At 63.1% G+C, this 115,343-nt stretch carries 104 protein-coding genes, 1 tRNA gene and 1 pseudogene (2 of these 106 only partly in view); 69 read left to right on the forward strand and 37 right to left on the reverse strand.

Annotated elements, in window-relative coordinates:
• The 4 genes from P9236_RS13695 to P9236_RS13710 all read right to left on the reverse strand — a co-directional run.
• A protein-coding gene (locus P9236_RS13695; protein ID WP_278075157.1) for a zinc-dependent alcohol dehydrogenase family protein crosses the window boundary here: on the reverse strand, positions 1-148 show its 5' portion. Its footprint begins 881 nt before the window's first position; only the first 148 of its 1,029 coding nucleotides appear in the window; the start codon lies at positions 146-148; its stop codon lies beyond the left edge, outside the window.
• 12 nt (positions 149-160) lie between these two features.
• Positions 161-1,957 carry a TRAP transporter large permease subunit gene (locus P9236_RS13700; protein ID WP_278075158.1) on the reverse strand — a complete coding sequence of 599 codons (1,797 nt, stop codon included), beginning with the start codon at positions 1,955-1,957 and terminating at the stop codon, positions 161-163.
• Positions 1,954-2,559 (reverse strand): TRAP transporter small permease subunit, encoded by a 606-nt coding sequence (locus P9236_RS13705; protein WP_278075159.1) that lies wholly within the window; start codon positions 2,557-2,559, stop codon positions 1,954-1,956. The genes P9236_RS13700 and P9236_RS13705 overlap by 4 nt, the downstream gene beginning before the upstream one ends.
• A 246-nt stretch (positions 2,560-2,805) precedes the next feature.
• Positions 2,806-3,711, reverse strand: a complete 906-nt coding sequence (locus tag P9236_RS13710) for a branched-chain amino acid ABC transporter permease (RefSeq protein ID WP_278075160.1) — start codon at positions 3,709-3,711, stop codon at positions 2,806-2,808.
• Between the two features lie 125 nt (positions 3,712-3,836).
• Between P9236_RS13710 and P9236_RS13715 the strand changes: the two genes are divergently transcribed.
• The 10 genes from P9236_RS13715 (at position 3,837) to P9236_RS13760 (ending at position 16,298) form a co-directional block, all read left to right on the forward strand.
• Positions 3,837-4,445, forward strand: a complete 609-nt coding sequence (locus P9236_RS13715; protein ID WP_278075161.1) for a CGNR zinc finger domain-containing protein — start codon at positions 3,837-3,839, stop codon at positions 4,443-4,445.
• 88 nt (positions 4,446-4,533) lie between these two features.
• Positions 4,534-5,067, forward strand: a complete 534-nt coding sequence (locus P9236_RS13720; protein ID WP_278075162.1) for a hypothetical protein — start codon at positions 4,534-4,536, stop codon at positions 5,065-5,067.
• Positions 5,068-5,275: 208 nt separating this feature from the next.
• Positions 5,276-8,749, forward strand: a complete 3,474-nt coding sequence (locus P9236_RS13725) for an indolepyruvate ferredoxin oxidoreductase family protein (RefSeq protein ID WP_278075163.1) — start codon at positions 5,276-5,278, stop codon at positions 8,747-8,749.
• A gap of 184 nt (positions 8,750-8,933) precedes the next feature.
• Complete coding sequence (locus P9236_RS13730) at positions 8,934-11,255, forward strand: EAL domain-containing protein (protein ID WP_278075164.1); 2,322 nt, start codon at positions 8,934-8,936, stop codon at positions 11,253-11,255.
• Positions 11,256-11,671: 416 nt separating this feature from the next.
• Positions 11,672-12,433 (forward strand): hypothetical protein, encoded by a 762-nt coding sequence (locus tag P9236_RS13735; protein ID WP_278075165.1) that lies wholly within the window; start codon positions 11,672-11,674, stop codon positions 12,431-12,433.
• A 146-nt stretch (positions 12,434-12,579) separates the two neighbouring features.
• Positions 12,580-12,729, forward strand: a complete 150-nt coding sequence (locus tag P9236_RS13740) for a DUF3096 domain-containing protein (protein WP_082296269.1) — start codon at positions 12,580-12,582, stop codon at positions 12,727-12,729.
• A 156-nt stretch (positions 12,730-12,885) separates the two neighbouring features.
• Entirely contained in the window at positions 12,886-13,110 is a 225-nt protein-coding gene (locus P9236_RS13745; RefSeq protein WP_278075166.1) for an aa3-type cytochrome c oxidase subunit IV, read from the forward strand.
• Between the two features lie 86 nt (positions 13,111-13,196).
• Positions 13,197-14,477, forward strand: coding sequence for a Re/Si-specific NAD(P)(+) transhydrogenase subunit alpha (locus tag P9236_RS13750; RefSeq protein ID WP_278075167.1), 1,281 nt, complete (start codon positions 13,197-13,199; stop codon positions 14,475-14,477).
• Positions 14,477-14,899 carry a proton-translocating transhydrogenase family protein gene (locus P9236_RS13755; protein WP_067003367.1) on the forward strand — a complete coding sequence of 141 codons (423 nt, stop codon included), beginning with the start codon at positions 14,477-14,479 and terminating at the stop codon, positions 14,897-14,899. The genes P9236_RS13750 and P9236_RS13755 overlap by 1 nt, the downstream gene beginning before the upstream one ends.
• Before the next feature lies 1 nt (position 14,900).
• A complete protein-coding gene (locus P9236_RS13760; protein WP_278075168.1) occupies positions 14,901-16,298 on the forward strand; it encodes an NAD(P)(+) transhydrogenase (Re/Si-specific) subunit beta in 1,398 nt (465 codons plus the stop codon).
• A gap of 97 nt (positions 16,299-16,395) precedes the next feature.
• Here P9236_RS13760 and gyrB read toward each other — a convergent pair whose 3' ends face one another.
• Both gyrB and P9236_RS13770 read right to left on the reverse strand, forming a co-directional pair.
• Positions 16,396-18,867 (reverse strand): DNA topoisomerase (ATP-hydrolyzing) subunit B, encoded by a 2,472-nt coding sequence (gene gyrB, locus P9236_RS13765; RefSeq protein WP_278075169.1) that lies wholly within the window; start codon positions 18,865-18,867, stop codon positions 16,396-16,398.
• A gap of 227 nt (positions 18,868-19,094) precedes the next feature.
• Complete coding sequence (locus tag P9236_RS13770) at positions 19,095-19,676, reverse strand: NADPH-dependent FMN reductase (protein WP_278075170.1); 582 nt, start codon at positions 19,674-19,676, stop codon at positions 19,095-19,097.
• Between the two features lie 185 nt (positions 19,677-19,861).
• Between P9236_RS13770 and P9236_RS13775 the strand changes: the two genes are divergently transcribed.
• Positions 19,862-21,232 carry a cytochrome P450 gene (locus P9236_RS13775; protein ID WP_278075171.1) on the forward strand — a complete coding sequence of 457 codons (1,371 nt, stop codon included), beginning with the start codon at positions 19,862-19,864 and terminating at the stop codon, positions 21,230-21,232.
• A 172-nt stretch (positions 21,233-21,404) separates the two neighbouring features.
• On the opposite strand, the gene P9236_RS13780 is transcribed toward P9236_RS13775, so the two are convergent.
• The 6 genes from P9236_RS13780 to P9236_RS13805 form a co-directional block, all read right to left on the reverse strand.
• Positions 21,405-22,388: a complex I NDUFA9 subunit family protein gene (locus P9236_RS13780; RefSeq protein WP_278075172.1), complete on the reverse strand. Its 984-nt coding sequence runs from the start codon at positions 22,386-22,388 to the stop codon at positions 21,405-21,407.
• 482 nt (positions 22,389-22,870) lie between these two features.
• Positions 22,871-23,872, reverse strand: a complete 1,002-nt coding sequence (locus P9236_RS13785) for an Ldh family oxidoreductase (RefSeq protein WP_278075173.1) — start codon at positions 23,870-23,872, stop codon at positions 22,871-22,873.
• Positions 23,873-23,975: 103 nt separating this feature from the next.
• Positions 23,976-24,785, reverse strand: coding sequence for an ABC transporter permease (locus P9236_RS13790; protein ID WP_278075174.1), 810 nt, complete (start codon positions 24,783-24,785; stop codon positions 23,976-23,978).
• Positions 24,785-25,450, reverse strand: coding sequence for an ABC transporter permease subunit (locus P9236_RS13795; RefSeq protein ID WP_278075302.1), 666 nt, complete (start codon positions 25,448-25,450; stop codon positions 24,785-24,787). Before P9236_RS13795 ends, P9236_RS13790 begins: the two co-directional genes overlap by 1 nt.
• A 198-nt stretch (positions 25,451-25,648) precedes the next feature.
• On the reverse strand, positions 25,649-26,443 hold the full coding sequence (locus tag P9236_RS13800) for a transporter substrate-binding domain-containing protein (RefSeq protein WP_278075175.1): 795 nt from the start codon (positions 26,441-26,443) through the stop codon (positions 25,649-25,651).
• A gap of 56 nt (positions 26,444-26,499) precedes the next feature.
• Positions 26,500-27,315: an ABC transporter ATP-binding protein gene (locus tag P9236_RS13805; RefSeq protein ID WP_278075176.1), complete on the reverse strand. Its 816-nt coding sequence runs from the start codon at positions 27,313-27,315 to the stop codon at positions 26,500-26,502.
• Positions 27,316-27,527: 212 nt separating this feature from the next.
• On the opposite strand from P9236_RS13805, the gene P9236_RS13810 reads away from it, so the two are divergent.
• The 4 genes from P9236_RS13810 to P9236_RS13825 all read left to right on the forward strand — a co-directional run bounded on the left by P9236_RS13810 (position 27,528) and on the right by P9236_RS13825 (position 31,605).
• Positions 27,528-28,400 (forward strand): dimethylarginine dimethylaminohydrolase family protein, encoded by an 873-nt coding sequence (locus P9236_RS13810; RefSeq protein ID WP_278075177.1) that lies wholly within the window; start codon positions 27,528-27,530, stop codon positions 28,398-28,400.
• Positions 28,370-29,041 (forward strand): TetR family transcriptional regulator C-terminal domain-containing protein, encoded by a 672-nt coding sequence (locus P9236_RS13815; RefSeq protein WP_278075178.1) that lies wholly within the window; start codon positions 28,370-28,372, stop codon positions 29,039-29,041. Before P9236_RS13810 ends, P9236_RS13815 begins: the two co-directional genes overlap by 31 nt.
• Positions 29,042-29,136: 95 nt before the next feature.
• Positions 29,137-30,717 (forward strand): 5-guanidino-2-oxopentanoate decarboxylase, encoded by a 1,581-nt coding sequence (locus P9236_RS13820; protein ID WP_278075179.1) that lies wholly within the window; start codon positions 29,137-29,139, stop codon positions 30,715-30,717.
• Positions 30,718-30,897: 180 nt separating this feature from the next.
• Positions 30,898-31,605: an SDR family NAD(P)-dependent oxidoreductase gene (locus tag P9236_RS13825; RefSeq protein ID WP_278075180.1), complete on the forward strand. Its 708-nt coding sequence runs from the start codon at positions 30,898-30,900 to the stop codon at positions 31,603-31,605.
• Positions 31,606-31,684: 79 nt separating this feature from the next.
• Here the strand turns inward: P9236_RS13825 and rpsA are convergent, their stop codons facing one another.
• The 3 genes from rpsA to aroA all read right to left on the reverse strand — a co-directional run bounded on the left by rpsA (position 31,685) and on the right by aroA (position 35,852).
• On the reverse strand, positions 31,685-33,382 hold the full coding sequence (rpsA, locus tag P9236_RS13830; protein ID WP_127861798.1) for a 30S ribosomal protein S1: 1,698 nt from the start codon (positions 33,380-33,382) through the stop codon (positions 31,685-31,687).
• A 195-nt stretch (positions 33,383-33,577) separates the two neighbouring features.
• Positions 33,578-34,228, reverse strand: coding sequence for a (d)CMP kinase (gene cmk, locus P9236_RS13835; RefSeq protein WP_278075181.1), 651 nt, complete (start codon positions 34,226-34,228; stop codon positions 33,578-33,580).
• Between the two features lie 265 nt (positions 34,229-34,493).
• Positions 34,494-35,852 (reverse strand): 3-phosphoshikimate 1-carboxyvinyltransferase, encoded by a 1,359-nt coding sequence (gene aroA / locus P9236_RS13840; RefSeq protein ID WP_278075182.1) that lies wholly within the window; start codon positions 35,850-35,852, stop codon positions 34,494-34,496.
• A 196-nt stretch (positions 35,853-36,048) separates the two neighbouring features.
• Here aroA and P9236_RS13845 point away from each other — a divergent pair, with 196 nt between their 5' ends.
• From P9236_RS13845 to P9236_RS13855, 3 genes are all read left to right on the forward strand, one after another.
• Positions 36,049-36,444 carry a TIGR02300 family protein gene (locus tag P9236_RS13845; protein WP_278075183.1) on the forward strand — a complete coding sequence of 132 codons (396 nt, stop codon included), beginning with the start codon at positions 36,049-36,051 and terminating at the stop codon, positions 36,442-36,444.
• A 165-nt stretch (positions 36,445-36,609) separates the two neighbouring features.
• Positions 36,610-36,685, forward strand: a tRNA-Ala gene (locus tag P9236_RS13850).
• 100 nt (positions 36,686-36,785) lie between these two features.
• Positions 36,786-38,477 (forward strand): site-specific integrase, encoded by a 1,692-nt coding sequence (locus P9236_RS13855; protein WP_347405187.1) that lies wholly within the window; start codon positions 36,786-36,788, stop codon positions 38,475-38,477.
• Positions 38,478-39,082: 605 nt separating this feature from the next.
• Here the strand turns inward: P9236_RS13855 and P9236_RS13860 are convergent.
• On the reverse strand, positions 39,083-39,325 hold the full coding sequence (locus P9236_RS13860) for a helix-turn-helix transcriptional regulator (protein WP_278075185.1): 243 nt from the start codon (positions 39,323-39,325) through the stop codon (positions 39,083-39,085).
• A gap of 126 nt (positions 39,326-39,451) precedes the next feature.
• On the opposite strand from P9236_RS13860, the gene P9236_RS13865 reads away from it, so the two are divergent.
• The 6 genes from P9236_RS13865 to P9236_RS13890 all read left to right on the forward strand — a co-directional run bounded on the left by P9236_RS13865 (position 39,452) and on the right by P9236_RS13890 (position 41,972).
• Entirely contained in the window at positions 39,452-39,757 is a 306-nt protein-coding gene (locus P9236_RS13865; RefSeq protein WP_278075186.1) for a hypothetical protein, read from the forward strand.
• A gap of 57 nt (positions 39,758-39,814) precedes the next feature.
• Entirely contained in the window at positions 39,815-40,084 is a 270-nt protein-coding gene (locus P9236_RS13870; protein WP_278075187.1) for a hypothetical protein, read from the forward strand.
• A gap of 97 nt (positions 40,085-40,181) precedes the next feature.
• On the forward strand, positions 40,182-40,886 hold the full coding sequence (locus tag P9236_RS13875; RefSeq protein WP_278075188.1) for an SOS response-associated peptidase: 705 nt from the start codon (positions 40,182-40,184) through the stop codon (positions 40,884-40,886).
• Between the two features lie 415 nt (positions 40,887-41,301).
• Positions 41,302-41,481 carry a hypothetical protein gene (locus P9236_RS13880; protein WP_278075189.1) on the forward strand — a complete coding sequence of 60 codons (180 nt, stop codon included), beginning with the start codon at positions 41,302-41,304 and terminating at the stop codon, positions 41,479-41,481.
• A gap of 12 nt (positions 41,482-41,493) precedes the next feature.
• Positions 41,494-41,700, forward strand: a complete 207-nt coding sequence (locus P9236_RS13885) for a hypothetical protein (protein WP_278075190.1) — start codon at positions 41,494-41,496, stop codon at positions 41,698-41,700.
• A 5-nt stretch (positions 41,701-41,705) separates the two neighbouring features.
• A complete protein-coding gene (locus tag P9236_RS13890; RefSeq protein WP_278075191.1) occupies positions 41,706-41,972 on the forward strand; it encodes a hypothetical protein in 267 nt (88 codons plus the stop codon).
• Positions 41,973-42,033: 61 nt separating this feature from the next.
• Here the strand turns inward: P9236_RS13890 and P9236_RS13895 are convergent, their stop codons facing one another.
• Positions 42,034-43,635: a hypothetical protein gene (locus P9236_RS13895; protein WP_278075192.1), complete on the reverse strand. Its 1,602-nt coding sequence runs from the start codon at positions 43,633-43,635 to the stop codon at positions 42,034-42,036.
• A gap of 323 nt (positions 43,636-43,958) precedes the next feature.
• Here P9236_RS13895 and P9236_RS13900 point away from each other — a divergent pair, with 323 nt between their 5' ends.
• Positions 43,959-44,594 carry a recombinase family protein gene (locus P9236_RS13900; RefSeq protein ID WP_278075193.1) on the forward strand — a complete coding sequence of 212 codons (636 nt, stop codon included), beginning with the start codon at positions 43,959-43,961 and terminating at the stop codon, positions 44,592-44,594.
• 19 nt (positions 44,595-44,613) lie between these two features.
• Here the strand turns inward: P9236_RS13900 and P9236_RS13905 are convergent, their stop codons facing one another.
• Positions 44,614-46,071: a hypothetical protein gene (locus tag P9236_RS13905; protein WP_278075194.1), complete on the reverse strand. Its 1,458-nt coding sequence runs from the start codon at positions 46,069-46,071 to the stop codon at positions 44,614-44,616.
• A gap of 330 nt (positions 46,072-46,401) precedes the next feature.
• Between P9236_RS13905 and P9236_RS13910 the strand changes: the two genes are divergently transcribed.
• The 14 genes from P9236_RS13910 to P9236_RS13975 all read left to right on the forward strand — a co-directional run bounded on the left by P9236_RS13910 (position 46,402) and on the right by P9236_RS13975 (position 59,402).
• The gene (locus P9236_RS13910) at positions 46,402-46,632 is read left to right on the forward strand and encodes a hypothetical protein (protein ID WP_278075195.1); all 231 of its coding nucleotides are present in this window, start codon (positions 46,402-46,404) and stop codon (positions 46,630-46,632) included.
• A gap of 232 nt (positions 46,633-46,864) precedes the next feature.
• Positions 46,865-47,974 carry a DUF3578 domain-containing protein gene (locus P9236_RS13915; protein WP_278075196.1) on the forward strand — a complete coding sequence of 370 codons (1,110 nt, stop codon included), beginning with the start codon at positions 46,865-46,867 and terminating at the stop codon, positions 47,972-47,974.
• A gap of 24 nt (positions 47,975-47,998) precedes the next feature.
• Positions 47,999-48,586, forward strand: a complete 588-nt coding sequence (locus tag P9236_RS13920) for a hypothetical protein (protein ID WP_278075197.1) — start codon at positions 47,999-48,001, stop codon at positions 48,584-48,586.
• Between the two features lie 49 nt (positions 48,587-48,635).
• The gene (locus tag P9236_RS13925; RefSeq protein ID WP_278075198.1) at positions 48,636-49,211 is read left to right on the forward strand and encodes a hypothetical protein; all 576 of its coding nucleotides are present in this window, start codon (positions 48,636-48,638) and stop codon (positions 49,209-49,211) included.
• A gap of 286 nt (positions 49,212-49,497) precedes the next feature.
• On the forward strand, positions 49,498-50,202 hold the full coding sequence (locus P9236_RS13930) for a DUF2161 family putative PD-(D/E)XK-type phosphodiesterase (RefSeq protein WP_278075199.1): 705 nt from the start codon (positions 49,498-49,500) through the stop codon (positions 50,200-50,202).
• 115 nt (positions 50,203-50,317) lie between these two features.
• On the forward strand, positions 50,318-51,049 hold the full coding sequence (locus tag P9236_RS13935) for a FadR/GntR family transcriptional regulator (protein ID WP_278075200.1): 732 nt from the start codon (positions 50,318-50,320) through the stop codon (positions 51,047-51,049).
• On the forward strand, positions 51,046-52,248 hold the full coding sequence (locus P9236_RS13940) for a PLP-dependent transferase (RefSeq protein ID WP_278075201.1): 1,203 nt from the start codon (positions 51,046-51,048) through the stop codon (positions 52,246-52,248). The genes P9236_RS13935 and P9236_RS13940 overlap by 4 nt, the downstream gene beginning before the upstream one ends.
• Before the next feature lie 25 nt (positions 52,249-52,273).
• A complete protein-coding gene (locus tag P9236_RS13945) occupies positions 52,274-53,551 on the forward strand; it encodes a sugar ABC transporter substrate-binding protein (RefSeq protein WP_278075202.1) in 1,278 nt (425 codons plus the stop codon).
• A 230-nt stretch (positions 53,552-53,781) separates the two neighbouring features.
• Positions 53,782-54,705 carry a sugar ABC transporter permease gene (locus P9236_RS13950; RefSeq protein WP_278075203.1) on the forward strand — a complete coding sequence of 308 codons (924 nt, stop codon included), beginning with the start codon at positions 53,782-53,784 and terminating at the stop codon, positions 54,703-54,705.
• Positions 54,705-55,553, forward strand: a complete 849-nt coding sequence (locus tag P9236_RS13955) for a carbohydrate ABC transporter permease (protein WP_278075204.1) — start codon at positions 54,705-54,707, stop codon at positions 55,551-55,553. The genes P9236_RS13950 and P9236_RS13955 overlap by 1 nt, the downstream gene beginning before the upstream one ends.
• A gap of 3 nt (positions 55,554-55,556) precedes the next feature.
• Positions 55,557-56,624 carry a sn-glycerol-3-phosphate ABC transporter ATP-binding protein UgpC gene (gene ugpC, locus P9236_RS13960; RefSeq protein WP_278075205.1) on the forward strand — a complete coding sequence of 356 codons (1,068 nt, stop codon included), beginning with the start codon at positions 55,557-55,559 and terminating at the stop codon, positions 56,622-56,624.
• Positions 56,625-56,695: 71 nt separating this feature from the next.
• Positions 56,696-57,181 carry a hypothetical protein gene (locus P9236_RS13965; RefSeq protein ID WP_278075206.1) on the forward strand — a complete coding sequence of 162 codons (486 nt, stop codon included), beginning with the start codon at positions 56,696-56,698 and terminating at the stop codon, positions 57,179-57,181.
• 187 nt (positions 57,182-57,368) lie between these two features.
• Positions 57,369-58,808: an aldehyde dehydrogenase family protein gene (locus tag P9236_RS13970; protein ID WP_278075207.1), complete on the forward strand. Its 1,440-nt coding sequence runs from the start codon at positions 57,369-57,371 to the stop codon at positions 58,806-58,808.
• A 12-nt stretch (positions 58,809-58,820) separates the two neighbouring features.
• The gene (locus P9236_RS13975; RefSeq protein ID WP_278075208.1) at positions 58,821-59,402 is read left to right on the forward strand and encodes a DUF1349 domain-containing protein; all 582 of its coding nucleotides are present in this window, start codon (positions 58,821-58,823) and stop codon (positions 59,400-59,402) included.
• Between the two features lie 27 nt (positions 59,403-59,429).
• On the opposite strand, the gene P9236_RS13980 is transcribed toward P9236_RS13975, so the two are convergent.
• Positions 59,430-60,479 carry a glycosyltransferase gene (locus tag P9236_RS13980; RefSeq protein WP_278075303.1) on the reverse strand — a complete coding sequence of 350 codons (1,050 nt, stop codon included), beginning with the start codon at positions 60,477-60,479 and terminating at the stop codon, positions 59,430-59,432.
• Positions 60,480-60,789: 310 nt separating this feature from the next.
• The gene (locus P9236_RS13985) at positions 60,790-61,569 is read right to left on the reverse strand and encodes a helix-turn-helix transcriptional regulator (RefSeq protein WP_278075209.1); all 780 of its coding nucleotides are present in this window, start codon (positions 61,567-61,569) and stop codon (positions 60,790-60,792) included.
• Positions 61,570-61,679: 110 nt separating this feature from the next.
• Here P9236_RS13985 and P9236_RS13990 point away from each other — a divergent pair, with 110 nt between their 5' ends.
• The 5 genes from P9236_RS13990 to P9236_RS14010 are packed head-to-tail and all read left to right on the forward strand — an operon-like array spanning position 61,680 to position 68,169.
• Positions 61,680-63,821, forward strand: coding sequence for a hydantoinase/oxoprolinase family protein (locus P9236_RS13990; protein ID WP_278075210.1), 2,142 nt, complete (start codon positions 61,680-61,682; stop codon positions 63,819-63,821).
• Positions 63,822-63,834: 13 nt separating this feature from the next.
• The gene (locus P9236_RS13995) at positions 63,835-66,030 is read left to right on the forward strand and encodes a hydantoinase B/oxoprolinase family protein (protein ID WP_278075211.1); all 2,196 of its coding nucleotides are present in this window, start codon (positions 63,835-63,837) and stop codon (positions 66,028-66,030) included.
• Positions 66,031-66,037: 7 nt separating this feature from the next.
• Positions 66,038-66,544, forward strand: coding sequence for an acetone carboxylase subunit gamma (locus tag P9236_RS14000; RefSeq protein ID WP_278075212.1), 507 nt, complete (start codon positions 66,038-66,040; stop codon positions 66,542-66,544).
• Positions 66,545-66,552: 8 nt separating this feature from the next.
• Complete coding sequence (locus P9236_RS14005; protein WP_278075213.1) at positions 66,553-67,323, forward strand: glucose 1-dehydrogenase; 771 nt, start codon at positions 66,553-66,555, stop codon at positions 67,321-67,323.
• 18 nt (positions 67,324-67,341) lie between these two features.
• Positions 67,342-68,169, forward strand: coding sequence for an SDR family NAD(P)-dependent oxidoreductase (locus tag P9236_RS14010; RefSeq protein ID WP_278075214.1), 828 nt, complete (start codon positions 67,342-67,344; stop codon positions 68,167-68,169).
• 59 nt (positions 68,170-68,228) lie between these two features.
• Here P9236_RS14010 and betI read toward each other — a convergent pair whose 3' ends face one another.
• Positions 68,229-68,867 carry a transcriptional regulator BetI gene (gene betI, locus P9236_RS14015; protein ID WP_278075215.1) on the reverse strand — a complete coding sequence of 213 codons (639 nt, stop codon included), beginning with the start codon at positions 68,865-68,867 and terminating at the stop codon, positions 68,229-68,231.
• Between the two features lie 111 nt (positions 68,868-68,978).
• Here betI and P9236_RS14020 point away from each other — a divergent pair, with 111 nt between their 5' ends.
• The 4 genes from P9236_RS14020 (at position 68,979) to P9236_RS14035 (ending at position 74,296) form a co-directional block, all read left to right on the forward strand.
• Positions 68,979-70,016 carry an alcohol dehydrogenase catalytic domain-containing protein gene (locus tag P9236_RS14020; protein ID WP_278075216.1) on the forward strand — a complete coding sequence of 346 codons (1,038 nt, stop codon included), beginning with the start codon at positions 68,979-68,981 and terminating at the stop codon, positions 70,014-70,016.
• A 114-nt stretch (positions 70,017-70,130) separates the two neighbouring features.
• Entirely contained in the window at positions 70,131-71,060 is a 930-nt protein-coding gene (locus P9236_RS14025; RefSeq protein ID WP_278075217.1) for an ABC transporter substrate-binding protein, read from the forward strand.
• A gap of 87 nt (positions 71,061-71,147) precedes the next feature.
• Positions 71,148-72,209, forward strand: coding sequence for a betaine/proline/choline family ABC transporter ATP-binding protein (locus P9236_RS14030; RefSeq protein WP_278075218.1), 1,062 nt, complete (start codon positions 71,148-71,150; stop codon positions 72,207-72,209).
• The gene (locus tag P9236_RS14035) at positions 72,206-74,296 is read left to right on the forward strand and encodes an ABC transporter permease subunit (RefSeq protein WP_278075219.1); all 2,091 of its coding nucleotides are present in this window, start codon (positions 72,206-72,208) and stop codon (positions 74,294-74,296) included. The genes P9236_RS14030 and P9236_RS14035 overlap by 4 nt, the downstream gene beginning before the upstream one ends.
• Here P9236_RS14035 and P9236_RS14040 read toward each other — a convergent pair.
• A complete protein-coding gene (locus P9236_RS14040) occupies positions 74,282-74,524 on the reverse strand; it encodes a hypothetical protein (protein WP_278075220.1) in 243 nt (80 codons plus the stop codon). The two genes, P9236_RS14035 and P9236_RS14040, sit on opposite strands and share 15 nt — an antisense overlap.
• Here P9236_RS14040 and P9236_RS14045 point away from each other — a divergent pair.
• Entirely contained in the window at positions 74,505-75,788 is a 1,284-nt protein-coding gene (locus P9236_RS14045; protein ID WP_278075221.1) for an O-antigen ligase, read from the forward strand. The two genes, P9236_RS14040 and P9236_RS14045, sit on opposite strands and share 20 nt — an antisense overlap.
• Before the next feature lie 446 nt (positions 75,789-76,234).
• Here P9236_RS14045 and P9236_RS14050 read toward each other — a convergent pair whose 3' ends face one another.
• The 3 genes from P9236_RS14050 to P9236_RS14060 all read right to left on the reverse strand — a co-directional run bounded on the left by P9236_RS14050 (position 76,235) and on the right by P9236_RS14060 (position 79,464).
• Positions 76,235-77,326 (reverse strand): acyltransferase, encoded by a 1,092-nt coding sequence (locus tag P9236_RS14050; protein WP_278075222.1) that lies wholly within the window; start codon positions 77,324-77,326, stop codon positions 76,235-76,237.
• A gap of 115 nt (positions 77,327-77,441) precedes the next feature.
• Positions 77,442-78,632: a polysaccharide biosynthesis/export family protein gene (locus P9236_RS14055; RefSeq protein ID WP_278075223.1), complete on the reverse strand. Its 1,191-nt coding sequence runs from the start codon at positions 78,630-78,632 to the stop codon at positions 77,442-77,444.
• 154 nt (positions 78,633-78,786) lie between these two features.
• On the reverse strand, positions 78,787-79,464 hold the full coding sequence (locus P9236_RS14060) for a sugar transferase (protein ID WP_278075224.1): 678 nt from the start codon (positions 79,462-79,464) through the stop codon (positions 78,787-78,789).
• Between the two features lie 607 nt (positions 79,465-80,071).
• Here P9236_RS14060 and P9236_RS14065 point away from each other — a divergent pair.
• Positions 80,072-80,338 (forward strand): exopolysaccharide production repressor exox, encoded by a 267-nt coding sequence (locus tag P9236_RS14065; RefSeq protein WP_278075225.1) that lies wholly within the window; start codon positions 80,072-80,074, stop codon positions 80,336-80,338.
• Here P9236_RS14065 and P9236_RS14070 read toward each other — a convergent pair.
• From P9236_RS14070 to P9236_RS14095, 6 genes are all read right to left on the reverse strand, one after another.
• Entirely contained in the window at positions 80,309-82,216 is a 1,908-nt protein-coding gene (locus P9236_RS14070; RefSeq protein WP_278075226.1) for an ABC transporter ATP-binding protein, read from the reverse strand. The genes P9236_RS14065 and P9236_RS14070 overlap by 30 nt on opposite strands.
• Before the next feature lie 7 nt (positions 82,217-82,223).
• Positions 82,224-83,213, reverse strand: a complete 990-nt coding sequence (locus P9236_RS14075) for a serine kinase (protein ID WP_278075227.1) — start codon at positions 83,211-83,213, stop codon at positions 82,224-82,226.
• Positions 83,210-85,132: a lasso peptide isopeptide bond-forming cyclase gene (locus P9236_RS14080; protein WP_278075228.1), complete on the reverse strand. Its 1,923-nt coding sequence runs from the start codon at positions 85,130-85,132 to the stop codon at positions 83,210-83,212. The genes P9236_RS14075 and P9236_RS14080 overlap by 4 nt, the downstream gene beginning before the upstream one ends.
• Before the next feature lie 3 nt (positions 85,133-85,135).
• On the reverse strand, positions 85,136-85,552 hold the full coding sequence (locus tag P9236_RS14085) for a lasso peptide biosynthesis B2 protein (RefSeq protein ID WP_278075229.1): 417 nt from the start codon (positions 85,550-85,552) through the stop codon (positions 85,136-85,138).
• The gene (locus tag P9236_RS14090) at positions 85,536-85,835 is read right to left on the reverse strand and encodes a PqqD family protein (protein WP_278075230.1); all 300 of its coding nucleotides are present in this window, start codon (positions 85,833-85,835) and stop codon (positions 85,536-85,538) included. The genes P9236_RS14085 and P9236_RS14090 overlap by 17 nt, the downstream gene beginning before the upstream one ends.
• 163 nt (positions 85,836-85,998) lie before the next feature.
• A complete protein-coding gene (locus P9236_RS14095; protein WP_278075231.1) occupies positions 85,999-86,151 on the reverse strand; it encodes a lasso peptide in 153 nt (50 codons plus the stop codon).
• Between the two features lie 499 nt (positions 86,152-86,650).
• Here P9236_RS14095 and P9236_RS14100 point away from each other — a divergent pair, with 499 nt between their 5' ends.
• From P9236_RS14100 to P9236_RS14140, 9 genes are all read left to right on the forward strand, one after another.
• The gene (locus P9236_RS14100) at positions 86,651-87,808 is read left to right on the forward strand and encodes a nucleotidyltransferase family protein (protein WP_278075232.1); all 1,158 of its coding nucleotides are present in this window, start codon (positions 86,651-86,653) and stop codon (positions 87,806-87,808) included.
• A gap of 61 nt (positions 87,809-87,869) precedes the next feature.
• A complete protein-coding gene (locus P9236_RS14105; RefSeq protein ID WP_278075233.1) occupies positions 87,870-88,886 on the forward strand; it encodes a glycosyltransferase in 1,017 nt (338 codons plus the stop codon).
• A 125-nt stretch (positions 88,887-89,011) separates the two neighbouring features.
• Complete coding sequence (locus P9236_RS14110; protein WP_278075304.1) at positions 89,012-89,401, forward strand: hypothetical protein; 390 nt, start codon at positions 89,012-89,014, stop codon at positions 89,399-89,401.
• Positions 89,402-89,531: 130 nt separating this feature from the next.
• Positions 89,532-90,404 carry a glycoside hydrolase family 16 protein gene (locus tag P9236_RS14115; RefSeq protein WP_278075234.1) on the forward strand — a complete coding sequence of 291 codons (873 nt, stop codon included), beginning with the start codon at positions 89,532-89,534 and terminating at the stop codon, positions 90,402-90,404.
• Positions 90,405-90,535: 131 nt separating this feature from the next.
• Positions 90,536-91,867 carry a UDP-glucose/GDP-mannose dehydrogenase family protein gene (locus P9236_RS14120; RefSeq protein ID WP_278075235.1) on the forward strand — a complete coding sequence of 444 codons (1,332 nt, stop codon included), beginning with the start codon at positions 90,536-90,538 and terminating at the stop codon, positions 91,865-91,867.
• 40 nt (positions 91,868-91,907) lie between these two features.
• On the forward strand, positions 91,908-92,990 hold the full coding sequence (locus tag P9236_RS14125) for a glycosyltransferase (RefSeq protein WP_278075236.1): 1,083 nt from the start codon (positions 91,908-91,910) through the stop codon (positions 92,988-92,990).
• Between the two features lie 183 nt (positions 92,991-93,173).
• A complete protein-coding gene (locus P9236_RS14130) occupies positions 93,174-94,415 on the forward strand; it encodes a glycosyltransferase (RefSeq protein ID WP_278075237.1) in 1,242 nt (413 codons plus the stop codon).
• A gap of 325 nt (positions 94,416-94,740) precedes the next feature.
• Positions 94,741-95,910, forward strand: coding sequence for a glycosyltransferase (locus P9236_RS14135; protein WP_278075238.1), 1,170 nt, complete (start codon positions 94,741-94,743; stop codon positions 95,908-95,910).
• On the forward strand, positions 95,907-97,373 hold the full coding sequence (locus P9236_RS14140) for a lipopolysaccharide biosynthesis protein (RefSeq protein ID WP_278075239.1): 1,467 nt from the start codon (positions 95,907-95,909) through the stop codon (positions 97,371-97,373). The genes P9236_RS14135 and P9236_RS14140 overlap by 4 nt, the downstream gene beginning before the upstream one ends.
• Positions 97,374-97,598: 225 nt before the next feature.
• On the opposite strand, the pseudogene P9236_RS14145 reads toward P9236_RS14140, so the two are convergent.
• Positions 97,599-98,654, reverse strand: a pseudogene (locus tag P9236_RS14145) (polysaccharide pyruvyl transferase family protein); the annotation flags it as partial.
• 286 nt (positions 98,655-98,940) lie between these two features.
• On the opposite strand from P9236_RS14145, the gene P9236_RS14150 reads away from it, so the two are divergent.
• From P9236_RS14150 to P9236_RS14175, 6 genes are all read left to right on the forward strand, one after another.
• Positions 98,941-100,128 (forward strand): glycosyl transferase family 1, encoded by a 1,188-nt coding sequence (locus P9236_RS14150; RefSeq protein WP_278075240.1) that lies wholly within the window; start codon positions 98,941-98,943, stop codon positions 100,126-100,128.
• 28 nt (positions 100,129-100,156) lie between these two features.
• Positions 100,157-101,143: a glycosyltransferase family 2 protein gene (locus P9236_RS14155; protein WP_278075305.1), complete on the forward strand. Its 987-nt coding sequence runs from the start codon at positions 100,157-100,159 to the stop codon at positions 101,141-101,143.
• A complete protein-coding gene (locus P9236_RS14160) occupies positions 101,143-102,078 on the forward strand; it encodes a glycosyltransferase (RefSeq protein WP_278075241.1) in 936 nt (311 codons plus the stop codon). The genes P9236_RS14155 and P9236_RS14160 overlap by 1 nt, the downstream gene beginning before the upstream one ends.
• Positions 102,068-103,018 (forward strand): glycosyltransferase family 2 protein, encoded by a 951-nt coding sequence (locus P9236_RS14165; protein ID WP_278075242.1) that lies wholly within the window; start codon positions 102,068-102,070, stop codon positions 103,016-103,018. The genes P9236_RS14160 and P9236_RS14165 overlap by 11 nt, the downstream gene beginning before the upstream one ends.
• A 74-nt stretch (positions 103,019-103,092) precedes the next feature.
• Positions 103,093-103,989 (forward strand): UTP--glucose-1-phosphate uridylyltransferase, encoded by an 897-nt coding sequence (locus P9236_RS14170; protein WP_278075243.1) that lies wholly within the window; start codon positions 103,093-103,095, stop codon positions 103,987-103,989.
• A 167-nt stretch (positions 103,990-104,156) separates the two neighbouring features.
• The gene (locus P9236_RS14175; RefSeq protein ID WP_278075244.1) at positions 104,157-106,541 is read left to right on the forward strand and encodes a polysaccharide biosynthesis tyrosine autokinase; all 2,385 of its coding nucleotides are present in this window, start codon (positions 104,157-104,159) and stop codon (positions 106,539-106,541) included.
• Positions 106,542-106,643: 102 nt separating this feature from the next.
• On the opposite strand, the gene P9236_RS14180 is transcribed toward P9236_RS14175, so the two are convergent.
• Positions 106,644-107,576 carry a LysR family transcriptional regulator gene (locus P9236_RS14180; protein WP_278075245.1) on the reverse strand — a complete coding sequence of 311 codons (933 nt, stop codon included), beginning with the start codon at positions 107,574-107,576 and terminating at the stop codon, positions 106,644-106,646.
• Between the two features lie 141 nt (positions 107,577-107,717).
• Here P9236_RS14180 and P9236_RS14185 point away from each other — a divergent pair, with 141 nt between their 5' ends.
• A complete protein-coding gene (locus P9236_RS14185; RefSeq protein ID WP_278075246.1) occupies positions 107,718-108,710 on the forward strand; it encodes an NmrA/HSCARG family protein in 993 nt (330 codons plus the stop codon).
• A gap of 82 nt (positions 108,711-108,792) precedes the next feature.
• On the opposite strand, the gene P9236_RS14190 is transcribed toward P9236_RS14185, so the two are convergent.
• Positions 108,793-109,506 (reverse strand): metallophosphoesterase family protein, encoded by a 714-nt coding sequence (locus P9236_RS14190; RefSeq protein ID WP_347405188.1) that lies wholly within the window; start codon positions 109,504-109,506, stop codon positions 108,793-108,795.
• A 326-nt stretch (positions 109,507-109,832) separates the two neighbouring features.
• Complete coding sequence (locus tag P9236_RS14195) at positions 109,833-111,740, reverse strand: propionyl-CoA synthetase (RefSeq protein ID WP_278075248.1); 1,908 nt, start codon at positions 111,738-111,740, stop codon at positions 109,833-109,835.
• A gap of 598 nt (positions 111,741-112,338) precedes the next feature.
• Between P9236_RS14195 and P9236_RS14200 the strand changes: the two genes are divergently transcribed.
• From P9236_RS14200 to P9236_RS14210, 3 genes are read left to right on the forward strand one after another with little or no spacing between them, the layout of a single operon-like run.
• Positions 112,339-112,626, forward strand: coding sequence for a PqqD family protein (locus P9236_RS14200; RefSeq protein ID WP_278075249.1), 288 nt, complete (start codon positions 112,339-112,341; stop codon positions 112,624-112,626).
• Positions 112,626-113,057: a lasso peptide biosynthesis B2 protein gene (locus P9236_RS14205; protein ID WP_278075250.1), complete on the forward strand. Its 432-nt coding sequence runs from the start codon at positions 112,626-112,628 to the stop codon at positions 113,055-113,057. Before P9236_RS14200 ends, P9236_RS14205 begins: the two co-directional genes overlap by 1 nt.
• A complete protein-coding gene (locus tag P9236_RS14210; protein ID WP_278075251.1) occupies positions 113,054-114,040 on the forward strand; it encodes a serine kinase in 987 nt (328 codons plus the stop codon). The genes P9236_RS14205 and P9236_RS14210 overlap by 4 nt, the downstream gene beginning before the upstream one ends.
• Before the next feature lie 16 nt (positions 114,041-114,056).
• On the opposite strand, the gene P9236_RS14215 is transcribed toward P9236_RS14210, so the two are convergent.
• Together P9236_RS14215 and dhaK are read right to left on the reverse strand one after the other, a co-directional pair.
• Complete coding sequence (locus P9236_RS14215; protein WP_278075306.1) at positions 114,057-115,085, reverse strand: nucleotidyltransferase family protein; 1,029 nt, start codon at positions 115,083-115,085, stop codon at positions 114,057-114,059.
• 75 nt (positions 115,086-115,160) lie between these two features.
• Positions 115,161-115,343, reverse strand: the end of a protein-coding gene (gene dhaK / locus P9236_RS14220; protein ID WP_278075252.1) for a dihydroxyacetone kinase subunit DhaK. Its footprint extends 804 nt past the window's final position; 183 of the gene's 987 nt are visible here — the last part of the coding sequence; its start codon lies off the right edge, out of view; its stop codon occupies positions 115,161-115,163.

Genomic DNA, 115,343 nt, shown 5'->3' on the forward strand with positions numbered 1-115,343 from the left:
ACGGGAACTCGCCATGGAAAAGATGCCTGTCGGTGCCGCAGACGCCGCAGGCTTCGATCCGCACAAGAACATCCTCCGGCCCCGGCGCGGGTTTGTCGACCTCGCGAAGCGCGATGCTGCCGATTGCTTCCAGCCGTACGGCTTTCATGACTTGGTCACCTCAATTGAAACTCGGCGGCTTCGAAAGGTCGGGCGCCGGCGCCGCCGGCCTGCTGGGTGCCGTGTCGCCGAAATTCGGCGGTTGTGACAGGTCGGGCGTGCCGGGCGCCGCGGGCGCCGAGCCGCCATTGGCCGGCGCCGCGCCATTGTCCGCCGGCGGCGTGCCGAGCGGCGCCAGTCCCGGCATCTCCGGCAGCTTCAGGTCTATCGTGCTGGGTTCGCCGGCGGCGCCCTTGTAGCGCATCACCATTTGCGGGAAGGCGATGGTGAGCCCGATCATGATCACCTGGATGCAGACGAAGGGGACCGCGCCCCAATAGATCTGGCCGGTGGTGACCGGCGCGATCTGCTTGCCGGTGATGCGGTCGAGATAGGGCACGCGGGCCGCGACCGAGCGCAGGTAGAACAACGCGAAGCCGAAGGGCGGATGCATGAAGCTGGTCTGCATGTTGACACCGAGCAGCACGCCGAACCAGATCAGGTCGATGCCGAGCTTGTCGGCCGCCGGCGCCAGCAAGGGCACGATGATGAAGGCGAGCTCGAAGAAATCGAGGAAGAAGGCGAGCACGAAGACGAGGATGTTGACGCCGATCAGGAAGCCGGTCTCGCCGCCCGGCAGCGAGGTCAGCAGATGCTCGACCCAGATATGCCCGTTGACCCCGTAGAAGGTGAGCGAGAAGACGCGCGCGCCGATCAGGATGAACAGCACGAAAGAGGAGAGCCGTGTCGTCGAGGCCAGCGCCTGCTTGATGACGTCGAGCGTCAGTCGCCCTTTCAGCCCCGCCATGATGAGCGCGCCGACGGCGCCCATGGCGCCGCCCTCGGTCGGCGTCGCGATACCGAGAAAGATGGTGCCGAGCACCAGGAAGATCAGCGCAAGCGGCGGGATCAGCACGATCACCACCTGCTGCGCCAGCTTCGACATCATGTTGATTCCGAGCCGCTGGTCGGCAACCGCCACGACGTAGATCAAGATGACGCCGACGGTGGCGCCCAGTATGTCGGCATTGTCGCCATGGGCGGGCACGAGGTAGCGATAGGCCGCGTAGGAGACCGCGACCGCGACCAGCAGGGCCACGATCAGCGAGATCACGCCGTGGCCGAGCGTGCGCGCCTCGATGGGCAGCGCCGGCATCGAGTTCGGCCGGATGATCGACATGATCAGGACGTAGGCCATGTAGATACCTGTCAGCACCAGGCCGGGAATCAGCGCGCCGGCATACATGTCGCCGACCGAGCGTCCGAGCTGGTCTGCCAGCACGATCAGCACCAGCGAGGGCGGGATGATCTGGGCAAGCGTCCCGGACGCCGCGATAACGCCTGAGGCGAGCCGACGGTCGTAGCCGTAGCGCAGCATGATCGGCAGTGAGATCAGTCCCATGGCGATCACCGAGGCCGCCACCACGCCGGTGGTCGCGGCAAGCAGCGCGCCGACGAAGATCACCGCATAGGCAAGCCCGCCCCGGATCGGGCCGAACAGCTGGCCGACCGTGTCGAGCAGGTCCTCGGCCATGCCGGATCGTTCGAGCACGATGCCCATGAAGGTGAAGAACGGAATGGCCAGCAGCGTGTCGTTCGACATCACCCTGGTGCCGTAGAAATTGTCGGGCAGCGCGTGCAGCAGCGGCCAGGCGAGGTTGATCGAACCGCCGGAATATGGCGAGAGCAGCACGCCGATGAAGAAGAACAACAGGCCGTTCGCGGCGAGCGAGAAGGCGACGGGGTAGCCGATCAGGAGGAAGATGATCAGCGAGGCGAACATGATCGGCGCCATGTTCTGCGCGATGAACTCGATCATGAGCGCACCTCGCCGGACAGCGCCTTGGCTTCTTCCGCGAGCGCCTTCGCCTCGAGCTCGGCCTGCTCATGCGCCGATATGAAGGGATTGGGATCGTCCATGTCGCCGCGCATGATGGCGATCTTCTTGATGATCTCGGAAACGCCCTGCAACGCCAGCAGGAAGAAGCCGACGAGCAGGATGGCCTTGGCCGGCCAGACGATCAGGCCGCCGGCATTGGTCGACATCTCGCCGCTGTGGAAGGACAACGACACGTAAGGCACGAAATAGATCACCATCAGGACCACGAACGGCATCAGGAAGAAGAGGTGGCCGAAGAGGTCGATCCAGTGCTGCATGCGGCGGGAAAACATGCCGTAGACGATGTCGATGCGGATATGGTCGTTCTGCTTCAGCGTGTAGGCGGCCGCTAGCATGAAGGCGGCGCCGAACAGGTACCATTGCAGTTCGAGCCAGGCGTTGGAGGAGGTGTCCAACACCTTGCGGATGACGGCATTGCCGGCGCTCACCAGGATCGCAAGCAGGATCAGCCACGAGACCCAGCGGCCGATGAACTCGTTGATGCGGTCGATCGTCCTGGATAGAGCGAGCAGCCCTGCCATGCATTTTCCTCCCTCGCGCACCGGCCCGTAGATCGTCGCCGATTTTCGGAAGGCACGGTGCGTAACTAAAAAAGTGCTCGCGCCGCGCCCGATTCCCCCTCCGGCGTCGCGTCGCTTGGCCCAACGGTATGCAGTGCGTGGTCCGGCAGGTCAACATGACAAAGCACCGGCTGTGCGCCGATGCACCGTGCCGGGCGGCGAGTACCGCCGCCTCACGGAACGTCATGCAACCAAAGTCTGATGGTTTCAGGCGACCTTGGCCTGGTCGCGGCTGGCGCCGATCAGCACCAGCATGGCGACGAGGAAGAGATATATCCAGCCTTCGCGCCACTCGATCGGGAAATAGCCGGCCCACAGCGATTCGGCCATGCCGAAGGCCGCGGCGCCGACAGCCGCCTTAAGCGGCGACAGATAGCCGCCGACCGCCGTCACGAACAGGATCTTGAGGCCATAGACGAGGCCGGTGCCGAAGCTGATGTTGCCGTAATAGAGGCCGGCGAGAACACCGGCGAAAGCCGCGCAGAAGCCGCCATAGAGCACCGCGCGGCGAAACACGGCGCGCACGTCGATGCCGCACATCGCGGCCGCCTTCGGATCGTCCGACACGGCCCGCCAGGCGCGGCCGAAGCGCGAATGCGAAAATGTCCAGGCCGCCAGCGCCACCACCGCTATCACCGCCGCGCAGTCCAAAAGCTGAATGACTGTGAGCGTCACCTTGAAGCCGGCCTCCTGGGCGAAGATGACGGGTTGGGCAAGCATCGGCGGCAGCCAGAGATCATGGGTGTCGGCGGCAATGCGGCTTGCTTCCGACAGGAACAGCAAGATGCCGAGCGTCGTCACCACGATGGCGTTGGGCGACCTGTCGGCCAGCCTTTCGAAGACGCTGCGCGACAGCACCTGGCCGATCAGCACGGCATAGAGCAGGGCGGCAACGATGCCGAGCGCAACCGAGGCGAACAGCGTCAGCCACAGCGCCTGGTAGCCGAAGGCAGCGGTCAGGATCATCGTGTGGCCGCAAAAGGCAAACAGCGCGCCGTAGGCGAGGTTGGTGCGATGCAGGATGCCGTTGGTCAACACATAGCCGAAGGCGAGCAACGCATAGAGCGCGCCCGAATGCAGCCCGTTGAGCACCTGCTGGTAGAAATAGAGCATCGAGCATCCCTGCGGCGCTACGTCCTTTGGGACGCGCAAAGGACGCTGGAGCACTTTGATTTAGCGGCGAGCCTTGCATCAGGAATCTAACTTGTCAAATACGTTTTATCGGTTAGATTTCCCCTATGACGGTATCCTGGACCCCGCACCGCTTCACCGGTGGCATCCTTGCGCTCGACACGGCGAACACGGTCGTGCTGCGCAACGATCCGGAAAAGACTTTTGATCGTTTCGACGATCCCGCCGAGATCGCCCGCTTCGCCGAAGCGGCAAGCGGCTTCCGCGCCGCCGAGCTCGGCGGCCGGCGGCTGCAGGCGCCGGAACCGGGCGACATCGCCCCGGTCGTGCTGTCGATCCGCGAGGCGACCGACCGCCTGTTCCGCCATGCCATAACGAAAGGCGCGATCGCCGCCGGCCATCTGCCGGATTTCCTGACGGCCTGCGCCAGCGGCCTTTCCGGCAGCGCCACCGAGATCGGCGCGCCGGGCCAGCCGTTCGGCGATCCGGCGACGCCGATCGCCTTCGAGGCGGCCTTGGCCGTCTCGGCGCTTTCGCTGTTGCGAGACGACACCGTCGCGAGGCTCAGGATCTGTCCAAACTGCAGCTGGCTCTTCGTCGATCGCAGCCGCAACGCCAGCCGTCTCTGGTGCGACATGGCCGTCTGCGGCAACCGCCAGAAAGCGAACCGCTATTATCGCCGCCGCACGGCGGCCAGGGAGGTCACCAATGCCTAGAGCAATTCCAGGAAAAGTGCGTAACGGTTTTCCGTTCGGAATTGCGTTAGAACAAAGAGATAGAGCGGTTCGCCGTTTCCGTGAAACGGTGAAACGCTCTAGAAAATTCCGTTCGATCGCTCTCGGCGCGGCCCTGATTGCCGCGACGGCGCTCGGCGCCTGCCGCGACACCGGCAAGGAGCAGCTCTTCGCCATCTCCGGCAAGCTGTTCGAGTTCAATTACCGGCTCGGCATCGCCACCTACGTCGTCACGCTGAGGCCGCTGCGGCCCATGGCCGAGGGACAGGTTGCCGTGGTGAATTTCCAGAATCCGGCCGGCGGCGATCCGCTCATCGTCAACCAGAAGATCTGGCCGAAGCTTCCCCACATCACGCTCACCAGCCCGCCGCTCACCTGCGTGGTCAAGGACAAGCCCTATTCCGTCTCGATCCGCATCGAGGATTCGAGCGGCACGCTGCTGCAGAGCCTCGAGACGACCATGACCTCGACGGAGGATCAGACGATGCTGCCGGATCGGCCGCTGGTGATCGGGCCGAAATACGAGCTCAACCCGGACCTCGCCGGCCATCCCGACGGCAAGCTGCCCGACGAGCCGAAGCCGGATTGCTCGAAGGCCGCCTGAGAAGCGCCAGCCGCTCGAAATTTTCGTTCTTTATGAGGCCTTTAGCTTCTTCTTAAATGCGCTGGGCAGTTTCACCCGGACCATTTGTTGCGTCCGCTCTGGCCTCTGCGATTTTGTTTGACCTCTCCGGCAAGGGAAGAAAGACTGCGGCCTCCCACTCCGACGCTGGCCGCCGATCCAAGGCGTGCCTCCGCAGAGGAAATGCCTGATGACGCTGTATGACGTCGCGCTCGACGACAAGTTCGACCTTGGCAAGGAGCGCGTTTTCCTTTCAGGGGCGCAGGCCGTCGTGCGCATGCTTCTTATGCAGCGCGAGCGCGACCGCCGCGCCGGCCTCAACACCGCCGGCTTCGTCTCCGGCTATCGCGGCTCGCCGCTCGGCGGCCTCGACATGCAACTCTGGAGGGCGAAGCGGCAGCTTGCGCAAGCCGATATCGTCTTCCAGCCAGGCCTCAACGAGGAACTGGCCGCCACCGCTTGCTGGGGTTCGCAGCAGACCGAGCTGCTCGGCGAAGGCACGCATGACGGCGTCTTTGCGGTCTGGTACGGAAAAGGTCCGGGCGTCGACCGCTCCGGCGACGTGTTTCGCCACGCCAACCTCGCCGGTTCGTCGAGGCATGGCGGGGTTCTCGCCCTGATGGGCGACGACCACATGGCCGAGTCTTCGACCAACGCGCATGCCACCGAATTCCAGTTCGTCGACACCATGGTGCCGATCCTCAACCCGGCCGGGGTCCAGGAGATCATCGATTATGGTCTCTACGGCTTCGCCATGTCGCGCTTCGCCGGCACCTGGGCGGCGATCAAATGCGTCAAGGACAACATCGAATCGACGGCCTCGGTCGACGCCTCGATCGATCGGCTGAACATCGTCATTCCCGACTTCGACATGCCGCCCAGCGGCCTCAACATCCGCCACGAGATCGACATGCTCGGGCAGGAGGAGCGGCTGCATGAACACAAGCGCGCCGCGGCTTCAGCCTTCATACAGGCCAACGGACTGAACCGTATCGTCTATTCCGGCGGCCGCAATCCCAAGCTCGGCGTCATCACCATCGGCAAGAGCTATCTCGACGTCCGCCAGGCGCTGGAGGACATCGGCATCGATGAGCGGGCCGCCAACCGCATCGGCATCCGGTTGTTCAAGGTCGGCTGTCCCTGGCCGCTCGATTATCAGCACATCGCCGACTTCGCCCGCGGCCTCGACACCATCGTCGTCGTCGAGGAAAAGCGCTCGTTGATCGAGGTGCAACTGCGCGAGAACCTTTACGGCTCCGCCATCCAGCCGGCCATCGTCGGCAAGAAGGACGAGCGCGGCGACTGGTTGTTTCCGGCCAAGGGCGCGCTCGACCCCAACGAGATCGCAATCGCGCTCGGCGAGCGGATCCTGCGCACCATCGGCCCCTCGGAGGAGATCGCGGCCCGGGTGGCGAAGCTGCGCCAGTTCCAGGCGATGCTCGCCGACACCGTCGACATCGGCTCGCGCACGCCCTTCTTCTGTTCGGGCTGCCCGCACAATTCCTCGACCAAGGTGCCGGAGGGCTCGCTCGCCGCCGCCGGCATCGGCTGCCATTTCATGGCGCTGTGGATGGACAGGAACACCGTCGGCTTCACTGCTATGGGCGGCGAGGGCGCGCAATGGGTCGGCCAGGCGCCGTTCTCCAAGCGCGGCCACATCTTCCAGAACCTTGGCGACGGCACCTACAACCATTCCGGAGCGCTGGCGATCCGCTTCGCGCTGTCCTCCGGCGCCAACATAACCTACAAGATCCTCTACAACGACGCGGTCGCCATGACCGGCGGCCAGCCGCATGAAGGCGGCCTGACGGTCGACATGATCGCCAGGCAGGTGCGGGCCGAAGGCGTCGACCGCATCGCCGTCGTTACCGACGAGCCGGACAAATATGCCGGCAAGGCCGATTTCCCGGCCGGCGCCACCATCCATCACCGCGACGATCTCGACCTCGTCCAGCGCGAGCTGCGCGACGTGAAAGGCGTCTCGGTGCTTCTTTACGATCAGACCTGCGCCGCCGAGAAGCGCCGCCGCCGCAAGCGCGGCACCTTCCCCGATCCCGACAAGCGCGTCTTCATCAACGAGCTGGTTTGCGAAGGCTGCGGCGATTGCGGGGTGCAGTCGAACTGCGTCTCGATCCAGCCGGTGGAAACCGAATTCGGCCGCAAGCGCCGCATCGACCAGTCGAGCTGCAATAAGGATTTTTCCTGCCTTAACGGCTTCTGCCCCTCTTTCGTGACGGTGCATGGCGGCAAGATCAGGAAGGCCGAAGGCATTGCCGGCAAGAGCGATCCGCTGGACGGAGTGCCGTCACCCGCCGAATTCCCGCTTGGGGACCAGGGCTGGGCGGCGATCATCGATGGCGTCGGCGGCACCGGCGTCGTGACCATCGGCGCGGTGCTCGGCATGGCCGCCCATATCGAGGGCAAGGGCTGCGGCATGATCGACATGGCGGGCCTCGCCCAGAAGGGCGGCTCGGTCTTCACCCATGTCCGCATTGCCGCGACGCCCCAGGACATCCACGCCATCCGCGTTTCGGCTGGCAAGGCCGATCTCGTGCTCGGCTGCGACCTCGTCGTTTCCGGCGCCAAGAAAGTGCTCGCCGCGGTGCGCGAGGGACACACCATGTTCCTGGCCAATACCGCCGAGATCATGCCTGGCGAATTCACGCGTTCGGCCGATTTTTCGCTGCCGGTCGAGCGACTGAAGAAGGCGATCCGCGTCGCCGCCGGCGACGACAAGGCCCACTTCTTCGACGCCACCCGCACTGCGACCGCGCTGTTCGGCAATTCACTCGGCGCCAACATGTTCATGCTCGGCTTCGCCTTCCAGCACGGCGGGCTGCCGCTGTCGGCAGAAGCTATTGAAAAGGCTATAGAATTGAACGGTGAAGCGGTGGCGATGAACATCGCTGCCTTCCGTTGGGGCCGTCGCGCCGCGCACCAGCCGGATTTCGTGCGCGGCCTGGTCGGCCGTACCGGCAAGCCGGCGTCCGCGCCCGCCGAAACGCTCGATGACATCATCGCCCGCCGCGTTGCCTTCCTCACCGCTTATCAGAACGCCGCCTATGGCAAGCGTTATGCCGACAGGATCGCCGCGCTGCGTGCCGCCGAGGCACGGGCGGTTCCCGGCTCGGCGGCTGTGACCGAGGCCGCCGCGAAAAACCTGTTCAAGCTGATGGCGATCAAGGACGAGTATGAGGTGGCGCGGCTCTACACCGACGACGCCTTCGCCGCCGACCTCGCAAGGCAGTTCCAGAGCTACGAAAAGCTCGAATTCCACCTTGCGCCGCCAATTCTCGGCCGGCGCGGCTACGACGGCAAGCCGAGGAAATCGAGTTTCGGCCCGTGGATGATGAAGGCATTTCGCCTGTTATCGGCTATGAAAGGCCTGCGCGGCACGCCATTCGATCTGTTCGGCCATACCGCCGAACGGCGCTCCGAGCGACGCTTGCTTGCGCAATACGAGGCGGATCTCGATTTGATCGCCGCGGCACTAGCGCCGGGCAGGATAGATGCCGCCGCAGCTCTCGCCTCGGTGCCTGCGCTCGTCCGCGGCTATGGCCACGTCCGGCAGGCCAGTGCCGCAAAGGCGGCGGAGGAGCGCTCCAGACTGCTCCAGCGGCTGACCCAAACCGTGCCGGCGCCGGTTCTCAGCGCCGCTGAGTGATTGCGCTGACGGCTTGCCCGAAGGGCTCGCCGGTCTGCGCGTCGCCCGAATCTGTTTCGTCGCGACGCGCCTTTAGGGCCTCTCGCCTTGACGGCCGGGGCGAAGCCGCTGCTAAGGCCATCCCTGTTCTAAGCCTTTCTTAAGGCGGTTGTGTCATGACAAGGCTTAGCGTTGGGCCGACCCTATGGGCAGAACAAAGACCGAAAGCATCCCCGCGGATGTTTATATCCAATTTGTGCGGTCGTTGTTCGACAACGCGCACATGTTGTTGATCGGTGGTGCGTGCTACTGGATCCTCGGATTCATGATCTATCTGCGCACGCACAATCCCTTGTTCCTGGCGTTTTCTTTTGCTCTGCTTTCCGTCAGCCTTATCCGTTACTTCGGCATTCGCAGCTTCCTGAAGACAGGCGGCGTGATTGCCGACGTCGAGCACGCGCAGCGACTGGAGCGCAGCTACATCCTCAAGGGCTGCCTGCAGGGCCTCGGCCTGGGCGCGCTGTGCTTCGTATCGATCTACGTGTATCCCGATCCCTTCGCCGAACTGGCGGCGATGTCGCTGACCCTGGCGACCCTGGTCACGGTTGTCGCCCGCAACTACGGCTCGCCGCGCATGGTGCGGATTTTTTCGGTGACCTTCATCGGCCCGGCGGCGCTTGCGCTCTTGCTGCGCATGGACGCGCCATCCGTCGTCCTCGGCCTGATGATCATCCCGATGACGTTCATCACCATCACTGGCGCCGACCATGTCCGGAACGTGCTGTTCTCGGCGGTTATCGGCCACAAGCAGGCGAGGAACCTGACGCGCAGGTTCGACCGCGCTCTCAACACCATGTCGCACGGCCTCGTCATGCTCGGCCCGGACGGGCGCGTCGCGGTCGCCAATGCCGAGGCCGCCCATCTGATGTCGCTGAAATCGGCCGACGCGCTGCTCGGGCGCTCGATCCACGGCCTTCTGATGCGCGGCGTCGCCGGCGGCATGCTGGCGCCGAAGGACTGCCGCTATATCGAGGCGCAATTGACGCGCGCCCTGCGCGAGGGCCGCGACCGCAAGGTGCTGGTTTCGCTCGCCAACGGCCAGCACTACGAATTCTCCGCGCGCGAAGGCAGCCAGGAGCTCGGCGTCGTCACCTTCGAGGACGTCACGGCCCGCGTCGAGGCGGAGGAGAAGATCCGTTTCATGGCGCGCTACGACAACCTCACCGGCCTGCCGAATCGTGCCTATTTCCACGAACTGGCCGGCGAGGCCATGGCGTCCGGCGACCGTGACCGGCTCTGCGGCCTTGCGGTGCTCGATCTCGATGATTTCAAGAGCGTCAACGACACGCTCGGCCATCCGGTTGGCGATGGGCTGATCTATGCCGTGGCCGAGCGGCTGGCGGCGGTTGCCGGGCCCGGCATCAATGTCAGCCGCTTCGGTGGCGACGAGTTCATGATCTATTTCGACCGCATCGAGGATGAGAGCCATCTCGGCGGCTTGCTCGATGAGATCTTCGCCGACTTGCAGGGCGAAGTCGACGTTGCCGGACACGGCCTGCGCATCCAGGCAAGCGGCGGCGCGGTGTTGTCCGTCGTCAAGGACACCGACGTCGATACCATGATCGTCAAGGCGGACCTCGCCCTCTACAAGGCCAAGGAACTCGGCAAGAACAGCTGGCGGCTGTTCGAGGCATCTATGGATGCCGCCTTCCGCAACCGCCAGCTGATGAAGGCCGATCTGCGCAGCGCCGTGCAGGCCAGGGAGCTGCGCGTCGTCTATCAGCCGATCGTGTCGATGAGCACCATGCGCATCGCCAGCTGCGAGGCGCTCTGCCGCTGGGATCATCCCGATCTCGGTCCGATCTCGCCGAGCATCTTCATTCCGCTGGCCGAGGAGATGGGCATCATCTCCGACATCAGCACCTTCGTGCTGCAGGCAGCCTGCGCCGAATGCGCCAAATGGCCGGCGCAGACCAGCGTTTCGATCAACCTCTCGGCCAAGGATTTCCGTAACCGCGACGTCGTGCAGAAGGTGCGCGATGCCCTGGCGGCATCGGGCCTCGCGCCGCACCGGCTCGAAATCGAGGTCACGGAGACCGCCTTGCTCGACGATAAATCGCTGACGCGCGAATTGATCGAAGAGCTGAAGACTCTGGGCGTCCGCATCGCGCTCGACGACTTCGGCACCGGCTATTCGAGCCTCAGCTATCTGCACAAGCTGCCGCTCGACAAGATCAAGATCGACCGTTCCTTCCTGATCGACGTAACCCAGAGCCCCCAGTCGCTCGACCTCTTGAAGGGTATCGTCGGCTTGACCCGGACGCTGGGCCTGGTCGTCACCATCGAAGGGGTCGAGACCTTCGAGCAGCTGAAGATACTGGTGCGTTCGGTCAAACCGGACCTCGTGCAGGGTTTCCTCTTCGGCGCCGCGCTCAGCGCCTCCGGCATCGAGACGATGTCGAACGTCACCTGGCCGTTCGCCGCGGACCTGCGTCTCGCCGCCAAGCGGACAGCCAGACAGCTGTAATCGCAAATTTTCGACGATCGATATTGATAGTGCAGGTTGATTGTACTGTTCAGCTATTTGCACGGGACTGAAGCCTTGACGCAAGTTCAAATTCGTCATTTGAAATAATTGTAGGCAAATCGATCGGAAATTATTCTGATCGAAACTAAGTGAAAGCGTATATCTTCAGCGAATCTGCTGTTAAACTGGAAGAAGAATCCGATCATGTGCCTCTCGTTGCCGAGCTGGAAGCGTCGTTCATAGCGAAGATTAGCTTAGATCAGGGGCGCCCAACAGCCTTTTCGGCGCAACTCCGCCAGTGGCATCTCCCGTGATTGTTAAGGTTAACGAAGGGTAAATCAGCAGGATCGAATTTTCGGCTTGTGTCTCATTCCAACTCGAATAGCCTGTTCACAGGCGGATACGAGGACTTGAGAATGGACGCTTCGGGAAACGATGCGCCGGTTGGCGCCGGCGCAAATGCTGGGTCGGCGCTGAATCGTTCGATCATGCAGTTGCTGGAGCATGTCGATTATCGTCTCATCACGGGGGGCGAGGATCTGGAGGCGATCTACCGCCTTCGCTATCAATCCTACCTGCGGTCCGGCATGTGCGGTCCGATCGCCAGCGGAATGTTCGAGGATCGCTGGGACAACCTGCCGAATTCCTATCGGTTCGGCGTCTATTTCGACGGCCACTTGGTCAGCACGCTGCGGCTCCACTACATTTCCCGCGAGCACCCCTATTCGCCCTCGGTCGACGCCTATCCGGAAATATTGGCCGAGCGGCTTGCCCGCGGAGAGAGTTTCATTGACGGAACCCGCTTCGCAACCGATCCGGACAGCGCGCCCGCGCCCGGAGTCCTGCCTTTCCTGACGCTCAGGCTCGGCATGGTGGCCTCCTGTTACTTTGGCCAGACCGCGGTGCTCACGCCGGTCAAGGTCGAGCATTCCGCTTACTACGCCCGCATCTTCCATGCCGTGCAGAGGACCGAGGGCAAGGTGTTCCCGGGTGTCCTCGCGCCGATCGCCTTGTTCGAAATCCCCTGCGGCGAAAATCTGCACCAGACGCTCGAACGGTTCCCGTTCTTCAAGTCGACGCCGGTGGAACAGCGGCTGATGTTTGCCAATCCGGCCATCAACCGGCTGACCCCGCTGTCCATCGTCCCGACGGCGAAATACTATCGCGACGCTGCCTGAAAGGGCGCTCTTCCACGTCCAATGGACCTTTCCAAACGCTTCGCCGTTATCAATAGCGGCGTCGCGATCGAGCGTCGCTGCGGTCCCGCCCAACTGGCGTTTCGCCCCGGGCTCATGTCGGGTTGTTCATGGGAAGGAATACGATCGTGACCATTCACTCGCTTGCGCTCACGCCCCTGATCTCGCTGATCGCCGGCATATTGATCCTGGTGATGCCGCGCCTGCTCAACTACATCGTCGCGCTCTACCTGATCGTCGTCGGCCTGCTCGGCCTGTTTCCGCACCTCGCCGGTTGAAGGTCGGTAACGCTCTCCGTCGCGGTGAGAGCGCCCCGTCCCAATTTCAACTTTCATTTGAGGCTGTTGTCGCCGACCGTGCGTCAATAGCGCCATTGCTCTTGCCCTGGCTTTTCGCTATGTGCCCTCGAAGGCATTTTCGAAGGGGTATTCCTAATGGCTGATCACACGCCGACCGGTCCTGTCGAACTCGGTGCGCAGATGGACTATGCCGAGCATGATCGCACCTACAAGGCATTCCTCGCGCTCGCCAAATACGGTTCGCTCGTCTGCGCCGCCCTGCTGCTGGCCATGGCCTTTGGCTTCTTCGCGGGTGGCTTCTTCTCGGCGACCATCCTGTTCATCCTGATCATGGCCGCCGGCTATTTCATTCTGCGGTAGACTTTCCAAGCCATTGCGTTCGACGTCTCGCTGGAGGTCCCGGCCGAGGTCTCGTGCATCAAGGTTCCAGCCGAAAGGATCATCCGGTGGGGCAGACGGTATTCATCCCTCGTGAGCTTGATGCGAACGAGCCGCGCGTGGCGGCCTCGCCTGAGACGGTGAAACGGCTGGTGGGCCTGGGCTTCGAGGTGATCGTCGAGAAGGGCGCGGGCCTCGGCTCACGCATCCCGGATCAGGATTTTACCACGGCGGGTGCCGCGATCGGCAAGGCCGCCGACGCGTCGAAGGCCGATGTGGTGCTGAAGGTGCGCCGGCCGACCGATGCGGAGCTGAAGGGCTACAAGTCGGGCGCCGCCGTCATCGCCATCATGGATCCCTACGGCAACGATGCTGCGGTGGCTGCCATGGCCAAGGCCGGCATCACCGCCTTTTCCATGGAGTTCATGCCGCGCATCACCCGTGCGCAGGTGATGGACGTGCTCTCCTCGCAAGCCAATCTCGCCGGCTACCAGGCGGTGATCGATGCGGCCGCCGAATATGACCGCGCGCTGCCGATGATGATGACGGCGGCGGGCACCGTGCCGGCGGCAAAAACCTTCATCATGGGCGTCGGCGTTGCCGGCCTGCAGGCGATCGCCACCGCGCGTCGCCTCGGCGCCGTCGTCACCGCCACCGATGTGCGCCCGGCGGTGAAGGAGCAGGTCCAGTCGCTCGGCGCCAAGTTCCTCGCAGTCGAGGACGAGGAGTTCAAGGCGGCCGAGACGGCCGGCGGCTACGCCAAGGAAATGTCGAAGGAATATCAGGCCAAGCAGGCGGCCCTCACCGCCGAGCACATCGCCAAGCAGGACATCGTCATCACCACGGCGCTGATTCCGGGTCGTCCGGCGCCGAAGCTGGTCTCGGCCGCCATGGTCGCCTCGATGAAGCCGGGCTCGGTGATCGTCGACCTCGCCGTCGAGCGCGGCGGCAATGTCGAGGGCGCGGTGCCCGGCAAGGTCGTGACGACGGAAAACGGCGTCAAGATCGTCGGCCATCTCAACGTGCCGGGTCGCGTCGCGGCATCGGCTTCGCTGCTCTACGCCAAGAACCTCTACGCCTTCCTCGAGACGATGGTCGACAAGGCGGCGAAGCAGCTTGCCATCAAGCGCGACGACGAGCTGGTCAAGGCGACGATGCTGACCGACGGCGGAAAGGTCGTGCACCCCAATTTCGCCAAGGCCGCCGATGCGCCGCGCACCGAGCCGGCTGCGATCCCGGCCACGATCATGGTTGCCGGCGCCGGCGACACGAAACCGGCGCCCCGGAAAACCAACAACAGGAAGGCCGCGGCCAAGTCGCCCTCGTCCAAGCCAGAAGGGAGCGCGTGATGGAACAGCTGCAGAAAGCCCTCGACCAGCTCGATCAGGCGACGGCCGCCGTCCGCCTTGCCGTGCAGGACCTAGCCAATGCGCCCGCTGGCGCCGAGGCTGCCGGCAACGCGGCACATGCGCTGTCGGGCGGCGCCATCGATCCCTTCGTCTTCCGCTTCGCCATCTTCGTGCTGGCGATCTTTGTCGGCTATTATGTCGTCTGGTCGGTGACGCCGGCGCTGCACACACCGCTGATGGCCGTCACCAACGCCATCTCCTCGGTCATCGTCGTCGGCGCGTTGCTCGCCGTCGGCATCGCGGCATCCGGCCTTGCCGCAGGCTTCGGCTTCATCGCCCTGGTGCTGGTCTCGGTCAACATCTTCGGCGGCTTCCTCGTCACCCAGCGCATGCTCGCCATGTACAAGAAGAAGGAAAAGTGACGTGACCGTCAATCTCGCTTCCTTCCTCTATTTGGTCTCCGGCATCCTCTTCATCCTGGCGTTGCGTGGCCTCTCGCATCCGACCACCAGCCGGCAGGGCAATCTCTACGGCATGATCGGCATGGGCATTGCCATCGCCACCACGCTGGCGCTGGCGCTGCCCTCGGCGGGCCGCTTCGGCCTGATCGTGCTTGGCCTCGCCATCGGCGGCGGTGTCGGCGCCTATGTGGCCCGCCGTATCGCCATGACCTCGATGCCGCAGCTGGTTGCCGCCTTCCACTCGCTCGTCGGCTTCGCCGCCGTCATGGTGGCCGCCGCCGCCATCTACGCGCCGGAAAGCTTCGGCATCGGCACGGCGGGCGACATCCACGCCCAGGCGCTGATCGAAATGAGCCTAGGTGTGGCCATCGGCGCCATCACCTTCACCGGCTCGGTCATCGCCTTCCTCAAGCTCGACGGCCGCATGTCCGGCAAGCCGATCATGATCGGCGGCCGCCACATGATCAACATCGCGCTAGGCGTTGCCCTGGTGGTGCTGATCGTGCTGCTCGTGACCACCGAATCCAAGCTGGTCTTCTGGCTGATCGTCGCCGCCTCGCTGGTGCTCGGCGTGCTGTTGATCATCCCGATCGGCGGCGCCGACATGCCGGTTGTGGTGTCGATGCTGAATTCTTACTCGGGCTGGGCGGCGGCAGCGCTCGGCTTCACGCTCGGTAACCTGGCGCTGATCATCACCGGCGCGCTGGTCGGTTCGTCCGGTGCAATCCTGTCCTACATCATGTGCAAGGGTATGAACCGCTCCTTCATCTCCGTCATCCTCGGCGGTTTCGGCGGCGAGACGGCTGCCGCTGCCGACGACGGCATCGAGCGCACCGTCAAGCAGGGATCGGCCGACGACGCCGCTTACCTGATGATGAACGCGCAGAAGGTCATCATCGTGCCGGGCTACGGCATGGCGGTCGCCCAGGCGCAGCACGCGCTGCGTGAAATGGCCGACAAGCTCAAGGCCAACGGCGTTGAGGTCAAATACGCCATCCACCCCGTCGCCGGGCGCATGCCCGGCCATATGAACGTGCTGCTCGCCGAAGCCAACGTGCCCTATGACGAGGTGTTCGAGCTGGAGGACATCAACTCCGAGTTCGCGCAGGCCGACGTCGCCTATGTCATCGGCGCCAACGACGTTACCAACCCGTCCGCGCGCGACGACAAGTCCTCGCCGATCTACGGCATGCCGATCCTCGACGTCGACAAGGCTCGCACCTGCCTCTTCGTCAAGCGCTCGCTCGGCTCCGGCTACGCCGGCATCGACAACACGCTGTTCTACAAGGACGGCACCATGATGCTCTTGGGCGACGCCAAGAAAATGACCGAGGAAATCGTCAAGGCCATGGATCACTGAGCCGCAATCTTCTGCAGAAGGTTGTCGTCACGACTTCCCGAAAGCCCGGCACGTACCGGGCTTTTTTGTTGCAGACGGGCTGTCGGCCCGATCCTGCTCAGATATCCAGGTTGGCCACCGACAGCGCATTGTCCTGGATGAACTCGCGCCGCGGCTCCACCTCATCGCCCATCAGCCGCGAGAACAGCGAGTCGGCGTCCGTTGCGTCGTTGACCTTGACCTGCAGCAGCGAGCGCACATTCGGGTCGAGCGTGGTTTCCCAGAGCTGCTCGGCATTCATCTCGCCGAGGCCCTTGTAGCGCTGCATGGTGAGCCCCTTGCGGCCGGCAGCGAACACCGCGTTGAGCAGCGATAGAGGGCCTGAAACGGTCTCGGCGGCGTCCTTTCGGCGCAATGTCGGCTGCTCGCCATAGACTTCCGCCAGCCGCGGCGCGTAGCGGTCGAGCTGGCGCGCATCGGCCGAATTGATCAGCCCGGCATCGAGCTGGACCGCGTCCTTGACGCCGCGCACGGTGCGCTCGAACACATAGCCACCCGAGCCGTCATTGGAGGTCGAAAGCCGCCCGGTCCAACCGCGCTCGGTCTCCTCGGCGATCATGTCGAGCCGCTTGGCGACGCGTTCGGCCATCGCGGTAGCGCGGCCGAGATCGGCAAGCACGTCGGCGTTGAGCGCGCCGGCGATCGCCGCCTGCTCGACGACGTCGCGGTTGTAGCGCGTGTGCAGCCCGTTTATCAGGTGCCGCACCGCCAGCGCGTCGTCGACGGCGCTGCGCAGGTCCTGTCCGGTGCGCACCTCGCCCGAGCCGAGCGTCAGCGACGTTTCTTCCAGCCCGGAATCGATCAGATATTCCTCATAGGCGCCTTCGTCCTTGAGGTATTGCGAGCTCTTGCCTCGCGTCACTTTGTAGAGCGGCGGCTGGGCGATGTAGAGATGGCCGCGCTCGATCAGCTCCGGCATCTGCCGGAAGAAGAACGTGAGCAGCAGCGTGCGGATATGGGCGCCGTCGACGTCCGCGTCCGTCATCAGGATGATCTTGTGGTAGCGCAGCTTGTCGGCATTGAACTCGTCCTTGCCGATCGAGGTGCCGAGCGCGGTGATCAGCGTGCCGATCATGTCGGAGCTGAGCATGCGGTCGAAGCGTGCGCGTTCGACGTTCAGGATCTTGCCACGCAGCGGCAGGATGGCCTGGTTCTGGCGCGAGCGCCCGCCCTTGGCCGAGCCGCCGGCCGAGTCGCCCTCGACGATGAAGATTTCCGACTTGGCCGGATCGCGTTCCTGGCAGTCGGCGAGCTTGCCCGGCAGCGAGGTGACGCCGAGCGTGCTCTTGCGGGTGATGTCGCGCGCCTTGCGCGCTGCTTCGCGCGCGGCGGCCGCCTGGATCACCTTCTCGACCACCACCTTGCCTTCGGTCGGATGCTCCTCCAACCAGGTGCCGAGCGCCTCGTTGACCAGGCTTTCCACCACCGGCCGGACTTCCGATGAGACCAGCTTGTCCTTGGTCTGCGAGGAGAATTTTGGGTCCGGGACCTTGACCGACAGAACGGCGGTCAGGCCTTCGCGGCAGTCGTCGCCGGTGAGCGATACCTTTTCCTTCTTGGTCTGGCCGGAGGATTCGCCATAGCCGGTGATCTGCCTCGTCAACGCCGCGCGGAAGCCGGCCAGATGCGTGCCGCCGTCGCGCTGCGGAATGTTGTTGGTGAAGGCCAACACATTCTCGTGGTAGCTGTCGTTCCACCACATCGCCACCTCGACGGTGATGCCGTCGCGCTCGGCGCGGATCGCGATCGGCTTTTCGATCAGCGGCTTCTTGACCCGGTCGAGATATTTCACGAACTCCTCGAGGCCGCCGTCATAGTGCAGCTCATGGCGCACGAGGTCGGCGTGGCGGGCGTCGGTCAGCACGATGCGCACGCCCGAATTGAGGAAGGCGAGCTCGCGCAGCCGGTGCTCCAGCGTGTTGTAGTCGAACTCGACCATGGTGAAGGTCTCGGCCGACGGGAAGAAGGTGATCTCGCTGCCGCTGCGGCCCTCATAGGTGCCCGGTCGCTTCTCCTGCTCGTAGCTGCCGGTCACCTTCAGCGGGGCGTCGGCATTGCCGTGCGTGAAGCTCATCTCGAAGATCTCGCCGTTGCGGCGGATCTTGAGCTTCAGCCATGCCGAAAGCGCGTTGACAACGGAGACGCCGACGCCATGCAGGCCGCCTGAAACCTTGTAGGAGTTCTGGTCGAATTTGCCGCCGGCATGCAGCTGCGTCATGATGACTTCGGCCGCCGAAACACCCTCGCTGGGGTGGATATCGGTCGGAATGCCGCGGCCATTGTCGATCACGGTGACCGAGCCGTCGGGGTTGAGCGTCACTGAGACGAGGTCGGCGTGCCCGGCCAGCGCCTCGTCGATGGCGTTGTCCACCACCTCATAGACCATGTGATGCAGGCCCGAGCCGTCATCGGTGTCGCCGATATACATGCCTGGCCGCTTGCGGACGGCGTCCAACCCCTTCAAAACCTTGATGGAATCGGCGCCGTACTCGGCTTCCGCGCCAATGGCGCTTTCGGTCTGGTCGCTCATGAAAACCTGTTTGATTGATGCTGCTGATCCGGCGCGGGAAAATGGCCCCGAATCGCGCCGTTTTGATGTCCTAGATATAGGCGCAAATGGCCGTTTTTCCAAGGTTTGCAGGCGTTTTGCCGGCTTGCGGTCACGGCTTTCACGGCACCGATCGCGAGCGGTCGGATGAAGGCCAGGCGGCCGCGAGGGACGCGGCCTCGCGGCCTGTCCATGTCGGTGGTTTGCCTTTATTCCGGAGGCAGGCCGGCGCGCAGCGCCTTCAGCGCCTCGCTCCAGCGGAACAACTCGTCCAGCATCGTCCTGGTGCCGCCTAGCACCTGCTCACTCGGATGGTATGCGCCGTCCTTGTCCAGCAGCGTCTTGTAAGCGGGAAGCGCCACGCCTTCCGGGATCGGCATGACGCCGACGGAGGTGAGCAGCGGCTTTAGTGCCTGCGCGGCGCGCAGGCCGCCGGAGACGCCGCCATAGCTGAAGATCGCCGCGGGCTTGTAGCGCCATTCCTTGAGCAGATAGTCGACCGCATTCACGATCGCGGGAGCCGCGAAATAGTTGTATTCCGGCGCCACGAAGACGAAGGCATCGGCGGCATCGATCGCCTTGGACCAGGCCTTGGTGTGGTCGTTCTGGTACTTGCGCAGCCTTGGATGGTGCGGCTCGTCGAGCAGCGGCAGCTTGAACGCGGCAATATCGGCCAGCACCGGCTCGAACTTGCCATGCTCGCGCACGAGTCCCTCCAGGCATTCGGCAAAGATCGGACCAGCACGGCCCGGTCGCGTGCTGCCGATGATGATGTTCAACTGATGCGTCACGGGTGGCTCCCTTGGGTTGACAGTATCCGTTGGTGACCGCCACTAAGACATTCAGCCCAAGGCAACAAGAAGGCACCTTCCGGTAACCGGTCGCATTCCCTGTCGCGGTCGCGGCTCCGTCGTCCGGTCACATGGACGCGCGCCTTGTTGGGCATTACATTTGGCACTGCCAGCGGAGCATGCCCATGGACACCAAGCCCGCCCCCTTCGTGCCGCCCGCGCCCAAGCCGCGCACCCAGCCGCCTTCGACGCTGGAGATGATGCGCATCGTCTACCGCAACCCGCTCGAGCTCTGGGGCGAGCATACCTATAACGAGCCGTGGATATCGGTGACCGGCGTCGGTGGGCCGCTGGTTATCGCCAACGATCCAGGCCTGATCCGCCATGTGCTGATCGACAATGCCAAAAACTACAAGATGGCGACGGTGCGCCAGCTGATCCTGCGCCCGATCCTGCGCGACGGGCTGCTCACTGCCGAAGGCGAGGTGTGGAAGCGCTCGCGCAAGGCGATGGCGCCGGTGTTCACGCCGCGCCACATCTTCGGTTTTGCCGAGCCGATGCTGAAGCGCACGCTGGAATTCGCCACTCGCTACGAGGCCGGCGGCACGTCAGACATTGCCTATGACATGACGCTGCTCACCTACGACATACTGGCCGAGACGCTATTTTCCGGCGAGATCGCCGGCGAGCCCGGCAGCTTCGCCAAGGAGATCGACCGCCTGTTCGAGACCATGGGCCGCGTCGACCCGCTCGATCTGCTGCGCGCGCCCGAATGGCTGCCGCGCTTCACCCGCATCCGCGGCCGCAAGACCATGGCTTATTTCAGCAACATCGTCGCCGGCACGGTGAAGATGCGCGAGGAGCGGCTGAAACGCGATGCCGGCGGCGTGCCGCAGGATTTCCTCACGCTACTCCTGAAAGCCGAAGGGCCGGACGGGCTGACCCGCTCGGAAGTCGAGGACAACATCATCACCTTCATCGGCGCCGGCCACGAGACCACCGCGCGGGCGCTGGGCTGGACGATCTACTGCCTCGCCGAGGCGCCCTGGGAGCGCGACAGGATCGAGCAGGAGATCGACGCGGTGCTGGCGCGCGAGCCCGATCCGACGAAGTGGCTGGACGCCATGCCGCTCACCCGCGCCGCCTTCGAGGAGGCGCTGAGGCTCTATCCGCCGGCGCCTTCGATCAACCGCGAGCCGATCGAGCCGGAGACCTGGAACGGGCTCTATATCCCGAAATACGCCGCCGTGCTGGTCATGCCCTGGGTCGTGCACCGCCACCGCAAGCTGTGGGACAGGCCGAACGCCTTCATGCCGGAGCGTTTCCATCCGGGAAACCGCGACAGGATCGACCGCTTCCAATATCTGCCGTTCGGCGCCGGGCCGCGCGTCTGCATCGGCGCCAGCTTCGCCATGCAGGAGGCGATCATCGCTTTGGCGATCCTGTTGTCGCGCTTCCGCTTCGACGTGACGGCCGAAACCCGGCCCTGGCCGGTCCAGAAGCTGACCACGCAGCCGCAGGGCGGGCTGCCGATGCAGGTTTCCAGACGCGGCTAAAGCATGTCTCCCGAAAGTGGGAACCGGTTTCGGGACAAAGACATGCGCAAAATCAAAAGCCTAAAGCGTACGGAGCGAATCCGAAGGATCGCGACGCGCTTTAGAGCAATTCCAGGAAAAGTGTGTAGCGGTTTTCCGTCCGGAATTGCGTAAACAAATAGTAGCGCGTTTGCTATCGATCGGCTATCGGCCGGCGCTGCTGGAACTGACCGGCCGCGCGGAAGCGCCAGAGATAGCTCGGCAGGATTGTCGCGATCGCCTGCGGCTGGATACCGAGGCCGCCGAGCGTCCGGTTCGCCTTGGCGGCGGTTTCGGAGACGACGTTGTGCTCGCGCAGCTGCAGCACCTGGTCCTTGGTCAGCAGCGGATTGGGCAGCAGCTGAAGGATCGAGGCCTGCAGGTTCGCCACCCACCACGGCACCGGCACCAGGAGCCGCCGCCGGTCGATCACGGCAAGCATCTCCTCCATGCATTCCTTGAAGGTCAGCACCTGCGGGCCGCCGAGCTCATAGATCTGGCCGCCCTTGACGTTGCCGTCGACCGAACGCGCGATCGCCTCGGCGACGTCGCCGACATAGACCGGCTGGAATTTTGTCTGCCCGCCGCCGATCAGGGGCAGAACGGGGGAGTAGCGCGCCATGCCGGCGAAGCGGTTGAAGAAGCTGTCCTCCGGCCCGAAATTGATCGACGGACGGAAGATGACGGCATCGGGGATTGTCTCGAACACCGCTTTCTCGCCGAGCGCCTTGGTGCGGGCATAGCCGGACGGCGAGTGCAAATCGGCGCCGAGCGCCGACACATGTGTGAGTCCGGCGCCGACCGAGCGGGCGGCCTCGGCGACGGCGCGCGCGCCGAACTCGTGCACCGAGCCGAATTTCTGCCGGCCGGTCTCATGCAGGATGGCGACCAGATTGACGACATGGTCGGCGCCCTGCACGGCGCGGTCGATGGACCAGCGCACGCGCACATTGGCCTGCACCGGCTGGATCTGGCCGACATTGCCGAGCGGCTGCACATGGCCGGCAAGATCGGGCCGCCGGCAGGCGACACGGATACGGTAGCCGCGCTTGGCGAGCGCACGCACGACATGACGGCCGACAAAACCGGACCCGCCGAAGACGACGACGAGCTTGGGGGTTTGCAGGATTTCGGTCATGGCTGGCTCCGGCGCGCTTTCCCGAGGATATGGGGCTTGGCTAGAGGCGTTCATAGTCGGTTTCGCGCCAAAGGCAAAGGGCGACCGGGTGTCGCCGGCCCCCAAATTTTGAGCGCTGCCGGAACGCCTTGCCGATATGCATCGGTCGAATGACAGCTGCCGCCAAGGAGGCGGGAGGAGCAGGATCGGCGCATGGAGCAGGGAACGCAGAAAACCCCGCCGAAGCGGGGTTTTCCGGGCAGTGCTCGCGCCGAAACAGGGTCCAACGAGGCGGCCTGACCTGAGACGGTTTCAAGGCGGCGTGAAGCACTCACGCCCGCCCCGGCCCTGGACGCCCGGCGCGGCGCCGCCAACCGCAAGCCGCTGCCCCAAGCCACCCTCTGCGGCCTGCGATGCGGGGTGCCGCCGATGGGTGTTTGCCGGGCGGGAAAAGGTTCAACGGCGCACACAGGGAAAATGCGCGCCACGTTGCGATGCCTTGGTCAGGCCGAATAGCGCTGGGCGAATTCGGAAATGCGCTGGACGACCGCCTTGGGAACGTCGAAGCCGCGCGCCGTGGCCTTTTCCGCGGCCTCGGCGCGGGCACGGCCGGGAATATGCACGCCGTAGCGCCGCCGCAGCCGGTCGAGCTGGTCCTTCATGCGGTGCTCGAAATCCTGGTCGAGCAGCTTGGGCTCGATGGCTAAAACGAAGAGTCCGGTTCCGGGGCTGTCCGGTCCGCCGGAGAACCATGGCGCGTCGAGCGACCAGTTGGCGCCGGAAATGCCTGCCGCCAGCACCTCGACCATCAGGGCGATGTTGGCGCCGCGCTGGCCGCCGAAGGCGAGCATCGCGCCCTTCATCGCCGCCGCCGGATCGGTGGTCGGATTGCCGCTGGCGTCCAGCGCCCAGCCTTCCGGAATCCTCTCGCCGTCCTCGGCCGCCTTGCGGATGTTGACGAAGGCGGTGGCGCTCGATGACTGGTCGATGACGAGCGGCGGCCCATCGGCGGCCGGCGCGGCGAAGGACATCGGGTTGGTGCAATAGACCGGCTTGACCGAACCGGAACCGGCCAGCACCGCCGGCCCGTTTGTGGCGGCGAAGGAGACCAGGCCAAGTTGGGCGAGCCGCCCGGTGAAATAGCCGAGCGCGCCGCAGGTATAGGCATTCTTCTGCGAGAAGATGGCGACGCCGAACAGCCTTGCTGCCTTGGCCAGATCGTCGATCGTGCGGTCGAAGCCGGTATGGGCAAGGCCGCCGCGCGCGTCGGAGAGATAGACGGCGAGCGCCGGCCTGGTGATGACCGGATCGGCGTTGCCGTCGATGCGGCCGGCTTCGAGCGCCTCCAGATAGTCGATGAAATGCGAAAGCCCGACCGTCGACAGCCCCTCGGCTTCGGCGGCGATGATGGAAGCGGTCAGCGACTGCGCCGCCTCTTCGTTGGCGCCGGCGCCGAGCGCTGCCATCCGGCATAGGCCTCTTGCCTGGTCGAGAGTGAGTTGCATGGTGCCCCTGGTGAACGGTGAATAGTCAATGGTGGATGGTAATCAGCGAAAAGTCATCGGCAAGGCGAACCGAGACCATTCACAATTTTCCATTCACTATTCGCTACCCGATCTTGACCGGAATCCGCGCCTCGACCCTGCTGAAGATCAGGACGAGAATGCCGGTGATCGTCATGTAGATCAACGCCAGCAGCAGCAAGGGTTCGTAGGTGAGATAGGTGTCCTGCCGCACCTTGGAGGAGACGGCGAAGATGTCGATGACGCTGATCGTCGCCACCAGCGGCGTCGACTTCAGCTGCAGCACCGTTTCGCCGGTCAGCGTCGGCAGCGCGCGGAAGAAGGCCTGCGGCAGCCAGATGCGGCGGAAGATCTTGAAACGGCTCATGCCGAAGGCGCGGGCCGCCTCCAACTGCCCCTTCGGAACGCCGGCGAAGGCGCCGCGCATCACCTCGCCCTCATAGCCGGCGAAGGACAAGGTCAGCGCCACCACGCCATAGGGCCAGGCTTGCCTGAGATAGGGCCACATCCAGGATTCGCGGATCCATGGATATTGCGGAAACAGCGATCCGAGCCCGTAATAGAGCAGCCACAGTTGCAGGAGCAGCGGCGTTCCGCGGATGATCGTGCAGAACACCTTCGCCGGCACGGCGAACCAGAACGGGCCGCCGGCCTGCGCCAGGCCGAGCGGCACCGCCAGCAGGAAGCCCAGTGCGCAGGTGACGACCAGGATCCACAGCGATCGCCAGATGCCCAGCAGCCCCATCTGCCAATATTGCGGCAGCCAGTCCCAGCGCATGAAGAAGGCCGCGCAGACGACCAGTGCCAGCGCGATGAGGATCAGCACGGTGCGGTGCGGCTTGAGCCAGAGCGAGGCACGCGCCGCCATGTTGATCGCGGTCGCTTCGGCCGACATCAGCGTGCCTCCTTGACGGAAGGCATCCCGCGCCGCGACCAGGCCTCGACGCGGCCGATGATCAGGTTGGAGAACAGCGTCAGCGCCAGATAGAGCGCGCCGGCCGCGAGGTAGAAGATCAAATAGGCCTTGGTGACGCCTGCCGCCTGCCGCGTCGCGAGCGTCAGTTCGAAGAAGCCGACGACGGCAAGCAATGCGGTGTCCTTGGTGGCGATCAGCCAGAGATTGGCGAGGCCTGGAATGGCGAAGGGCAGCATTGCCGGCAGCGTTATGCGCCTCAGCATCAGGCCGGGCGGCATGCCATAGGCGCGGGCGGCTTCGATCTGGCCCTGCGGAATGGACAGGATGGCGCCGCGAATGACTTCCGTCGAATAGGCGCCCTGAACGACGCCGAGCACGAAGATGCCGGCCGCCAGCCCGCTGATGTCGACGCGCTGGTAACCCATCGCGGCCAGCACCTGATTGATGAGATCGGTGCCGGCATAATAGAGCAAAAGGATCAGCACCAGTTCCGGCACTGCGCGCACAACCGTGGTGTAGACGGCGAGCAGGTCGCGGGCCACCGGACCGCCATAGAGCTTGCCCCAGGCGCCACCGGTTCCGATCAGCAGGCCAAGGCAGGTGGCGCCGATGGCGATCTCGATCGAATGCAGCAATCCGACCAGCAAGGTGCCGCCCCAGCCGGGCGGCACGGGCGAAAGCAGTTCGATGATGCCGGCCGCCGTGGCCGGAAGAAAGGCATTGGTCAGCTTCGCCCCCGAATTGCTGGCAGCCACCGACGGCAACGTTCAGCGGCAGGCATGCGTGGCAAGGTTTGGGCTAGGGGCATGGCGCTGGCCATGCCCCTTGGCTCGCTCGAGAGGTCAGTTCGACTGCGGCGCGCCGCCGTAGATGTCGAAATCGAAGTACTTCTTCGAGATCTCGTCATACTTGCCGTTGGCACGGATCGCCTTGATGCCGGCGTTGATCTTTTCCTTGAGCGCGGTGTCTTCCTTGCGCACGCCGGCGCCGACGCCCGGTCCCAGCACCTCGTCGTCCGGAGCGACCATGCCCTTGAGGTCGCAGCAGGCCTTGCCCTGATCGGTCTTGAGGAATTCGCCGAGCGCGATGGAGTCGGCCTGCACCGCGTCGAGACGGCCGGCCGCCAGATCGTTGTTGGCTTCGTCCTGCGTCTGGTATTCCTTGATCTCCTGCGCTCCGGTGAAGTGCTTCTTGGCGTAGACGGCATGCACGGTCGACACCTGGACGCCGATGGTCTTGCCCTTGAGATCGTCTGGCGTGGCGCCGAACTTCTGGTCCTTCGGCCCGATGATCGCCGTCGGCGTGTTGTAATACTTATCCGAGAAGTCGATCGTCTTCTTGCGTTCGTCGGTGATCGACATCGAGGAGACGATGAGGTCGATCTTCTTGGTGGTCAGCGCCGGAATGATGCCGTCCCAGGCAACGGGCGTGATGACGCAGTCGAGCTTCTCCTCGGCGCAGACGGCGTCGATGAAGTCGATTTCCCAGCCGACCCACTTGCCCGTCGCATCCGGCGAGGTGAAGGGGGGATAGGGCTCGGCGGCGACGCCGATCTTGACCTGATCGGCTTTGGCCGCGCCCATCGCGGCGACGCCGAAGAGCAGCGCCGCTGCGAATGTCTTGAGAACAGTCTTCATTTCAGGACTCCCAGTTTGTTGTTGTTCCCGGTTTTTCGCTCCGCTTGACGCCGGCCTTAGCCGACGTTGCGGAGGAATTGTTTGAGCCTTTCGGATTTGGGCGCGCCGAACAGCTGTTCTGGCGGGCCCTCCTCCTCGACCAGCCCGTTGTAGAGGTAGACGACATGCGTCGCGACCTCGCGGGCAAACTTCATTTCATGCGTCACCAGCACCATAGTGCGCCCCTCGCGCGCCAGGTCGCCGATCACCTTCAGCACCTCGCCGACCAGCTCCGGATCGAGCGCCGAGGTCGGCTCGTCGAACAGCATGACGCGCGGATTGATCGCCAGCGCCCGGGCGATCGCCGCGCGCTGCTGCTGGCCGCCCGACAGGAACGCCGGATAGACGTCGCGTTTTTCCGCCAGCCCGACGCGGGCAAGCAGCTTCTCGGCCTGGGCGATCGCCTCGTCGCGCTTGACGCCGAGCACGTGCACGGGAACCTCGATGACGTTCTCGATCAGCGTCATGTGGCTCCACAGGTTGAAGTTCTGGAACACCATGCCGAGCCGGGAGCGGATTCGCTCGATCTGCTTACGGTCGGCGGGAACCGTATGGCCGTGGCTGTCGGCCTTCAGCTTGATCTCCTCGCCGTTGACGCGGATGATGCCGCTGGTTGGGTTTTCCAGGCAGTTGATGCAGCGCAGCAGCGTCGACTTGCCGGAACCCGAGCCGCCGATGATGGCGATGACCTCGCCGTCGCGCGCCGACAGCGAGACGCCCTTCAGCACATGCAGCTGGCCGAACTTCTTGTGCAGGTTCTCGACATGGATGGCTTCGGCGGCGCCGCTTTGCGCCTCGCCGGATGGGACTGTGGCGGCTTCCACCGCGCTCACCGGGTGACCTCTATATGGGCGACGGCAGTTCGTCGAACGTCCATCCGGCTAATCAACATACGCTGTACTGTCCCGCTTCGGATTTCAGCATGGACCCAACCGCGCGAGCCCGTCAATCCCGCCCATTACGGCACTTGCGGCCTTGTTGTGCAAGTGTATAAATAGCCTCTCATGAAATTTTTTCGATTTTTTTCAGCCAAAAAAGGGCATCGATGAGCGCTTTCGGATCACAGTCCATGGCGGCGCCGCTGCGGCGCGTACTGATGCGGTCGGCGGCCAACGCCATGCGCGACGCCGACAGAGCTCAATGGCACTATGGCCCGGGATTCAACCCGGCGAAAGCAGCATTGCAGCACGCCGCCCTTGCGGAACTGGTGGCGGCTTCCGGCGCCGAGATCGAATGGATCGAGGACGAAGCCGACGGCCTTTCGGATTCGGTGTTTACGCACGACCCGTCGCTGATGACCGACCACGGCGCGCTGATCCTGTCCATGGGCAAGCCATTGCGCGCCGGCGAGCCCTCCCTGCATGAGGAAACCTATAGAAGGCTGGGCATTCCGATCCTCGGCCGCGTCGAGGCTCCAGGCCAAGTCGAAGGCGGTGATTGCGTGTGGGTGGATGCCCGCACGCTGGCGATCGGCCGCGGTGTCCGTTCCAACCAGCATGGCATCCAGCAGGTTTCCAACCTGCTGACACCGCTGGGCATTTCCGTCTACGGCTTCGATCTGCCGCTATGGCAGGGCGAAGAGGCGTGCCTGCATCTGATGTCGGTGATCAGCCCGCTGGCCGACGACCTCGCGCTGGTCTATTCACCGCTTTTGCCGGCCCCGTTCTACCAGATGCTGAAGGCGCGGGGCATCCGTCTGGTCGAAGGCGACGCCGAAGAGTTCGCCGCTTCCAACGGCCTCAGCTTGAACGTGCTGCCGACCAGCCCTCGCAAGGTCATTGCCGTTGCGGGCTTTCCCAAGACCAAAGCCGCGATGGAAGCCGCCGGCTGCACGGTCGAGGTATTCGATGCGGATGCGCTCTGCATCGCCTGCGAGGGCGGGCCGACATGCCTGACGCGGCCGATCCTGCGCCGATGAATGCGCGCCGTAAGTTCCGTCGCGAGGGCGAGGAGCGGCGGCGGCAGGATCTGATCGAAGCGACTCTGGACTGCGTGGCGGAACATGGCCTGCAGGGCGCCACCTTGCGCACCATCGCCTTGCGTGCCGGCGTCACCGCCGGGCTGATCCGCCACTATTTCCCCGGCAAGGAAGAATTGCTGCAGGAAGCCTATGCCGCACTGATCGGCCGCATGACCGAGCAGGCGAAAGCGGCATTGATCATGGAAGACGCCTCGCCGCGCCAGCGTCTTGCGGCCTTCGTCACAGCCAATCTCAACGCGCCGATCATCGACCAGCGGGTGTTTTCGCTCTGGGCGACCTTCATTGGCCGTGCCGGCGCGGATCCGACACTCGCCCGCGCCCATTGGGAAGGCTATCTCGGCTTTCGCAACGCGGTGGAAGCGGTCGTGGCCGAAGTGCTCGCCGCCGAATGGCGCAAGCCGGATGCAAGCCAACTGCGCCGCCATGCCATCGCGATCAATGCGATCATCGACGGGCTCTGGATCGAAGGCTGCCTGGCCGGCGAGATGTTCTCGCCCGGCGAATTGGCGGCGATCGGCATCAAGGCTGTCGAGGCCGAACTCGGCCTCGCGCCGCTAGAGCAATTCCAGGAAAAGTGAGAAGCGGTTTTCCGTCCGGAATTGCGTAAGAAACAAAGAGATAGAGCTGATCACTGTTTCCGCTAAACGGTGATCCGCCTAAAGGGAGAAGAGCAATGACAACTGTCGGCGAAGCGCTGATCACCTTGCTCGAGGCGCATGGTGTCGACACCGTCTTCGGCATTCCGGGCGTGCATACGGTCGAGCTCTATCGCGGCCTGGCGCGCTCGAAGATCCACCACGTCACGCCGCGCCACGAGCAGGGCGCCGGCTTCATGGCCGACGGCTATGCGCGCGCCCGCGGGCGGCCGGGCGTGGCCTTCGTCATCACCGGGCCTGGCCTCACCAACACCATCACCGCCATGGGCCAGGCGCGCGCCGATTCGGTGCCGATGCTGGTGATCTCCGGCGTCAATGCCACCGATACGCTCGGCAAGGGACTGGGCTTCCTGCACGAACTGCCCGACCAGCGCGGCATGATGGAGAAGGTGGCGCTGTTCTCCGAGCGCGTCACCGAGGCCGCGCAACTGCCCGGCGCGCTCGCGCGTGCCTTCGCCGTTTTCTCCTCCTCGCGTCCGGGTCCGGTCCATATCGAGATCCCGACCGACGTCATGGTGAAGCCCGCCGAGGGGCTCGCGCCGGTGCTCAGCAACGCCGCGCCACCTGCTCCGGCAGCGGCGGCGATCGTCGAGGCTGCGAAATTGATCCAGGCATCCCGCCGGCCGCTCATTCTCGCCGGGGGTGGCGCCAAGAAGGCCGATGCGGCGCTAAGGCGCTTCGCCGAAACCCTCGGTGCGCCGGTGGTCGAAACGGCCAATGCGCGCGGCCTGCTGCACCGTCATCCGCTCTGCGTGCCGGCAAGCCCGAGTCTGAGGGCAGTGCGCGCGTTGATGGCCGATGCCGATCTGGTGATCGCCGCGGGCACCGAATTCGGCCCGACCGACTATGACGGTTATGGCGACGGCGGCTTCGTGCTGCCGCCGAACCTCATCCGCATCGACATCGGCGCCGACCAGATCGCCCGTCGCCCGGTGGCGGTTGGAATCCAGGCCGATTGCGCCGAGGCGCTTGGCGCGCTGCTGACCGAACTTGGGCCGGCCAATGTCGCGGCGAAGGACGGCCAGGCCCGCGCCGCAGCGGCGAGAGCGGCGGCGCTTGCCGAGCTGAAGCCGGACTATCTGGCGCAGGTACGAGCGGTGGAGACGATCCGCGACGCGCTGCCCGGCGCGATCATCGTCGGCGACTCCACGCAGCCGATTTATGCCGCCAACCTCTATTACGACCACGACCGTCCGTCCGGCTGGTTCAATGCGGCGACGGGGTTCGGCGCGCTGGGCTACGGCCCCCCAGCGGCGATCGGCGCCGCCCTTGCCGTGCCCGAGGCGCCGGTCGTGTGTCTTACCGGCGACGGCGGCTTCCAGTTCACCTTGCCGGAGCTGGGCGCGGCGCTCGATGCCGGGACGTCGGTGATCTTCGTCGTCTGGAACAATCGCGGTTATCGCGAGATCGAGACTTCGATGCTCGATGTCGGCGTCGAGCCGGTCGGCGTGTCGCCGGCGCCGCCGGATTTCTGCAAGCTCGCCGGGGCCTATGGCATTGAAGCCGAGCGGCTGACCGGGGTCGGCGGCCTCGCCGAGGCGCTGAAGCGCGCGCGAGCGGCGGGCAAGCCGCGCGTCATCGAAATCACCATCGACTGAAGACCTTGGCAGCCTTCCATCCAGCCGGAACGCAGCGGCGTGACGTCACACGCGGCGACCCGACGCATGCAAAGAAGGGACGCAGCCATGTCGATATTTCAATTGAGTGACAGCGCGAAAGGCGCGACGTTCGACGCTGGGGCGGCATAACCATAAAAATACGACAGGAGCAGTCGAAATATGACGGAAACGCTTAACGGCAGGCATGTCGTGGTGACGGGCGGCACTGGGGCGCTCGGCGGCGCGGTTGTCGGCAGGTTGCTGGAGCAGGGAGCGATTTGCCATGTGCCCAATGCCCATGCCGCCGCTCCGCCGCACTTTCCTTATGCGGCCCACGCCAGCGTCCGCCTGGCGCACAATGTCGACCTCTCGGACTCCGCCAAGGTCGAGGCCTTCTACCACCAGGTTCCGGAGCTTTGGGCTTCGATCCACCTCGCCGGCGGGTTCACCATGGCGCCGGTGGAAAAGATCGAATCGGCGTCTTTCGCCGAGATGATGGACACCAACGCCCGCACCGCCTTCCTTTGCGGCCGCGCCGCGGTGCGCTCGATGCTGATGTCGGGCACCGCGGGGCGCATCGTCAACGTCACCGCGCGCGCCGGGCTCGATCCCAGGCGTGGAGCCGGCATGGTCGCCTATGCCGCCAGCAAGGCGGCGGTTGCCGCGATGACGCAGGCCATGGCCGAGGAGCTGAAGCACAAGGGCATCCTCGTCAACGCCGTGGCGCCCTCGACGCTCGACACGCCGGCCAACCGCGCCGACATGCCCGACGCCGATTTCACCAAATGGGTCAGCCTGGAGGCAGCCGCCGAAGCGATCGCTTATCTCGCCTCGCCCGCCAACCAGGCGATGAGCGGCACGCTGGTGCCGCTTTACGGCCGGGCCTGACCTCACGGATCAACGTGCAATGAAAAACCCCGCCGGATCGCTCCGGCGGGGTTTTCGTTTTCAGTGCCGATGAAGCGGCTTAGTTGCCCTGCTTCTTCAGCGCCGCGCCCAGGATGTCGCCCAGCGAGGCGCCGGAGTCGGTCGAGCCGTACTGGGCGACCGCTTCCTTCTCCTCGGCGATTTCCAGCGCCTTGATCGAGACCTGCAGCTTGCGGGTCTTCTTGTCGAAGGCGATGACGCGGGCGTCGACCTTCTGGCCGACGGTGAAGCGCTCGGGGCGCTGCTCGTCGCGGTCGCGCGAAAGGTCGGAGCGCTTGATGAAGGTCTCAAGGCCGCTGTCGACCAGCCGCACTTCCAGACCGCCATCCTTCACCGCGATGACCTCGCAGGTGACGACGGCGTTCTTGCGCAGTTCACCGCTGCTCGCCGCCTCGCCGACCGTGTCGCGGGCCAGTTGCTTGATGCCGAGCGAGATGCGCTCCTTCTCGATGTCGACGTCGAGCACCTGCGCCTTGACCATGTCGCCGCGATTGTACTCTTCGATGACCTGCTCGCCCGGACGGGTCCAGTCGAGGTCGGAGAGGTGCACCATGCCGTCCACATCGCCTTCCAGGCCGATGAACAGGCCGAACTCGGTCTTGTTCTTGACCTCGCCCTCGACCTGGCTGCCGACCGGATGGTTGCGCGCGAAGGCTTCCCACGGGTTCTCCAGCGTCTGCTTGAGACCGAGCGAGATGCGGCGCTTGGCCGGATCGACTTCGAGCACCACCACGTCGACTTCCTGCGTCGTCGACAGGATCTTGCCAGGGTGCACGTTCTTCTTCGTCCACGACATTTCCGAAACGTGGATGAGGCCCTCGATGCCCGGCTCCAGTTCGACGAACGCGCCGTAGTCGGTGATGTTGGTGACGGTGCCCTTGATCTTCTTGCCGATCGGGAACTTGGTGCCGATATCCGACCACGGATCCGACTCGAGCTGCTTCATGCCGAGCGAGATGCGGTGGGTTTCCTGGTTGATGCGGATGATCTGCACCTTGACCGTCTGGCCGATGTTGAGGATCTCGGTCGGATGGTTGACGCGGCGCCATGCCATGTCGGTGACATGCAGCAGGCCGTCGATGCCGCCGAGGTCGACGAACGCACCGTAGTCGGTGATGTTCTTGACCACGCCTTCGACAACCTGGCCTTCCTCGAGGTTCTGCACGATCTCCGAACGCTGTTCGGCGCGGCTCTCCTCGAGCACGGTACGGCGCGACACCACGATGTTGCCGCGGCGGCGATCCATCTTGAGGATCTCGAAGGGCTGCGGGTTGTGCATCAGCGGCGAGACGTCGCGGATCGGACGGATGTCGACCTGGCTGCGTGGCAGGAACGCCACGGCGCCGTCGAGGTCGACGGTGAAGCCGCCCTTGACCTGGTTGAAGATGACGCCTTCGACGCGCTCGCCCTTGGTGAACTTCTCTTCGAGGCGGACCCAGCTCTCCTCGCGGCGAGCCTTCTCGCGCGATAGCATGGCTTCGCCAAGCGCGTTTTCGATGCGCTCGACATAGACTTCGACGGTGTCGCCGACCTTGAGCGAGGAGTCCTTGCCCTTGGCGCCGAATTCCTTCAGCGGCACGCGGCCTTCGACCTTGAGGCCGACATCGATGATGGCCATGTCCTTTTCGATCGCGGTGATCGTGCCCCGGACAACCTGGCCCTCGCCGGAATGGCCGGCGGTGAATGATTCTTCGAGCATGCTCGCGAAATCATCGCGAGTGGGATTTGCAGCTGACATTGTTTCTCCTGGAGTGCTCCGCATGACGAGCGGAGCGGGCGCCGTGGGTTAGCGTTGCGAGAGCCTGCCGGCGTTCCGGGCTGAAAAGCCCTTGGCCGCTTTTCGAGCGGCAAGTCCGGCGCATGAAGAATGCTGGCAGGCTGGTTCGTGCCCGATATGGGTATTTTCGGCGCCGACGGCAATCGAAAACCCGGATCAGGCCTTGTTTCTCTTGGCAAGGACGCCGTCAACGATCGCCATCGCCGCCAGAAACGCGGCCTCTATAGCCATTTCGCTGGTATCAAGCAAGTGCGCGTCGGCGGCGGGCTTGAGCGGCGAGTCGGCGCGGCCCATGTCGCGCTCGTCGCGGCGCTCGATGTCGGCGAGGATCGTGGCGAAATCGGCGCTGCCGCCCATGCTCTCGATCTCGGCCAGCCGGCGCTGCGCCCGCACCTCGGCGCTCGCCGTCACATAGAGCTTGATGTCGGCGTCCGGGCACACGACGGTGCCGATGTCGCGACCGTCGAGCACCGCGCCCGGCGGCGCCTTGGCGAACTCGCGCTGCTTGTCGACCAGGATGCGCCGAACGGTGGGGATGACCGCGACCTTCGAGGCCGCCTCGCCCACCGCATGCGCCGAAAGCACCGTGCGGTCGAGATTCGAAAGGTCGACCTGCCGCGCCGCGGTTTCCGCCGCCGAGACATTGTCGAGCGGCAGGCCGAGTTCGAGCAGCTTATGCGCCACCGCGCGATAGGTGAGGCCGGTGTCGAGCAGGTTCAGCCGATAGTGGTCGGCCAGCCGGCGGGCCAGCGTGCCCTTGCCCGCGCCTGCGGGGCCGTCGATGGCGATGGTGAAGGTGTGGGTCATTGGTGGGCCATCGCTTCGTTGGCGTGGCGACAAAGCCTCACCCTTTCGTCATCCCAGGGCGGAGCGAAGCGGAGACCCTGGGATCCATACCGTGACATTAGCCAAAGAATGCTGCGAGCCAGAATTCTGCACCGTTGCAGCGCGTTGGCGTCACGGCATGGATCCTGGGGTCTGCGCCGCGTCGCTTCGCTCCTTGCTCCGCCCCAGGATGACGACGGGAAGGATGTTGGGTGCCAATCTCCAAAGTTTGCGATTGCCATCACCCTCACTCGATCTCCGCGCCCAGTCGCTTCATCAATCCCATGAATTCCGGAAAGCTCGTCGCGATCATGTTGGCGTCGTCGATGGTCACCGGCTTTTCCGTCGCCAGCCCCATCACCAGAAAACTCATGGCGATGCGATGGTCGAGATGCGTCTTCACCGCCGTGTCCGGCCCATTGGGGTAGGCGCCCAGCCCCTTGCCGCCCGGCTTGCCCCGCACGGCGAGCGAAGCCTCGCCTTCGGTGCAGTCGACGCCGTTGAGCTTGAGCCCATTGGCAACCGCCGCCAGCCGGTCGGATTCCTTGACCCGCAACTCCTCCAGCCCCTGCATCAGCGTCTCGCCTTCCGCGAAGCTCGCGGCGACAGCCAGCACCGGATATTCGTCGATCATCGACGGCGCGCGCTCCGGCGGCACCACGACGCCCTTGAGCTCGGAAGAGCGCACGCGCAGGTCCGCGACGTCCTCGCCGCCGGCATTGCGCGGATTGAGGATGTCGATCCGGCCGCCCATCTCCTGCAATGTGAGAAGCAGGCCGGTGCGGGTCGGGTTCATCAGCACGTTTTCGATCACGATATCCGAACCCGGCACGATGAGCGCGGCCACCAGCGGGAAGCCGGCCGAGGACGGATCGCCGGGCACCGCGATGGTCTGCCCGGTCAGCTTGCCCTGGCCTTCGATGAAGATGTGGCGCACGCCGCGCTCGTCGGTCTCGACGGTGAGATTGGCGCCGAAGCCCTTGAGCATCTTTTCAGTGTGGTCGCGCGTCATCACGGGCTCGATCACGGTGGTGATGCCGGGCGTGTTGAGGCCGGCAAGCAGCACCGCCGATTTCACCTGGGCCGACGCCATCGGCACGCGATAGGTGATGGGTGCGGCGTGCTTGGGGCCGCGCAGCGTGATCGGCATGCGATCGCCTGGCGCCGCCTTCAGCACCTGCACGCCCATCTGGCGCAGCGGCTCCAGCACCCGGCCCATCGGCCGGCCGGAGAGCGAGGCGTCGCCGATGAAGGTCGTCTCCATGTCATAGGTGCCGACCAGGCCCATGGTGAGCCGCGAGCCGGTGCCGGCATTGCCGAAGTCGAGCTGGCCTTCGGGTTGAAGCAGCGCGCCGTTGCCGGTACCGCGGATCACCCATTCGGCGCCCTTCTTTTCGATATGCGCGCCCATCGCCTTCATGGCAGCACCCGTGCGCATCACGTCTTCGCCCTCGAGCAGGCCGGTGATGCGCGTCTCGCCGGAGGCGAGGCCGCCGAACATGAAGGAGCGGTGCGAGATCGACTTGTCGCCCGGCACTCGCGCAGTGCCGGCAAGGGCAGGAGATTTGCGGGCCGTGGCCGGCTTCGGGGCGGCAGCGTGAGACATTCGTGTCTTCCAAATGAAAATGCCGGCTGGCCGGCTCAATTCGTCATGTTTGCGGCGGTCTCGTATCACGGCGCGCGGCAATGGTCATCCCCTCGTGCGGGCCCTTGAAAAGCGGGTTTTCGGGACATGTCTTTTGGCTTTGACAGCACGGAAAACTGCGGTTAAGGGGACCATTCTTTTTTTGACGAGGCTTGCCGTGGCAAAACCTGAACTTGGCACAAAGCGTGTCGACCCCGAAACGGGGCGGAAATTCTACGACCTGAACAAGGACCCGATCGTCTCGCCCTATACCGGCAAGAGCTATCCGCGCTCCTATTTCGATGAGGGCAAGATCTCCGCCATCGAGGAGGATGAGGACGTCGCCGAAAAGGAAATCGACGCCGAGGAGGAGGAAGGCGCCGAAATCGTCTCGCTGGAGGACGTGGACGAAGAGACCAAGGGCGGCGGCGACGATCTGCCCGATCTTGGCGACGACGAGGACGATGTCGATCTCGGCGACGATGACGACGATACCTTCCTTGCCGACGAGGAGGAAGAGGACGACGACGTCTCCGACATGATCGGCGTCGGCGACGACGAGGACGAGGTCTGATTTTGATCGTTTGCCGGCCATTTTGGCCTGTGACGAAAAAGCGGCCTTTCCAGGCTTGATCTTGACCGAAGGCGGCGCTAGAAGCCGCCAGCACTAAACGACGGCGCGGTTCCCAGCCGCGCCTGATCTCTTCGCCGGAAACGGCGCCGGCTGACTGCCGGGAGTGGGGCCATAGCTCAGTTGGGAGAGCGCTTGAATGGCATTCAAGAGGTCGTCGGTTCGATTCCGATTGGCTCCACCAGTCACTCTTTAGGGTGTTGATTTCCCTAAAGAACCTTTGATTTCAAGGATATGCGCAGGCAATGTGGTCCACATAGGTGGTCCACAACGCAGGAAATTCCGTGCCTCGGCGAGCGTCACATCTCCAGCTTCGCGGTAATGTCTACTGGCTTCGGTTGCGTGTCCCGGATGCCCTACGGCCATACGTGGGGAAAGTGGAAATAAAAAAATCGCTCAAAACCTCTGACTATCGAGAAGCACAGCTACGCGGTCGTATCGAGCGCGTGAAGATCGATGCAGAGTGGGAAACTCTTCGCCGCCGGCTATCCCCTGTTACCGTGACGGAATTGTCAGAGCGGGAGACGTGGCAGCTATTTACCCAGTGGTTTGTGGACTTCGAAAAACGAAATGTCGAAAAGTCCGACCGGTGGGCCTCCCTTGAGGATGCCGAGCGCGATCTTGCCGACCTTTCGGACGCTGGAAATTTGGCTATCGCTTCCTTTCGGGAAGCTGAGCAGGTTGTTGCGACAGCGGGTCTCAAACTGGAGCCCGGTTCGGATGGCTGGATGCGTCTCGACGGCTACATCAGGCAAGGATTGATTGAAGCGGCTCGGCGAGAGATAGCGCGCAGTTTCCCTGCGGTAGCTTTGCCAACCGACCCGCAGTTGGCAGGTTTGAACGCATCGACGAAATTGCAACCCGTTGCAAAGATCACCGTCAAGCGGCTGATTGCTCATGTCCGGTCCGATACGACGCGGAGTCCGATGAGCAAGAAGACTGCGCTTAAGCGAACTGCGCAATGGCAAGCGATCACCGAGTTCTTCGGCGCTGACACGGACATCACCGAGATCGGCCGGCCTCGCGTTCGGGAATTTATCGACCTTCTGCAAAAGCTGCCGAGCAATGCTACCAAGCACTTTCCCAACGCGACTATTTTCGAAGCTGCGCAGATGGCTGCCGAGAAGAAACTACCTGTTCTGGCTACCGAGACGGCAAACGATTATCTACGCACATTAGGTACGCTTTTCCGCGCTGCCGTTCGCGAAGAGTGGCTGGCTAAAGACCCTTCGGAAGGTCTCCTCATTCAGGCCAAGATAAAAATCCGCGCTAAGGACAAGCGGCTGCCGTTCTCGAATGAAGACCTCAAAGCAATCTTCTCAGCGCCGCTCTACACAGGCTGCAAGGACGATGAAGCGGGTTACAACGTCGAAGGCACGAAGATCGTGCGGAGGGGGCGCTTCTGGGCACCGCTGATGGCCCTCTACACGGGGATGCGGCTAAACGAAGTTTGCCAACTGACGCTCGATGATTTTGAAGTCCAAGACGACACAGACATCATCCTAATTCGGGGGTCAGAGGACGGGGAAACCAAACGCGTTAAGACCGCTGCCGGTCATCGGTTTGTTCCCGTTCATCCCGAACTCAAGCGTATGGGCCTGCTCACCTTCGTCGCCGACCAAAGATTGAAGCGCGAGCCAGACGCCTCTCTGTTCGCGGAACTTCCTCTCGGCACGACAGGCTATCGCTCCGATCCTTTCTCCAAGTTCTTCGCTCGGTTCCTCGATAAAGTCGGCATCACTGATCCGAAGAAGGTCTTCCACTCGTTCCGGCACAACTACCGCGACGCGTTGCGCGAAGCCGATATCTCGATTGAAAAGGTTCGAGCGTTAGGCGGCTGGACCACGGGAAACACTGAAGACGACTACGGCAAGGGATTGCGTCCAAGCACATTGGCGACCGCGATCAAGGCGGTTGCATATCCCGGTTTGGACTTGTCGCATCTCTACACGAGCGATGAGGTCAGTCCATCGTAACATCGGTACTTTTTGAAACTGGTTGCAAAATCTATGAGCCTCTTCGAACCCACTGGCCTGCCGGAATGGAAGTGGCCACGGATGCCAATCTACAACGGCTTCACCCACGAGGAGCGCGTTCGCGGCTGGCAACTCATACATCACTTCATCGCCAGTGGCTTGTTGGCGAAGCCGGAGCGATGCTTAATCTCGGGTTCTACGGAAAACCTTCAGTTGCACTGCGAGGACTATTATGCCCCGTGGTCGCCGCTTCCGATCTGCCGGTCAATTCACATGGCCTTGCATCGCCGGTTCCGGCAACCCGATCCTTGGAGCCGGATCGTAGAAAGATACGCCGTGACTGGCGAGGAATGGTTTTGCGCACTCGCTATGAGGCCGATTAACTTGGCCGCAATGCTACGCGCCCAGCACGGGGCTCATATCGTCGATGTTTTCCGGAGGGCCCCTTTCCCTCCGGGCAATATTGCCGGCGTCCAGCGGGGCTAGCACGGCCCGCCACAACCCTGTCGCCAAGCGTCGGGTCGGTAGGCAAATAGTTTGTGCCTGCTAAAACTCACAAGGGTCAGGGAAATTCACCCCATGCACGTTGCCGCTTGGCGGCAGCGTCACTCCGCGCTGTCTTGGAGACTGCGCACCAACGCAACCACATCCAAATCGATGATCTTGGCGATATCCATGAGTTCAACGAGATCGACCCGGCGCTCGCCGCTTTCGATATTTGCAACGAATGGCTGATGTCTGCCAAGAACTTTGGCGACCTCGGCCTGCGACAGCCCTTTTGCCCGCCGGTGACTTGCCAGCGCCGCCGCAATCATCCTGTGGCGTTCGGAGTGCACTGACTTCGGCATTGGACGGTTGACCAGTGATCAACACGCCGGTAATCCGATATTCAGATTATCCAAAAATTGGATATTTCTCGCTGATAGGTCGTTCGGGCCCCTAAAGGCGAGCGGCTAATCTAAAGGGGGGTAGATTTGAAACGGGTTGCAAACTTTCTGGTCGCTTTCTGTCTTCTACTCGGCCCCGCACTTGCGGAGGAAAAGACCTTCGATGCATCCAGCATGGAGGCCTTCTATAAGAGCATGTTTGAGATGCACCTGTCCCCGGTCGAGCAGGATGCGTTGACGCGCGCCTTGGGGAAGCTCGCCGATGCTTACCCCTCAATCGCGGTCAAAATGGGCGCTCATGGGCCGGAATGGAACCTGCTTGGTGTCGTCAAGGCGTTCGCGGCCGGTCGAACATTCAGGGAAGTGCTGGCGCAGGCCGCCCTCCTGCCATAGTCCTGTTGATCGGGCAGAACTATAGCAGTCCAGTAAAAGAATGAAGGGGGAAGAGAAATGAGCCGAGCGCTCGTAAACATGCTGTCCACCATCAACATCTTCATCGCGCTAATCATTATTGCGGTCGGAGCGTTCCTCGGGAATGTATATCTGCCAAACGCCGGAGCGATCTTCGGGGCGATCATCGGCTTCGCTGTCGCCTCGGTAGTCTGCGGTGTGCTGGCCGCGCTCTGCCTGATCGAGAAGCACTTGCGGGTGCTCGCTGACGACCTGAAAAAGCGCCAGAAGGGCCTAGGCCCGGCTCGGGTGGACCCTTCAGTCAGATAAGCCGATCAGGCGGCGCGCGGGCGAACCTGCTTGTCGCGCAGTGAACTTACTGCATTGTTCGGTTGCAGAGACGAGCCAATTCCGCAATTTTTGCTGCATGTGCAACCTCTACAACATCACGACATCGCAGGAGGCTATCCGCCAGTGGACTCGCGCCTTGCGGGACATTCTAGGCAACCTAGAGCCATCGGTTGACATCTATCCCAACCAACCCGGCCCGGTGGTCCGGAATGCGCCGGACGGACGGCGCGAGGTGGCCAAGCTGCTTTGGGGGATGCCCACGCCTTCTGAGCGCGTGAAGGGCAAGGCCGATTACGGCACCACTAACATTCGCAAGACCAACTATTTTCACTGGCAGCAATATCTCGGGGTCGAGCATCGTTGCGTCGTTCCGGTAACGAGCTTCGCGGAGCCGAGCCCTAAGGAGAGTGACAAGGACCCCGAGACGGGTATTCAGCGGAACTACTGGTTTGCGCTCGATCAGAACTGTCCGCTGTTCTTCTTTGCGGGCCTCTGGACGCCGTGGCATGGGGTCCGCAAAGTCAAAGACGGCCCGGCTGATCACGAAGTCTACGGCTTCCTGACCACTGACCCCAATGGGCTCATAAAGCCGATCCACGAAAAGGCGATGCCCGTGATCCTGACCACACAAGAAGAGACCGAAGTCTGGCTGAATGCGCCGTGGTCGGAGGCGAAGCAATTGCAGCGCCCCGCACCGGACGATGCTCTTGTGATTGTCGAAAAGCCTGCCACACAAATCAAGTTTCCACAGCAGGGACCGGCTCAGGGCTCACTGTTCTAGGAACTGTCATCCCTCCAGATCACACGGCGCACCATGCGGACCTCGACAAGCCGCCGGACGCGAATGTTCATGCCTTGGGATGCGCTGGGTAACAGGATGTCCACATCAAACTCGCGGCGCTGGCAGCGCTCACACCGCATGTACCGCTCAACGTCCCAGAACGGAATGTCCCCGAGCAGCTTGGCGAGATCGCCGGGCAAATAGTGACGTGTGATGTTGCAGTTGACGCACCGGACGCGGATTAGCTGCCCGACCTCGTGCGCACGGCATAGGGTCTGCACAACGCGGCGCGTTCTTCTGCTCGGTTCCGGCATGGCTCACAAATAGGAACGCATTCCTCGCCGAGTCAATTCGGCCTTGACAATTTCGTTCCTCTTTTGTTCACTGCAAGCATGAAGCGTTTGGAGTGACCGCCATGGACCACATTGTGACGCTGGACAGCCGCCAAGAGGCCGCCCTTCAAGCTACCGCCGACAAATTCGTGGCCCTGCATAAGGGTGACACGATGAAGGCGCTAAAGGAAATGATCGTCCTCAATGGGCACCTTCAGAACCGCCTTGACGCAGTCTCGGCACCTCGCCGGGCGAGCCGGTAGGAGGAACGGAAAATGGGCACCTACCATCTGGACCCCGAAGCTAAAGCTGATCTGCATTCAGAGGCGGTCAAGCTGGCCCAGTACGAGAGCCCCTTGGAGACTGTGAAGGCGCTCATGGCCTACAATTGCGAACTGGAGAACCAAATTCTCGCCCTCTCTCACAGGCATCCCGGGCTCTTGGTGATCAGCTATGACGACACACCGGCTACCATCGGGTAATTGCCATGCGGACTGAAAGCATCCCCCCCGAGCGGAAGACCCCGAAGCTGATTGTCGTCACCGCCTTCGACCGCGATGAGAGCGGCGACCTACAGCCAGTCTACGGACCAGCCGAGCAACAGAGCGAAGACCGCGCAATAAGGGCGGCAAAGGCTCTGGCGGAGAAGCACGCGGGGGCCATCGCGTGGTCAAGGGAGGCGAACCCGGCGATGGGCGAGTATGGGGAACTGACGACGCTCTTTGTAGGCGGCGACGTTCCAGACATGGAGTAGCAAGGCTTCAGGCTTTTGCTGCGGCCGAGGACTGCAATAGCTAGGCTTATGGCTGATTGCCTTACCCGCGTTCATCCACGCCAGCCCGCAACTTTCCGAGTCTCAATTCGGGCCAAAGTGCTTTGTGAACAACAAGCCATGACGAAATATCGAACGTGTTGTCTCCACGGTATGCCCAGTGCTGATTGAATGACTGGGCATGTTCAGTCGGCTCTTTCGAAGATTGCCCAAGAACACCAATCCGGTACAAATCTTCAATAATTTTTGATGGCTTGAATTTTGATAACATCATCGTCATCGTAGGGTCGTTTTCAGCCTTGTTTCGCCAATTCTTTTCAAACGCCAATAGTTTGAAATGGCGAGCGAAATTAAGAAGCATCTTTTTTATGCTCTGAATTTCCTGTGGAGCATATTCGACACTTAGTTCTTCGGCTTTTTCGCGCCAAGCAGCCGTACTATATTGCTCCATAACTCTTGCAATGACGGGTCCACCGAAGACCGCTTCATTTGGAAGCGCGTGGGCGGCCGCTTCCCCAAAAAGCGAGACGATGTCGCGTGGGTTGCACCAAGTAGTCTCAACCACGAAATCGCGGGGTCCAAATCCAATAATATCCCGATAGAAATAACGCTCCATCACACCGTCAGAAGGTTTCAAGCCGGCGAGCTTCTCGGAGGCTTTTATCTTGCTTTCCAGAAGTTTGATGATGGGCCATTCTGCTCCTGCGGTACTGGCAAACCAACGAAGCTCACGCCCTCTATCGGCTAAGATTTTATTGATTTCATGAGTTGGGGCGTTGAGGGCATGGAGGACCTCGGATCGAGCAGACCCTAGTATGTAGACTGGCTTCCTTTCGGACACAAAAAACATATTCAAACGATCTATAGCAATTATAAGGTCGCGTATAAGAATTATGTCGCGCTTATGCGCAGCTTTGGACGCAAATGACAGATTTAGTTCGTCGAAAATAACATATAGACCGCCAATCCCCTCCCATCCAAGATCACGCAAAAGTCTAAAAGACTGCTCTATTACGTAACTGACTGGGTACTCTCTCTCTTCTTCTTTCTCTGGACCTTTCAGGGAAGCGTCTAAGTACTTTGACTTGAATTTGTATCGCCCAGTTTTTAGAGCGGTAGACAGCCATCTTAGAAGGCCTTTATTATCCTCCCCGTCGTAGAACTTTTTCATCAACTCGCAAAAAACTGATATACTCTTGTGACTCGTGAAATTACTCCTATTTTCTTCTATTAGGCGACCCAGATGTCGAAGGATGAAAATCATCCACATTTCGACAGCATTATTATTGGAAACCTCGACGCCATCTTGCTCGTAGACGTCAATCCCCGAAATCCTACAGATTTTCTCTCTCTCAGGGTCGGAGATTTCAGTTGCGAATGATATAAACTTTGAGAGGGACTTCTGATCGGTGACCTTAAGCTCGATAAACCGCAATAAAGATGTCTTCCCGGAACCCTTCGCGCCGTGCACAAAAAAGCGATGCCCATCAATAAATTCTTCGACGTTCATACCCGCCGGTTCGACAAACGAAGTGCGGAAGTGCTCCTCGTCCTTTGGATCGCGAGACGTGACTTCGTATCGAGCGTCGACATTTCCAAATCGTAGCCGCCGCAGTGGCAACTGTTTCTCAGCAAAACTGCTCATAATACACTCCCCCAGCCCAGTGCTTTGATAATTGCCTCTCGCATCTCTCGCCGCAAGTCTTGACACGTGCAAAAACATGTGAGTCTGTCGTCTTCCCCCGTCTAACTCATTAGGTCGTGCCGGGTTGTGGGCGTGGAATGCTATGCGGTGATGCCGCGCATGATGTACCGTCGCGGGGGGGCTGCTCCATTACGAGTGAGCAAGGGCTTCCAATTGGGTATGCCTTTAGCGGACCGCTTTGTAGGCTGGTTCGATAATAACGTTTGACCACTCTAATCGTACCGGTCAATGTGAGACCAATCATATCGAACTGGGGTCTCATAATGTTCGTACGCGCCTATCTCCGAGCCTCAACCAAAGAGCAGGACGCAACCCGTGCCAAGGGCGATTTACTTGCGTTCGCGAGGGAGCGTGATCTGCCCATCGCGGCTAACTACGTCGAGAATGAAAGCGGCGCGTCATTGGCGCGTCCTGAGTTGTTTCGGTTGCTGTCGGACTGTCAGCCGGGTGATATTCTTCTGATCGAACAAGTCGACCGCTTGAGCCGACTGAATGCAGAGGATTGGGGTCGGCTTAAGCGTGAGATTTACGACCGAAAGGTTCGAGTTGTCGCCCTCGACTTGCCTACCTCGCATATGATGATGGTCAAAGATGCCGACGACTTTTCCGGAAGGATGTTCGAGGCCATCAACTCGATGCTCCTCGACATGCTGGCAGCCATTGCCCGCAAAGATTACGAGGACCGCCGGCGTAGGCAGGCGCAGGGTATCGAAAAGGCCAAGAGCGAGGGCAAATACCGGGGTCGCCCCGAGGACGAGACACGCAACAAGGCGATCCAAAGTATGCTCACCACCGGGCAAAGCTGGAGCACCATCATCTCGGCAACTGGATGCTCCCGGTCCACGCTGGCGAGGCTGGCAAAGCGAGTGGCGGGTAAGATAGAGCCGGTTATCGGATGATGGGGGCGACCGGAGCACTCTAGTGTGCCTTGGCCTCCATAGGATTTTCCTCTCGTGCGCGGCGTTCGCCTTCGGCAACCGCTGCCACAAGGTCTATAGGTTCGGAGGTGATGGTCTCCTGAGCCGCCGCAAGGCGGGCTTCGAGATCGGCTATGCGACGGGCAATATCCGAGCGCGGGTGTAGGATAGCGCGGTCCCTTGTACGCTCCGCGTTCTTCTGGGCGATCTCGGCGGCGCGGCGCTGGACAGCTATCTCGGCCTTGCCCCTCTCGATTTCATCGCGCAGCTTCAGCGCAGCCCGGTCCTCGGCGATGGCGATCAGCGCCTCTTCGCGGGACTTGCCTTGCACCCGCGTCAGATGGGCGAGCTTTCGTTCCTCGTGGCTGTCGAGGCCTTCAATGGCCTGTTCCTGCCGGCGCTTCTGGTAGGCCTTCAGGAGGTCACCGTGCCAGCGGGCGAGGAACTTGCAATCCGGGGCGACAGGGGCTTCGGGGCGCTTCATCCAGCCAAACACCAGCCTACGCAGCCGGGAGAAGTTCATCACGACCCATTCGATGTAATCGTGGCACCCTTCGGGGTCGCGCTGGTCCCATTTTTTGACGATGGCCGCGTTGATGATGCCGAGTTGTTCGCGGGTCCACGCCGTGGCGAACACGCCGGGTTGGTCGCCATAGGCGGTTTCGAAGGCGGCGCGATAGGTCTTTTCTAATGCACTGGCAGTCAAAGGGGGGGCGGGCGGAACTCGGGGGGTCTCTTTCTTTGCCGGGGTAGAGGAGAGCGCCGGACGTTGGCGGACTCGCACCCGGACAGAAACAGAAGGAGAATTAGAAAAAGAGAAAACCGGCTCCCGGTCGCCGACAGGTGACCGGTAATATGTTTCCTCTTTTTTTGCTTCTTCTTTTTCTAGTTCTTCTTTTGTGGTGGACATCCGTGTCCACTCAGAGTGGACATCAGTGTCGCCTCGTGAGTGGACATCCGTGTCCACTCTCTGATGAGGGTGTGTCCAGAGCGTCGAAACGGGCATCGGCTTGGGGGGATTATTCTCTCGCCTGTTGTCGGCGGCCTTTTTCGCGGCTTGCTTGCGCTTTTCCGCTGGCAACTGTGCATCTGGCCCCGGTGTCCAGTTGGGGTTCGGTGTGATCTTCAAACCCCTGCCGGTTTGTTTCACCGCGATGAAGCGACCCCCTTCGAGATCGCCGACGATGCGCTGAAGCTGGCGCTTGCTGTAGCCGGTTCCCTTCGTCTTGGCGTCCGGGTCGCCGTGCTCAAGCCTGTAATAAGAGGTCAAGAGGTACTCCCGGCCCATGTCGACGGACTGGCTGAAGACGTGGTGCAACACCTTTTCTTGGGGAGCCGTCAGGTAAGGAGACATCATGCGTGGGATGCCGCGCATGATGTCCCGTTGCTGCTGGTAGTCATAAGGCGCTTTGCGGGCATCGTCGGATTGCGGGCGTGAATAGGCTAGGCGAGGGGACATGATCGTATACCGTGGTTGGTGTGACGGCGGTGCGGGCCTCCCAACCACGGAAATGAGCCGCACCGCCGTCGTTAAAGCTCACGCGGCGCAGCGTGAACCAGCGCGCCCCCTTTATACAGCAACTCCGGTTCGGCTTGAAGAGTAGTCTGCTGGTCAAACAAGCAGAAAGCTTGCAACAAGTTTCAAAATCTCCGTGTTGACGAAGACACTGTATGCTGCTGGACAATGTAGAGCACAAATATGCGGGCCTACATGACTTCCGTAGACCTATTGCTATTCATCGAACCCGTCCTAGACTCCGGCCGTGATCAAAACGAACGGGGATTTCCGATGACGACAATGGACATGGGTATACTGGCGGGTGCGCTATGGGTCGGCGGTGGCCTGCTCTTCATTCAGGGCATCGTCACCAATCGCGACGCCAGCCCGGCCGTCGCGGCGAACTCCCGCGCCGTGGTGGAAGACCTTCACCGGGGCCGGCCGGCCGCATTGGTCGCGGCGGTGCTGTTCTTGGCTGTCTGGCCTGCCGTCTGGATTGGCGCGCACGTCGTGCGCCGTTGATTTTTTGCACCCAGTTTCAAAAGCGCCTGCCGTGCTGCATTCATCGACCATAGCCGACGATCACGGCTGCATGCTGGCCCGGCTCAAAGCCGCCCACGCGTTCGTTGTGGGACTTGTGGTCGAAGATGCGGTCTGTGTGCGTATCGTCTTTAGACTAGGCTTCGATATAAAGTGTTTCGAAGGTTAGGTGCTGCGCCTGTGATCGAAGGAAGCACAAGCTAAGGGGGACGCTTTGCACGAGGCACTGGAACGTATCTGCCAACTTCAACTTGAATACTCGGCAGAGAATACGCCAGCGATGCAGGAACGCGGCCGGCTGGTGCGAAGTGATCTTAAGGCGGAAGTTGAGAAGCTCGGCCCTCGTCTGGCTGGGGCGTTGGGGCGGTTCGGTGACGATCTCCTCGTGGATGCCTCGGATGGCATTGGGCGAAAGACAGAGCTTCCTTGGGTAAGGTTCTGCTCACGCAGAATGTCGCCGAGCCCGACCGAAGGCTTCTACTGCGTGGTGCACTTCTCGACAGATGGGACAGCAGTGCACGTGACGGTCGGGTGCGGCTCTTCCCGCTTCCATAAAGGAAGCTCGGTCCCGCTTCCAGATCATGAATTGGACGCACAAACTGCTTGGGCGCGACAGGTTGTGATCGAGGAGTTCGGGACGTTGGTGCCGTTTGACGACCCCGCCGATTTCGGTGCCAGACGACCACTGCCGATTTCATTCCAGCGAGCCACAGCTATTTCTCGTCGTGTTGCATATTCCGACATCCGTGCCACGAACTTTGGGGAACTACTCGATCAGGCCGCACAACGTCTCCGTCCTATCTACGTTGCCCAAGCTATCGGACGCGATCTCACCGATGCCGATCAACGCGAGCTAGAAATTGCTGCGGCTCTAAACCCGCTAGATCGGCCATCTGGCCGACAAGGATATGGGCTGTCCGCACCGGCTAGAAAAGCGGTTGAGAAACGGGCGATGGATGTGGCTTCGCAGTTCTTACGCGCCAGTAGCTATGTGGTCCGAGACACATCGGCCTCAAGCCCCTTCGACTTCGAGGCGACGTTGAACGGCACGCGCATAAAGGTCGAGGTCAAAGGCACGACAAGCGACCGAGCCGATGGCATCCTCATGACCGCGAACGAAGTCGCACTTCATCGGAGCGAGAAAGGAAACACCGCTCTCATCATCGTGTCGAGCATTCGGTTGTCGGAGCAAAACGGTGCCTATTCCTGCTCCGGCGGCAATGTGGAATGGTTACTCGGATGGGACATTGATGAGTGGCTCCACGAGCCGACAGCGTTTCGCGTGACCCGTCCCGCGCTGACGAAGAGCCTGACCAAGTCATAAGATAGCGCCTGCTGGAGGAGCGAAGTGTTCATTACTCTCTACGACGCACCGGAGAAGCGCCGACGTCATGCCGAGGGCGGGATCGAGCACAAATTCACTGAAGCCGCCGTGATGCTCGCCTTTGCGTCGCACCTTCTCACGCTATCGACGGGCGGGTGTGTCATCAGCATTCACCCTGATGGCGAGCATGCCAAGATATTCGATATTGCAGCGTTTCTCTTGGCGCGAGGATTTGTTCGAGAGCAGGCGATTGGCACCACGCCATACGGCGGCCGATATCGACGGGCCGAACACACAATCATTGTGAACCCAAGCTCGGGCCGTGGAGATGTTGTCGGTGAAATTGACGGTCGCCGAGTGGTCGCCGAGTGCAAAGGCGGCACGATCAATTCAACCCACGCCGGTCAAAAGAGTCGTCTGCGCAAGGGTCTAGCTGAACTGGTCGGACAGCTAATGGTGCGCGAGCCAGCGAACGAACGCCAAGTGGCAGTGCTGCCGTATACGACAGAAGTGGAGCGGCTAAGCCTAAAGCTTGCTCCTCGCTGCAAGATAGCTGGCATCGAGATTGCGTTGGTGCATGCTGATGGCACTGTAAGTTACGTCCCCGGATAGCGACGAGAAGACTTCGATTTTGCACCCGGTTTCAAAAAATGGTACACAAATGCGGTACATCAAGTTGCCGAAACAACGCAAAGCCTATTGTTTTTACTGTGCTTTTCGGAAGGTGGTTGGTCTCCGATTGGCTCCACCAAACAGTCCTTCTATCATGTTCGGCTTCGTGGCATTCGCGCTCGCCGCCTGCCAGTCGGCTCCCGAGACGACGCCTCCCCCTCCGCCGCAACCTGCTCCGGCTGTCGTCGCGGCGCCTGCGTCCCCCGATTTGGCTGTCTTGGACCAAACCGTGGCGATCACGCCTCCCGGCAAGGGCGTTCCGGCCAGATATGCCGCATTTTCAGGCATATGGGCCGGACGGCTGGATGGCATGTATGAAGGCAAGCTGGCCGTGCTGACGGTTTCTTCCGGCGGTCAGGTGACGGTCAGCTATGCGTGGGGTGATGTAGCCGACTACAAGCCGGGGGTTGCCGACGGCGCCGGCAGGATTGTCGGAAACACATTGAAGCTTGGGCGCTTGCCGAATGGCGCGGACGCCACCTTTACGATGCAGCCCGACGGAACGCTGGCGGCCACCTATGCGCTTGCCGGCCAAACCTATTCAGGCTCGTTCGCCAGGCAATAATCCACGGAGCCTGCTCGGCAATCGACAGGAACTTCCCCTCGGATTGACCCAGTGCCGTCTCTTCCAACAGCAGGTCGTCGCTAAAGCATGTCTCCCGAAAGTGGGAACCGGTTTCGGGATAAAGACACGCGTAAAATCAAAACCTAAAGCGCATGGAGCGAACCTGAAAGATCGCGACGCGCTTTGCTCTGTCAGGCGTCGGTCCGCACGCGGATCCGGCGAACAGCGGCGGCACCTCACCTCCCTGTGCTGGGTCGGCTAGCCGCGAATCGGTTATGCCTATGCCATGCAGGAAACATCCCTCTATGCCCCGGTGAAGCGGTTCCTCGAGAGCCTGGACTTCACCGTCAAGGGCGAAGTCGGCGGCTGCGACATCGTCGGGCTGCGCGAAGGCGAGCCGCCCGTGGTTGTCATCTGCGAGCTGAAGCTGCAGTTCAACCTCGAGCTCGTGCTGCAGGGCGTCGATCGCGCGGCGGCCTGCGACGAGGTCTGGCTCGCCGCCCGGATGTCGGCGCGCGGCAAGGGCCGCGAGCACGACCGCCGTTTTCGCGCGCTCTGCCGGCGGCTTGGCTTCGGCCTGCTGGCGGTCGACGAAAAGGGCAAGGTCGAGCTGCTGCTCAGCCCGGCCGCCGTGCCGCCCCGGCGCGACCCGAGGCGCCGCTCGCGCCTGGTCGAGGAACATCACCGCCGCAAGGGCGACCCGTCCATCGGCGGCAGCACGCGGCGAAAGCCCATCATGACCGCCTACCGCCAGGAGGCGATCGCCTGCGCCGCCGCCATGGCAGACGGCCCGAAGCGGCCGCGCGACCTCAAGGCTCTTTCGCCGCGCGCGGCCAGCATCCTGCTGCACAATTACTATGGCTGGTTCGCCAGGGCGGAGCGCGGCATCTACGCGCTGACCGAAGCCGGCCACGCCGCCATGCAATCGCATAGGGGTATGGAGGCTTCGCTGCAGGTCGCACCGCATCAGACCGATCAGGTCGGCGCGTGAGCGGCCAAGCTGCCTCGATCTGGAGTCCAATGAAAATACGCAACGGCTTGGTTGACACGCCTCTTCGTTCGTGCAGAAATTGGTTGGACCATTGAACCACTTTAGGCCCGCCGGCGTGACAGACAGTCTTCCGCCCATCCAGACGACCGCCCGCGATGACGCGGTGCTGAAGGCGTTGGCCGGCTTCGTCAGGCAAGAGGCGCTTGGGCCCGGCGAAAAACTTCCGACCGAGCGTATCCTGGCCGAGCGTCTCAAGGTCAGCCGCAACACGGTGCGCGAGGCTTTGACGCGCTGGGAGGGCCTAGGCCTCGTCGAGCGGCGGCAGGGCAGCGGCACCTATCTCAAGGCCGCCGTCTCGCCCGACATGCTGCACATGCCGCTGACGCTTGCCCGCGGCAACGATTTCGCCGGCCTGATGTGCACGCTGGAAATCCGCCGCGCCCTGGAGGCCGAGGCAGCCGCGCTCTGCGCCATTCGCGCCGGCAAGGCCGAGCTCGTCGAGATCGAGCGCAAGCTGGACATCATGGAAGAGGCCTTCCGCACCCGTGACGGCATGTCCTCGGAGGAGGACTGGGAATTCCACCAGGCGATCTTCCGCGCCTCCGGCAATCCGCTGTTCGAGCAGATCATCGCCGCCATGTACGAGCTGTTCCATCGCTTTTGGGAACATCCGCTCGGCGTGCTCGACTTCGGCCATGCCAGCTTTCCCTATCACCGCACCATTTTCGACTGCATCGCCGCGCACGACCCGGAGGGAGCCCGCGCCGAGGCGCTGAAGCTCATCGCCACCGTCGAGGATGACCTGAAGCGCGGCGCTGCCAACCTCAAACTTTCGGACCGCAAATGAACGAGCACCCGACCGCTTTCGACCCGGCCCCTCTGGCCAGCGACTATCTCGGCGAGGCGGCGACGCTTCTGGCGCATGACGATCCGTTCCCCGGCGGCGCGGTGGTGCCGCCGATCTACCAGACTTCGCTGTTCACCTTCGATAACTATGCCGACATGGCCGATACCTTCGCCGGCCGCCGCCGCCAGCCGATCTATTCGCGCGGCGACAATCCGACGGTGATGGAATTCGAGGCGCGCGTCGCAGCACTTGAAGGCGCAGAAGCCGCGCGCGGCTTTTCCAGCGGCATGGCGGCGATCAGCGCCACCGTGCTCGCCTTTGTCGGCGCCGGCGAACGCATCGTTGCGGTGCGCAACTGCTATGGCGACGCCTACCGTCTGTTCGAGCGGCTGTTTCCGCGTCTCAACATCAAGGTCGACTATGTCGACGGCTCCGATCCAGACGCGGTAGCCGCGGCGCTGCCAGGCGCCAAGCTGCTCTATCTCGAAAGTCCGACCTCGATGATGTTCGAGCTGCAGGACATTGAGCATCTGACGCGGCTGGCGAAGGAACATGGCATCGTCACTTCCATCGACAATTCCTGGGCGACGCCTGTCTTCCAGAAGCCGATCGCACACGGCGTCGATCTCGTGCTGCATTCGGCCTCGAAATATCTCGGCGGCCACAGCGACACCGTCGCCGGCGTGGTGGCGGGCTCGGCCGCCCATATCAGGCATATCAACGAGCAGACCTACTCCTCGCTCGGCGGCAAGCTCTCGCCCTTCGAAGGCTGGCTTTTGCTGCGCGGCCTGCGCACGCTGCCGCTGAGATTGCCGCATCACATGAAGAGCGGGCTGACCCTTGCCGAGCGGCTCAAGGCGCATGGCCAGGTCGAGAGGGTCAATCACCCCGCCTATTCCAATCATCCCGGCAAGAAGACGCTTGCCGGCTATGCCGGGCTGTTCTCCTTCGAGGTCACGGAGGATGTCGACATTCCGGCTTTCGTCGACGCGCTGAAGCTCTTCCGCATCGGCGTCAGCTGGGGCGGCCATGAAAGCCTGGTCGTGCCGGCAAAGGCCTCGCTCGAGCAGACGCCGGGTCTGAATTCGATGGCGCGCTTCGGCGTCAGCCCCCGAACCATCCGCTTCAATGTCGGATTGGAAAATGTCGAGGATCTCTGGGCCGACATCGCCCAGGCCTTCGACAAGTCAAAAAAATAAGATGTTCAAAATGGGAGTTCCGAACATGAAAAGACTGACATTCATGCTTGCCGCCGTTGCCGGTCTGGCGATTTCCGCGGGAACCGCGATGGCCGATACCACCATCAAGATGGTCGAGGTCATCACAAGCCCGCCGCGCACCGAATTCCTGAAGAAGCAGCTCGCTGAATTCGAGCAGGCCAATCCCGGCATCAAGGTCGAGCTCGTCTCGCTGCCTTGGGGCCAGGCCTTCGAAAAATTCCTGACCATGGTGCAGGCCGGCGATACACCCGATGTCGTCGAGATGCCGGAACGCTGGATGGGACTCTATGCCAATAACGGCCAGCTCGAGGATCTCGGTCCCTACATGGCCAAGTGGGACGACGCCAAGACGCTGGGCGACCGCGCCAAGCAGTTCGGCTCGACCGTCAACAACACCCAGTTCATGATCCCCTACGGCTACTATGTGAACGCGCTGTTCTGGAACAAAAAGCTGTTCAAGGAAGCGGGCCTCGATCGGCCGCCGGCCACGCTCGACGAGTTCGTCGAGTTCTCCAAGAAGATCTCGGCCATCCCAGGCAAATACGGCTACTGCCTGCGCGGCGGCCCCGGCGCCTTCAACGGCATGCACATGTTCATGAACATCGCCGACGGCAAGGGCGGCTACTTCACTGACGACGGCACCTCGACCATCAATGACGAGGGCTCGGTCAAGGGCCTGCAGATGCTGGCCGACATGTACAAGAACGGCCTGGCACCGAAGGACGCCGTGAGCTGGGGCTTCAACGAAACGGTGACCGGCTTCTATTCCGGCACCTGCGCCATGCTCAACCAGGACCCGGACGCGCTGCTCGGCATCGCCGACAAGATGAGCGCCGACGACTTCGCCGTCGCGCCGCTCCCCGTTGGCCCGAGCGGCAAATCCTATCCGACGCTGGGCTATGCCGGCTGGGCGATGTTCGCCAACTCCCAGCACAAGGACGAAACCTGGAAGCTGATGGCGACGCTCTTGTCGCCGAAGGACAATCTGGAATGGGCCAAGGAAGTCGGCGTCATCCCGATCCACAACGGCGCCGATCAGGATGCCCATTTCAAGACCGAGCAGTTCAAGGGCTGGTTCACCGAGCTCAGCGACAGCTCCAAATATGAAATGGTGACGCCGCCGACGCATCTGGAGAACCTCGGCAACTTCGTCGACCAGGTGGCGATCAAGAACTTCCAGGAAGTGCTGCTCGGCCAGAAGCCGGCCAAGCAGGTGGCCGACGAATGGGCCGCGTTCCTGACCAAGGAGCAGCAGGCCTGGCTGGCCAAGAACAAGAAGTGAGCGCAGGCCCTCCCTTCTCCCTGTTTCATGGGGAGAAGGTGGCTCGATAGGGCCGGATGAGGGGCAGCGCCTGCTTCTGAAAATTCGCGCCGCCCCTCATCTGCCTGCCCATCCTCCGCAACAGCTGCGGAGGGCGGACCGAGATTTTCTCCCTGTAGAGCCGGGAGAAGATGCTGTCGCCATCGCCGCATCAAGTCTGCCGCCGCAAGCAGCCAAAGAGTGCCGCCCGTATGACCTACGCAGTGTCCGAAATCCGATCTGCCGCCCGGCCGCGCAGGAAGCGGCTGAGCAAGACGGCGATCGAGCCATGGCTCTATCTTTCGCCGGCTATCGTCCTGCTGGTCGTGGTGCTCTTGGTGCCGCTGATCATCGGCATCAGCTATTCCTTTCGCAAATTCTCGGCCTTCAAATCGGAATATGTCGGGCTCGGCCAGTATCAGGCGATGCTCTCCGACGCCGTGCTCGGCCAGGCGCTGATCAACACGCTTTGGTGGACGGTCGCCAGCCTGTTCTTTCAGTTCTTCCTCGGGCTCGGCCTGGCGCTGTTGCTCGACAAGCCCTTCTATGGCCGCAGGATAGTGCAGGCGGTGGTGTTCCTGCCCTGGGCGGTGCCGTCCTTTCTGTCGGGCCTCACCTGGGCCTGGCTCTTCAACCCGATCATCGGACCGCTGCCGCACTGGCTCTTCGCGCTCGGGCTGAAGGCTGAGCCCACCAATGTGCTGTCCGATCCTGCCACCGCCATGTGGGGACCGATCGTCGCCAACATCTGGTTCGGCATCCCCTTCTTCGCCATCACGCTGCTTGCGGCGCTGAAGTCGATCCCCTCCGAGCTGCACGAGGCGGCGGCCATAGACGGCGCTTCGCCCTGGCAGCGCTTCACCAAGGTGACGCTGCCGTTCCTGGCGCCGACCATCGTCATCACCGTCATGCTGCGCACCATCTGGATCGCTACCTTCGCCGACCTGATCTTCGTCATGACCGAGGGCGGGCCGGCAGGCTCGACCAGCACGGTGCCGGTCTACATCTATGTCAGCGCCTTCAAGTCTCTCGACAAAGGTTATGCGTCCGCCGTCGCGGTGCTGCTGCTTGTCCTGCTGATCGCCTACGCCATTGGGCTGATCGCAATCCGCCGCATGCTTGTGAGGCATGTCTGATGATCGCCGGTCGCTCCACCTCCTCGCGCATCGCCGGCGGCATCGGCCTTTACGCCGCGATCGCCGCCTATGTGATCTTCGCGCTGTTCCCGATCTTTTGGACGCTGAAGATCTCGGTGACGCCCGAGCGCCTGCTCTATTCGGAAGGCATCACCTTCTGGCCGTCCGAAATGACGCTCAAGAACTTCGCCACCGTGCTCGAAGCCTCCGACTTCCCGCGCTATTTCCTGAACAGCGTCATCGTCTCGGTATCGACGGCGGCCCTGGTGACGGTCATTGCCACGCTGGCCGGCTACGCCATGTCGCGCTTCATCTTCCGCGGCAAGGCGACTTTGGCGATCCTGCTTCTGCTGACCCAGACCTTCCCGCTGGTCATGGTCATCCCGCCGATCTACCGCATCATGGGCGATCTCGGCCTGACCAACAGCCTGACCGGCCTGATCATCATCTACACCGCCTTCAACACCGCCTTCGCGACCTTCCTCATGCAGTCCTTCTTCGACGGCATCCCGAAGGACCTGGAGGAGGCGGCGATGATCGATGGCTGCACGCGGGCCCAGGCGATGCGCAGGGTCATCGTTCCGCTCACTCTGCCCGGCATGGGCGCGACGCTCGGCTTCGTCTTCACCGCCGCGTGGAGCGAGTTGCTGTTCGCGCTGATGCTGATCTCCAGCGACGAGCAGAAGACCTTCGCCGTCGGGCTGCTCACCTTCATCGGCAAGTTCGCGGTCGACTGGGGGCAGATGATGGCGGCGTCCATCCTGGCGCTGATCCCGGTCTGCGTCTTCTTCGCCTTCCTGCAACGCTATCTCGTCACCGGCCTCACCGCCGGCGCGGTCAAAGGATAATCGATGGCTTCCGTCACGCTGCAACATGTCGAGAAGGACTATGGCGCGCTGCGCATCCTGCACGGCGTCGATCTCGAGATCGCCGACGGCGAATTCGTCGTGCTGGTCGGCCCGTCCGGCTGCGGCAAGTCCACGCTGCTGCGCATGATCGCCGGCCTGGAGGAGGTCACCGGCGGCGAGATTCGCATCGGCGAGCGCCTGGTGAACGATGTCGCACCCAAGGACCGCGACATCGCCATGGTGTTCCAGTCCTACGCGCTCTACCCGCACATGGACGTCTCCTCGAACATGGGCTTCAGCCTGATGCTGAAGAAGGCCGAGAAGACGACGATCGACGGCAGGGTCGGCGCCGCCGCCAAGCGGCTCGGCCTTGAAAGCTTCCTCGGCCGCCTGCCGCGCCAGCTCTCCGGCGGCCAGCGCCAGCGCGTCGCCATGGGCCGCGCCATCGTGCGCGATCCGAAAGTCTTCCTGTTCGACGAGCCGCTGTCGAACCTCGACGCCAAGCTGCGCGTCCATATGCGCGCCGAGATCAAGGCATTGCACCAGCAGCTCAAGACCACTTCGGTCTATGTCACGCACGACCAGGTCGAGGCGATGACCATGGCCGACCGTATCGTCGTCATGCATGACGGCTATGTGCAGCAGGTCGGTCATCCGCTGGAGCTCTACGATCGCCCGGCCAACACGTTCGTCGCCGGCTTCATCGGCTCGCCGGGCATGAATTTCTTGCCGGCGAAGGTCGCCAAGGGTGGCAAGATCGATGCCGTGCTCGCCGACGGCCAGAAGCTCAGATTGCCGGACGGCCTGCCGCTGAAGGATGGCGACGCGCTCACCGTCGGCCTGCGGCCCGAGCATATCCGACTGGTGGATGACGGCGCGCTGAAGGCCGGGGTCGAGGTGGTCGAACCGCTTGGCCTGTCGACGCAGTTCTATGTTCGGTTCGCCAACCAGCAGGTCTGCGTCTTCGTCATGGGCCGCAGCGACGTAAAGCCGGGCGACACGATCCGCCTCGCCGCCGATCCGGCGGCGTTGCATCTGTTCGACCCGAAGAGCGGCGACCGCATCGGCTAGCTGCCGGGTCGATGCGAGGCTTCCTCGTAAGCTAAAATCGTTCCCGTTGATTCGTCTCGACAGGGAACGGCATGAGCAAGGCTCTCGGCACATTCGCATTGGTCACGGTTCTGAGCGCCTTGCTGATGGCGCTTTCGCTGGCGGTCGCCAGGCACGGCTATCCGTATGGCGCCTTCGGCATGAAGCGCCTCGACGGCATTGCCGATGCGGCGTCCTTCCTCGCCATAGCCGCCATCTATTTCTTCAGCGCGTTGCTGATGATGGTCCTGCCCATCCGCGCCGCCGGCGTCGTGCTCACCCACGCCGCCGATGCGATCTTCTGGGCGACGATCATGCTGTTCGCCACCATCGTCGGCTCGCTTCTCGCCCGCTGGGCCTTCGGCCAGCATGATGTGCTCTGGGCGCTTCTCAACTGGCGCTTCCTGTTCGTCGTGGCGATCGTCGCCGCGCATCTCACCATGAACGAGCTTCGCCGCAACATCCTGCTCAGAAGCCTGTTCTTCGTCATCTTCGCCGCAGCGACGCTGGCCTGCCTGTTCTGGTCGTTCTCCGTCTGAGGCCGACCCTGTCGTGACAGGTGGTCGCGGACGTGGTCGATGGACTTCCACCGCCGCGCTCCTAGGTTTATCGAAGGTCTCGGGTAGACCTTTCAGCGGACAATGCGTATATCATTTGTCTGACAAATGACGGCGCTTTGCCGCTCCAGCCAATCTCGAAGAACAAGCCAATCTCGAAGGAACGAAGATGACCGTGCTGCGCAAGAACCTGATTGACGGCGAGTGGCTGGGCGAGGCCGGCTCGCGCAACATCAACCCGTCGAACACCAATGACGTGGTTGGCGAATACGCCTCGGCCGGGCCGGAGGAGGCAAAACAGGCCATCGCGGCCGCCAAGGCGGCCTTCCCGGCTTGGTCGCGCTCCGGGCCGCTGGCCCGCCACGCCGTGCTGAAGAAGACCTCCGACGAGATCATGGCGCGCAAGGACGAGATCGGCCGGTCTCTCGCCCGCGAGGAAGGCAAGACCTTGGCCGAAGGCGTCGGCGAAACCATCCGTGCGGCGCAGATCTTCGATTTCTTCGCCGGTGAGACGCTGCGCCTTTCGGGCGAGATGGTACCGAGCGTGCGGCCCGGCGTCGGCGTCGAGATGACGCGCGAGGGCGTCGGCGTCGTCGGCATCATCACGCCGTGGAATTTTCCGATCGCCATTCCCGCCTGGAAGATCGCGCCTGCGCTCGCCTACGGCAACACGATCGTCTTCAAGCCGGCCGAACTGGTCCCTGAAAGCGCCTGGACCATCGTCGACATCCTGCATCGCGCCGGCCTGCCCAAGGGCGTGCTCAACCTGGTCATGGGCAAGGGCTCGGTGGTCGGCCAGGCGATGCTCGACAGCCCCGACGTCAACGCCATCTCCTTCACCGGTTCGGTCGGCACGGGCAAACGCGTCGCCGCAGCAAGTGTGGAGCACATGCGCAAGTTCCAGCTCGAGATGGGCGGCAAGAATCCGCTCGTCGTGCTCGACGATGCGGATCTGGGCGTGGCCGTCGATTGCGCGGTCAACGGCGCCTATTTCTCGACTGGACAGCGCTGCACGGCGTCCTCGCGCCTCATCGTCACCGAAGGCATCCATGACCGCTTCGTCGACGCCGTGAAGGAGCGCCTGGACAAGCTGGTGATCGGCGACGCGCTGGATGCCAAGACGCAGATCGGTCCGGTCGTCGACCAGACCCAGCTCAAGCAGGACGAGGACTATATCGCCATCGGCCGCCAGGAAGGCGCCGAACTCGCCTTCGGCGGCGAACGGCTGGAGCGCGGCACGCCAGGCTTCTATCTGCAGCCGGCGCTGTTTGTCGGCTCCAACAATGCGATGCGCATCTCGCGTGAGGAGATTTTCGGCCCGGTGGCCAACGTCATCCGCGTCAAGGACTATGACGAGGCGCTGGCAGTCGCCAACGACACGCCGTTCGGCTTGACCTCCGGCATCTGCACGACCAGCCTGAAGCACGCGACGCATTTCAAGCGCAATTCCGAGGCCGGCATGGTGATGGTCAACCTGCCGACGGCGGGCGTCGACTTCCATGTGCCGTTCGGCGGGCGCAAGGGCTCGAGCTATGGTCCGCGCGAGCAGGGCCGTTACGCCATGGAATTCTACACCACCGTGAAGACGGCCTATACGTTCGCCGGCTGACGCGCGAGCTCGATGATGTCGGATCTTGCCGGAATGACTTGGCTCAACCCGCCGCCGCACCATGCGCTGAGTGACGGGACGCTCCATGTTCGCACCGGCAAGGAGACCGATTTCTGGCGTGAGACCTTCTACGGCTTCCGGCGTGACAATGGCCATTTCCTCTACCGGCCGGTCGCGGGCGACTTTAGCGCCGAGGTCACCGTAAAGGGCGACTACAAGGTGCTTTACGACCAGGCCGGGCTGATGATGCGGCTGAGCGAAACGCACTGGATCAAGGCCGGCATCGAGTACACGGACGGCCTCGCCTATTTTTCCGTCGTCGTCACCAATGACAGGTCCGACTGGTCACTGGTCGCCATTCCCGCGGACCGGGACGGCCTTCGGATCCGCCTGACCCGTCACGCCGAGGCGATCCGCATCCAGTACCGCGATGTCGCGGACGGCCATTGGAAACCGGTGCGGCTAGCCTATTTCCCGACCTCGCGCAGCGTCGATGTCGGCATCATGTGCTGCTCGCCGCAGGGCGAAGGCTTCGAGGCCAGCTTTTCCGACTTTGTGGCTGGTCCGCCGATTTCCAAGAAATTGCACGACTGAGCAAGCGAAAAGCCGGCTTTCCTTTCGTCATCGGACTGCGCCGTCCAGTCCCAGCCCATGGCGCACTGCATCGCGGATCGCTTCCGGCCCGAAACGGGACCATGCGCCGTCATAGGCCCGGGCGCGCAGGCTGACGATACGGGCGCGGTCCTGGCAGAGCTCGATCGCCAGGCGGGCAAGGTCTTCGTCACTCTCGGACAACAGCACCTCTTCGCCCTCGATCAGGCCGAGGCCCTCCACCGCCAGTGGCGTCGCGATGACCGGGATCCCCCAGGCCATCGCTTCGAGTATCTTGATGCGCGTCCCGCCGCCCATGGCGAGCGGGACGATGGTGAGATGAGCGGCCGACAAGAGCGGCCTGACATCGCCGGGGTCCTCGATCAGGCTGACTCCGTCCAGCCCTGCCAGGACGCGAGCGGACGGCTTGGGCGAACGGCCGGCGAGAACGAGCTTCGCCGTGGGCAGCCTCTCGCGGATGCGCGGGAGGATGGCGTGGGCCAACCGTTCGGCCGCGTCGATGTTCGGCTCGTAGCCCAGATGGCCAACATAGAGGATGAGCGGAAAGCCGCCGGAGACGGCAGGCTGTGGCGGCAGCGACTTCGGCATCGCGTCGGGGCGGGGGATGCCGTTCGGCACGACATGGACGGGAATTCGGGGGTGGGCGACCGCTTCCAGCCGCTCTTCGTCCGGCCTCGAGCAGACCCAGATCCGGTCGACGATGGAGGCAGCCTTTTTCTCGAGCGACCTGACGCCGGAGGAAAATGGCCGCCAACTCTTCTTGCGCGGCAGCTGGTCGGCGAGATCCGATTCGACATTGTGCATGTCGAGGATGAGTTGTCGGGCCATCGGCCGCAGAGGTGCTAGAAGCTTGAACAGCGCAACGCCTTCGACGACGATCGTGTCCGGGCGAAAGTCCTGCACGAGCGCCTTGAGGCGCGCCAGCATCGGAAGCGATATCCGGCTCTCGCCTCGGACCCTTCGCCAGCCTAGCGAGGGCGCGCGCTTGTCGGAGTTGTTGCCTAGCTCAACCAGACGGATGTCCAGGCTGTCAGGTTGTGCCTCGCTGGTCCGCGGCACGAGCGACGCCAGGCAAATCGGGCCGAACGCGGCAGCGGCCGTGGCATTGCCGAAATTCCTGAGGTCGCTGCCGGACGTTGGCGGAAAGGGCGGGTCGTGGCAGACAATCAGTGTTCGTCGCAAGCCAGTCTAACCCCGCTCCAGCCGTCGGACGGCATTGTCGAAACGACTCCGGGCTGCATCCCCGTGTTCCCTGCCCAATTCTCAGCGATCTGCCTTAGCCGGACATTTCCGTCAACCCGCGATGCTTGGCCCGCGATGCTTGGCCTTGCGCGATCCTCGCCAGTCCGCGCACCGGCAGGCCCAGAGCCTAGGCCTCCATGCGGTGCTGGAAGAATTGCAGGAACAGCTCTCGCTCGGTGGTGATGTCGAGCTTTTCATAGATGCGGCGGCGGTGGTTCTTCACCGTGCCGACGGTGATGCCGAGCCGCCCGGCGATGTTGGCGGTCGGGTGTCCGGCGAGGATGAGCTGCACCAGCTCGCGCTCGCGCGATGAAAGCTCGGGCCACAGGCTTTCCGGTATTCTGGGTTTCTGCTGCGGCGAGGCGCCGGGACCGGTCGGCTCCGAGGTACGGGAAAAGTCGCTGCCGCGCGCCTTGATGTCCAGCGCATGCAGCGCCTCGAACACCGGCAGCCGTTCGGTAAGCAGCGCGATCTCGCTGTCCTTGAACGACACTTTTGAGCGATCGAGGAAGATGCCGAGGCACCAGTCGCCGCCATCGGCCAGCATGATGCCGACCTCGTCGCAGATCTCCGACTGCGCCAGGAAGCCGGCTATGTACTGGCCGCGCTTGGCTTCCTCGTCGGCAAGGCCCTTGAGCGGCATGATGCCAAGCCGGCGCTCGCGCCGCCACGAGGCGTAGAAGGGATCGAAGACGTAATAATTGTCGAGATAGCGCCGCACCATCTCGTCAGAGAAGCGCCGGTGCTTGACGAATTCCGGCGTCTTGGTCGCCGAATAGCGCGTCACCGTCACCAGATCATGCGCGACGTCGGTGCCGATCAGGTCGATCAGGCAGTCGACATGCCGGTCGGTGCCGGTGGCGGCGATCGCCTTGGCCAGCGGCGCCCAGATATTGCCCATGCGCATGCCCTTTTCTCGGCGAACCCAGCCGCGCGGTCATTGTGTCTTTAGGCATATGGCGCGATCCGGCTCTGGGAATCTAGCCTGTGGTCACTCTCGGCAAGGGAAGGCGACCCGTGGACCAGATCACCACCAACCCCATCGTCATCGGCATCGACGCCGGCGGCACCATGACCGACACGATCCTTGTCGATCAGGACGGCCACTTCAAGATCGGCAAGTCGGCGACGACGCCGAAGAACGAGGCCGAAGGCTTCCTCGCCTCGGCCGAGGACGCGGCCGACGCCTGGGGCATCTCGCTGCAGGACCTGTTCTCGGGCGTCAACGTCGTGCTCTATTCCGGCACCGGCATGCTCAACACGCTTTTGTCGCGCACCGGCCGCAAGCTCGGGCTGATCACCACCAAGGGCCTCGAGGACATGATCCTGATGGGCCGCGGCCTGCAGGCCTGGGCCGATTATTCCTATGCTGATCGCCTGCACGCGGTCACCCATCACCATCCCGATCCGCTGGTGCCGCGCCGCCGCACCCACGGCGTCACCGAGCGCATCGATCAGTTCGGAGACGTCATCCTGCCGCTCTACGAGCACGAGGTGCATGCCGCCGCCAAGAAGCTGATCGCCGACAAGGTCGAGGCGATCTGCATCATGACCATCTTCTCGCACGTCAATCCGGCGCATGAGCAGCGCATCGCCGAGATCTGCCGCGAGGAGATCGCCTCCGCCGGCGCCGATATCCTGGTCTACACCAGCCATGAGGTGCGCCCGGTCATCCGCGAGCAGTCGCGGCTGAACTCGGTTCTGATCGAGGCCTACGCCACCTCGCGCGGCCGCAGGCAGCTCAAGGGCATCGAGGACGTCTCGAAGAAATACGGCTTCAAATATGGCGTGCAGACGCTGCTCTCCTTCGGTGGCCTGACCTCGATCAATCATCCGCGCCTGCACGAGACGATGATCTCCGGCCCGATCGGCGGCATCCTCGGCGCGGCCTATGTCGGCAAGCTGATCGGCAACGACTCGCTGATCTGCTCGGATATGGGCGGCACGTCCTTCGACATGGGCGTGATCACGCGCGGCCAGACGCGGATCGAGAACGAACCGCTGATGGACCGTTTCAAGCTCAACGTGCCGACGCTGCATCTCGACACCATCGGCGCCGGCGCCGGCATGATCTTGAAGGTCGATCCGCTGACGAGAAAAGTCTCGCTCGGGCCGGAAAGCGCTGGCTCCGATCCCGGCCCGATCTGCTTCGCCAAGGGCGGCACCGAGCCCACCATCGCCGACTGCGACGCCATCCTGGGCCGTTTGAACCCGCACTATTTCCTTGGCGGCAAGGTCGTGCTGCAGGTCGAGAAGGCGCGAAAAGCCTTCGAGGAGAAATGCGCCCGCGTGCTCGGCGTCGGCGTCGAGGAAGCCGCGGAAGGCATGATCGACATGCTGGAGGCCGACGCCAACAATGCGCTGCGCCGCGTCATCTCCGGACAGGGAATCCATCCGTCGGAATTCACGCTTTTGTCCTATGGCGGCTCCGGCCCGCTGCATCTTGCCGGCTGCTCCAGGGGCATAGGTTTCAAGGACATCATCACCTTCCAGTTCGCCGCCGCCTTCTCGGCCTTCGGCTGCACCACCGCCGATTTCATGCGCCGCCATTCGGTGTCGACGCAGATCGACATCGGCGCCCGCGCAAGCGATAACGAGTTGGTCGCCTTCGGTGCCAGGGTCACCGCCGTCTGGAGCGACCTGACCAGGGCCGCGATCGACGAGATGGTCGCGGACGGGCATGCGCTTGATAAGATCAAGACCGTGCCGTTCCTGATGATGCGCTACACCGGCCAGCTCGAGGACGTCGAGGTGATGGCGCCCCTGTCGGCGATCAATTCGGCCGAGGACATGCGCAAGGTCATCACCGAGTTCGAGGCGGTCTATGCCAAGGTCAACCACCGCGTCTCGCGCTATGGCGAGGTCGGCTTCTCGATCACCGAGCTCGGGTTGATCGCCACCGCCGACAAGGTGAAGCCGATGCTGGTCAGGCGTCCGCTCGGCAAGTCCGACCCAGCATCGGCTCACAAGGGTATGCGCGAGGCCTATATCGGTGGCCGCTGGCACAAGGCCAATCTCTACGAGATGGACCTGCTTCAGCCCGGCCATGAGGTGATCGGCCCGGCGATCATCGAACATCCGGCGACGACGCTCGTCGTCCATCCGCAGGACCGCGTCTTCGTCGACGAATGGACGCTGCTCCACTACTCCCATGCTTGAGAGGGCGAACGCCATGCTGGACAAACCCGCTTCCGCGCTCCGCATCCGCGAACGGCTGATCGAAACCGAACGGCTGATGGACGAGACCGGCTGCTATGACGGCATCACCGAGCTGAAGCTGCGCAGCCAGGATCCGCTGAAGTTCGAGACGCTGCACACCAAATTGCGCGCCTATTGCGTGTCGGCTCGCGAGATGGCCCGCCGCATCTCCGCCTCTCCCGGCGTGCGCGAGGTCGGCGAGATGGTCGTCGCCATCTACACGCCGGAGGGCGATGCGATCGCGCTCTCCAACGGCATCATGGTGCATGTTCACACGATGAGCCGCTTCATCAAATGGATGATCCGCAACGGCTACGAAGAGAACCCACAGATCCGCGACGGCGACATCTTCGCCAACAACGACGCCTTCATCGGCACCGTGCAGGTGCCGGACGTGATGGACGTGATGCCGATCTTCCATTCGGGCAAGCTCGTCGGCTGGGCGGGCGCGGTCTGCCATGAGCTGGAGGCCGGCGGCATCACGCCTGGCGGCGACGTGGCGCTGGCGCAGGAGCGCTTCACCGAAGGCCTGTTCGTTTGCGCCGAGAAGGTCGGCGAGAATGACGAGCTCAGACGCGACTATGTCATCCGCTGCGAGCGCAATCTCAGGATGCCGATCTACTGGGTGCTGGACGAAAAGGCCAAGGTCGCCTCCTGCATCGACATGCGCGAGAGCGTCAAGGCGCTAATCGACGAGATCGGCCTCGACTACTGGATGCAGGTGTCGAAGGAATTCATCGAGGAAGGCCGCCGCGCCCAGCTCGCCCGCACCCGCCAGCTCACCGTTCCCGGCATATATCGCGGCCACACTTTCTACGGCCACGTCACCGCCGGCAAGCCGGGCTACCAGCCGCTCGGCGATCCCGACTGGCTCTACAACATGCCGATCGAGATGGAGATCACCAGCGACGGCAAGATCATCATGGACTTCGAGGGTACGCAGCCCTGGGGCTACCATTCGATGAATTGCACGCCGGCCGGCATGGATGGCGGCATGTTCGTGACGCTGACCCAGCACATGAACTTCGAGGGCTTGGTCAATGACGGCGCCTGGATGGCGACGGAGCTGAAGCTGCCCAAGGGCACCTGGACCAACCCCGACAACGAGATGGTGGCGACCGCTACCTCCTGGGCGCTGCTGCTCCCTGCCTATGGCGTCTTCCAGCGGCTCTTGTCGCGCTCCTTCATCGCGCGCGGCTTCGTCGAGGAGGCCTTTGTCGGCCAGGTCAACAGCCCGATGATCGAGATGGGCGGCACCAGCCAGTATGGCACGCCCTTCGGCATGGCGCATTTCGAATGCGCCGCCGCCGGCTCCGGCGCTTTGGCCATCAAGGATGGCCTCGACACCGCCTATGTCGGCTGGAACCCGGAATCCGACATGGGCAACATCGAGATATGGGAACAGAACATGCCGATGCTCTATATCGGCCGCTCGATCGTTCCCAATTCCGGCGGCGCAGGCAAATATCGAGGCGGCTGTTCTTTCCTGTCGACCTGGCTGGTCTCGAAGACCGACCATCTGCGGCTGGTGACCTCCGAGCACTCCTCCCGGGTCTTCGACAATGGCGGGTTGTGCGGCGGCTATCCGGCGCCGACCTGCCAGAAGCATCGCGCGGTACGCGACAGCAATATCTTCGAGCTCGCCGAAAACCGCGCGCCGCTGGCGCACCACACCGGCACCAACCCGTACCGCTCCGAACTCGAGGTCCGGCTGGAAGGCGAGCATGTGACGCTGGAAGGCCCCTACATCACCGCGCCGCACAAGACGGGTGACGTCTTCACCCACTCCTACAATGGCGGTGGCGGTTACGGCGACGTGCTGGAGCGCGATCCCGTAAAGACCGCCTGGGACGTCGAGAACGGCTTTCTCACCAAGGAAGCGGCTGAAGGAATCTTCGGCATCGTGCTCGACGAGGACGAGGAGGGCTTCCCGGTCGCCAATATCGAGGCCACCAAGCGCCATCGCGCCGAGATGCGGGCCAAGCGTCTGGCGCGGGCGAAGCCGGTCTCGGAATGGATGGCCAAGGAGCGCGAGCGGGTGAAAGCGGCCGATTTCGCGCCCGAAGTGCAGAAGATGTACGCCAGCGCGATCAAGCTTTCACCGCGCTTCGCAAAGGACTTTTCGGCCTTCTGGGACGTCGATGCCAAATCGACCTTCGGCGTGGAGTAAAGGGACAATGACCTCATACAGCAAGGAAGTCATCGCCGATCTGGTTGCCGGCGCGCTGCCCTGGCCGCAGACGCGCCGCATCATGAGCGCCTACAAGGACGACGACCGTTTCTTCAAATATGTCGCGGTCCTGCAGGAGCGCGTCGGCTGGAGCGATCCGATCCTGCTCCCCGTCGGCGATCACCTCTTCATCTGCCAGAGCGGCGACGAGCGGGTGACGAGATGCGAATGCGGCCATTCCTTCGGCGACTACCGCAAGAACTGGAAGCTCAGGGCCTCGATCATCGTGCGCGACAGCGAGGAATCGCTGCGCGAGATCTACCCCAACAGCGACCTGCCGGATCCGGAATGGATGGAGATCCGCGAGTTCATCTGCCCGGAATGCGGCACGCTTCACGAGGTCGAGGCAGCCGCCCCCGGCTATCCGATCGTGCATGATTTCGAACCCGATCTCGAAAGTTTTTACCGCGACTGGCTGGGCAAGCCGCTGGAGCCAGCTGACAAGGGAGGTTGATGCCGGGAATGGGCCGCGTCGCGGGCAAGGTCGCTTTGGTCACCGGGGCCGGGCTCGGCCTCGGCCGCGCGTCATCGCTTTTTCTGGCATCGGAAGGCGCCAGACTGGTCGTCAGCGACATCGACGAAGCTCTTGCCGGTGGTACGGCGACCGAGATCGTCAAGGCTGGCGGCGAGGCGCTCGCCCTTCGCCATGACGTGTCGAAGCCTGAAGACTGGTCGGCGGTCATGGCCGCGATCGAACAGCGTTTCGGGCGGCTCGACGTGCTGGTCAACAATGCCGGCATCGCCATCGCCAAAAACATCGAGGACACCACTTTAGCGGAATGGCGGCGCACCATGGCGGTCAACCTCGACGGCGTCTTTCTCGGCTGCCAGGCAGGCATCGGGCTGATGAAGAAATCCGGCGGCGGATCGATCATCAATCTCTCGTCGATCGACGGCATCATCGGCGAGGCAGAGCTTGCTGCCTATTGCGCCTCCAAGGGCGGCGTGCGCACGCTGACCAAGGCCGTGGCCGTGCATTGCGCGGAGCAGCGCTACGGCATCCGCTGCAACTCCATTCACCCCGGCTATATCTGGACGCCGCAGACCGAAAACTATCTGCGCGACCTCGGCACGCTCGAGCAGGAAAAGGCGAAAGCCCTGTCGCGCCACCCGATCGGCTTTCTCGGCGAGCCCGACGACATCGCCTACATGGTCCTCTACCTCGCCTCGGACGAATCCAAATTCGTCACCGGTTCCGAAATGGTCGTCGATGGAGGCTATCTTGCAGTGTGAATATGGAGATCGTCCGCGATGACCAATCTCACCGGCCGCAGCGCCATCGTCACCGGCGGCTTTTCCGGCATGGGCTTCGCCATCGCGACGGCGCTCGCCAAGGCAGGCGCCAATGTCGCGGTCGGCTCCTATGTCGCGCCGCCACAGGCGAGTAGATCGGACGCCGCCTACTATCCCGGCGCGGAGGAGATCGAGCGCGTGAAGTCGGCGCTTGCGGCGCACGGCACCCAGGCGCACGCCGCGCATCTCGACGTCCGCGACAGCGCGCTCACCAACCTCTTCCTTGCCGAGGCCGAGGCGGCCGTCGGTCCCGCCGACATCCTTGTCAACGCCGCCGGCACGACGGCCGAGCAACCGGTTTGCGGCCATTCCGACGAGCTGTGGGACAAGATCATCGACACCAATCTGACCGGCGCCTTCCGCACCACGCGCGCCGTGCTGCCTGGCATGATCGAGCGCGGCTGGGGCCGGATCATCAACATCGGCTCGACGGCGGCTTCCGTCGGCTGGAAGGATAATCCCGCCTATTGCGCCTCCAAGGCCGGCCTGCTTGGGCTGACCCGCTGCGTGGCTTTGGAAGGGGCACCGCATGGCGTCACCTGCGTGATGATCAGCCCGACCTGGGTCGAGACCGAGCTGATGCGCCGCAACGTGGCACAGGTCGTCGAGCGCGAAGGCAAGGGCCGCAGCGTCGAGGACGCGATGGACGAATTCCGGAAAGCCAATCCCCAGGGTCGTATGCTGCAGCCCGAAGAGATCGCGGCGCTGGCCGTCTTCCTCTGCTCGGATCTCGCCAAGGGGATCACCATGGAAAATATCCAGATCACCGGCGGAGCCCTGTGGTGAAACCCGCGCCGGTAGAAAGAGCGTGCAACCGCTCGCAGACGGCGACGCATTCCAAAACGTCAGGCCGCCCGCAGCTGAAGCCTTTTCAGCTTCGACACCATGCCCGCGCCAAGCATCTTTTCCGAATATTCGACCAACAGCGCTCTCGCCTCCAGATGCGAGATGGCGTCGTCGGAATGGCCGCGCCGCAGCCAGAACCCGTCCAGCATCGCGGCAAAGCCGCGCACGAAATGGTCGATCTCCTCTCTCGACCACAGCGGCGAAAGCGCCGAGCCGATATTCGACCGCAGCCGCTTGTAGAACAGCTCCTGCAGCCGGGCGTAACGGGGGTTGTGCGCAGCTTCCGCGTAGAACGAAATCCAGGCGTTGGCCGTGCTGCGCTCGAACTTCTCCTCCGGAAAATTGCCTTCGACAATGGCCGTCAGGCGATCCCAACGGGTCTCGGCCTGGCGCAGATTGACCACCACCGCATCCATCAGGACACGGTTGGCGTACCGCACCATCTCGAACAACACCTGATCCTTGTCCTTGAAATAATAGGTCAGGATGCCCTGCGACATGCCGGCCTCGTGGCAGATGCGGGTGGTCGTCAGGCCCTTCAGGCCGTCGCGCAGGAAGATCCGGTGCGCCGCCTCGATCAACTCGACCCGCCTGATGTCTTCGATCCGGGTCCTTTGTTTCTTTGTCCTGGTCGCCATGGGTTTCGTATATCCGACGAAATTTTTGTACGCTCTAACAAATTTTTCTATTGTCATATAATTTTGGCAGGCCTAGGCTGCCAAGGCAAGCAGATGCCTTACGGACTATCGATGACGTCCCACCAACAAACGATGCGGGCCGCGGTCCTGGGCAGGTACGGCGAGCCGCTCGACGTTACCAGCGTGCCTCGTCCCGTCGCCGGCCCCGGTCAGATATTGGTGCGGCTGCAGGCCTGCGGCGTCTGCCACACCGACGTGCACATCTGGCGAGGCGAGAGCGTTCCGCCGCATGCGCCTTCCCCCTTCGTCATGGGCCACGAGGGCATCGGCCGCGTCGAGGCGATCGGCGACGACGTCAGCGGCTGGGCGTTGGGCGATCGTGCCGGCGTCCCCTGGATCCACGACACCTGCTGCCGTTGCGACGAATGCCTGGATGGCTACGAGTCCTTCTGCCAACACCATCGGGCGCATGGTCTGAACGTGCCCGGCGCCTTTGCCGAATATATCGTTTGCGACGCCAGGTTCGCGGTAGCGTTGCCCGAGACCGTCGACCCGGTGACCACCGCGCCGGTGATGTGCGCCGGCATCACCGCTTACGGCGCGGTGAAGCGGGCCGGGCTGAGGGCAGGCGAAACCGCCGTCATCTTCGGCTGCGGCGGCCTCGGCCTCTATGCGGTGCAGATCGCCAGCCGGCTCGGCGTCAGGGTGCTCGCGGTCGACCGCGATCCGGCGAAGCTGGAGATCGCCCGCCGCTACGGTGCGGCGGAAACCGAAATCGCCGACTCCGGCCTCTCTTCGCGCCTTGCTGCCAAGGGCGAGAAATATCACGCCTGCATCAACTTCGCGCCGACCACGGCGACCTGGGACGCCATGCTCGCGGGCATCCGCCCTCGCGGCAGGATCATCGCCGCCGCCATGGTCTTCCAGCCGGTGCCTCTGATCCAGGAATGGCTGACGGCCACCGGCGTCGTCATCACCGGCACCAGCGTCGGCACCAGGCAGGAGATGCGCGAGCTGGTCACCATGCATGCAGAGCAACCTCTCGAAACCATAGTCGAGACCATCAGGCTGGACGGAGTCTCGGACGCGCTCGCCGCGCTTGAAAGAGGCCAGTCGAAAGGCAGGTTCGTCATAAGCTTCACCGACTGATCGACAGTGTCCTGCGGCCGGGCGCGCAAAGAGAGGTTTGCGGAGGCCTCGCCATCAACGATGGAATTCAGCTCAAACCAAAACAGAACAGGGGAAACCATCATGCCGAACGCAATGAACAGACTGAGAAATGTCGGAATTGGCCTGGCGCTGGTGCTCGCCGCAACGACGGCCGGGCAAGCCGCCGATCTCGGCGCCAAGGACGAGCCGATCAAGCTCGCCATGCTTGAATGGACGGGCGCGCATGTCTCCACGCATATCGCCGGGCAGCTTCTGCAAAAGCTCGGCTACAAGGTCGAATACGTCACCGCCGGCAATTTCCCGCAATTCTCAGGCCTGGCCGACGGCTCGCTCAGCGCCTCCGTGGAAGTGTGGATGAACAATGTCGGCGACATCTACCCCAAGACGCTTGCCGCCAAGCAGATCGAGGATATCGGCAAGCTCGATCTAAAGACGCGCGAGGGCTGGATCTATCCGAAATACATGGAAAAGGTCTGCCCCGGCCTGCCGGACTGGACGGCGCTCAACAAGCCGGAATGCATCCAGGCGCTGTCGACGCCGGAGACCGCGCCCAACGCGCGCTTCCTCGACTACCCCGCCGACTGGGGCTCGCGCGCGGCGACCATCATTGCCGACAATTCCATGCAATACACCGCCGTGCCCGCCGGTTCGGAAGGCGCGCTCGTGGCCGAGCTCGAGGCGGCGGAGGCCGCCAAGAAGCCGCTTGTGATGATGTTCTGGGGCCCGCATTATGCGCTCGCCGAAAACGACGTCGGCTGGGTCACCATGCCCCCCTGCAAGGAGCAGACCAACGAACACTGCATCACCCCTCCGGACGTCGACAAGATCGTCTGGTCGGGCTTCGGCGCCAAATGGCCGGCGGCCTATGCCTTCCTCAAGGCTTTCAAGATGGACGCCGGCGAGCAGGAGAAGATGATGCTGGCCGTCGACAAGCAGGGCAAGGACCTCGACGCCGTCGTCAAGGAGTGGATCGACAAGAACGAGACTGTGTGGAAGCCTTGGCTCGACGCTGCCAAGGGATAATCCGCCGATGTGCCTGGCAAGGGCTGAAGGCAATCAACGCCTGGCTCCCGCGATATGCGGGACCGGGCAGGGCGAGGGCAGTTACCGATGAACGCCGCCGCGCGCCCGATAAAGCTTGCCTGCCGCAACGTCTGGAAGGTCTACGGCCGGCGTCCGGGCTACTATTTCGACTCGCGCGGCTATGTGATCGATCCCGATGCGCTGGCCGAGCGGCTGCGCGCGGAGGCGCATCTGCCGGCAGTGGTCGATGCCAGCTTCGAGGTGGCGACCGGTGAGATCTTCGTCATCATGGGTCTTTCCGGTTCCGGCAAGTCGACGCTGGTCCGCTGCCTGTCGCGCCTGGTCGAGCCGAGCGCCGGCGAGATACTGCTCGACGGCAAGAACCTGCTTCAGGCCAGCGGCAAGGAACTGATCGAGCTGCGCCGCCACGCCATGGGCATGGTGTTCCAGAATTTCGGCCTGCTGCCGCATTTGAGTGTGCTCGACAATGTCGCTTTCCCGCTGAAGATCCAGGGCAAGCCGGCGAAGGACCGCGAAGCCCGCGCCCGCGAGATGGTCGCGCTGGTCGGGCTCGAGGGCCGCGAAGCCTCGTTCCCGCATCAGCTTTCCGGCGGCCAGCAGCAGCGCGTCGGCATCGCCCGCTCGCTCGCCGTCGGGCCGGAACTCTGGTTCCTCGACGAGCCGTTCTCGGCGCTCGACCCGCTGATCCGCCGCCAGATGCAGGACGAGTTCCTGCGCCTGCAGAAGATGCTGAAGAAGACCATCATCTTCATCACCCACGACATCGCCGAGGCTTTCCGCCTTGCCGACAGGCTGGCGATCATGCGGGCCGGCAAGATCGTCCAGATCGGCCGCCCGGCCGACATCGTGCTCAATCCCGCCGACGACTATGTCGCGCAGTTCACAGAGGACATGCCGCTGCTGCGCGTCATCACGGCGGGCGATATCGCTAAGGCCGCCAACGGAACGGCGCTGCCCGAAAAGACCATCGCCGCCGATACCAGCCTCGAAGCGCTGATCCCGCAGCTCGCCTCCGGTGTGGCGGCCTTCACTGTGCCCGGCACAGGCGACCGCCCACCGGCGGTGCTCGACGCCGGCGCGGTGCTTGCCGTGCTGGAGCGCGAACAGGCAAGGCGCACGCACTCATGACGGCGCCGGCCGCGGCATTACGCTCCTCGTCGAGGTTCGCAGTCGATCCGGCCCTCCTTCCCTGGTGCGCTCTCGCTGTGCTGACGGCGCTTTGTCTGCTGTTGAAGGCGGACTTCCCCTGGCTGGCCAATTTTCCCAAGGAATGGACGCTGCCGCTGGCCGCCTATGTCGACGCCGCGACCGACGCCGTCGTCGCCGTCGTCCAGCCGGCGTTCCGGGCGCTGTCGGCCTTCCTCGATGCGCCGATGCGCGGCGCGCGCCTGGCGCTCGCCTGGCTGCCCTGGCCGGCGGTGATGCTTTGCGTGGCGGCTCTTGCCATGAAGTCGAGCGGCGGCCGGCTCGCCATCTTCGCCCTGCTCGCGCTCGCCTATATCCTCTTCGCCGGCTACTGGCCGCAGAGCATGAACACGCTGGCGCTCGTGCTGCTGGCGGTGCCGATCTCGACCGTGCTCGGCTTTGTGCTTGGCGTCCTTGGTTATGCGCGGCCGCGACTGCGCCCGGTTCTGCTCGGCGCGCTCGACCTGATGCAGACCGTGCCGGCCTTCGCTTATCTCATCCCGCTATTGCTTCTGTTCGGCTTCGGACCGGTCGTCGGACTGATCGCCTCCGCGATCTATGCGACGCCGCCGATGGTGCGCAACACCATGCTCGGCCTCGATCGCGTGCCGGCCGCCATCAGCGAGGCCGGGCTGATGAGCGGCTGCACGCGCCGCCAGCAATTCTGGCAGGTCGAGGTGCCGACGGCCCTGCCGCAGCTCCTCGTCGGCTTCAACCAGACGACGATGGCGGCGCTGTCGATGGTCATCGTCGCCGCCATCATTGGCGGCTTCGAGGATATCGGCTGGGAGGTGCTGTCCTCGATGCGCAAGGCCGAGTTCGGCCAGAGCATTCTTTCAGGCCTGGTGATCGCGCTGCTTGCCATCCTCATCGACCGGCTCACCATCGGCTTCGCCAGGGAGCCCGAGACCGGGCCGACGGGCGCCATGCGGTGGATGACGCCGCGTCGGCTGGTCCTGTCGCTGCTGTTCGCTCTGGGCCTCGCGGTCGTCATCCATCTCGCCGCGCCGGCTGCAACGCTTCTGCCGGAAACCGGGCTGCGCATGGAGATGGGCGCCGTCAACCAGTGGCTGCTTGGGATCGTGCGCGACTATGCCTGGTTCTTCGACGGCGTGCGCAACGCGGTCCTCTATTGCCTGCTTCTGCCGATGCGGGTCGGTATTTCGGGGTCCGCCACGCCGGCCATCTGGGGCTTTGCGCTGTCGCCGGCGGCGATTGTCGCCTATTTCGCCCTGGCTCTGGCGTTGGCCGCATTGTCGATGCGCAGTTTCGGCTGGCGGGCGGCACTAGCAGTGCTGGCTGCGGGCCTCATGCTCTACACCGGTTTCCTCGGTCTGCCCTGGCCGGTCTTCATCCTCGCCACAGCACTCCTTGCCGGGCAGGTCGCGGGGCTGCGGCTCGGCCTTTTCGCGCTCGTCGGTTTCGCGCTGATCCTCGTCAACGGGCTATGGCCGCAACTCGTGCAGTCACTCTATCTCTGCACGCTGGCGGTGCTGCTCTGCCTGCTTGTCGGCGGCGCGCTGGGGACGTGGGCGGCGCATAGCGACCGCGTCTCGCGCATCCTGAAGCCGATCTGCGACGCGCTGCAGACCATGCCGCAATTCGTCTTCCTCATTCCGGCGCTGATGTTCTTCAAGGTCGGCGAGTTCACCGCGCTGATCGCCATCATGCTCTACGCCATCGTGCCGCCGATCCGCTATGTCGAGCACGGGCTGAGGCATGTGCGCGCGGACGTCGTCGAGGCGGTCGAGCAGATGGGCGCGACGCCGATGCAGACGCTGCTGCAGGCCAAGCTGCCGCTGGCGCTGCCGGTCGTCATGCTGGGCCTCAACCAGACCATCATGGCGGCGCTCTCGATGTTGGCGATCGCCGCCCTTGTCGGCACTCGCGATCTCGGCCAAGCGGTCTATGTCGCGCTCGGCAAGGCCGATGCCGGCATGGGTTTGATCGCCGGCCTGTCCATCGCCTTTCTCGCGATCCTGGCCGACCGGCTCATCCAGGCGGCCGTCGCTCGATCAGCGCTGGCTTGAAACCCGCCCCATTCCGGCCTTTTCGCTGTGCAACATGGCTTGGATGACCGCCCCCTTTTTGCCGGTGACAACATTTCCGGTTGAGCCCCCGGCGATAGGGCGATAGATATGCTGCAGTGCACAATGAGACCCGGCTGGGCTGAACATTGGCTTGCGCCGGCTAGCAGTTGCTGAACCGCTCTTAAGGCTGAACGGACAAAAATCCGGCATGAAGATACCGAAATCCATTCTGCTCGATCCTGAGGCAAACAAGGCCTATGGCGCCTTTGCCGTGGTGATCTCCGTCTTTGCCTTTGCCTATTCCAGCAATTTCGGCCAGATCCTGATCCTTGCCTATTACGCGGTCTGGCTGCCGCTGCTCTTCGTCGACTACAGGCGCTTCACCTGGAAGCTCTCCTACGCCTGGCTGCCGATACTCTTCGCAGCCTATATCTGCCTGTCGGTCTTCTGGTCTCAGGCCGCCGGCATCAGCGCGCGTGCGGCGGTGCAGTATTCCTCGCATATCGTCTGTGCCTATATCGCGGCCCGCACCATCAGCGTCCGCACGCTGGTGCTGGGCTCGTTGATCGGCATCTTCTTCGTCCTGCTCTATTCATTGAAAGTCAACGCTTACGCACTCGACACGATCGACGGCACCTTCAATTTCGTCGGCGCCTTCGCCTCCAAGAACCAGGTCGGTTTCTTCTCGTCGCTCGGCATCTTTCTGTCCTTCGTCTTTCTGATGTTCTACCGGCGCAACTGGCTGAGCTTCTTCTGGACCGCGCCGATCATCCTGTTATCGGCATACATGCTGGCGATCGCCCATTCGGCGACATCGGTCGCCTCGCTGCCGGCGGTGCTCGGCATCGTCATCCTGCTGACCATGAGCAGGGTCCTGTCGCGGCGCTACCGCCGCGTGCTGTTCGTGGTCGGCGGTGCCGCCCTGGTGGGCGGCGTTGCGGCCGCGCTGAACCTTGGCCTGCTGGATGTCGTGCTCGGCATCTTCGGCAAGGATTCGACGCTGACCGGCCGCACCTATCTCTGGCAGCAGGGCTGGCAGGCGGCGCAGCTGCATCCGCTGCTTGGCTACGGCTATGCCGCCTACTGGGTGCAAGGCTTCGCCGATCCGGAACGGTTGTGGGCGGAGTTCTACATCACGACCCGCACCGGCTTCCACTTCCACAACACCTATGTCGAGACCCTGGTCGAGGTCGGCTTCGTCGGCGTCACCATGCTGGCGCTGATCATCCTGCGCGCCTTCTACGGTCATTTATCGAAGGTGGTGTTCGGCGCCTGGAGCGCCGATTCGGTGGTGCTCGCCGGTGTTGTCGGGCTCATGCTGATCCGCTCCTTTTTCGAGGTCGAGATCCTCGGCCCTTACTTCATGGCCTCCTTCATCGTCTATTACGGCCTGTTCAAGCTGAGGCCGCTGCCGGTTGCCAGGCGACGGCGGGTTGCCATCCCGGTCCATGATGAAAAGCCGGCAGCCGGCCACATGCCGGCTCCGGTCTGACCGGCTGCAGCAAATTCCAGGGAAAAATGTGGGCCAGTCTTCCGTTCGGAAAGAGCCGAGCCGCTGTAAGGTCTGTTGAGATTCAGGTCAGGCCGAGCCGAGAAAGGTGGCTTCCCAGAACCGGCATGCGCCGGCCGTAGCCTTTATGGAGCGGAGACACTTATGAGGGCTTCGGCCGGCGAAGGCCGGAGCGGAGCGTGCTTGAAGTCCGTGAGCACCGGCCTACGCCGGCCGTAGCCTTAATTTAAAGCATGTCTCCCGAAAGTGGGACCGGTTTCGGGACAAAGACATGCGTAGAATCAAAAACCTAAAGCGCAGGGAGCGAATCTGAAAGATCGCGACGCGCTTTAGCTGCCGCGCCATTCGTGAATGCCTTCGGTCGGCGAAGGCCGGAAACGGAGGAACTCGCCGTTCGCAGGCCGGCGTCACCTGAATCTCAACAGACCTTAGGCCACGGCCCGCGAGCGCTGCATCTGCCGCTGCAGGAAGCGGCGCACCGGCTCGTCATAGATACGGGTGGCGACGTCGGCGATGACGATGACCGCGACGGCCATCGCGATGCCGAACCAGGGATGATGCGCGAACGGGTCCACTGATACCGCCTTGCCGGCGCCGGCGATGATCATCAGCATCGGCGTGTGGATGATGTAGATCGGGTAGGAAATCCGCCCCAGCCAGCCATAGAAGCCTGCCAGGCGCGGCGCGGTCGGCGCCACGGCGCCGGTCACCACCATGATCGGGAAGACGATGGCGATAGAGGCGAGATCGTAGGCGACGCGCGCGCTGCCGGCGGGTGCAATCGCGAAGACGATCAGCGTGAGCAGGATCGCGGCCTCGACCCACCAGCCGCGCCGCAGGAAGCCGAGGCTGTCCTGGTAGCGCGCCATCGAACGGCACAAGAGCACGCCCAGGAAGAAGGAGAACGACACGCGCGGCAGCCCGCTGATGATGGTCTTGCCGGTCATGCCGAAATCGAGCGTGCCGGCGATCACCGAGGCGATGATCAGCAGCACCAGGCTGGCAGCGACCAGCGCCGTCAGCACGCGCCTCGACAGCAGGAAGAAGATGGCGGCGTAGGCGATGTTGACGATCAGCTCGAAGAACAGCGACCACGAGGCGGGATTGAGCGGAAAGATCGTGTGGTAGACCTCGCCGACCAGCGGAATGAACAGCATGCCCGTCGTCAGCTGCGTGCCGATCTCGGACAAGGGTATGTATTCCGTTGGGATCAGCCTGTTCTTGATCAGCAGATAGAAGCAGCCGAGCAGCGTGCCGGCGAGATAGAGCGGATAGAGGCGTATCAGGCGGATGGCCAGGAACGTGCCGAAGCCCATGCCGTTCTCGATCTTGCGATCGTAAGCGTGGGCGATGACGAAGCCGCTGAGCAGGAAGAACAGGTCGACCGCGAGATAGCTCGACGGCAGTACCTTGCCGCCGGCGAGGAACGGCGAGAAGTGATAAAGCATCACGCTGATCGCGGCCACGCCGCGAATGGCGTCGAGGTTGAGGTAGACGTGACGCGGAGCGGCGGGCTGCATTCTATGCCTTAGCGGTGCAAACAGATTTCTCGCCCGCGCCGTCGCGCGAGCGAGCCTGACATGTTCCTCCCGCCTCCATCGCTCGGGCCGTGCTGAAAGGCCCGAACCGGTGACGCTATTGGCTGGCCGTCGGCGCCAGCTTGACCTTGATCACGTCGCCCGGCAGCACCGGCGTGTCTTCCTTGGCGTCGACCTCGCTGGTCTTGCCGTCGGCAACCCGCACCAGCGAGTAGAGCAGGGTCGGTTCCCCGCTGCCGGTGACGGCAGCCATCGTCGCGGGATCCGACGCCTGGGCGATCAGGCCCTTTTGCATTCCTACCCTCAGCGTCGCCTCGTTCAGGTCGGCTTCGGCCTGCTGCCGGCTGGCGGCCAGGTTGGAGTTAAGCGTGTTGCGGGCATCGATGGCGTCCTGATCAGCCTTGCTGATCGATTGCTTGGCCGTAAGCACGGCCGTCTCATAGTCCAGGATCTTGCCCTGCAGATCGGCCACAGACTGTTTCGAATCGAGCAGCCGCGCATTGTTGACCAGGCCCTTCTGCGCCAGCGGACCGATGCTGCTGAGCTGCTGCTGCGCCAGATCGACCTGCTGCTGCTGGTTGGCGATCTTCTTCTGCAGCGATTCGATTTCGCCCTGCAGAACCCCTTTCAGGTCGTCAAGCGCGTCCAGCTTCAGCTTCAAGGCCTTCTGGTCGGCCGTGAGAATCTGCATTTCATCGGCAGCGATGGCCTGCACTCTCGGATCGCCCTCGACCTCCTTCGGAATATCGAAGCTCGTCTTGCCGGCCAGGTCCGCATCGATGCGGGCGCGCTTGATGAGCAGCCGCAGCCGCTGGTCGTCATAGATGTCGAAATTACCCTTGGCGGTGACGAGGTCCTTGCCGAGCTGAGGGCCGTAGTCGGCACTGCGCCGGATGCCGCCGGCGATGCTCACCGCCTTCAGCACCGTCAGGTCGGGCACATAGGGAAACTGGCCGGGATTCTGTACCTCGCCCGAAATGTAGAATGGCCGGAACTGCGCCATTTCGACCGATGCCTCGGGCTTGTCGGGCAGCGCCAGCTTGCGCTGCAGTGCAAGCCCGATCGCCGCAGCGATCTCCGACGTCGTCTTGCCGGCCGCCTGCATCTCGCCGACGAACGGCACCGACAGCGTGCCGGCGGGGCCGACCGAATAGTCGCCATTGATGGCCGACCAGTCGCGGAACGTGCCGTCGACCGTTTGCCATTCCGCCACACGGATGTTGAGCTTGTCTTGCGGGCCGAGCTTGTAGTCGTCGGCCGTCGCCATCTGCGGCGACGCGAGACACATCACAAGCGCCACGGCCGCAAACCGGCTCGGCGCCTTGGAAAGGAGTCCAAAGGGGTGTTTTTTCAAAGAGCGTTTCCGATCCGCGTTGGCCCCATCCGCCCGATGAGATCACTGCCGGATGCCTGCCCCGAGTTCGGCGGGGCAGGCCCGTCGGTCAATAACTGCCGCGCGACATCCACACGGCAGGCACGGTCTTCACGATGATGCGGATGTCCTCGACCATCGACCAGTTCTCGACATAGTGGCGATCGAAGGCGACGCGCGTGTCGTAGGACACGTCGTTACGCCCGCTCACCTGCCACAGCCCGGTGAGGCCGGGGCGCGACTTCAGATAATAGACAGCGGCACTGCCGTAGATTTCGAGCTCGTCGCGCACGACCGGGCGTGGCCCGACCAGGCTCATGTCGCCTTGCAGGATGTTGATGATTTGCGGCAGCTCGTCGAGGCTGAGCTTTCGCAACACCGCGCCGACACGCGTCACGCGCGGGTCGTTCTTCAGCTTGCGCGTCGCCGCCCATTCGGCGGCGGCGTCGGGGTTGGCGGCGAGGTGCGCGGCCAGCACCCGCTCGCCGTCCTGCACCATGGTGCGGAATTTGAGGCAGGCGAAGATCCTTCCGCCGCGACCGATTCGCTTGTGGCCATAGAAGATCGACCCGCCGTCGGAAAGTTTGACCAGCAGGGCGACCATCAGGAAGAGCGGGCTGAGCAGAACCAGGCCCGCCAGGGAACCGACGATATCGAAGCTGCGTTTGAGCAGACCGCCGATGGGGGGTGGAAAATCAATGCCGGCCTGCGAAAAAGCCGCATTAGCCGACTTGGCGACGTCCCTCATGCAGAAGCTCCATACGTTGAACGGATGGTTTACGGCACGATACCAAAAAAATGTTGCAGCGCAACACACAATTTCCCATCCGCGTGAAATGTTTGCGTCATGAATTGACTAAATAATAAACCTGCCATGCCCAAATTTTGGCCTTTGTGGCATGTTTATGACAAGGTGAGAGAATTTTTGGGAAATGTAGTACCGCTTTTGGGCTGTTTTTGGGCAGTGCATTCTTTGCTGCAGACGAGCGGCGGTTGCAGGGCGTAAGAATCACTCGCTCCGGTAAGTTCTTGGCGTAAAATACTAATTAATGTTTTGCGTTCTACTATCGAGGGTTTCGTTGTGGTGAATAGGCGGCGATGCCGGAGTGTGCGTCGCAGCATGGCGGAGTCGATGCCGCGAAACCGTTGGAAATCACCTGCATTTGGCCTTGTTGCAAAGGTCTCGCCTTAATAGAGTCGCAAACTGTTTCTGTCATAGTTTGGATGGGTCAGGAAGGTCGGAAGCAACCGGCCGAATTGGGCAGCCAGAAATAGCTCTTTGGCGCAACGGGGAGTTACGCGGGTGGGTAAGTCACTGCTTTTGCATGCTTGTGTCGGTTGACGGGCCGACGAGCATGTCTTTGCCAAAATTCATCGTCGGAATGTTATTCGCGCTCGCGATCGTGGTCGGCTGGTCCTACTTCGACGGAGCATCGCCTGGCACCATAATCATGCGTGCCGTCATTTGCGCCGTCATCATTCAGGCGGGCTATTTCCTTCTGGTCTATGCGATGATCGCCAGGAGCAGGCCGATGTCCGCCGAAAAGGCGCGGGAGGCCGACCGCGGCATCAAGGTGGCCGAGGGCGAAAAGCTAACCGCCAGGCGCGGCAGTCTCCGCTGACCGTTCAGCGGGCGCAGGAAGCGGTGCCCTGTCCGCCAATGTCTTGTCGGCCGACGTCTCGGCGTCCCGTTCGGCCCGTTCGCCGGAGAGCATCCTGGCCAGCCGGCTGCCTGACTTTGCCTTCAGCTGCTGATATTGCCCGACCTCGACGATACGCCCGTTCTCGATGGCCACGACCCAGTCGGCGAAGGCGATCATCGATGGCCGGTGCGCGATGGTGAGGATGGTCATCTGGCCGCGCAGCCCGTCGATCGATTGGGCGATCAGCGACTGATTCTGCCAGTCGAGCGCGCTCGTCGCCTCGTCGAGGATGAGCAGCGAAGGCCTGCGCAGCAGCGCTCGCGCCAGCGCGATGCGCTGGCGTTCGCCGCCCGAGAGCCTGACGCCGCGGTCGCCCACCACGGTTTCCAGCCGCAGGTCGAGCCGCTCCACGAAATCGGCCGCATGCGCCTTGCGCAGCGCGGCCCAGAGTTCCTCGTCTTCGGCCCGCGGCGCCGCCAGGCGCAGATTGGCGGCGATGGTGTCATGCAGCAGGAACACGTCCTGCGGCACATAGGCTACCTGATCGCGCCACGCCCTGCGGTTTTTGGCGGTAATCTCGGCGCCATCCGCCAGGATACTGCCCTCGGTCGGCTCGAGCAGCCCAAGCAGCATGTCGGCGATCGTGCTCTTGCCCGAGCCGGACGGACCGATCAGCGCCGTCACCTTGCCGGCGGGAAGGCTGAAGGTGATGCCGCCGACCACCGGCTTTCCATCGCCATAGGCGAACGAGACGTCGCGGACGTTGAGGCCGGTGTCGAGCGAAAGCCTTGCGTCCTGCCCGGCATCGCCGGGCTCCGTCTCGCGCTCGGCGTCGAAGCGCGCCTGCAAAGCCTGCATGGCGGTGTATGCCGGCAGGTTGATCAGAACCTGCTGCGCCTGCGTCTGCATATCCATGAAGCGCGGCGCGACCCGCATGAAGACCAAGAGCAGCACGACGATTTCCGCAAGCGACAGATGGAAGCGCACCAGTGCGATGTAGATGAACAGGCTGAGCCCGATGACGCTCGCCACCTGGAACAGCGCGGTGCCGATGGTGCTGTTGCGGACATAGGCGACGTTGTCCGCTTTCATCTTCTCGAGTGTCGCTCGGAGCTGCGCGAAATAGCCCGCTTCCACATTCAGGCTCTTGGCCACCTTGATGCCGCCAAGGAACTCCGAGACCGTGCGGTACTGGTCCTGGCGGCTGCTCGTCAGCACACGGCCATATGCGGTGGCACGCGCACGGAAGGGCTGCAGTGCAACGAACAGGATCACGCCGACGAGAATGGCGAAGGACGTCATCACCGGTGAGATGAACAGCGAGACAACGAGGTAGCCGGCAAGCAGCAGCGTCGTCTGGGCGAGCATCAGCAGCGAGAAAGCCGCCGCCTGCACCCTGTCGATGTCGCCGGTCAGCGCGTGGTCGAGATCGGAGCCGCGCATGCGGGTGAAGACGCCCCAGCGCGCCCTGCCGATGCTCTCGAACAGGTTCATGCGCACACGATTGACGAAATCGTAGAGCAGCCGCGCCATGTAGAGCGACTTGAAGCGGTTGAACATCGCCTGCAGCGCCGCCAGTCCGACGAGCAGACAGAGCACCGTCGCAAGCGACAGTGTTCCGCCAGGTAAAAGCCAGCGTAGAGCGCCTGGCACACGCACGGCAAAATCCTGGTCGGCATTGCCGATCAGGTGCAGGAGCGGGATCACAAGCAGGATCGAGAGGCCCTCGGTCAGGCTTCCCAGGATCAGGAAGGCCAGCGCCGTCAGCGTGCGCCGCCCGCCGATCTGCGCCATCACGCCGCCGAAGCCGGCGACATCCCGCAAGAGCGACAGGCGAAGTTTCGAGGACCAGGCCATGCTCCGCTCACCTAGCCTGCGTGCCGTAGGCCAGATCGCGCTCGATCAGGGCGACGGCCTCATCGATCCGCTCCAGCCCTGCCGGCACTTCGAGACGGCCGACGCCGATCTTGGCGGCTAGCTGCGCGCACTGGCCGAGATGCGCAGAAGCGAAATCGCCGACCAGCGCCTGCCGACCGAACCGGGTGACGTAGGAGAACTTGATGATCGCCGGCAGGGCGCCGGCGCCTGGCAGCGGCGTGATCGCCGCCCGTTCGCCGCGCTTCAGCATATAGATTCGCGCAAGGGGCGCTGCTTCATCTGAAAATCCGTCATGGAGACGGTGCTGCGCCTTCTTGATCTGCGGATGCACCTGCGGCCGCACCTCCGCCTGTCCGATTCTGATGGCGTCGGCGGCGTCCGTTGCAAGCTTGAGCTGCGGAAAACCAGGCAAAATCATCATACGCGAACGGTCGGACAGATCGAGCGCCACAACATCATCGGTAAGCAGAAGGTGACCGGCGCGGATCATCGCGCCCGCAATCGTCGACTTGCCGGCGCCCTTGTCGCCCATGAAGACCACGCTTTGGCCGCCAACGGCGATTGCGCTGGCGTGCAGGACGAGCAGGCGGCGCTGATGCAGGGTGAGCGCCAGCACCGGACCCAAAAGCGGGAAGGCGAGCAGCGGATCGTCGATGCCCGGCGCCGGATCGACATCGATCCTGGAAGCATCGCTGATCAGGAAGGTGCCGACGGCTTGCCAAGACAGATACTGGCGCGTCGGCCCGAAGCGAAAGGCGGTTCCGCCTTCCATTGCAGGCCTGGGAAAGTCGACCGGGCCGACTGCGATCGCGATATCGGGCGGCGCCGGCACCGTCGGTTGCAACTCCGGCAGCGCCACCTCGGAGCTGATCGTCAGGCCATAGGCTTTGTAGAAGCGGCGAACGCGCCCGCTCAGATCTTCGGGCCCGATGTCGGGATCCGGCTTGGTCGCGATGGGAGCGGCTGAACCCTTCATGCAAGGCTACCCATCGGCTGGATCCGCCGCAGCCAGAGCGACAGCGAGATCGAGCGCCAGACATATTGCACATCGAGCGGCGCGGCTTCGTCTGGTTTTTGCAGCAGCCGCGCATAGGCGGCGTTGACTTCGCTCAGATTGACATAGGGCGCGATGCGGTCGCCCTCGGAGGCCAGTACGGTGTCCAGAAGGTCGCGATGGTTGCGGAGCATGCCGTTGACCAGGTTGGCGGTGAAATCGATCTTGTCCCGCCGCCACTGCACCGCCGGCGGCAGCACACCTTCCATCGCCCGGCGCAGCACATGGCGGCCGAAGCCGTTGCGGAGCTTTTCCTCGCCGGGCAACGCCAGGCAGAACTCGACCAGCGGCTTGTCCCAGAACGGATAGCGCGGCTCGACGCCGAAATTGGCGGCGGCCTTGTCCAGCACTTCGAAGGCGTGCGGCACCAGTCCGGTCGAGAGTACCCAGCGATGGGTGAGCGCCTCGCTGGCGCTCACGCTTGGTGGCATGTAGCCGGCCCGGTGGAAGCGGTCGACGAGGTCGGTTCGCCTGGCAAGCTCGGCATTGACCAGGGCGCCCCAGGCGGGGACGCGCGCCTGTGCGGCGGTCTTTAGCCGCAGCCCGGACAGAAGCCGGTTCATCCGGCTTCGCCACCTGGCGATTCGCCATGCCGGTCCATAGACGGTCAGGAATCGGAAATACATGGCGAGCATGCCTTCGCCATAGGTGCCGGAGGCGCCGTGAAGCTCGCGCCAGAGCGCAAGCCATCGGCCGGCATTGGCGAGCTCATGCAGCAGTCCGTGCCCGTGCGAAACGACCTCGTCGCCGCCATGACCGTCGAGCAGCACCTTCACCCCCTCGGCACCTGCCGTCCGGTAGATGCTGCGGGTCAACGACAGGCCGGGGGCGAGGAACGTCCCCTCCTGCTCCTCCAGGATGCGTTCGAACTCGGCGAAGGGCGCGTAGTTGCCAACGGAAATCATCGTGCCGTCGAGCCTGTGCCGGTCGAGCACCGCGTCGATGAACGGCTTCTCGTCCATCGGCGAGTCCTTATCGAAGACCAGCGAGAAGGTCTTCAGCCGCGGTCTGTGCTCCGCGGCCGCTTGCATGCCGGCGACGCCAGCGATCGAGGACGAATCGAGGCCGCCGCTCAGCATCGCGCCTATGGCGGGCGTGCCGCGCATCCGGTTCCGCACCGACTGTGAGAAGAGATGCCTGAACTCCTCAATGGCATCCGGGCGCAGCGGCCTGGGCGAAGGCTCGACCTGCCAGTAGGGACGAAGCGTCACCTGGCTGTCCGTCACCGTCAGGATATGGCGGGCCGGCAATCGGAAGATTTCGGCATACTGGGTCGACTGCGGATCGTCGGGCAATCCGGCAAGGAAGCCGGAAATCTGATGCTCGCTGATGCGTGTGCCGACACCGTCCAGAGCAAGGAGAGGGCCGATCTCCGAGGCAAAAGCGAAGCGCCTGGCGGTCGAGTGATAATGGAAAGATTTGATGCCGAAATGGTCGCGGGCGCAAAACAGCGCCCGGCGCTCGGCGTCCCAGATCGCGAAGGCGAAATCGCCTTGCAGATGGGTCGGACAGGCCTCGCCCCATGTGAGATAGGCCTGCATCAGGAGCATCGCGTCGGTGACCGGCCGGTCGCCTGCGCCGAGCCGCGCCAGAAGCTCGTCGCGGTTGTCCAGCCGGCAATCGGCCGTGATGGCGAGCTTGCCGCCGGCCATGATCAGCGGGCCTGGGCCGTTCTCGCCCGTCGTATCGAGCCAGGCATGGCCAAGCGCCACGCTTCCCGCCGTCCACCACGAGCTGCCGTCGCGGGCCCGGTGGCGCATGTGCGCTAGCATCTGCTGGATGTCGGTCGCTTGGGCGGGTCCGCCGTCTTGCCTCAGCAGAATTCCGGCGATGCCGCTCATGGCTTATTGCCCGTGATCGACGAGATGGGTGAAGCCGTTGACCGAGCCGCCAAGCACGATGTGGTCGCCGCTGACCAGCCAGGCATGCGCCTTGAGCTCCTCGCCGGTCCCGCGCTCGATGCCGATGCGGATCTTGGAGGCATTGCCTTGGCGGGCAAGCAGATATTGTCCGGCGAGGGCTTGGGTGAGGCAACTGGCGCCGGGCACGAACCTTGCGGCGGCGGCGACGCCCCATGCGATCCGCCGCAGATCGGCGATATCGGCATCGCCTCTCGCCTCCAGCCGGGTCACCAGAGCGCGCACTCGGTTGTAGGAGCAAAGCGTCAGCCCGATCCGCACGGCGCTGACCACGGCCAGACAACGCGCCAGAAACAGCATCTCCGGGCCGCTAAGGGAGAGGATCTTAGGCCAGTTCCTCATGGTGGAGCCTCGCAAGCCCGGCTTCGATCAGCCCCTTGAGCAAGCCTTCTACATCGGCCTTGCAGCGCTCGGCATCGACATCGTAGCGCGCGATCACGGCGCTTCTTATGTCGAGGATCGGTCGTGGCTCCTGGATCAGCTCCCAGATGTAGGCGCCGACGCCGTTCAGGCTGTAGTAGATGTTGGATTTGAGATGGAGCAGCGCCAGTCCGTTGCCGAATTCGCAAGCCACCGCGTCGCCGGTCGCGACCACGCGGTCATGGTCCGATGGGTTCCAGTGCATCCTAAAACCTCATTCTTGAACGCCACGCGTCTTCCGACCTGGACCGGGATCGGTTGCCTGCGATCGCCCGGCCAGGAAGCCGGGAGGCATGAGCCCCCCGGCTCACCTGTTTAAAAGAAACGCTCGGAGCCCCAAAATCCGACAACTCCGAACGCGTGCAACCTCAGGAGAAGGTGAGCTGGTCGAACGGCGTGTGCGCGGGAAATGCCGCGTCCAACGCTGTCGTACCAGCGCCGCCCTGCGTGATCGTTTCGATCGAACCGTGAACCGTCAGGCTGGGGGTCTCGTACTGTTGCTTCTCAACATTCTGTTCCATTTTACTCTCCAACTGAGGACTGGAAGCGGCTTCAGAATGCCGCCAGCACATTTCTATGCTGCGTTGCAATTGCTGCACGGCAACATTTATGAGTCAAGTCTGATTTACTAGGCATTAATCAATTCTCGGTTGCGGCGGCAGTCGTCGATTGATGACGTCACCGGCCTTACATTTTGGACCGGTATCGTCCGGGCGCTCAAGGCTGCTTTTTTGCCGTTTAAGTAAGCATTTGATTTGGTTCGAATAAGTTTCCGAACTCAAATGGCGGCCTCGCAGCTGCGAAGAAAATAGCGCGGAAGATACCGGTTGCTGGGTCACGTCGCGGCCCGCCGGGCCTGTCTTCAAAAGTGATCGGCGACACGGTGAACCTGAACGCGAAGGTTGCAGAAGCGAGGCCGCCTCGGAACTCGCTGGATAACCGTTCTGATTTTTGCCGATGCTTTTCTTCGCAGTTGCGGTATAAACGCCGCGGGCGGTTTTGTGGAGAACGACATCGGGCATGGCCGTGCAGGATGCTTCCTACGACAGGCTGCGTGCGTCCGGCTGCGCCGACGAAGTCGCCTATGTGCAGGCCTGTCTGCGGCTGTTCTTCAACCCGGCTGCGGGAGCCGCCGACCATGGCGGCATGCCGGCTCCGGCGATCTCCGTGGCCAACGTCGCCGACATTGCGAGGTTGAACAAGGTCGCGGTCTTTTTGCTCAAGGCCCTCTTGCACGGGGCCGCCGCCGCGACGCCTGCCGAATTGCTCGCATGGCTCGATGGCTATCGCCGGCGCACCATGTCGATGAACGCCGCCTGCATCGGCGATTCGATCGCCGTCCATCGGGTGCTGCGGGACAGGCAGGTCGACTTCGTCTTCCTGAAGGGGCCGCTGCAGCAGCAATTGCTCTATGGTGATCATTTCATGAAGCCATCCGGCGACGTCGACATACTGGTTTCGCCGTCCGGTTTCTTCGCCGCCCGCGAGGCCCTCCGCTCCGCCGGCTACGAGGTCGCCGGCAAGTCGCGCTCGGTCTGGTGGGTGCGCTTCCTCGGCGAGCAGCATATGGTCCGCGACGATGGGGTTCGGGCCGCCACGGTCGATCTCCACCACCGGCTGCAGCAGCCCGGCTCGCCCAGTCCGCGCGACATAGACGGCTTCCTGCGCCGCAAGCGCGAGATCAAGGTTGCCGGAACCACCATGCCTTTGATTTCGGCGCCCGACATGCTGCTCTTGTCCTGCATCAGTGTCGCCAAGGCCTTCTTCAACCGCGATCCTTGCGCCGGCTATGTCTGCGACGTCAGGGCGGCTTCCAGTCGGTTGAGCGAAACCGAGCAGCAGATGGTGCTCGACCATGCCGCCGAGCAAGGCCTTGCCGACACGCTGCTGCTTGGTTTGCGCGCTGCCGATGTCCTGCTTGGCGGCACCGCCACGCTGCTTTCGGACCGCGCCACACGGATCCTGGCGCGCATCGACAATGCCGACCTTTTCCACATGGTGATCGCGCCCTGGCTGTCGTCGTTGCGCTGGCCGCAGCGGCGGACGGTGCTATGGGAGCTCTGCGGCCGCGAGCCGGTGCGCTATCTGGCCGAAGCCGGGTGGGCGGCCTCCGCCGATCTCAGCCGGCGCATCTTCGAGCGGCCGGCCGTCGCCGCGCCGATGCGGAGCAACGGATGAAGACCGGTTTCACATTCAGGGCCATGGGCGGGCTGTCACTCACGCAATTGAAAGGTGAAACATGCCCGTGACGACCCCCAGGGTCTGCGTCATCATCGCCGCCCGCAACGCGGCGCGGACCATACAGGTCGCCATCGCTTCGGCTCTGCGCGAGCCGGAGGTGGCGGAAGTCGTCGTGGTCGACGATGCCTCCACCGACGACACCCAGAATGTGGCGCGCGCCGCCGATGACGGCAGCGGCCGGCTCTCGGTCATGCGTCTCGACGTCAACCAAGGTCCCTCCTTCGCCCGCAACGCAGCGATCAAGGCCTCCGCCTCGCCTTTCATCAGCATCCTCGACGCCGACGATTTTTTCCTCGAGGGCCGCTTTCGCCGGCTGTTCGCCAGTGCCGACTGGGATTTCGCGGCCGACAATATCATGCTGATCAGGGACGATGCGGCGGCCGATCCCGCCAAGGTCGCGGCTCCTTCCTTTGCGCCCGAACCGCAATTCCTCGACTTCGAGCGCTTCGTCGAAGGCAACATTTCTCGCCGCCGCGTGCTGCGCGGCGAGCTGGGCTTCCTCAAGCCGGTGATCAGCAGGGCGTTCCTCGACCGGCACGGGTTGAGTTATGACGAGAACCTGCGGCTCGGCGAGGATTACGAGCTCTATGCGCGCGCCGTCGCCTGCGGAGCGCGTTTCAAGGTCATCAAGTCTTGCGGCTATGGCGCGATCGTCCGCGCCGATTCGCTGAGCGGCCGTCACAGGACGCAGGATCTGAAGCGGCTTGCGGATGCCGATCTGGCGCTGCTGGCGCTCGGCAACTTGCCGGAAGCCTCGAAGGCCGCCTTGCGGCGCCACGAGCGCCATGTGCGTGACAAATACCGGCTGCGCAATTTCCTTGACGTGAAGGCGGAGCGCGGCCTGGCATCGGCCGCCGCCTACGCTTTCGCCAGCCAGTCCAATCTGATCCCGATCGTTCGCGGCGTGGCCGCCGACAAGCTGGACGCGTTGTTCCGCCGCACCGGCATTGCTGCAAAGCAGCAAGTGCCGCCGATGCGCTTCCTGATGTCGGCGACAAGTGCCGCGAAGGAATGATCGGACGACGGCAACGGCGTTGAGCCGTTTCCAAAAAAATCCGCTTTCCGAAACTACGAGGTTGCCTACTTGCCTCGAGAATGGCAGTCTATGTTGCGGTGCAGCAATTGCGAAAGGCCAATCGAATGGCTTCGATTTTTGGCTTCAGATCCAGAGACCCGGTCCGCGACCGGCAGACCGATCTCCAGCGTTTCGACCGTCTGGCGAAGTTGTTCGACCAAATCGGCGCCGAGATCGAAGCAGAGAAAACCGGGCTGGAGAATCGCTATCGGTCGACGGCGACTAACGCGGCCTTCCTGGTCGAGGCGATGGAGAACGGCTCTGCCTCGACGGATAAGTCGTCGGACGTCAGTGCGATGACCGGCGCGATCCTGAACTACGAGCGGCGCATCGCCGAGCTCACTCGCCAGAAAGGCTTGATGAAGGAACTGCGTCGTTCGCTCGACGCGATTGTCGACGGCCCGCAGCAGGCCAAAGCGCAGACCGGATTGGCGAAGTCCGCGGGACGAGGCTGAGGGTATCCACGGACAACATCATCGATACGAGACCATAAAGGAGTTCAAAGGGCGGAAGATCGGAAGCGGCTCGCTGAGGCGGGCCGGAAGTGACTTTGGGTTGGGGCGGACAACACAAGGTGAGTTTGTCATGAACGCAGATTCGAACAACACGTCCATCGCGGCGGCTTGCGGCACGCCGCGTCCGCGCTCGAATGGGTCACGCAGTCCTTGGCCAAGCCTGGCAGGCGCGCTGCTCGCCGTTGCAGCCGCAGTCTCGGCCGCCCCGCATCCGGCGCATGCTGAGGACATGCAGAGCGCGCCCTCCTTCGTCGACAATTTCTCGAACTTCGACCGTTCGCGCTGGTTCGTCTCCGACGGCTGGAACAACGGCAATCACCAGAACTGCACCTGGTCGAAGGACCTTGTTCGGCTTTCCGACGGCGTGCTTTCGCTGAGCTTCGAAAAACGCAAGCTGAAGGATCGCGAGTTCGCCTGCGCCGAGATCCAGACCAAGCAGCGCTATGGCTATGGCGTCTACGAGGCGCGGATGAAGACCGATAGCGGCTCGGGCCTCAACGCCGCGTTCTTCACCTATATCGGGCCGCAGGACAAAAAGCCCTGGGACGAGATCGACTTCGAGGTGCTCACCAAGGATCCGTCGAAAGTCCAGGTGAACAGCTATATCCAGGGCAAGCCGAAGAACGGCAAGCTGGTCGATGTCGGGGGCGGCGCCGACAAGGGCTTTAACGATTATGGCTTCGTCTGGGAGAAGGACCGGCTGCGCTGGTACGTCAACGGCAAGCTGGTCAACGAAGTGACCAATCCGGACGAATTGCCGACCAATCCGCAGAAGATCTTTTTCAGCCTGTGGGGCAGCGACAAGCTGACCAACTGGATGGGCGCCTTCGCCGATCCCGGCCGCAAGGTGACCATGGAGGTCAAGCGCGTCGCCTTCACCGCCTTGGGCCAGCCGTGCCAGTTCCCGGAATCGCTGGCGTGCAGCATAAGTAACAGCAACTAGGCATGATCCCCAGAAACGGGGAACCGCTTTTGGGATAAGATCATGCACAACATCCAGGCCCATGAGGGCCTGGGCACATCTGAACTGGCCGGGCCGTTCTGCGGCCCGGCCTTAAACAGGAACAGAACCGAATGAACTTGACGGTGTTTGGAATTGGCTATGTCGGTCTCGTCCAGGCCGCGGTGCTCGCGGAAGTCGGGCACGAGGTGGTGTGCGTCGACATCGATGCAGCGAAGGTGGAGCGGCTCAATCAGGGCTTCATCCCGATTTTCGAACCCGGGCTGGAAAGCCTCGTCAGGGAAAACCACGCCGCTGGCCGCATCCGCTTCACCACCGATGCGGCCGCGGCGGTCAAACACGGCCAGATCCAGATGATCGCGGTCGGCACGCCGCCCGGCGAGGACGGCTCGGCCGATCTGAAATATGTGCTCGCCGTCGCCGAGGCCATCGGCCGCGAGATGAACGCGCCCAAGATCGTCGTCGGCAAATCGACCGTGCCGGTCGGCACCTGCGAGAAGATCAAGGCAAGGATCGCTGAGACCCTGAAGGGGCGCGGGCGCGAGGACCTGAGCTTCGATGTCGCCTCGAACCCTGAATTCCTCAAGGAGGGCTCTGCCGTCGCCGATTGCATGAAGCCCGATCGCATCATCGTCGGCACGTCGAGCGAAGACACCGAGGCGGTGATGCGTGAGCTCTACGCGCCGTTCAACCGCAACCACGAGAAGATGATCGTGATGGACGTGCGCAGCGCCGAATTCACCAAATACGCCGCCAACTGCATGCTGGCGACCAAGATCAGCTTCATGAACGAGATGGCCAACCTCGCCGAGCAGCTGGGCGCCGACATCGAGGAGGTGCGCAAGGGCATCGGCAGCGATCCGCGCATCGGCTATCACTTCATCTATCCCGGCCTCGGCTATGGCGGCTCCTGCTTCCCCAAGGATGTGCGCGCGCTGATCAAAACCGCCGAGGGCGTCAAGTTCGACGCCAAGCTGCTGCGCGCCGTCGAGGAACGCAACAACGCGCAGAAATCGGTGCTGTTCGAGAAGGTCGACCGCTATTTCCAGGGCAACCTCAGGGGCAAGACCTTCGCCGTCTGGGGGCTAGCCTTCAAGCCGAATACCGACGACATGCGCGAGGCCCCGTCGCGCACGCTGATGGAGGCGCTGTGGGCGGCCGGCGCCAAGGTGCAGGCCTATGATCCGGAGGCGATGCAGGAATGCCAGGCCATCTACGGCCTGCGCGAGGACCTCCTGCTTTGCGGCACCAAGGAAGCGGCGCTGCGCGGCGCCGACGCGCTTCTGATCTGCACCGAATGGAAGAGCTTCAGGGCTCCCTCCTTCGACGCGCTCAAGGACGCGCTGACCACGCCGGTCATCTTCGATGGCCGCAACCTCTACGATCCGAAGGTCATCGCGCGCTACGGCATCGAATACCACTCGATCGGCAGGTTAGCGGCATGACTGTGTGACGGCCGGGGCGGCACAACAAGGGACAAGGTTCATGAACGTTCTGTTTGCAGGCGGCACCGGCTATATGCCGCAATTCAGCGGGGGTGTTCAGTCGAGCACCCATCATCTGGTCGAGCAGTTGCGCGAACACGGTCATGAGGCCTCGGTTCTGGCGGCACTGTTCGGCGATGGCATCTTCGGTTTCAAGGCGCGCGCCAAGATGAAGCTGCTTCGCCAGCGCGCCGTCATCGACACGTTTCCAGGTTATCCGGTGGTGCGGGCGTGGTTCCCGTGGGAGGCGGCGGGCTTTGCGGTCAAGAAGCTGAAGCCCGATGTCGCGGTCGTGCAATGCCACAATTCGGTGCCGATCGGCAAGGAACTGCAGGCGCTGGGAGTGCCGCTGGTCGTCTATCTGAGGAATGTCGAATTCCACGAACTGGCCGGCGACCTGCGCGACCTCCGCTCCGCGCGCTACATTGCCAATTCCGAGTTCACCGCCCGCGCCTACAAGGCAGAATTCGGCATCGATTCGACGGTGATTCCGCCCAGCATCAATCCCGCATTTTACAGCACCCCGACCACCGGCGAATTCGTGACGATGATCAACCCTTACAACGAAAAGGGTTTTGAACTGGCGGTTCGTATTGCCGGCGAATGCCCTGAAATTCCGTTTCTGTTCGTCGAGAGCTGGATGCTTGACGACAAGCACCGGGCTGAGATCGAGCGGACGATCGCCCCGTTAGGCAATGCAATCCTGGAAAGCCGTACCAGCGACATGAAGACCGTCTATGGCCGCACCAAGATTCTGCTTGCGCCCAGCAAATGGGAAGAGGCCTGGGGGCGGGTGGCATCCGAGGCCCACTGCAGCGGCATTCCAGTCGTCGGGTCCCGGCGCGGCGGTCTGCCGGAAGCGATTGGCGTCGGTGGTGTGGTGCTCGACTACGATGCTCCGCTTGCCGACTGGGTTGCGACGGTTCGGCGATTGTGGAACGATAAGGCCGAGTACGACCGACTGTCTGCCGCGGCGCGGCTGTTTTCAGAGCGGCCTCAGATGAATCCGGACAGCCAGTTCGCAGTGTTCATGGATGTCTTGGGCAATGCCACCGAAAGGCAGAATCTGCGCAGGGCGTCGTGAACCTCCGAGGCTGCTTCGGGCAATCGCGCGTGCGCAGTCCCGCGGTATCGCCCCAACAGAAATGCTGCAGTGCAATATTTCGGTAGCAAATTAGCAGCCTGCATGTTAACCCATCTAAATCAGGGGCTTGGGCTAGCCTGACCGGTAATGGTCCAGGCCGGTCCGCAACGTTAAAGGCGGGCTATGCGCGTTGGCTTTGTCGTCGGCGAATTCCCCCTCCTTTCAGAAACCTTCGTCATAGACCAGATGGCTGGGCTGCTGTCGCGCGGCTTTGATGTGGAGGTCATCTGCACCAGGATAGGGAGTGACGGTCGCATCGACCGGCAAGGCGAGCCCGTGGCGAAGCTGCTCGCCACGACCCGATGCTGGTGGGAATGGGCTGCCGGCGTCCGCGAATTGGTATTTCGCTTGCCGCCACGCTTGCGATACAAGGTGTCGACCGCTCTCGATATCATTTTCTCACGCCGCCTGAACCGCTGCGACGTGATTGTCGCTCATTTCGGACAGAACGGGGAGAGGGTGGTCGCGCTCAAGAAATGGAAGTTCCTCAAACCGCCGGTCATAACTATCTTCCACGGCGCGGATGTAGCGATTCCGTCGCGTCAGGCGGTGCTCGCGGCGCAGTATGCCGGGCTCATCAAGCATGGAACCTTGAACCTGACGGTCAACGAGTTTTTCCGAGGGATGCTGCTCGCGGCAGGTGCCTCCCAGTCAAGCACCGTGGTCCACCACATGGGAATCGATCCTCGCGAAATCAGCTATCGCTGGGCATCATGGCAAGGCACCCAGCTGATCCTTACGACGGTTTGCCGCTTGGTGGAGAAGAAGGGCGTCGAGTTCGCCCTACGCGCCTTGGCCTCCCTGGTGAGCTTTCATCCTGAGATAGACTGGCGCTACGACATTATCGGTGACGGACCGTTGCGGCCGGGGTTGGAGAGGCTTGCAGCGGAGCTGGGGTTGGCGAGCCGCGTAACATTCCTGGGCAGCCTCTCGCACATGCAAGTGAAACGTCGGCTTCGGCTGGCGCATCTGTTCTTGCTGCCAAGTGTCACTGCCAGCGACGGGGACATGGAAGGCATCCCGGTCGCGCTCATGGAAGCAATGGCGGCCGGATTGATTGCGGTCAGTACGTATCACTCAGGAATCCCCGAGCTTATCCAGGATGGGGAGACAGGGTTCCTTGCGCCTGAGAGAGACATTACGGCACTCGCCGACAAGCTTGCCTGGGTCGCCAAACATCCAGGGGAATGTGAGCGCATCGCACTCGCCGCACGCCGCAAAGTCGAGGAGCAATTCAACGCGGATGTCTTGAACGAGCGTTTTGCGCAGATCGTTACCCAAGTGGCCATGCAAGGCGCGGCGCTTGAATCTGCCATCCACGTCGGTATTGCTGACGCCCCGCCAGATCGTTCCGGTGCCGTCTAGCGACATTGCTTAGCTTTCGATGACAAGATGCGTCATGGACCGCGCGGCGCAACAAGTTGCGGAATTCCGCCTGAGCTGCATCAAAAATGTTGCAGTGCAGCAATGGCTGTAATAGCATCCCGGCGGGTGGGCCAACAGCGGTCTGGTTCATGCTGTATGTTACGTGCCTCGGGCACGACCTTTTCGGCCCGGCTGTCGTCGCCGGAACGTCTGCTCTGCTGGCGGTCGAAAATTATACCCGACGAGCGGTCCGCGAGTTTGCCGGCCGCCAGGCGTTGCCTGAAACCGGCCGACCGATCGGTTTTGCCGCGAGCGCAGCCTGCCGATGAAAATTTGCTTCGTAGTCGACAAGTTCCCCTCCTTGTCCGAGACATTCGTCCTCGACCAGATTGCCGGATGCCTTGAGCACGGCATGGAGGTCGGCGTCGTCTGCAACGAGACGACCTTCGGCAGGGACCGCAATGTCGACGATCAGCGCTGGCAGGCGCTGCCAGGAAAGGTCGTGTGCTGGTGGGGTAGCCTCGGCCGCTATCGTCCGTTGCTCAGGAAATGGTCCGGCAGGCTGTGGGACAAGCTTTCCACTGCCATCGATGTCGTTCACGCTCACAAATTGCGGAAGGCCGACGTCATCGTCGCGCATTTCGGCACCAATGGCTTGCGCGTCGCTCGCGTCATCAAGCGCGGCAGGATTTCCGCACCACTGGTGACGATTTTCCATGGCAACGACGTTGGCGGGCCGATGCACGACAATACGCTTGCGCGCTACAAGACCGTATTCGAAAACGGTGTTCTCCAACTGCCGGTGAACGCCTTTTTCCGCGACGCTTTGATCGAGGTCGGCGCGCCGCCGGCAAAGGTCGTGGTACACCATATGGGCGTTCGGCCTGGCGAGATCGAATACCGCTGGCGGTCATGGGAGCAAGACACGCTTTCTTTCATCTCGGTCTGCCGGCTGACCGAGAAGAAGGGCATCGAGTATGCGCTGCGCGCGCTGGCCAGCCTGCCGCGTCGTAACTGGATTTATTCAGTGATCGGCGATGGCGAGCTGCTGGAAGGGCTGAAGCGTCTTGCCGGCGATCTCGGCATTGCCGACACGGTGACTTTCCTGGGGCCGAGGCCGCATGCCGAGGTCAAGCAGCGCCTGCGCGATGCGCATGTGTTCGTGTTACCCAGCGTCAGCGCGCCCGATGGCGATCTCGAGGGCATACCGGTGGCGCTGATGGAAGCCATGGCCGCTGGTCTGACGGTGGTCAGCACCTATCATTCCGGGATCCCCGAGTTGATCCAGGACCAGAAGACAGGCTTCCTCGTACCGGAGCGGGACGTCGAGGCGCTGGCCGGCAAACTTAGCTGGATCGCCGAAAATCCGAAGCTGTGCGAGCCGATCGCGCTCGCTGCCCGCAGCAAGATCGAGGCGGATTTCAACGCAGACGTGCTGAACGAACGGTTCGCGCAGATTGCAACCGAGCTTGGTGAGACGAGAGCGCCCAGATGAATGCCAACCCGCCTCCTCTTCAGTTCGGTCGTGTCGCGCTGCGCGGCGGGCTGGTTACCGCTGGCGCGCAGGGCTTCAAAATGGTGATCCAGTTCCTTTCGGTCATCATCCTTGCCCGTCTTCTCGTGCCCGAGGATTTCGGTCTGGTGGCGTCCGTCGGACCGATCGTTGCCTTTGTCGGCTTGCTGCAGAACCTTGGCTTGCAGCAAGCCCTGGTCCAGCGCAAGGACATCAGCGAGCAGCAGCTCAACCAGGTGTTTTGGGTCAGCGCGCTTGTCGGACTGGGCAGTTCCGTGGTGGTTGTGGCGCTGGCGCCGGCCATCGCCGCATTCTACGGCGACCAGCGCATGCTCGGCATCACCATTGCCTCTGCCCTGCCGCTGCTGCTTGGCAGCGTTGCCGCGGTTCCGCTGGCACTCATGAACCGACATCTGCAGTTCGGCCAGCTCGCCCTCAACGATGTGATAACGGCGGCCGCGGGACTTGTCGTCGCCGCGATCGCGGCCTGGGCGGGAATGGGTTACTGGTCGCTGGTGCTGGGGCCGGCGGCTGCGGCGGTGGTTGCGCTCGCCGCAGCATGGCGGGTGGTGGGGTGGACGCCCTCGCGGCCGGATCTGAAAGTCGACGGCGAGATATTGTCGTTCGGCGCCAACCTGACCGGCTTCAACCTGGTCAACTTCTTCGCGCGCAATCTCGACAACATCCTCATCGGGAAATATTCCGGAGCGATCGAGCTCGGCTATTATGACCGAGCCTACAAGCTGCTTCTGTTTCCGCTCCAAAACATCACCCAGCCGCTGACGCGCGTAATGGTGCCGCTGCTCAGCCGCATTCATGAGGACAAGCCCCGGTTTCGCGACCTTTACGTGCGAACCAACTGGATGCTGGCAGCCGTGACCATGCCTGGCATCGCGGCGCTGACGCTGAGTTCGGAACAGGTGGTAGCACTTCTTTTCGGGCCGCGCTGGACAGCCGTGGCGCCGATTTTTGCCTGGCTGGGCATCGCCAGCCTGATGCAGTCCGTTTCAAGCACCACCGGCTGGATATTCATCTGCCAAGGCAAGACCAAGCTGATGTTTCAATGGGGCATATACTCGTCGCTGACGACGGTCGCCTCTTTCATCATTGGCCTGCACTGGGGCGCCGTCGGCGTCGCCGCCGCCTATGCCATCAGTGGCTATGTGTTGCGCGTCCCCGTGCTTGCGGTGCTGGTCCACCGCGTCGGGCCGGTGACTGCCGGCGATTTTCTGATCATGCAGGCGCTCTTCATCGTTTCGTCGCTGCTCGCCTGGCTCGCCTATCTGGGTCTGCCGGCCTCGCTCATCGGCCGATCAGACCTTCTCGCCGTGGTCCTGGCGCTTTGCCTGAACTACGGCCTCGCCCTCATCCTGATGCTGCTCTTTCCCCAATCGCGCGGGATGCTGTCCGGCACGTTTCAGAACATCGCCCGCAGCATCCGCTGAAACGCCGGCGACCAGGGGCCTCAGCAGGTCTGTGGCCGACATTGCCGAAGCATGTTCTTCAAGCACGGCCTGCAGGCTAGTGCGACGATACCGGTCGAGGTTGGCGGCAAACCTGCCGAGCTTTTCGGCCGCTTCCTGCGGCGTCACCGTATCGATGTCGAGCAACAGGTCGGCGACGCCGATGCGCTTGGCGACTTCCTTGGTCTTGAATTCATAGGCGATCGGCAACACCGGCGTGCCGACGCAAAGCGACATGATCATCATGTGCATGCGCGTCGCGACGACGAAGTCGAAGCCTTTCACCAGCGCCATCAACTGGTCCGGCGTGTGGAACGAAGCGTCCACGCTGACATGTTTGGCAATCTCCGGATCGAGCTCGGCTACGATCGCGCGCGCCGTCTTGGAATCGTCATGCGCGTATTCCGGAACGCCCTGGCATGTTGAGACGAAGGTCACCTCCTTGGCATGGTCCCTGACAAGGGTGGTTGCCATTTCGCGCACCGAATCGATGTAGCGGCGCATGCCGCCTTCGCCGTCATTGACGTAGTTCCAATGGCGGACGGAGATGGCGACACGCCCGGTTTCCTCCGGAGGCTCGGCGGAGGCCAGCCGGTTTTCGATCCTGTCGGTGTCCGCAAGTGCAAAGACGGCATCGGCCACGACGTGGCATTTGCCTGGCTCCTTCACCATGTCCAATATGTGGTTTCTGGAACGCTCGTCGCGCAGCAGGATGAGCGGGCTCCGGTCGAAGATCGGGCTCAATTCCCGCCGATTGTAGATTTTGTTGAACGGGCCGAGGGATTGCGTGAAAAAGACGGGATCCTTACCGAGGATTGCATCGACGCGGAACTGGTTCAACCGCCTTTCAAGATTGTAATTTTCGACTAGATAGGTGCCGCCGGTCGTGACGACGAGGTCGGCGTTTCGATAGATATCGAGACTGTGACGGTCGGTGTCGTTGAACAAGGCACGGCCAACGGCGCTCTCGGCGCCGAAACGCCGCAAAGCGTGGCGAACGACGCGGTTGTAAAGAGGTTTCAGCCGGTCTTTCACCCCGCTACCAGAGCCATATCGGAAGATGGATTCCGACAGCAGCTTGTGAAACTCCAGGTCCGGGTAATCCTTCTTGGGGTAGAGTCTCGCCGCGACTTCAGGTTGGCTGTCGAAGACCAGGAACCGCAGGTCGCTGCCAAAAACGGTCTTGAGAATATGGCGGATCGCCAGCAGAATCGCTGCGTCCCCGGTGTTCAGGCAGACTGTGTTCTCGACGACGATCTTCATCGAATCACCTCATCATGAATAGGTTCCGCGACCAGGAAACGACCCCTCGTCGTTCTAATCCCGGGCACATCAATCCCGGTTCAATCCGCTCTGGCAGCTTGGCGCGCCGACTGGTCAGCGCCAAGGAATGAACCGTTGCCGCTCGAGCAAGCCGACCTTAGCGTACGATTTTTGCAGTGCAACAAAAATGCTGTGTTCCTTGCTACGCCGCACCAAAAATGTTGCGATGCAGCAAAAGCTGTACTAGCATCCCTGTGGGTGGCGGGCCCAACTGCGGTCGAGTTTCATGCTGCATGTCTTGTACCTTGTGCATGACGTATCCGATCCGGCGGTGCGCCGGAGGGTCAAAATGCTCAGGGCAGGCGGTGCCAGGATAACCCTGGCGGGCTTCCGCCGCACCCCCAGTCCGATCGCCGAGATCGAAGGTCTCGAGCCGGTCGACCTCGGCCCGACGCGCGATGGCCGATTCGCGCAGCGCATCGGCGCGGTGGCCAAGGCTGCCGTATCGATCGGCGCCAAGCTCGGTGCCGTGACGCGCCCCGACCTGATCATCGCGCGCAACCTCGAAATGCTGGTTCTTGCCCACCGCGCCAACCGGGTTTTCGGCGCCGCAGTGCCGATCGTATACGAATGCCTGGACATCCATCGGCTGATGTTGCGCAACGACCTTGTCGGCAAGATGCTGCGCGGGGTCGAACGCCATCTCGCCCGCGATGTGAAGCTTTTGGTGACCAGCTCTCCCGCTTTCGTCGCCAATTATTTCAAGCCGTTCGGGCAAATCGCCGCACCGGTCGAGCTGATCGAGAACAAATATTTCGACGCCATGCCGGTGCTGGCCGACGATCCGCCAGCGGACGATGTGCTTGGGAAGGACTGCCCGGCGGCGCCGCCCTGGCGCATCGGCTGGTTCGGCGCGCTTCGCTGCCGCCGCTCCCTGGATATCCTGGCCGAATTCACCCGACGGCAGAATGGACGCTTCGAAGTGGTGCTGCGGGGCCGTCCGGCGCTGTCCGAATTCCCGGATTTTCACGCCTTCGTCGAGGCCGAGCCGTGGCTTTCCTTTCGCGGTCCCTACCGCAATCCGGAGGACATGGCAGCGATCTACCGGGAGGTGCACTTCTCCTGGGCGATCGATTTCTTCGAGCAGGGCCAGAATTCCGAATGGCTGCTTCCCAACCGCCTCTACGAAGGCTGCCGTTTCGGCGCCGTGCCGATCTCGATGGCGAGCACCGAAACCGGCCGGTTCCTCAAACGACAGGACATCGGCGTGCTTCTGTCCGAGGCCGCGCCCGAAGGGCTCGACACCGCGCTCGGCCGGATGAGCCGGGAGCGCTTCGGCAAGCTGAAGTCGCGCGTGCTGGGCCGCAATCCGCGGACCTGGAGCTATGACCGCAGCGATTGCCTGGCTTTCGTCGACAAGCTGCGAGGCCTGACCGCCGTTCGCGGGACCTTCGCGACCGAGGCGCTGGCATAGGATGGCTGAGAATGGAAAAAAGCCGATGATGCGGACAACGGCATCGAGCCTGATCGTCATTCCGTGCCTCAACGAGGCCGCTCATATCGGCGTGCTGCTCGGGCAGTTGCGTCCGGCTGCGGCAAGACTCGGCGCGCGCATCGTCGTCGCCGATGGCGGCAGCACCGACGGCACGCAGGCCATCGTCGAAAAGATCGCCGCCGAGGATCCGCGGGTCGTGCTGCTCGCCAATCCGAAGCGCATCCAGAGCGCGGCCGTCAACTTGGCGGTGGCGACGTTCGGCGACGACGCCGGCTACGTCATCCGCATCGACGCGCATGGCGGCTATCCCGCCGACTATTGCGACAGGCTGATCGAGGAGGCGCTTGCTACTGGCGCCGATTCGGTTGTCGTCTCGATGCTGACCAGCGGTACCGGCGCGGTGCAGAAGGCCGTCGCCGCGGCGCAGAATTCCAAGCTCGGCACCGGCGGTTCCAAGCACCGCCACATGTCGGCCGGCGAATGGGTCGACCACGGCCACCATGCGCTGATGCGCATCAGCGCCTTCAGGGCGGTCGGCGGCTATGACGAGAGCTTCAGCCACAACGAGGATGCCGAGCTCGACTACCGGCTGCGCCAGGCCGGCTACCGCATCTGGATGAGCGGCGAGACGCATATGATCTATTACCCGCGCGCCACGCTGAAGAGCCTCTATTTCCAATATCTCGGCTATGGCCGCGGCCGCGCGAAGAACGTGCTGAAGCATCGCATGGTGCCGAAGGTGCGGCAGATGATCCCGCTGCTGGTCGCGCCGGTCGTTCTTTTGGCGCTTTTCTCCTTCGTCTCTTGGCTGGCGGCCGTGCCTTTTCTGCTTTGGGCGATCGTGTGCCTCGGCTACGGCGCGGTGACGACCATTCGCCAGCGCAACCCGGGCCTAGCGCTGGCCGGCGTTTCGGCGATGGTCATGCATTTCGGCTGGTCCGTCGGCTTCTGGCTACAGCTTCTCACGCCCCGATCGCAGCGCGAGGCGGCGTGATGGCCGGCCGCTCCATCGACATCTGCATCTGCACCTTCCGCCGGCCGGAGCTTGCCGACACGCTGCGTTCCATCGCCGCGCTGGAGAAGCCTGCCGGCTTCGAGATCGGCATAGTCGTCGCCGACAATGACGACGAGCCGACGGCACGGCCGCGGGTAAAGACGCTGGCACGGGAGCTGAAGCTGCCGATCCGCTATCGCCACGCGCCGGCCCGCAACATCTCGATCGCCCGCAATGCCTGCCTAGATGCCAGCGTATCGGACCTCGTCGCCTTCATCGACGACGACGAGACAGCGTCGCCGGGCTGGCTCGTCGAGCTTGTCGCAACCGCGGAGGCGACCGGCGCGACCGCCGTGCTCGGACCGGTTCGCGCGACATATCGTCAGGATGCGCCGGACTGGATGCGTAAGGGCGACTTCCACTCGACGTTGCCCGTCTGGGTGCGCGGCGAGATCCGCACCGGCTACACCTGCAACGTCCTGCTCAGGACGACCGAGGAGAGCCTGCGCAACCGGCGCTTCAGCCTGGCGCGCGGCCAGACCGGGGGCGAGGATACCGAGTTCTTCGATCATATGGTCAAGTCTGGTGGACGCATCGCCTTTGCCCCGCGGGCCTTTGTCGACGAGGTGGTGCCGCGATCGAGGGCGGCTTTCGACTGGCTGCGCCGCCGCCGCTTCCGCTTCGGACAAACGCATGGCCACCTCATCGGACGCGACACCGGCGGCGTGCGCCGCATCAGTCAGGTCGGTCTCGCTTCCGCCAAGGCGGCCTATTGCTTCGGCATGGCGCTTTTGACCGCGGTCAGTCCGGTGCGACGGAACCGCAGCATGCTGCGCGGCATTATGCATGTCGGCGTCGTCAGCGGTTTGGTCGGCGTCCGCGAAATCCGCCAATACGGCCTGAACCCGCAGGAAGGGGACAAGCGTGCAGCCTGACGTCAGCTTCGTCATCGCCGCTTACAACGCGGAGGCGACCCTCGACCGGGCGATCGCCAGCGCGATGGCGCAGCGCGACGTCGCGATCGAAATCATCGTCGTGGACGACCGGTCGCGCGACCGCACGCTCGATGTCGCGCGCGCCTATCCCGAAGACATCGTGAAGGTGGTCGCGCTTCCCGCCAACCGGGGTCCCGGCGGCGCCAGGAATGCCGGGCTCGATCTCGCCCGCGGCCGCTGGGTGGCTGTGCTCGATTCCGACGACGCCGTCCTGCCGGGCAGGCTGGCGGCAATGATCGCGCGGGCGGAGAAGGCCGGTGCCGAGATCGCGGTCGACAATGTCCAGGTCGTGCGCGAGGACGGCAGTCCCGACGACATCATGTTCCCGACCGGCTATCTCGAAGCGCTCGGCGAAATCTCGCTGGCCGGTTACATCGCCGGCAACGTGGTCTTCGAATCGCGCTTCAACCTCGGTTATCTGAAGCCGATCTTCCAGCGTCGATTCCTCAACGAAAACCAACTTCGGTACGACGAGAAGCTGCGCATCGGCGAAGACTACATTCTTTTGGCGAGCGCGCTGGCCAAGGGCGGCCGCTGCGTGGTCGAGCCGACCACCGGTTATGTCTATCATATCCGCACCGGTTCGATCTCGCGGGTGCTCGAATTGCATCATGTCGAGGCGATGGCCGAAGCAGATGCCGCCTTCGCCGCCGCGCATTTCATGGACGAGCCCGCCAGAACGGCCTTCGCGAGGCGCGGCCGCAGCCTGCGCAAGGCGGCCTCGTTCTTGTCATTGGTTCAGCACATCAAGGCGCGTGCGCCGCTCAAGGCTATTCGCACGGCGCTCAGCGATCCGGCCGCGGTCAGGCATATGAGCATGCCGATCGCGGTCCGGCTCAGAAGGGTTGCGGCACAATTTGCCGTGGGGACGGGGAGGTGAAGCATGCGGGCGGATGGAATGCATTTTCATGGCCGGCGATAGGTTGAAATCGATCTCCTCAGAAGGAATAAGCGATGCAGAAAGTCAGGAAGGCAGTCATCCCGGTGGCGGGGCTCGGAACGCGGTTCCTGCCGGCGACCAAGTCGATGCCGAAGGAAATGCTGCCCGTCGTCGACAAGCCTGTCGTGCAATATGCCGTGGACGAGGCGTTCGAGGCCGGTATCGAGCACATCGTCTTCGTCACCGGCCGCAACAAGGCGGTCATCGAAGACTATTTCGACCTGCATCCTGAACTGATCGGCACCCTCGAGCAGACCGGCAAGAAGGCGCAGCTCCAGTCGCTGGAAAGCCTGCTGCCGGTCGCCGGCGCCACCTCCTTTATCCGCCAGCAGTCGCCGCATGGCCTCGGCCATGCCGTTTGGTGCGCGCGCGACGTGATCGGCAACGAGCCCTTCGCCCTGCTGCTTCCCGACATGGTGTCCTTCGGCGCGCCGGGTTGCCTGGCCGAAACCGTCGACCTCTATCAGCGGACCGGCGGCAATGTCATCGCCGTCGAGCGCTGCGATCCTTCGGAAACCGGCAAATACGGCATCGTCGGCCGCGGCGCCGAGGTAGCCTCCGGCTTCGAGGTGACCGCCATGGTCGAGAAGCCGGCTCCCGCCAAGGCGCCGTCGAACTTCTACATCAACGGCCGCTACATCTTGCATCCGGAGATCTTCGCCTTGCTCGGCACCCAGCAGCGCGGCGCCGGCAACGAGATCCAGCTCACCGACGCCATGGTCCGCCTGGCGGAGAGCCAGCCCTTCTATGCCCAGCCCTTCAACGGCCGCATGTTCGACTGCGGCTCCAAGGAAGGCTTCATCGAGGCCACAATCGCCTTTGCCCTGGCGCGCGACGACATGAAAGGACCGATCTTCGAAATGCTGCAGCAATTCGTCCGGTCGCACGAGCGCCGGGAAGTGGCCGCATAATGCCCAAATTTTGGGTGCATATGCGCAATCGCGATGGCGCGACAGCCGCGCAAGCGCCTGGCTTTCCTGGCCAGGCGCCCCGTGGCACGGATGTTGCCTGGTCTTTTCTGGTAACGACCCCACTCTTCGAAGGCCGGTAGCGCCTGCAACCTGGAATTGGACCGAAGATGAATTATGCCAACTTTCCTCTCGACAAGAGGATGCCATTGCCCAGTACCGAAGCGGAAAAGGGTGAAGACTTCATCGACGTCGAGCGTCTGCTTGGCATGGCGGCCCGGCAGGCCAAGGTGGTGGCGGTCTGCGCCGTCATCGGCCTGTTCCTGGGCGTGATCTACCTGCAGACCACGCCCAAGCAATACACGTCGGTCTCGAGCGTTTTGATCGACGAGGGCCTGAACAAGGTCGTGGACGACATTTCTGCGGCCAACGTCACGCAGCAGACGGACGCTACCATCCTCAGCCAGATAGAAATTCTCAACTCGGCGCGGCTGGCATCGGTGGTTGTCGACAAGCTGAAGCTCGACCAGAACGACGAGTTCATGTATCCGCCGCAATCGGCCCTTGCCCAGGGTATCGGTTTCCTTCGCAGCGTGCTTGCCTATTTTCGCGGCGGCTCCAGCACGGACGACATTCCGGGAATCCAGAACGTCGACGCCGCGACGCGCCAGGCGATGATCACCGCCGCGCGTCATGACTATGCGGTCCTGAAGCTGCAGACCGAATTGACGGCGGATCGCGTCGGCCGCAGCAACGTTATTACCTTGGGCTATCAGTCGACGAATCCGGCTCTCGCCACGGCCATCACCAAGGCTTATGCCGATGCCTATCTCGCCGATCAGCTCAACGCCAGCTTCGACGCCACCGAGCGCGCGGCTGTCTGGCTGCAGGGCAGGCTGACCGAGCTTCGCCAAAGCTCGCAGCAGGCCGCCATGGAGGTCGAGAAATTCAGGGCCGAGCACGGGCTGTCCGCAAGCAGCGACGGCCAGTTGATCAGCGGCAAGCAATTGTCCGACCTCAACGCCCAGCTTATCATCGCGCAGGCCGATACCGCGCGGGCCAGCGCCCGCTACCAGCAATACAAGGCGATCGTCGACAGCGGTTCCGAGAGTGCCTTCAACGATTCCGCAATTGCATCCGATCAGCCGAGCAGCTCGGTCATCATCGGCCTCAAGACCCGCTATCTCGCCGTCTCCAAGCGGCTGCAGGATGTCGAGGCGAACTTCGGCAAGGACCACCCGCAGGCAGTGGCGCTCGCCAAGGAAAAGGCCGATGTGTCGGCCCAGATCTTCGGGCAGTTGAAGCAGATCACTGAGAGCTACCGCAACGACTTCCAAGTCGCGCAGGCGCGCGAGGCCGAGCTTAGGCAGAAGATCACCACCGCTGCCGGCCAGAGCTCGGCCGACAACGAGTCGCAGGTGAGGCTGAGGGAACTCGACCAGCAGGCGCAGGCGCTCTCCACACTCTACCAGACCTTCCTCAGCCGCTACCAGGAAGCCTCGCAGCAGCAATCCTTCCCTGTCGGCAAGGTGCGCATCATCTCGGACGCGAACATGCCCCTGGCAGCGTCGAGCCCGCGCACCATCAGGGTGCTGGCGCTTTCGCTGGTGCTTGGCCTTATGCTCGGCGCCGGCTTCGGTGGCCTGAACGAATTCAACGAGCGCTTCTTCCGCACCGGCGAGGACGTTCGCGACCGCGTCGGCCTGAAGTTCCTCGGCTATCTGCCGACGATCGGCGGCGGCAGGGCCAAGGAGGCGAAGCCGGACGACTTGCCGGCTGACGGCAAGGTCACCAGCCTGTCGGCGGCGGAGAAAAGGGCGCGCATGCGAGTGAGCCTCGACGCACCGGCCTCGATGTTCGCCGAGACGCTCCGCAACGCCAAGATCGCGTTCGATGTGGTGATGGAAGACAAGGACAGCCGGGTGATCGGCGTCATCTCGGTCCTGCCCGGCGAAGGCAAGTCTACGGTCGCGGCAAATCTTGCAGGCCTGCTCGCCGCCAACGGCGCCAAGACGTTGCTGATCGACGGCGATCTGCGCAATCCCGGCCTCAGCCGCAGCCTCGGCATGGAAACCGAGCACGGGCTGATGGAAGCGGTGGTCAACGGGCAGACTTGGCAGTCGGTCGGCAAGGTCGACCGCCAGACCAAGCTGGCGATCATCCCCGCGGTGCTGCGCGGCCAGTTCTCGCACACCAGCGAGCTTCTGGGCTCGGCCGGGATGCGGCGCTTCATCGAGAACGCCAGGGAGACGTTCGAATACATCATCGTCGACCTGCCGCCGCTTGGCCCGGTGGTCGACGCCAAGGCCTTCGCGCCGCTGGTCGACGGTTTCGTGCTCGTCACCGAATGGGGCCGCACGCCACGCGCCATGATACGCTCGATGCTGGAGCAGGAGCCTTATATCGCCGACAAGATCGTCGGCGCGGTGCTCAACAAGGTCGAGCTGAAGAAGCTTGCGAAATACGGCTCGCTCGGCGCTTCGGAAAAGTTCTTCGACCGCTATTCGAGCTACTATCTGGAGAAGTCTGAGTCTCGCTCCAAGCAGGCCGCCTGATTTAGAGCAATTCCAGGAAAAGTGTGTAACGGTTTTCCGTCCGGAATGCGTAAAAACAAATAGTTAGAGCGGTTCGGCGATTCCGTGAAACGCTGAACCGCCCTAGCCGTGATTATCGCGCGCTTGGGACGAGGATTGTCGCGCGACAAGGGAGATGACAGCTTCACGGATCCAGCGCTGGCCGCTGTGTCCGTGATTGCGCTCATGCCACACCATTCCCACTGCAAAGCCTTCAACGGGGAACGGACAGTCCATCACTTCAAGCTGGTCCGCGGAATCGCGCACCAGCCGTTCCGGGACCAGTGCCACGAAGTCCGAGTACGACACGATCTCGGGGACAAACAGGAACGAAGCCGCGGAAAGCACCACGTTGCGCCTGTGTCCGAGAGCGGTCAGAGCGCTGTCCAACGGTGTCACGAAGCTGCCCCCGTCCAGAGACACGATCACTTGCTCCAGCATGGCAAATTCAGCGACTGTGATTCCTTTCCGCAGCCGCGGATGCTTCCGGCGGCCGATGAGCACATAGCGCTCATCGAACAAATGGCGGGTGCGAAGGCTTGGCGGGGCCGCCTGCGGCGTCATGAGCGCCAGATCCACATCGCCGCGCGCCATCTGCGCCTCCAGCTGCGGCACGTCCAGATTGCGGATCGCGACGCGAACACCGGGCGCCCGCGTCCTGAGTTCCACAACGAGCGGCTTGACCACGGCCGCTTGTAGATAGTCCGTGCAAGCGATTGCGAAGGTCAGGTTGGCCTTCGCCGGATCGAAGTTCCTATGCGAAGCGACCGTTGCGCGAACTTGATCAAGGGCTTGGCGCAACGGATCGAGCAACTCCATCGCTTTGATCGTCGGCGTCATGCCTCGCTGGGCAGGAATCAGCAGCGGGTCATCGAACTCACGCCGGAGGCGGTTTAGCTGGGCGCTTACCGCTGGCTGGCTCAGGTGCAGCCGGGCAGCCGCCTTCGTGACGTTCCGCTCGACCAGCAGCGTCTCCAGGGTAACCAACAAATTGAGGTCAAGGCGCTTGGTATCCACGGCATGGATAGTAGCCGAACATTTTTATGATTTCCAATATAGCTCGCGCCAGCCGAGACTCTGTGATTGAGGCCGACACGCGACGCGCCCGAGGAAGAAGGACGGGAGAAGCGGTTCCGCCCCTCAAACAGGATAACCAACATGAGCCAAGCCGATATTTCCAAACCTCTGATCACCGTTGTTGGCGCCTCGAGCAAGCAAGGCCGTAGCGTCGCCAATTCCTTGCTCGACAGCGGGCGCTACCGGGTACGAGCCCTGACGCGACGCCTCGAGAGCCAGCCCGCGCAGGCCCTGGCGAAGAAGGGTGCCGAAGTCGTGGTGGCGCCTCTTGAACTCGGCAGACAGGCCGACCTCGCCGAAGCGATGAAAGGCTCGGCTGGGGCGTTCTTGATGACGCCGCCCATCGTCAAGGTGCCGCCGGCGGAACCCGAACTCGACCTCGGCAAGGAGTTGGCCGACGCGGCGGTGGCCGCTGGCGTCGAGCAGGTGGTGTTCAGCGGACTCGAAAATGTCGAAGCCATCACCGGCGGCACCAAGTGGGCGCCGCATTTCACCGACAAGGCAAAGGTAGAGGATTACATTCGCGGCTTGCCCGTCCGCAGCTCGTTTGTCTATCTGGCGTTTTACTACACCAACTTCCTGGAATACTACGTGCCGCGCGGCGGGGAGGACGGCATAACGTTTGCCATATACCTGCCGCCGGACATCCCCATGCCGTTCTGTGATCCGCTCACTGCGGCCGGCCCGGCGGTGCGCGAGATCTTTGACCACCCGGCGCGATACGCTGGCGAAGTCCTGCCCGTAATCGGCGAGTTTATCTCGGCGCAACAAATGGTGGACACGTTTGTGCGGATCACCGGAAAACGCGCCCGCTATGCCTCTGCCTATTCGCGTGAAGACTTGTTGCGCCATTTTCCGAGCTTCGCCGGTAATGAGCATCTCGTGCGCGAGTTGGTGGGTATGGTCGAATACGCCGTCGAATATGGCTACTACGCCCCCGAGCGCGATCTGACCTGGAGTCGGAGAATCGATCCGGATGCCGTGACTTGGGAACAGTTCCTTAAGCGCAGCAAGTGGCAAGGCGACCTGCTGTCCTTTGGCGCCGCCGCAGATGCCGAGCTTGCGCCGACCTGAGAGCGAACTGTGCTTGCTTCATGAAGGCGGCGTCGAGCGTTTCTCCTTCCGGAGTTAATACTCAGAGCGGTCGGAACAACTCTCAATCCCTGGACGACAGCAGCCGTCCATATTTGCCGACGATCCTGAGGGCGGTCAGCCGGCCGCTCTGGAAAGCGCCCGTGTCGATGCCGAGCCGGCGACCCTCGAGCGTTGGAACGTCCACGATCGTATGTCCGTGCACCACCCAGCGGTCGAGGTGATGCGCCGCCGCGAGGAAGTCGGATCGAATGTTGAGCAGGTCGGCCTCGTCCTGCTCCTCGAGCGCGATCCCGGGCCGGATGCCGGCATGCACGAACACGAACTGCTCGGAGCAGACCATCGCCGGCAGCGTGCGCAGGAAGCCTACATGGCTGGCGGGAATCGTCTCGCGGATGCGTTCGTCGACCTCTTCGCCTGAAGCGTACAGATTGGCGAGATGGGCCGGGTCGATACCGTAGGAATAGAGGGTCTCCCGCCCACCAACCGCGAGCCACGGCTCCAGCGACAGGTAGCCGTCGAGATAGTTGAGCATCGCCACCTCATGGTTTCCAGCGAGGCAGACCCTGAGGAAGCCTTTTGGCGGCGGTGCCATGAGGTGCTCGATCACACGTCGCGACTGCGGTCCGCGGTCGACATAGTCGCCGAGCATGATGATGATCTTGCGGCCACGGAACTGCAGCGCGTCGAGCAGGATCTTCTGCTCCAGCGCGCGCAGCTCGTCATGGCAGCCATGCACGTCGCCGATCGCGTAGACCACCGTGTCGCGCATATCCATCACAAGCCGCTCGCGCGGCAATGGTCGGGGTCGTCTCGATCGCTGGAACAGGCTCACGGATTGCGGCTCGGTACTCAAATTAGGGTTATGCCACGGAGCGTGGACCAAGCCTCGATATCATGTCGGATGCAAACAATTCCACACTAGAACCGTGCTTCGCTTAAAGCGTGTCGCGTTGAGACGGACTCAGGCGACGCCCTTTAAGTCCTTGTTTTGATGCATGTCGTTCTCCCAAAACCGGCACTGAAGGCGATCACGAAGCCGCTGCGGGACGAATTCGTGGAAGCGCCTGATGCTGCGATCCGCTCCCCAATACCGCGACGGCGCTAAATACCGATGCCGCGTCCCTTGAGCGCCGCGGTGATCTCGTCGAGGATGGCGGGATCGTCGATGGTCGCCGGCATCGTCCATTCCTCCTTGTCGGCGATCTTCTGCATCGTGCCGCGCAGGATCTTGCCGGAGCGCGTCTTCGGCAGCCGCTTGATCGTCACCACCGTCTTGAAGGCGGCGACCGGACCGATCCGCTCGCGCACCAGCCCCACCACCTCGCTCTCGATCGCGCCGGTGTCGCGCGACACCCCGGCATTGAGCACGACGAAACCGAGCGGCACCTGGCCCTTCATCGCGTCGGCGATGCCGATGACGGCGCATTCGGCGACATCGGGATGCGCGGCCAGCACCTCCTCCATGGCTCCCGTCGAGAGACGGTGGCCGGCGACATTGATGATGTCGTCGGTGCGCGCCATGACATAGAGGTAGCCGTCCTCGTCGACCATGCCGGCATCGGCCGTCTTGTAGAAGCCCGGGAACTCATCGAGATAGGCCTGCCGGAAGCGGGCATCGGCATTCCAGAGCGTCGGCAGGCATCCGGCCGGCAGCGGCAGCTTGACCACGACATTACCGAGCGTGCCGCGCGGCACCTCATGGCCGGCATCGTCGAGAATGCGGATGTCGTAGCCGGGCATAGGCACGCCGGGCGAGCCGTATTTCACCGGCAAGAGCCCCAAACCGGCCGGGTTGATGGTCATCGGCGAGCCGGTCTCGGTCTGCCACCAATGGTCGATCACCGGTCGATCGAGTTTCTGTTCCGCCCATTTGATGGTCTCGGGGTCGGCGCGCTCGCCGGCGAGGAACAGGGTGCGGAACTTCGACAGGTCGTATTTCGGCACGAACTCGCCTTGGGGATCCTGGCCCTTGATGGCGCGGAAGGCCGTCGGCGCGGTGAAGAGCGCCACCACGCCGTGCTCCGAGATTACCCGCCAATAGGTGCCGGCGTCCGGCGTGCCGATCGGCTTGCCCTCGAACAGCACGCTGGTGCAGCCATGCAGAAGCGGTCCGTAGACGATGTAGGAATGGCCGACCACCCAGCCGACGTCGGAGGCCGCCCAGAACACTTCGCCCGGTTTGACGCCGAATTCGTTGTCCATGGTCCATTTCAGGGCGACCATGTGGCCGCCATTGTCGCGCACGATGCCTTTCGGCTGGCCGGTCGTGCCGGAGGTGTAGATGATGTAAAGCGGGTCGGTTGCGAGCACGGGCACACAGTCGACATTGGCACCGGCCGCGCGTTCACGCGCCACTGCGTCGGCATAGTCGAAGTCGTAATTGTCCTTCATCTCGCAGCGCAACTGCTCGCGTTGCAGGATGAGGCAGCCATCGGGCTTGTGCTTCGACATCTCGATCGCCCTGTCGAGCAGCGGCTTGTAGGCGACGACCCGTCCGGGCTCCAGGCCGCAGGATGCTGAGATGATCAGCTTCGGCTTGGCGTCGTCGATGCGGGTGGCGAGCTCATGCGAGGCGAAGCCGCCGAACACCACCGAATGCACGGCGCCGATGCGGGAACAGGCGAGCATGGCGATGGCCGCCTCCGCCACCATCGGCATGTAGATGATGATGCGATCACCCTTGCCGATGCCGCGGTTCTTGAGCACCGACGCCAGCGCGACCACTTCGCGCTTCAGTTCCGCATAGGTGAATTTCCGGATCGTGCCCGTGATCGCGCTGTCGTGGATCAGCGCCAGCTGGTCGGCACGCCCGCCCGCCACGTGGCGGTCGATGGCGTTGAAGCAGGTGTTGCAGGTGGCGCCGACGAACCAGTGGCCATAGACGCCGGCCGTCGGATCGAAGACGCTTTTTGCCGGCGAATACCAGTCGATTGCTTTGGCCGCCTCGGCCCAGAACCCTACGGGGTCGCGTTTCCAGCCCTCATAGACCTCGTGGTAGCGTGACGCCATCGACTTTTCCTCCCAGGACATTTCGTCGTCCGGCAATAGCCTAAAGCATGTCTCCCGGAAGTGGGAACCGGTTTCGGGACAAAAGACATGCGTAAAATCAAAACCTAAAGCGCGCTAAGCGATCCGAAAGATCGCGATGCGCTTTAGGCCGCTTTTGCCGGCCATGTCTTCCTGCATTTTGGTCGACGTTGCCGGCAAAGGGATCCGGCGGCGCTCTGGTCGGAGCGCGTGTGCCTGTCAGGGAGTGAATTCGGCTTAAAGCGGCAAGGCCGCGAGCATCAGTCCCACGCCGCCGGCTATCAAAATCGCGGCCGCCAATGCCTTCCGATGGCGCTCGAATGCCGTCGGAGCTCGATCCCAATTGTAACGCATACTGTCCACTCCCCGAAACCCCCGGCGGACTCTTAGCTTACTTAAGGGAAAGTTGGCAACCCTGACGGGTATCGATCGACGGGGCAGCGGGCAGGGCGAGGGCGGCTCGATGTGTCGGTCATCGCCTGGAGATGGCCGACGCGCCCTGCGTAGCAGTCGTCGTCAGCGATGGACAGCGCCGGGAGGCGGCGGTAAATCCTTCTCCGGCAATTGTCTGGATAGGCGCATGGTCGAAATCGCCTCTGAAACGGTTCTGCGGATGGCGGACGACGCTTCCGTGCAGCATGTCGGCGACGGGGCGGTCGTGCTTCTGGCACGCAGCGGCCAGCTCTACACCTGCAATGGCACCACCGAGGCCTTTCTCGACAAGATCGATGGCGTGCGCAGCCTCGACCAGATCGTCAATCTCTTGTCGGACGAATTCGAAGTCGACAAGGCGACGCTCGACCAGGACATGGCGGCACTTGCCGCCGCGCTGGTGGCGGAAGGCATCTTGGCCGACCCGGGCGCGTGATGGCCGACGGACCAATCCTGCGTGCACTGTTCCGGGTCCATCTGTGGCTCAGCGCCCGGCTGATGCCGGTGCTGATCGGCCGGCGCGAGTTCGAGGCGGTGTTGAAATGGGCGCCGCTCGACGCGCCCACGCCCTATCGCGGCCTGCCTTCCGCCTATATCGTCACCCGCGTCAACCGCGCGGTCCGGCATCCCTGGCTGATGCGCGACCGCAGATGCCTGCGAGAAGGGCTGCTCGGCTTCCGTTTCCTGCGCATGGCCGGTTTCGATCCCGAGCTGCGCTTCGGCGTCGATTCGAAGTCGATGCATGCGCCGCGCCTGTCGGCACATTGCTGGGTCTGCATCGACGGCAAGCCGGTGGTCAGCGACAGCCTGCCCGGCATGGTCGAGATCTATCGCCATCCCGGCGGCGTGAAGGTGCGTGCCGCTTGACCGGTGCTGCAACCACAGTCTGCTATGACCTCAACGGCCAGGTCATCGGCATATCGGCGGAGCGCGCCGATCTCTGGCCGAGCTTCGACCTGATGCTCGCCACCTTGCGCGTCGATGAAGCGCTCGAACCGGGTTTTCGCATCAACATCCGCGAAACGCCGGCCCTGTCCGAAAACCCGGAAGGAAAGCTCGCCTTCGACGGCGAAGTGCCGCTGGACGGCCATTGCCGGATCATCGACGCCGGCGACGTCGTCCATCTGGTCTTTCCCGGCCTCCAGACAGCCTCGATCCGTGCCGATGAGGGCTCAGCCGATATCCGCGTCCATCCCGACAGCAAGGTCAAATGGACGCTGCTGATGATGGTGCTGGATGCCGCGCTCGATGCCAGCGGCCAGCACATGCTCCATACCGCCGGTCTGACGCTGCCCGGCCGCGAGGCGCTAGTGCTGATCCATGCGCCGAGCGGCACCGGCAAGTCGACGACGTCAATGGCGCTGGCATCGCAGGGCTTCGGCCTTTGCTCGGACGATGTGATGATCCTCAGCGCGACGCCAAGCGGCACCACGGCCTGGGGCATGCCGCGCAAGGTAAAGATCCACCGCAACACCGCGGCGATGCTGCCGTTCCTCTCGCGCTGCCTAGGCGAGACATGGGACGCCGAGGGCGAGCAGGCCGTCTCGCTGGAGCGGCTGGGCGAAATCATCCGCATCGAGGATGTTCGCGCCAGGCCTGTCGCGGCGCTCCTGCATCTGGCGCGCTCGGCCGATGGCCGGACCCGGCTTATGCCGTTGGCAAGGACCGACGCGATGGTTGCGCTTGCCACCGACAATGTCAGGACCGGCTTGACCGGCCTCTTACCGATGCAGAAACGGCGCATGGCGTCGATCGCGGCACTGGTCAAGGCCGTCCCGACCTTCACCCTGGAAGTCGGCTCAAGCCCTGCGGATGCAGCAGCGCTGATCCGCGCGACGCTGGAGGAGTAGAGTTTTCCACGGGCGCTCACGCAGCGTATCGTCTCGCCCGGGCCAGCCGCTGGACCCAGCGGAAGGCGTCGCGGCTGAGGCGCGAGCGCATCTTGTCCCGCGAATTGACCCTGAGCAGCACGTTGCCGGTGATCAGCCATTTGGCGAGTCGTATCGCGAGATCGGGCTTGATGCGGTTGGCAAGCGCGATCGCGCGCGGCTCGTCGAACAGGCGCCCGGTCACGTTCAGCACCGTCGCCAGCTCGAGCTCGATGCCCGCCATGCGCGCGGTTTCGAGCAGCCGCGTTTCCGCCGCCGGCGATTGCAGTACGCGCACCCCCTGCAGCACGTCGACACAGAGCTGCAGCCGGTGGAATTTGTGGCCACCGGCCGCGTGAACGATGGCGATGGTGAGAAGCGCCGCCGGCGTGTCGGCCTCGTCGCCGTCGATGACCTGCAATTCGCGAAAGCCCAACGACAGCCGCCGCCGCATGCCGGTGTCATGCACTAGGTTGCCGTGCAGCTCGATCAGCAGGCTGGAGTTGTCCTTCTCCAGCCACTTGAACTCCTGCAGCTCATGCGATTGCGCCTCGCCGCTGGCAAGCTCGAAGCCGCAAGCAGCGATCACGCTATTGGCTTCTGCGATCCTGGCAGGGTCGACCAGTATGTCGATGTCGGTGAACGGCCGGTCGGCGGCATGGCGGTAGAGCTTGCGCGCGAAGACCGGACCTTTGACGATGCGGGCCGCAACGCCTTTCGCCGCCAAGGCCTTCATTATCCGGTCGCCGTGATATTGCAGCAGCATCGACTGCCCGGTCGCAAGCGTCGCCTGGTCGCGCAATTCGGCCAGCTTCTGCTGCAAGGCCGTATCTGCCGGCAGGTTGGCGTCGCCGATTTCCCGAAGCTTGCGCAGCATGATCGGCAGCACACCATGGAACTCGGCATGGGCAAGCAGAGCCATGAGGCTGTTGTTTGCCGAAAGAGTCCAGTTCCCGTCGGCCGGGGCTTCGGGGTCGGCAAAGTCGAGCAGCAATTTTTCTTCGGCAGGCGAAAGCGGTGGCAGCATCAACCGGGTAATGTTCGCGAATGGCATGCAAGCGCGAACATGGTCGCAGAAAAGCTTGAGGCAAGCCAGCGAAGGCTACATCCCCCAGCGCAGCGCCGCCGTGCGTACCGGCGCGTCCCACAGCGCCGTCATTTCCTGGTCGAGCATCGCCAGCGTGATCGAGCATCCAGCCATGTCGAGCGAGGTGACATAGGAGCCGACCAGCGAGCGGGCCACCGTCACGCCGCTCTTCTCGAAGATTTTGCGCGCGCTGTTGTA

The sequence above is a fragment of the Mesorhizobium sp. WSM4884 genome (genome assembly GCF_029625675.1).
GTDB lineage: Bacteria > Pseudomonadota > Alphaproteobacteria > Rhizobiales > Rhizobiaceae > Mesorhizobium.

Coding starts and splice junctions, on each gene's coding strand:
- P9236_RS14060 (WP_278075224.1), bottom strand. CDS start 79,464: ATGAGGGACGTCGCCAAGTCGGCTAATGCGGCTTTTTCGCAGGCCGGC.
- P9236_RS13775 (WP_278075171.1), top strand. CDS start 19,862: ATGGACACCAAGCCCGCCCCCTTCGTGCCGCCCGCGCCCAAGCCGCGC.
- P9236_RS13890 (WP_278075191.1), top strand. CDS start 41,706: ATGCGGACTGAAAGCATCCCCCCCGAGCGGAAGACCCCGAAGCTGATT.
- P9236_RS14185 (WP_278075246.1), top strand. CDS start 107,718: ATGAGCCAAGCCGATATTTCCAAACCTCTGATCACCGTTGTTGGCGCC.
- P9236_RS13825 (WP_278075180.1), top strand. CDS start 30,898: ATGACGGAAACGCTTAACGGCAGGCATGTCGTGGTGACGGGCGGCACT.
- P9236_RS14040 (WP_278075220.1), bottom strand. CDS start 74,524: ATGGATTTCGGTATCTTCATGCCGGATTTTTGTCCGTTCAGCCTTAAG.
- P9236_RS14080 (WP_278075228.1), bottom strand. CDS start 85,132: ATGAGCGGCATCGCCGGAATTCTGCTGAGGCAAGACGGCGGACCCGCC.
- P9236_RS14020 (WP_278075216.1), top strand. CDS start 68,979: ATGACGTCCCACCAACAAACGATGCGGGCCGCGGTCCTGGGCAGGTAC.
- P9236_RS14140 (WP_278075239.1), top strand. CDS start 95,907: ATGAATGCCAACCCGCCTCCTCTTCAGTTCGGTCGTGTCGCGCTGCGC.
- P9236_RS14135 (WP_278075238.1), top strand. CDS start 94,741: ATGAAAATTTGCTTCGTAGTCGACAAGTTCCCCTCCTTGTCCGAGACA.
- P9236_RS14200 (WP_278075249.1), top strand. CDS start 112,339: ATGGTCGAAATCGCCTCTGAAACGGTTCTGCGGATGGCGGACGACGCT.
- P9236_RS14190 (WP_347405188.1), bottom strand. CDS start 109,506: ATGGATATGCGCGACACGGTGGTCTACGCGATCGGCGACGTGCATGGC.
- P9236_RS13730 (WP_278075164.1), top strand. CDS start 8,934: ATGGGCAGAACAAAGACCGAAAGCATCCCCGCGGATGTTTATATCCAA.
- P9236_RS13785 (WP_278075173.1), bottom strand. CDS start 23,872: ATGCAACTCACTCTCGACCAGGCAAGAGGCCTATGCCGGATGGCAGCG.
- P9236_RS13970 (WP_278075207.1), top strand. CDS start 57,369: ATGACCGTGCTGCGCAAGAACCTGATTGACGGCGAGTGGCTGGGCGAG.
- P9236_RS14035 (WP_278075219.1), top strand. CDS start 72,206: ATGACGGCGCCGGCCGCGGCATTACGCTCCTCGTCGAGGTTCGCAGTC.
- P9236_RS14105 (WP_278075233.1), top strand. CDS start 87,870: ATGCCCGTGACGACCCCCAGGGTCTGCGTCATCATCGCCGCCCGCAAC.
- P9236_RS14050 (WP_278075222.1), bottom strand. CDS start 77,326: ATGCAGCCCGCCGCTCCGCGTCACGTCTACCTCAACCTCGACGCCATT.
- P9236_RS13725 (WP_278075163.1), top strand. CDS start 5,276: ATGACGCTGTATGACGTCGCGCTCGACGACAAGTTCGACCTTGGCAAG.
- P9236_RS13875 (WP_278075188.1), top strand. CDS start 40,182: ATGTGCAACCTCTACAACATCACGACATCGCAGGAGGCTATCCGCCAG.
- P9236_RS14160 (WP_278075241.1), top strand. CDS start 101,143: ATGGCCGGCCGCTCCATCGACATCTGCATCTGCACCTTCCGCCGGCCG.
- betI (WP_278075215.1), bottom strand. CDS start 68,867: ATGGCGACCAGGACAAAGAAACAAAGGACCCGGATCGAAGACATCAGG.
- P9236_RS14005 (WP_278075213.1), top strand. CDS start 66,553: ATGGGCCGCGTCGCGGGCAAGGTCGCTTTGGTCACCGGGGCCGGGCTC.
- P9236_RS13860 (WP_278075185.1), bottom strand. CDS start 39,325: ATGCCGAAGTCAGTGCACTCCGAACGCCACAGGATGATTGCGGCGGCG.
- P9236_RS13955 (WP_278075204.1), top strand. CDS start 54,705: ATGATCGCCGGTCGCTCCACCTCCTCGCGCATCGCCGGCGGCATCGGC.
- P9236_RS14030 (WP_278075218.1), top strand. CDS start 71,148: ATGAACGCCGCCGCGCGCCCGATAAAGCTTGCCTGCCGCAACGTCTGG.
- P9236_RS13790 (WP_278075174.1), bottom strand. CDS start 24,785: ATGTCGGCCGAAGCGACCGCGATCAACATGGCGGCGCGTGCCTCGCTC.
- P9236_RS14125 (WP_278075236.1), top strand. CDS start 91,908: ATGAACGTTCTGTTTGCAGGCGGCACCGGCTATATGCCGCAATTCAGC.
- P9236_RS13925 (WP_278075198.1), top strand. CDS start 48,636: ATGCGGTACATCAAGTTGCCGAAACAACGCAAAGCCTATTGTTTTTAC.
- P9236_RS14120 (WP_278075235.1), top strand. CDS start 90,536: ATGAACTTGACGGTGTTTGGAATTGGCTATGTCGGTCTCGTCCAGGCC.
- rpsA (WP_127861798.1), bottom strand. CDS start 33,382: ATGTCAGCTGCAAATCCCACTCGCGATGATTTCGCGAGCATGCTCGAA.
- P9236_RS14095 (WP_278075231.1), bottom strand. CDS start 86,151: ATGGAACAGAATGTTGAGAAGCAACAGTACGAGACCCCCAGCCTGACG.
- P9236_RS13870 (WP_278075187.1), top strand. CDS start 39,815: ATGAGCCGAGCGCTCGTAAACATGCTGTCCACCATCAACATCTTCATC.
- P9236_RS14195 (WP_278075248.1), bottom strand. CDS start 111,740: ATGGCGTCACGCTACCACGAGGTCTATGAGGGCTGGAAACGCGACCCC.
- P9236_RS14170 (WP_278075243.1), top strand. CDS start 103,093: ATGCAGAAAGTCAGGAAGGCAGTCATCCCGGTGGCGGGGCTCGGAACG.
- P9236_RS14075 (WP_278075227.1), bottom strand. CDS start 83,213: ATGAAGGGTTCAGCCGCTCCCATCGCGACCAAGCCGGATCCCGACATC.
- P9236_RS13950 (WP_278075203.1), top strand. CDS start 53,782: ATGACCTACGCAGTGTCCGAAATCCGATCTGCCGCCCGGCCGCGCAGG.
- P9236_RS13885 (WP_278075190.1), top strand. CDS start 41,494: ATGGGCACCTACCATCTGGACCCCGAAGCTAAAGCTGATCTGCATTCA.
- P9236_RS14045 (WP_278075221.1), top strand. CDS start 74,505: ATGAAGATACCGAAATCCATTCTGCTCGATCCTGAGGCAAACAAGGCC.
- P9236_RS13940 (WP_278075201.1), top strand. CDS start 51,046: ATGAACGAGCACCCGACCGCTTTCGACCCGGCCCCTCTGGCCAGCGAC.
- P9236_RS13995 (WP_278075211.1), top strand. CDS start 63,835: ATGCTGGACAAACCCGCTTCCGCGCTCCGCATCCGCGAACGGCTGATC.
- P9236_RS13800 (WP_278075175.1), bottom strand. CDS start 26,443: ATGAAGACTGTTCTCAAGACATTCGCAGCGGCGCTGCTCTTCGGCGTC.
- P9236_RS14025 (WP_278075217.1), top strand. CDS start 70,131: ATGAACAGACTGAGAAATGTCGGAATTGGCCTGGCGCTGGTGCTCGCC.
- P9236_RS13930 (WP_278075199.1), top strand. CDS start 49,498: ATGCAGGAAACATCCCTCTATGCCCCGGTGAAGCGGTTCCTCGAGAGC.
- P9236_RS14085 (WP_278075229.1), bottom strand. CDS start 85,552: ATGAGGAACTGGCCTAAGATCCTCTCCCTTAGCGGCCCGGAGATGCTG.
- gyrB (WP_278075169.1), bottom strand. CDS start 18,867: ATGAGCGACCAGACCGAAAGCGCCATTGGCGCGGAAGCCGAGTACGGC.
- P9236_RS13985 (WP_278075209.1), bottom strand. CDS start 61,569: ATGCGCATGGGCAATATCTGGGCGCCGCTGGCCAAGGCGATCGCCGCC.
- P9236_RS13900 (WP_278075193.1), top strand. CDS start 43,959: ATGTTCGTACGCGCCTATCTCCGAGCCTCAACCAAAGAGCAGGACGCA.
- P9236_RS13815 (WP_278075178.1), top strand. CDS start 28,370: ATGCCTGACGCGGCCGATCCTGCGCCGATGAATGCGCGCCGTAAGTTC.
- P9236_RS14070 (WP_278075226.1), bottom strand. CDS start 82,216: ATGGCCTGGTCCTCGAAACTTCGCCTGTCGCTCTTGCGGGATGTCGCC.
- P9236_RS14150 (WP_278075240.1), top strand. CDS start 98,941: ATGCTGCATGTCTTGTACCTTGTGCATGACGTATCCGATCCGGCGGTG.
- P9236_RS14110 (WP_278075304.1), top strand. CDS start 89,012: ATGGCTTCGATTTTTGGCTTCAGATCCAGAGACCCGGTCCGCGACCGG.
- P9236_RS14175 (WP_278075244.1), top strand. CDS start 104,157: ATGAATTATGCCAACTTTCCTCTCGACAAGAGGATGCCATTGCCCAGT.
- P9236_RS14010 (WP_278075214.1), top strand. CDS start 67,342: ATGACCAATCTCACCGGCCGCAGCGCCATCGTCACCGGCGGCTTTTCC.
- P9236_RS13700 (WP_278075158.1), bottom strand. CDS start 1,957: ATGATCGAGTTCATCGCGCAGAACATGGCGCCGATCATGTTCGCCTCG.
- P9236_RS14100 (WP_278075232.1), top strand. CDS start 86,651: ATGGCCGTGCAGGATGCTTCCTACGACAGGCTGCGTGCGTCCGGCTGC.
- P9236_RS13715 (WP_278075161.1), top strand. CDS start 3,837: ATGACGGTATCCTGGACCCCGCACCGCTTCACCGGTGGCATCCTTGCG.
- P9236_RS14065 (WP_278075225.1), top strand. CDS start 80,072: ATGTCTTTGCCAAAATTCATCGTCGGAATGTTATTCGCGCTCGCGATC.
- P9236_RS13810 (WP_278075177.1), top strand. CDS start 27,528: ATGAGCGCTTTCGGATCACAGTCCATGGCGGCGCCGCTGCGGCGCGTA.
- P9236_RS14130 (WP_278075237.1), top strand. CDS start 93,174: ATGCGCGTTGGCTTTGTCGTCGGCGAATTCCCCCTCCTTTCAGAAACC.
- P9236_RS13975 (WP_278075208.1), top strand. CDS start 58,821: ATGATGTCGGATCTTGCCGGAATGACTTGGCTCAACCCGCCGCCGCAC.
- P9236_RS13710 (WP_278075160.1), bottom strand. CDS start 3,711: ATGCTCTATTTCTACCAGCAGGTGCTCAACGGGCTGCATTCGGGCGCG.
- P9236_RS14055 (WP_278075223.1), bottom strand. CDS start 78,632: ATGTGTCTCGCGTCGCCGCAGATGGCGACGGCCGACGACTACAAGCTC.
- aroA (WP_278075182.1), bottom strand. CDS start 35,852: ATGTCTCACGCTGCCGCCCCGAAGCCGGCCACGGCCCGCAAATCTCCT.
- P9236_RS13735 (WP_278075165.1), top strand. CDS start 11,672: ATGGACGCTTCGGGAAACGATGCGCCGGTTGGCGCCGGCGCAAATGCT.
- P9236_RS13905 (WP_278075194.1), bottom strand. CDS start 46,071: ATGTCCCCTCGCCTAGCCTATTCACGCCCGCAATCCGACGATGCCCGC.
- P9236_RS13705 (WP_278075159.1), bottom strand. CDS start 2,559: ATGGCAGGGCTGCTCGCTCTATCCAGGACGATCGACCGCATCAACGAG.
- P9236_RS14115 (WP_278075234.1), top strand. CDS start 89,532: ATGAACGCAGATTCGAACAACACGTCCATCGCGGCGGCTTGCGGCACG.
- P9236_RS14155 (WP_278075305.1), top strand. CDS start 100,157: ATGCGGACAACGGCATCGAGCCTGATCGTCATTCCGTGCCTCAACGAG.
- P9236_RS13895 (WP_278075192.1), bottom strand. CDS start 43,635: ATGAGCAGTTTTGCTGAGAAACAGTTGCCACTGCGGCGGCTACGATTT.
- P9236_RS13755 (WP_067003367.1), top strand. CDS start 14,477: ATGGAACAGCTGCAGAAAGCCCTCGACCAGCTCGATCAGGCGACGGCC.
- cmk (WP_278075181.1), bottom strand. CDS start 34,228: ATGACCCACACCTTCACCATCGCCATCGACGGCCCCGCAGGCGCGGGC.
- P9236_RS13780 (WP_278075172.1), bottom strand. CDS start 22,388: ATGACCGAAATCCTGCAAACCCCCAAGCTCGTCGTCGTCTTCGGCGGG.
- ugpC (WP_278075205.1), top strand. CDS start 55,557: ATGGCTTCCGTCACGCTGCAACATGTCGAGAAGGACTATGGCGCGCTG.
- P9236_RS13910 (WP_278075195.1), top strand. CDS start 46,402: ATGACGACAATGGACATGGGTATACTGGCGGGTGCGCTATGGGTCGGC.
- P9236_RS14215 (WP_278075306.1), bottom strand. CDS start 115,085: ATGCTGCCACCGCTTTCGCCTGCCGAAGAAAAATTGCTGCTCGACTTT.
- P9236_RS13745 (WP_278075166.1), top strand. CDS start 12,886: ATGGCTGATCACACGCCGACCGGTCCTGTCGAACTCGGTGCGCAGATG.
- P9236_RS13965 (WP_278075206.1), top strand. CDS start 56,696: ATGAGCAAGGCTCTCGGCACATTCGCATTGGTCACGGTTCTGAGCGCC.
- P9236_RS14205 (WP_278075250.1), top strand. CDS start 112,626: ATGGCCGACGGACCAATCCTGCGTGCACTGTTCCGGGTCCATCTGTGG.
- P9236_RS13880 (WP_278075189.1), top strand. CDS start 41,302: ATGGACCACATTGTGACGCTGGACAGCCGCCAAGAGGCCGCCCTTCAA.
- P9236_RS14090 (WP_278075230.1), bottom strand. CDS start 85,835: ATGCACTGGAACCCATCGGACCATGACCGCGTGGTCGCGACCGGCGAC.
- P9236_RS14000 (WP_278075212.1), top strand. CDS start 66,038: ATGACCTCATACAGCAAGGAAGTCATCGCCGATCTGGTTGCCGGCGCG.
- P9236_RS13820 (WP_278075179.1), top strand. CDS start 29,137: ATGACAACTGTCGGCGAAGCGCTGATCACCTTGCTCGAGGCGCATGGT.
- P9236_RS13945 (WP_278075202.1), top strand. CDS start 52,274: ATGAAAAGACTGACATTCATGCTTGCCGCCGTTGCCGGTCTGGCGATT.